Raw genomic sequence first — 113,738 nt, forward strand, 5'->3', positions numbered from 1 at the left:
TGGCAGCATGACATCGAGCACGACGAGATCGTAATTGCCCTCCAGGGCGGCGTGCCGGCCGTCGACTCCGTTGCTTGCGATGTCCACGACGTAGTTATGTTCCGTCAAACCCTTTTGCAGATAGTGTGCCAGCTTACGCTCGTCTTCGATGACCAGAATTCGCATAACGAACCTCCTATTCCTTGCATAAATGTAATCAGCTAGTCCGATTCATGTCAGTACCAGACACGTAAAGTTTGAGATGTCGCCCCAACCCCAATTGGGTCATCTGATTCGAACGGAACCATTCATGCTAAATCGAAAATCACTGCTTACCGTTGCCGTCGCTGGCAGCCTGCTCGCCCCCGCAATCTCGAATGCGTCGCAGACATTCGAAACTACCAACGACGAGATTGGTCTTGTCACGCATTATGCACCGACTTCAGTCACCCGCGAGCAGGTTCTTCAAGACCTTGCCATGTGGAAAGCTCAACCCATTGCCAGCGACGGATGGCGAGAGACCGACAGCGACCAAGCGTGGCAAGCGCCGACGTCCGTTAATCGCCATACGTCTCACCAACCCCTTACGACTGCCAGTCAGGAACACGAACGTTGGCGCGTGGTTGATGGAGAAGCCGGCTGGATTGGCCCGTTCGGGGTTTGACGTTCATCCCCTTTTTTCAGGTCGGTACGTAGAACCTGAACATGGCATCCGCTATAGCCCCTTCTCATAGTTGATGCTCTGATCTCGTCGATGCATATGCGGCCATTTCCTGCGCTGCAGGGAGCAGATCGTCCCATGCATCTACGCGTCGCACCACACACTTGTAGATCCTTGTAGGAGATTTATATGAAACGCATTTCGTGCGCCATTGTCGCAGCAGCTATTTCTTTCGGTGCGATTGGCATCGTTCATGCTGAGACCAAGACTCGCGCCCAAGTCCGTGCCGAGCTGCAGGAAGCGAAAGCTAAAGGTCTGGTTACGTATGGAGAGCAGGAATACCCGGCGCCCGCCGTGTACACCAGCGGCAAAACCAGTGAGCAGGTGAAAGATGAACTGCAACAGGCTAGAGCCGCCGGCTTGATCACTGACGGTGAGCAACAGTACCCGCCGCAAGTTCCCGTCAGCAGCAGCAAGACGCGCTCACAGGTGCTCGCAGAACTGAAGGATGCTAAGGCTGCGGGCCTGGTTTCCTATGGCGACTTGGATTACCCGCCTACGCTCACCAACTGACCCACAACACCTCGGACTCCTGATTGTCCAATTTGCCTTAATGGGCTTAGCAAGCCTCAGGCGCTGAATCAGCATTCGCGCCTGGCACTCCCCTCCACGCGTTGCATGAAGAGAATGCATGAAGATCCTATACACCAACTTCCATAGGGCTGACGGAGGAGGGCACACAACATACATCATCTCTTTAGTGAGGGCATTGAAAGAAGCACATGAAATCGTAGTTTCCGCTCCATTGACAAGCCGTCTGCATCAGACGCTACTGTCGCTCTCCGATGTTAGGGTAGTCAATCATGACTTTCGAGGTGGGTTGCTGAAATGCGTACGCGATGCGCGCCGCTTCAGAGCATTCCTGCGTAGCGAGCGATTCGACATCGTTCATGTCAATGGTTCCGCAGACCATCGACTGTGCATGTTGGCGGTCGCAGGAATGGGTGTCGATCGGCCCGCAATTGTCTATACGCAGCACAACGACAGAGACGTCAATCGATTAGGCACACTCATCCGAGCGCGTTTCGGTACCACGCGCGTGATTTGCGTGTGCGCCCACAGTAGACGAAAACTGGAACAAAGCCCATTCAACCGATGCGGACTTACTACTGTTTACAACGGCGTCGACGTTGACCGATTCTCCCCCCCGCCCGCCTCTGACGTCAGGCACTATCGCAAACGCTGGATCGAGCCGCGACGGTCTGGCCGTTTGGTGGTTGGAAGCAATGCCGGCACGGCTGATTACAAGCGTTGGCTCGATATGGTAGAGGGTGCGGCATTATTGCCGAAGCATCTTCGCGATCAGATTATAATTTTGATCGCCGGCGTACCGCCCTCGGAAGACCAAGTATCCAAAGTCGAACAACTCGGCATGATGGACCATGTAATCTTCGTCGGCCTGCTCGACGACGTTCGACCATTCATTGCAACACTGGACGTCGGGTTCGTACTTTCATCGGAGGTCGAGACCATATCGTTCGCCTGTCGCGAGATGATGGCAATGGGCGTTCCCGTTATCGTCAGTGATTCGGGTGGACTTTCGGAAAACGTGGAACCTTACTGTGATGGCTGGGTGGTTCCTGCGTGCAATCCGCGTTCCGTTTCACTTGCCATAGCGAGCATCTTGACGAACCGCCAAAGCCTGATTCCCATGCGGCATGCTGCGAGAAAGAAGGCAGTCTCCGAATTCTCACTTACACGGTTTGTGTCCGACACACAAGATGTATACCTAGCAACAAAGTAGGAAACTCATTCCATCCAGCACGGGTTGGAACTTGCTCGCTTATGCGGTGATAGGGAGACCAGCGGCTCAAGATAGCGCTGTTCGACTTTTTTTATAGAAAGTCTTCTGCTTGCGGCAACGTCGTCAGCAATCGGTCTTGAACTTCTTCAACTAGTGACAAGCCGGTACCGATCCAGACACGCCACACAAACAGTCTCTTGTGATCGTCAGAAATGCGCACGGCTCCCATGTCCATTCATTGGATCTGTATCGTGTGTTCTTTAGCGCCCTAGCCTAGCTGGATACGGTGGAATCACGCTGGTCGCCACACATCGTCAACGATCACTGCATCACACCAAAAGCCGTAGTGTCAGCACGTTGAATTCCGACGATTTCAATACAAAAAAGTAATTCCATCGTACGCATTTTGACAGAGAATGTCTCATAAAATTCCGATGTCAATATGCACTGCTTATCATGTTCCCCGGCATAAGAAACGTTCTACCGACGCAGCCGATGAGTAGCCGCTCTGCCAATGGAGTGCGACAGGGCTTGCAAGCATTCTAGTAACCTGCCGACAACGCAGCAGCTAGAGTGTGTCACTGCAGTCATACTGAGCGTGACCTCTATCCTCCGCGAAGGGATGAGGTGTTTCGCACCGCGCATACTGCGTACACAGTATGCGCGGTTTTTCTTCGCACATGCATGGTGAATCCTATTGAAAGTACGCACGAACGTTCTTCTTGACAGTGTCACGGATTATCTCTTCGCGCTTCTCAACGGCTGCGTGAACCAAGCTTCCAGGCCTGCAGATTGCAGACTAAAACGTAATCTCGTTGTTGGCATTTAGCAAGGGTCGATCCAATAGAATTTGTTGTACAGCTATTTGATTTTTGAAAGACATCTTGCCGCGCTTAAATGCTCTGCTTGAGTCGGAACGTAAGGAGTTTCTCGTGAAGAATTTTTTGAAGTATCTACCCCTGGGACTGGCGTTGATTTCTATGCAATCGGCCATCGCAGGTTCAGCATCGACGTCGGAGAAATCCGCATTCGCACAAGATGCAGAACTCTCCCGTGCAGAGGTGCAGGCCGATTTGGCTATCTGGAAGCGAGCTGGCATGGACAAGTTCTGGCGAGGGAATCAGACTCCAAACACATTCAGCCGGGAATACCGAATGGCTCAGGCCGAATATCAACGGATGCGAAATGGCACGGAGTATCAGCAGGAACTACAACGTCGGACACAATGAGGCTCCTACCGCGCTTGATACGAACTGCCTTTCGCAGACTGAGTATCTCGCAATTGCATGCCACTTCGGTGGCATATTTTTTTGCTAGCTGTTGTCGCCAGCACAGGGAGCATTACAATCTTTCTTCCTTTCCGTTAACTTTCTCAACTTCATTCGAATGAGCGCCTCGACTGAACAGCCATCAACCGACGAGCGTCGAACGTTATGGATCGTGCTGATTCTCAACGCAGCTATTGCGGCGGCGTTTTTCATAAGCGGGGTAACCGCGGATTCAAGTGCGTTGATTGCGAACGGTGTCGACAACCTTTCTGACACAGCCGTCTACGCTCTCGGGCTGATAGCGTTGAGCCGCGGGAGCTTGTGGAAGCAGCGCGCGGCGATGGCATCGGGCGTGATGTTACTTGTTTTTGCTGTAGGGATATTGCTGGATGTGGGACGCCGCTATTTTCAGGGTAGCGAGCCAATCGGGCCGACAATGATGATCATGTCGCTTGTTGGCGGAGGAGTCAATTTCTATTGCTTGCGTCTTCTGCATCGGCTGGAGAATCCTGATGTCAATTTGCGAGCGGCAACGACATTCAGCCTTAACGATTTTATATCTAATGGTGGAATTTTGTTGTCTGGCGTACTGGTCTTTTGGCTGAACAGCAACTGGCCTGATCTTCTAGTTGGGCTGGCGACAACGTTAATCGCCATCAAGGGTGGCGTTGACATATTGCGCGATGTCAAAACAGATATCCGAAGGAATAATGGCTATGGCACGAAATAATATCAAGATATTCGGTGACAGATATCACCGACGATTTAGATACCGTGCGCCACTGTACTCCGCCATGACGAATCTAACGATCTCGAGAGAGTAGATAACAAGAACCCCGTAGGCAGAAGAATGGGGTCCATAGACTCAGCTCCATTAACGAATCGGCCGCTTTGCTATTCTCACCCCGCTCAAACGCATCCAGTCGCCCAGTTCCGGACGTGCCAATACCTCATACTCGGCCAGGCGTTGGGCTGCCGACATATCGTCCGCAATCGGTAAGCCAGGATGGCAAATCAAAAGATCGCCATCTCGCGCATTGTTCAACCAATGATGCAATAGCCTAGCATAACGACGTTCGCCTCCTTGAAATCTGTAGATTCCAAGCATACGCCGATTGATAGGCCAACCTTCGCATCGAGCGGCCCGCGCCACCTCGTCCGCGCCCAGAGCTCCAATTAAGTGGGCTTTGGCGGAATCGAGAATAGGGATTCCCGTCAACAGTCCGGGAGCGGTATATCGCAGCCAGGGCTTCCGGCGCCCACGGTAGCGTTCGCGCAATATGCAAAGCAATCGTGGTAGGACGCCGGGCAACTGATGAACATGTTGATGGCCATCGATATAGTCTGGAGGCCGTCCCAGTGTCTTCTCAAAAGTATCAAATTGACGCAGGAGCTGGTTGTCGACCCATGCTCTCTCAAGACGACCAGAATAGACACGGCCTATAAGTGTGCGTAGTGCCAATACGTTCGGTTGACTCGTTCCTCCAAATGCTCCCCCGCTGTCAGAATAGTTGGAACCTCAGTTGCTGTTAGAGTCCCAAACCATTGGGGGCAAAGAGAAGGTTCCGATGAAGTATTCCGCAGAACGCCGGGAAGCCATCCTGAAGAAGTTACTGGCCCCGCACAACCGCACGGTCTCCGACCTGGCACGCGAAGAAGGCATTTCCGAGGCCACGATCTATAACTGGCGCAAACAGGCCCGCGGCCAGGGCCGTTTGTTGCCAGACCAGGCGTCGGACAGCGAGGGCTGGAGCTCGCAGGACAAGTTCAACGCCGTGCTGGAAAGCGCTGCGCTGTCCGAAGTGGAGCTGGCCGAGTACTGCCGGCGCCGGGGACTGTATGCCGAGCAGTTGCGCCGCTGGCGAACGAGTTGCGAGCAGGCCAACGCGCAGAGCCAGAGCGCCGCCCGGCAGGAGGCCGACGCGCTCAAGGCTGAACGTCGCCGCACGCGCGATTTGGAGCGCGAGCTGCGCCGCAAGAACGCCGCGCTGGCTGAGACGGCAGCATTGCTGACCTTGCGAAAAAAAGCCCGGGCGATCTGGGGGGACGAGGAAGAATGACCAATGCCCAGGATCGCCGTCAAGCTGTAGCGTTGGTCGATGAGGCTCGCCAGGCCGGTGCACGCTTGCAGAGCGCATGCATCGAACTCGGTATCGGCTTGAACACTTATCGTCGCTGGGCGACGGGCGATGAGGACAGACGCCCGCACGCCATACATGCCACGCCATCGCATGCACTGACAGACGCCGAGCGCCAGGCCGTGCTGCAGGCCTGCCACCGTCCCGAGTTCGCCAGCCTGCCGCCGGCGCAGATCGTGGTACGGCTGCTCGATGAAGAGGGCCGGTACCTGGCGTCGGAGTCGACCTTCTATCGCGTGCTGCGCCAAGCCGATGAGCAGCACCGCCGTGGCCGGGCGCGCGCGCCACGTCACGCTGGAGCACCACGGCGCCACTGTGCCGACGCACCCAACCAGCTCTGGAGCTGGGACGTCACGTACCTGCATACGCGTATCCGCGGCCGGTTCTATTACCTGTATCTGATCCTGGACATCTACAGCCGGAAAATCGTCGGGGCCGAGGTGTTTGAATCGGAGAACATGGCCAACAGTGCCACCATCATCCAGCGCGCCGTGCTGCGCGAGCAGTGTCAGCACCGACCCCTGGTATTGCATGCCGATAATGGTAGCGCCATGAAAGGCTCGACCTTGCAGGTCACGCTCGAGAAGCTGGGCATTACCGCCTCGCACAGCCGACCCCAGGTATCCAACGACAACGCGTATTCCGAGGCCCTGTTCCGCACCTGCAAGTACCGGCCCGGTTACCCGATCGACGGCTTTGCAAGCGTGCAGGCCGCACGCCTGTGGGTGCATCAGTTCATCCACTGGTACAACCATGAGCATCGCCACAGCGCCATTCGCTACTTGGCTCCGGCGCAGCGTCATGCGGGCCTGGATGCCCCCATTCTGCAAGCCCGACAGCGCCTGTACCAACAAGCCAGGCAACGCCACCCAGCACGATGGTCGGGAAAACTACGCAACTGGCAGCCCATCGGCAGCGTCTGGCTCAACCCCGAGCCGGATCAACATGAGCAAGACACCGATCCAGTATTAGAGGCCGCATGAATCAGGTTCCAACTGCCTTGACAGACGCCGTGCTGCGGTGAGATTCAGATGAAGGCCAACATCAAGATCAGCATCATTCAGCCGTCGCCCATTGACGACAAACGTGGGCCCGTGTACCAAGCAGCTAATTGCGCTGAGACGATCTAGTTTTATTAGTTGAAGTATGCCTGCATCAATACCAGAACTCATGCCGAAGTCGTCGCCGCAAAACACAACACGCTTCCAACATCGTTCTTCACCTTGCTCAGCACTAACGAGGCGGCCATGAAGCTCTTGATGATGGAAGCACGCTGGTTCGTTTTGGTGGGCGTCGGAGCTACCACGACACATTGGTTGGCCGTGGTGATGTGCGTTGAGTGGTTGTGCATACGCCCGTTGGTTGCGAACATCGCCGGATGGTTCATCGCATTCATAGTGTCTTTTATGGGACATTATTTGCTCACTTTTCGCCATTTAAGCGCGCGTTGGACGATAGCGCTACGACGCTTCTTTCTCGTATCGACATGCGGATTTTTGTTCAACGAGGTTGTGTACGCCTGGCTGCTGAGCAATACGAGGCAAAGCTACGAGCTTATGCTCGGTTTGGTTCTCTTAGGCTTGGCTTTCGCCACATTCCTCGCTAGCCGGTTGTGGGCATTTAGATGTCGCTCTGGCGGTTGACCCTCACTCCTACTGTATCCCTCGTCTCTGTGCACCGACACCCGAGCAAACGACTTTATCGACTGGCTGTTTTACGCAGCTCATAGAGGACAAAGCGCCGACTGGAATATCGAGATTTTGCAACAACTCCAGGTGAGGCCAGTAGCGGCCAGGATTTATCACGGGAAACTGCCACCCACAACCGACCGGATGGGCTAAATGGCGGCAAAGTGGATGCTTGCCAGGGAAGCAATTTCGCTTTGCCTTGCGAGTAATATCGCGCAGAGAAAGGTCTCGAGCCTACAAAATAGAGCGTGTCGCCGGGCTGCTGCAGCTTCTCAACCATTGCGACGAGGCCCTTCTCTGTCTTGAAGCGTGGTTCGTCGAGAATACCTAGTGTGCCGATCACAACAGCAGCGATGGGGACAAGCAGCGACGCTGCGAATACGAAAGAGTTCGCAAGTCTCTGGTTCCGGGTCAGTTCTACACTTGAGAGCCAACAGCCAAGGCCTAGAGCCAGCGGCGGCAGGCTTGGCAAGACATATGTCCATAAGATGTTGCCGGAAAAAGTAAAAAGGACCGGGGCTACTAATGCCCACGACACTAGTAGCTTGACTATGGGTTCACGTAGAGCGGCTTGAGCAGCCTGGCGTAGACTGGATTTCAGTGGCAGCACCAGTAGGCCGGTCACGAGCAACAGACTCCACGGTGCTGAAGCCGCAATCCAATCTAACCAAATTGCTCCCCATGCGCGAGCGTGGGCGGTGCCGTATCGATCACCTGCCCAACCCGCGTCGACGAAGCGAAGGAAATGCTCGCCCACGAGGAAGTACTTCAGAAATCCAGGCGTCTTGAGTTCTGCGATGACATACCATGGCAGTGAAATAGCGAGCATCAATGCAAGCCCTACCGACCACGGTAGAGCCTTTAATGCCTTTCGGCCTTCACGCGCCCATAACGCCCAAGCCAAACTCGCGCCTCCAATCAATACCAGAGCAAGCGGGCCTTTGGCCAACAGACCGATCGAAAGACCAATGAAGAATCCATAGCGCCAGAATGCAGTGGGGCAAAAGGGAGCCACCATTAGTGCAAGCATCGATAGTGTCACGCCCAAAGTGAGAAACGGGTCCGTGAGAACGGCGCCGGCGCTCACAAATGGCAGAAGCATCGCAGCCAGCATTAGCACAGCCCATCGCGCCTGCTGCAAGCCGAAGACTCTTCGTGCAGCCACATAGACGAGGCGCGCAACCAGTAGCATGACTAGCAAGGACGGTAGGCGTACCGCGAACTCGCTCAATCCGAGTAATTTGATGCTCAGGGCCTGAGCCCAAAAGGCTAGAGGAGGTTTTCCCCAAAAGGGCTCCCCCGGTTCAAACCAGGGGGTGACCCAGTCTCCCGAGACGGCCATTATCCTCGCAATCTCTGCATAGCGCGGCTCTGACGTGTCAATCAGTGGAAGCGTTGCCATGGCAAACAAACGGACCCCCAATACAACCACGACGGCAATTAAGAGAGACTTACTACTTATTCTCACCGACTTGCTCCGCCGACGAATCTCCAGGTACAGGCGCTTCGGTTGATTCGATGATCTCCCGTACAAGATAGACGGGACGTTGTTTTGATTCCATGTATGTTTTTCCCAGATATTCGCCCAACAGGCCGATAGTCAGCAACTGAATGCCGCTAAGTAATGTGATCATCGCCATTAGGGACGGATAACCGGGCACTGAGTCGCCAAAAATCAGTGTCTTGAGCACTATCGCAAGACCAAATCCCCCCCCGAGCAATGCAATTACGGCGCCGATTGCAGTGGCCCAACGCAGCGGTGTCGTCGAAAACGAGGTGATACCCTCCATCGCCAAGCCAAACAGGGCAAAGTAATTCCATTTGGTGGTACCGGCCGCTCGAGGTGCTCGATCGTAGTCGATGACGGTCGTTGGCATGCCCACCCATGCATATAGACCTTTCATATATCGGCATCGCTCTGGAAGCCTAAGCATGGCATTGACAGTACGCCGACTCATCAATCGGAAATCACCAGTATCGGCCGGAATTTTTGAATGGCTAAGACGGCTAAGTAGGCGATAGAAGGCGTATGCCGAGAGCTTTTTGGCCCATCCTTCTCCTTGTCGAGATCGACGACGCATGCATACTACGTCGGCGCCAGCTCGCCAAGCAGCAACCATGGCCGGAATCAGTTCAGGGGGATCTTGTAGGTCGGCGTCCAACACGATCACTGCGGCACCACGAGCATGCACCAAACCAGCCGACATCGCGGCTTCTTTGCCGAAGTTGCGGCTCAGGCACACAATGCGCACTGCGGAATTTTGCCGGGCCACTGCGCGGAGAAACGCGACGCTATCGTCAGTGCTACCGTCATCGACGAAGATGATTTCGTATGGGTACCCCTGGCTTTGCAGCAAAGGTTGCAATCGATTCAGACACAGGGGAAGAACTTCTTGCTCATTAAAGAAAGGAATAATGATGGAAAGGCAGTCACTTTGAGCTGCCGAGGCGACTGGTTTCACGGGTGGTTGGTAGGCAGCTAGAGCGTGCATGAAATCGACCTAGTAATACGATGCATCACTCTAGCCGCTGACCCACGACAACACGCAGACGACTACATTACATTTTGGTCAGTTTCAAGAAACGAGAAACCTATGTTCAAGAAGCAGACACCGATCACATACACCCAACTCAAAAACACTTATGAGCCGTGTGTCGGGAAACCATGTGACCTTATGGAAGCCGTTGTCGCGATTTTCCCCCAACCACCTCAACAGCCTCAAGCGTCATAAGACCAATATCGGTCACTTGTTCGAGCGATATCGCAAAGGCCCGAAGTTTGATGTCACTATCCACTATTTCAATGACGACTGCGCGATCGTTTTCTAGAACATGTTTACGATGGAGCTGTGCCGCATGGCCAAATCCCAATAGCGCTTCCAAGACTGTCACCCCTGCCAGGCCGCTGTCGCGGGCGGCAGTTGCTACATACTCGAATACGCGACGGTCACCGACGTATGCAGACTCATCGGTATAGATGCGTAGAAGTTTCATTGTTTGTTCGGTCACTGTATGTCTCCTTCAATGGGAGTTTCACTCTTGAGCGCTCCTTCAGGGATATCGCTCTTCCGTTTCTCCTTCGGCTCCAGCACTACCTTAGCAATCGCAGGCAGGACTAGCAGCGTTAATATCGTTGCCGCGATCAATCCTCCAATGACCGTCGTCGCGAGTGGCTTTTGCACTTCTGCGCCTGTACCCAGCGCTAGTGCCATTGGCACAAAACCAATGGCGGGCACAAAGCCGGTCATCACAACTGCCCTCATCTTTTCCTTCATCCCTTCCCGGATGGCTTCGGACAGTGGCAAGCCTGCTTCGGTATGTGCACGGATTGCGGTCATGACCACCAAACCATTCAACACCGCTACCCCCGCCAGGCAGATGAAACCGACTGCGGCCGAAACCGAGAAATTTATCCCTGTCATAGCCAACGTGAAGACCCCTCCTGCGAGGCCTAACGGAACGGCGAGGAACACAGAAAGTGCGCGTCCGAATCCACCTAATGCCATAAACAGAAGCACGAATATCGCAAGAAAGCATATCGGCACGACAATCGAAAGCCGTTGTGATGCTGCCTGCAGGCTTTCAAACTGACCACCCCATTCCAGATAGTAGCCAGCCGGAAGTTGCACTTGAGCAATCTTTGCTTGCGCCTCTTCTACGAAGGAGCCGGCATCGCGACCATCCAGGTTGACTTGCACCACTACACGCCGTTTACCATTCTCGCGCCTAATTTCGTTTAGTCCCTCCGTTAATCGAATTTGCGCGACTCGGGCAAGCGGAACTTGACGCCGCAACTGTCCTTCCATCTCGGGTAGTAGTATGGGCAGTGCTCGAATGGCATCAAGGTTCATGCGGGTTGCTTCGGGCACACGGACAGTGATGTCGAATCGCCGATCTCCCTCGTATAGAAGCCCCGATGGACGTCCTCCCAGTGCCGCGGCAATAGTGTCTGCAACGTCTTGGACGGTAAGCCCATAGCGTGCAATCTCTGCGCGGTTTAGTTTTACATCGAGTGTTGGCGCCCCACCCACTTGGTCGGCCTTGACACTGCCCGCCCCGGGGATGTCCTGGAGTACGCGGACCATTTCGTTCGCAGTTTGCTGCATTTTCTCGAGATCATCGCCATAAAGCTTGATGGCGACATCGCCGCGTACACCTGCAATCAATTCATTGAAGCGCAGCTCGATGGGTTGACTTACCTCGTACAGATTGCCGAGTTGAGTACCTGCAGCTTTCTCAACGCGCTCAATAACCTGCGCTTTGGTAGTCACGCCGTCCGGCCATTCTTCTTGCGGCTTGAGAATGACGAATCCATCGGACACGTTCGGCGGCATAGGGTCTGTGGCGACCTCTGCAGTCCCGGTCTTGGAAAACATCAACTCGACCTCCGGCAGTTTTTTAATCGCATCCTCGACCTTGAGTTGCATCGCGAGCGACTGTTCTAAGCTGACAGAAGGAACCCGAGTTGAAGCCACCGCCAGATTTTTCTCGTCCAGCTTCGGTATGAACTCTGATCCGAGCAGCCCGAACGCTGGAATTGCGGCGAGAAAGAAGACCAGTCCCGCAAAGATGAATGGCCATGGCCGTGCGATCGCCTTGTCGAGAAAAGGTAAGTATCGCTCTTTCGACTTTGCAATAAGCCAGACTTCCTTTTCTGCAACCCGACCACGAATCAGAATTGCAACAAGCGCCGGAACAAGCGTGATCGCCAGAATGAATGCCGCGACCAGGGCCAGCATGATGGTGATCGCCATGGGCGAGAATGTCTTGCCTTCGACCCCTGTGAACATAAGGAGCGGGGCAAAAGTAAGGAGAATGATCACCTGACCAAATACAGTCGGCTTAATCATTTCCTGTGCGGCACGCATTGTCTCTTCCAGGCGCTCTCGAAGGAACAGCAACCTGCCTTCATGCTGTTGTCGATGGGCGAGTCGGGCTAAGCAATTTTCAATGATTATGACTGAGCCGTCGACAATAAGGCCAAAGTCGAGCGCACCGAGACTCATGAGGTTGCCCGGAACTTTAAAAGCGTTCATCCCCATTGCCATCATCAGAAACGAGAACGGAATTACGAGTACCGCGATCAGCGCTGCGCGCCAATTGCCGAGCAACAGAAATAAGGAGGCTGCGACGAGTATCGCTCCTTCAGTCAAGTTACGCTCGACAGTGGAGACAGTCGCATTTACCAATTTTGCTCTGTCCAACACCGTTTTTACCTGAATGCCTGGCGGCAAACTGGTCGCAATTTGGTCGAGTTTGGCGGATACATCCTCTGCTACGACTCGACTGTTCTCACCGATGAGCATAAGGACTGTACCAATGACGGCTTCTTCGCCATTCATACTTCCCGCGCCAGTACGCAGATCTCCACCGATCTTTACGTCGGCGATTTGACCGACAGTGATAGGCACTCCCCCACGCGTAGCAGCAACGGCATTGCGAATTTCATCGACCGAGCCGACACGCGCATCGACCCGCACAAGATACGCCTCACCACCACGGTTATAGTAGTTGGCACCTACTGCGATATTCGCCCGTTCCAGCGCTTCACCCAATTCGCTGTAGGAAATGCCATAGCTCGCGAGCTTTGTAGGGTTGGGTTCGACAACAAATGTCTTCGCATAACCCCCAATGGAGTCAACACCAGCAACGCCCGGAAGCGCCTTGAGTTGCGGGGCAACGATCCAGTCTTGTACGGTACGAAGATACCCAGCTTTGGCGACCTCATCGACCATCCGATCGCCTTCAGGAGTCAGATAACTACCATCTGGCTGCCAGCCGGGCTCACCCGCGACCTTCTGCGCTCCTTCTCCGTCTGGATAGGTATATCCAACCGTATACAACAGCACCTCGCCAAGTCCGGTGGTGACAGGTCCAATCTGTGGCTGTACTCCATCTGGCAAACTTTCCTGTGCTTTGATCAGCCGCTCGCCCACCTGCTGGCGAGCAAAATATAGGTCGGTTTTGTCAGTAAAGATCGCAGTGACTTGGCTAAAGCCGTTGCGTGATATGGAGCGAGTGGATTCCAAGCCAGGAATGCCGGCAAGCGAAATTTCGACCGGATAAGTAACGAGCTTTTCAATCTCCACTGGCGACAATCTAGGATCGACTGTGTTTATCTGTACCTGATTGTTGGTAATGTCTGGCACGGCATCAATAGGCAGTTTGGTGAGCTGCCAGACTCCAAGGGCTCCAATTGCGAGGAAGAGGAAAAGCACCGCCCAGCGCGCACGGACGGACAAAGCCATGAGACGTGCAATCATGCTTATTCCTCCTCGCCTGCGCCCTTGCCAAGCTCAGCTTTGAGCAGGAATGCCTGGCCGGTAACAATCGTCTCGCCTGGGGAGAGGCCTTTTACGACTTCGACACGCCCAGCGCTGCGCTGGCCAATGGTGATAAAGCGTGCCTTGAAGCCGTCTGCAGTTCGTACAAAAACCGTGTCTTTGCCGTCTAACGTTTGGATCGCCTCCTCAGGAACGACGATCACGCCAGAAGCTTCAGTTTTCTGCGGGAATATCCGTACTCGGACAGCGAGTCCTGGCTGGAGCGAGCCCGCCTCGACGTCGATGACAGCAGTTGCCTGCCGCGTTGCAGTATTGAGGGATGGAGTAACTGATCCAACTTTCGCTTCTAGAGTGCCGCCTCCTGGTAATTCCACAATGGCACGGTCCCCAGGCGCAATGCGGAAGATGTCGCTAGGAAGTATGGCTGCTTCCACTTGGATCTGCTTAGGATCGGCGATTCTGAAGAGCTCAGTTTCAGGTTGAACGAAAGCACCTAAGCTCAAGCTCTGCGTAGTGATTCGGCCACTAATCGGGCTGGAAACGGCTACACCTTGACCGTCTTTGGTAACATTGGCGACCTCGGCCTCAACTTTGGCTCGACGGGCATCGGCCGCAGCGGCTTGAGCTTCTGCCTGTGCCCGCTCCAGGTCGACTCGTGCGGAGACTTGCTGCTTGTATAGATATTGTTCACGTGCCAACTCCTTCCTTGCGAGTTCAGCTCGTGCGTATGCGGCCGTTCTTGCAGCAGCTAACTGTGCCGCATCGCGGCTGGCAACTACCGCTAGCACTTCACCAGCTTGGACCGGATCTCCTAGCCGCTTGAAGACTTGCGTGACCGCCCCACTTGCTCTGGCCGTGACGATCGCTTCCCCTCCTGGCTGCGGTGAGACGACGGCTTGCGCCCCGATTTCGGCATCCAGTCCACCGGGCTGCAAGACTTCAGTCGTGATCCCTGCCTCGCGAATTGCATCGATGCTCATCGTGAGGCTATCAGGCTGTGCGGGCTCGACGAGGCTGGCTTCCTGAGAGCTGCTTACGATACCTGCCGAAGGAGCTGTGTAGCGCGCAATACCAAAGCCGCTGATACCGGCGAGCAGGACAGCGCCAACAACGCTTCCGATCAGGCGCTTGTCATATGGATTCATTTCCGGTCTCCGATGCAGTTATGCAACCTTGAGTTGTGTGTTCATACAAAATCGGCGCTGGAGTTAAAAAGCGCCTTCTGTTCATTGCTTTATTCATCAGCATGCACGTCGACCTTATTCCTTGCTCGTTATCGAGAAGAACAGGCAACTGCGGCGACCTCGTGGCGAATGACATCGCCACGGCATATTTTGGAAACGAAAAATCAGGGTGGCGATACATATGAGGCGCTGCACTTAGTAGCCAATGAGGCGATCTATTTCCGCCCGGGCGAGGAACGCTTCACTGAGGGCGGTTAGGTAGGATATGTTTCCCTGGGTAAGTGCGCGCTGTGCATCGAGAACTTCCAGATAGCTCATTTTCCCGGCTGCAAACCCTTTTCGTGCAGCTTCATATGCCCTTTGCGCCCCTGGTAGTACTGCATTTCGATATTGCTGCGCAGAGGAAGCAGCTAGATCGTATTTTGATGCGGCTTGAATCAACGATGAATTTAGACGTGCCTCGAGATCACGATATACATCTTGAGCTTTATATGAGCGCATGGATGCCGCATAAACGTTGCCCTGATTGCGATCGAAGAGCGGCAAAGGAATGGAAATGCCAAGCTGCCCGCGATTACGCCCCATTTCATTGTCGCGAGCAACCCCTACGCTGACAGTGATGTCAGGATAGCGCTTGCTTTTTTCTACTTCGAGTTCGGCTCGACTGAGTTCCAGAGCGGTGCGTCCCGACGCTAAAAGGGGAGATTTATCGAGCGATGCCTTTAACTCGTCTAATGAAGGCCGGGGTGGCAGGGATTCCAGACTGGCTGCAACACCCTCGAAATCGGGTTGACTCTCACCCCAAGTGAGCGCAAGAGCGCGCCGAGCATTTGCCAATGTATTCAATGCGGCTTGTTCCGCTAAACCGCTATTACTTAGCTCGACTTCAGCCCGCGTCTTTTCCAGGGGAACCGCTTTTCCGGACTCAACCCGAGCAGTAGCGACACGTAGCGCACCTTGCGCAATGTCTCTGGTCTCGCGCGCTACGCGTACATTTTCCTGGGCAATTGCCACTTCGAAGAATGCTGCCGACACCGATGCACGCAAGCTAGAGCGTGTGGCCTCTAAATCCAATTGAGATATATCTCCTGCCAATCGAGCAGCCTGTTGTCGAGCTCCGCGTTTTCCTCCCAGTTCGATCGGTACGTTGAGCATCGTTGTGGTCGTTCGTGTAGCTCGTCGTTGGTCCTCTACGTTCACGTCCAAACTCGGATTGGGCATTACTCCCGCTTGGGTAATGAGGCCGTCGGCTGCCCGAGCTTCATTCCGTGCGGCAGATAACATCGGATTCCGCGTCAATGCCTTGTCGATCGCTTCTTGCAACGTGATGACGTCATTGGAATTAGTCGCTGCGCCTGGATCAGCACTAGATGCCAAGACCGAGGCCGACAGGGCATAGAGACATACGCCTGCTATGAGGAACGGTAGACGTGGCAAACGCATTTTTGAACCTTGAAGAACGCCTTGGCGACGCAATATTGGCACGTAGTAGCGACGCCGCTACCGACGAAAATATAGATGGCTGGTACTGTATCGAAGTGGTCCCGACAAAATAGCGACGCCAAGATGACAAATTTGCAAACTATTCAGGCCGAAGACCATCTAATTACTGATTAGTAATTTGGTTGTTCGTCATTTGACGTCAATATGTTCGTAAAATGCCAGCTATTGCAGGCAAATCCTTATTTTTTGTAATTAGCACCTCCGGAATCAAGGGTGGGAAAATTGAAAATATTGGTCATTGAGGACGAGCGAAAGCTCGCGGAATATCTCAAGCGCGCGCTTTCCGAACATAACTACGTCGTCGATATTGCAATGGATGGTATTAGCGGACTTCATCTAGCCCAGGAGACGCAGTACGACTTGATTCTTCTAGACGTAATGTTGCCTGGACGAGATGGCTTTTCGGTATTGGCGGAATTGCGAAAAGGCGATCGGGTCCCTATCCTGATGCTTACCGCACGCGACAAGCTGGAGGATCGTGTTCGAGGGCTGCAAGATGGTGCTGACGACTACCTGGCAAAACCTTTCGCGCTTTCAGAATTATTGGCACGCGTGCTTGCGCTGAGTCGACGCCAGAGTAACTCAGTTATCGAGCCGAACCGCCAAAATGTGCTAAAGGTCGGCGATCTGGAGCTCGATCTGTTACGCCGCAGGGCGTCGCGTGGAGGCGTGCGCCTTGATCTCACGGCCAAGGAGTTCACCTTGCTGGCACTGTTAATGAAGAAACAGGGCCAAGTCTTGTCACGCTTGGACCTGGCGGAGCAAGTGTGGGACATTAACTTCAACAGTAATACGAATGTAGTCGAAGTGGCAGTACGCCGACTGCGCGGCAAGGTTGATGACCCTTTTCCAACAAAACTCCTCCATACAGTACGCGGTATGGGATACGTACTTGAACCACGGGAAATTTGATGGCGATTCGTCCTAGAAGATCGTTAAGACGATGGCTATCGTGGTGGCTGGTGCTTCAAACATTTGCCGCCTTAGGTCTGGTATGCATAGTTGTATATGGTTCCGTGTACCTAAACCTTTTGGCTCGGCAGGAGACCTTGCTTGAGCAAAAGAAGGGGGTAATCGTTCACCTAGTAGACGAGTTTGCTTCTTTTGGTGATTTCTCCCATTTGGAGCACAAATTAACGGATTTTTTCTATGGCAAATCTGAATTTAGTCTTCGGCTGAAAATCAATGGCAAGCTCATGACCTATGGTGAGCATGAGCCGGCATTGAGTCCCAGAGATATTAAGCAGACGACCTTCACGCTTACCATGCCTCAGCAGCCTGGAGTGCAAATGGAGGCAGAGCTCCTGTTAGACATATCACCCGACATACAACTCCTAACCATACTGGCGTGGACCCTATTCGCCTGCGCGCTTGGCGGCGCGTTGCTTGTCTCGATGATTGGAGATGTACTGGTTCGCCGAGCCTTGTTTCCGCTTCATGATGTTGGGCGGCAAGCTGAGATGCTATCGCCACACAGAATTGGTGAGCGTCTTGATGAAAGCGGTCTTGCCGAAGAACTGCAGCCGCTAGTGCGGCAGTTCAACCAAGTACTACAGCGTGTTGAGCGAGCGTATGTCCAAATGGAAGGCTTCAATGCGGATGTGGCTCACGAGCTACGTACCCCGTTGGCAACACTGATTGGCGAAACGGAGTTGGCGTTATCAACGCGGATGTCACGGACCGGGCTTCAAGAGACTTTGGGCTCAAACTTGGAAGAGTTACAGCGCATGTCGGGTATCGTTAACGATATGCTCTTTCTATCACAGGCGGATCGTGGCGCAGCCGCGCGCACAACTCGGGTGTGCAACCTGCGCGAGCTCGTATACGAAGTACTCGCTTATCATGAAGCAGAAGCTTTTGAGGCAAAAGTATCTTTCATGGTTGTCGGAGACAAGTCTGCGGCTGTCGACAGAACGCTATTCCAGCGGGCGGTTTCGAATCTTGTCTCCAACGCGGTGCGCTTTGCCCTCCCAGATACCCAAATTCAGGTTCGCATCGAGGAGAGGGACGAAGGACAAATGGGGGTCACTGTAAGAAATATCGGTGATCCAATCAGTACAGAGCATTTGCCTCGCCTCTTTCACCGCTTCTATCGGCTGGACTCGTCCCGGGCCAGCAACGCTATGCATCATGGACTCGGCTTGGCCATTGTAGCTGCGATAGCTCGAATGCATGGAGGGCAGACCTATGCGAGTTCCGACCATATCTCGACAACTATTGGTTTCAGCATAGACGGAAGCAGATCGATGGATGCCTAGCGACCCTTTTCACCTACAACATTGCAGGGACATTACATTTTTCGCTGCACTACTTTTCATATTCGTAATACGTTTGTCCGCTTATTGACGTAGCTAGGCAGCTAAAGTCTTCTCTGTTGATCAATAGTGCAAGTACGAACCCCAGTGCGTTGTGATCGCTTGCTCCATGGTCTTTGAATTTTCGACCTCCAGATAACGCCCATGTGTGGCGAAAATCCCTCAAAAAGGTGCATGGTGGGGCTATTCAGATCTACTGATGAAGATACTTATTATCGATGACGAGAGGAAGCTGGCAGAGACTGTCAGGCGTAGCCTGACAGGGAACGGCTACCTCGCTGATATAGCATTGGACGGCGCAAGCGGATTACAGCTTGCATATGAAATGCAGTACGACTTGATTATTTTGGACATTAATCTCCCCGACATGGAAGGATTTGAGGTCCTGCAACGAATCCGGCAAAGTGATGCTGTCCCAGTCATGATGCTAACCGCACGAACGAGCTTGGAAGATCGAGTCAGGGGCTTAGAACAAGGTGCAGACGATTACCTCGCGAAACCATTTGCTCTTTCTGAATTGCAGGCAAGGGTTCAGGCTCTTCGCCGCCGTGGAAGCGGCAACGAGAGCAGACGGGGACCGAACGTGCTTCGCGTCGCAGATTTGGAACTTGATTTACTGAGGCGCCGCGTCGTGCGTGGCAACGCACGCATCGACTTGACCGCCAAGGAATTCAATTTGCTGACGATTCTTATGCGCCGTCAAGGCGAAGTTGTCTCACGCTTGGTATTGGCCGAGCACGTATGGGATATGAACTTCAATAGCAATACAAACGTCGTGGAAGTAGCGGTCCGTCGACTGCGCTCTAAGATTGATGACCCATTCGATGCGAAGTTGCTGCACACGATTCGTGGAATGGGCTATTTGATCGAGTACCGGCCCGATTGAATGCCCAGAAGGCATTTTCTGAACGGTTCCCCGTGCGCCCAGCCACGCACCGATCTTGCCAATTTCGACGGAAGCGCTTGCCTGGCTCGAAAGCCCAATCTGGCCTCCGAAGCTCATGATCGCGGCTAAGAACCATGGCGAGAAAATTGGCCGGAGGAAGCTCATAATTGCTTCGCCCCGGCCATTGAAGGGAGCGGCGTGCTGTACTCCTCACCGCTCCACTTGACCTTAGAATACGTGTCGCAAACCGATAATCGCTTCAGTTGCTTTAGCGTCGCTTTGGAACGCGAAATTCTTCGTATACGACCCGGCTGCGTATATGTTAGTCCGCTTTGACAACTTGTAGGAATAGCCCAATGCAAACGTATTGCTCGTCGAATCCCCGCCGGTCAGATCACTATTGTTCGGATCAACACGCTGCCACGAGCCGAACATGCTGCTGGCCCCGCCCAGCGGAACCGCAACACCGAGCAGGTACGAGTTCGTACTGAATCCATCAACGAAGGCATTCGATGGTGTTCCTTGGAAGCCATTGATGTTTGCGCCGGACGGGAGCCCCTTTCCGGCGAACCAACCGTCTGTTGCGCGTTCATAGGCAGCGATTAACTTCAAGACTTCAAAATCATATGCTGCGCCGACAGTAAATGAGCGTGGCGTGGCACTTGTCTGTGCATTGCTGAGTTTGTTGGAGGCATTCAGCTGTTCGTATGCAATAAATGCAAGAAGGGGGCCATTGTTGTAGCTCAAACCGCTGGTGATGGCTCGAGTATTGTCTGCCGTAGCAAAGCCAGATTGAGCCGCCGAAAGATCGTTGGCATTGAAGGAGTACCCTGCCGATAGGCGAAAACCGCCAAACGACGGGCTTTCATACAACGCCAGGTTGTCATAACGAACCCAATTCGATCCACTGAAACCAAGACCAGCTCCGGTAGTCAATTGAGTGAATCCGCCGAATTGATTACCGAATAGGCTACCCATCATGCGGCTGGCGACGTTGTATTGGCGGCCGAGGCGCACTTCTCCCCAATCGGCGCTTCCCAGACCTACAGTGGCTTCACGACCGAACAGGCGACCGCCTTGGCTAGATTCGCCGTTGGTCGAATCGAAGCCAGACTCGAGTCGAAACGTAGCATAAAGCCCATCCCCCAGGTCCTCTTTGCCACGCAAGCCCCAACGCGAACCCGCAGTCTGGCCAGTTGTGGCACCGATCCTGCTTGCGTTCACATCAGCCTTGGCGCCCGTATTGGGATTCGTATAGGAACCGTCGACCTTGGCATATCCGATACCAGTGTCGATGAGGCCATAAAGGGTTACCGATGTCTCGGCGTGCACGGCGGCAGCCGAGAAGGTAGCTGCGGAAGCAGCCAAGAGAATAGTTTTTTTCACAATTGCTCCTTATGTGGAATCGAACTGCATGCCAGGCCGACAGAAGAAGCGATCAATAAGGGGCTTGTGCGTAGTTCACGACGAGGTTGCCCGATCTGCCGACGTTAGCTATCGCCAGTTTGGATAGCGGCAATCGACAAATAGCGAACTAAAAAATTACATGTTTGTTCTTATGTGGTTATGTCCGTGGAGTCGGCATTTGAAGCAACTACGTAAGTCTTTGTTTTGCATGAGCAACATCACACCATGTCAATTGACGTGTCGCCGAAACATCGGCCTCCACGCATTCTGGTTGAGATGTTCCTTTGTCGCAATTCCACCACGATGTGGTTATTCGGTTTTGGTCGGTGCACTGGAATAGCTAGTATCCGTCTAGATATGACTAGCGCTAGTCGTTCATTGCATGAAGCTCTGGTTAGCCATGAAGCATGCCCGACGTATATGACAAAAAAGTAATCCTATCGTTGGGCTTTTGGCGGTGGGCGATAGGTAGACTTTCCATCATGCACTGTCATTCGCATGCATTGGATGGCGGTGATGAGTAATGGAATGAACCTACCTAGAGGAATGCCGTATGAAAAACTCTTTGAATATTCTTTTTGTGATGTTGACGATTGCCGTTGGCCCACAGGCGATTGCGCAGGTGAATCCGTCGACCAACGCTCGAACACCAGTCAATGTATCCTCCGAGCATGATCTGACGCGCGCAGAAGTCAAAGCTGACTTGGCCGTCTGGAAGCGCGCCGGAATGGATCGCTTCTGGAACAAATCGGTCACTCCTGACATTTACAGTCGTGAGTACAAAATGGCACAAGCAGAGTACTTGCGAATGCGCAATGGCCCAGAGTATCAAGAAGAGCTGCAACGACTGCAACAGTAAGGCTGCCGGCACGCCAGCGATAGTTATAGTTAGTTCGCTCAATGTCAATGGAAGCATGCCGATTCCACGGCGTGCTCCCTTACTTTGGCCTCCTGGCATGGCTCTAAGTCCGAATCGTGGTGCTAACTCGCATGTAAGGATATTGCCAAGCTGAATAACGCGAATGCACAGTGTCCTCGCTCCAATAAGACGACGACCGTTTTTAGCTGCATTCGGCTACTAGGGTTGCCATAGTCGCGGCGAAGCCGGCAATGTGCATTAATGCATGCAACATCCGACATCGGGGCTCGACACCTTCTATCATGGAGGCGCGGCACCATCGTCGTGCTCGGTGGAATAGATGCGGGCCCTGCTGAGGAGATTTCAGACAATGAGAACGAAATACCTCAAATGCTTTCTGGTGCTGGCCGAGGAACAACACTATCACCGGGCGGCCGAACGATTGAACGTGGCCCAGCCGTTGCTGTCGCTGGCGATCAAACGCCTGGAGGCCGAACTGGGTTTGCAACTATTTATCCGCACGCAACGCAGCACGCAGATTACTGAAGCCGGACGCCGACTGGTGCCTGATGCGCGCCGGGTGTTGGATACGTACGCCGAGTTGCAACGCAACGCTTCCAGCGTCACGCAGGCCGTGCAGCGTCGTATCCGCTTGGGGCTGTCCGGCATGACGCTCGGCCTGGCGCATCCCCGGCTCGATGCCTTGCTGGCTCACATGCGCATGAGGCTTGCCGATATTGATCTCTACGTGACTGAGCATCAATATGGCCCGCTGATTCGGGGTTTGCGCGACGGCACGCTTGATGCGGGCATAGTAATGGGCAGCGTGCGTGTTGAGGATCTGGTAATCCAACACCTATGGTACGACCCGATGTGGGCGGTGGTACCGGCCACGCATCCCCTGGCTCAGACCGAGATCGTTACGCGCAAGGCGCTGAAGTCATGCAGCCTGATTGTCTGTCATCCCGAGAATGATGATGGGGCGAGTGACCAATTGCGCGCGGTCATTGCCCAAGCCATCGCGGAGCCGCATATCGCGCAATACGCATCGAGTATTCCGGGCATGCTGTCGATGGTGGCAGCGGGCTTTGGCATCAGCTTTATCGCACAATCCCAGATCGCACGTAATCCGCGCAAGGACGTGCGTTACCTGCCGATCGAACAGTGCGAGGCGACGTTTTGTACCTCGGCGCTGTATCACGCCGGTGGTTTGCGTCCGGAAGACCGGCGCTTCTTTGAAGCGGTGCGTGACTTTCTTGGTACAACTGCTGACGGCGACGCATTGGCCGATACGCACTGAAAACGCTTGATCGTATGGTGGGTTATCACTCATAGGCCCGATTGTTATTTGATCTATCACGAAACCGTCATCATGATGGTTCTCAACGTGCAGCGCTTTGCCGGACCTTTCTGTATTTTGCGGCGATGCGCGATACCGCGACGCGGCAGCAAATACATCAAGCATATGCCTTTGTGAGCCGTGCTGTGGCGCGCTCGCCCTTTATCCCATTGCCTGCGCTGGACTACGCCCATACGGGTGTGTGTTCCAGCGCCTCTATACCAAACTAGTCCCGTGTTGGTACGGCACGCGTTCGCGTGCCATGCGCGGCACCGGATCAGGGGAGGATTGGCATGGCGGACAAAGCAGCGGCAGCGCATACGGGCGTGTTATTCGGGCAGATCGTGGTGGTATGCACGGTAGCCGGTGCATGCGTCTGGGCCGGCACGCAATACACGGCCGCCGCGCTCGGCTATTCGCCGCGCCTGGGCCCGCCGGCTGGGTACATAGGCAGCCTGCCGGTCTACTACCCCTGGCAGCTCTTTATGTGGTGGTATGCCTACGAGGCTTATGCGCCGGACGTGTTCATACGCGGCGGCGTGATCGCGTCAATGGGCGGCGTACTGGGTGCTGGCACCGCTGTGATGATGTCGGTGCACCGCGCGCGTCAGGCCAAGCGCGTGACCACGTATGGTTCGGCGCGCTGGGCCGAGCGCGACGATATAGAGAAGGCCGGGCTGCTTAAACCTGCTGGCGTGTTTCTGGGCAGGCTCGGCGGCGATGCGCCGACCTATCTGCGCCACGATGGCCCGGAGCACATCATGGCGATCGCACCGACCCGTTCCGGTAAAGGGGTGGGCCTGGTCGTGCCCACCTTGCTGACGTGGCGCGGATCGTGCGTGGTGCACGACATCAAGGGCGAGAACTGGACGCTCACTGCGGGTTGGCGTGCACACTTCTCGCATTGTTTGTACTTCAACCCCACCAGTCCGAAATCGGCCGCGTACAACCCGTTGCTCGAAGTGCGCCAGGGCATCCATGAAGTGCGCGATGTGCAGAACATCGCCGATATTCTGGTTGATCCCGAGGGCATGCTGGAGCGCCGTAGCCATTGGGAAAAAACGTCTCATTCACTACTGGTCGGCACCATTCTGCACGTGCTGTACGCCGAGCGCGACAAGACGCTGCGCGGTGTGGCGGCATTCTTGTCGGACCCGGCGCGTCCCTTCGAGATAACCTTACGCGCCATGCTGAGCACGCGGCATCTGGACGATGGCCCGCATCCGGTGGTGGCATCGGCAGCACGCGAAGTGCTCAACAAATCGGAGAACGAACGGTCGGGCGTGTTGAGTACCGCTATGTCGTTCCTCGGACTGTATCGCGACCCCACGGTGGCGACCGTGACCGAGCGATGCGACTGGCGCATCGCCGATCTCATCAGCGCTCAACATCCGGTATCGCTTTATTTGGTCGTGCCGCCGTCGGACATTTCGCGCACCAAACCGCTGGTCAGGCTCTTGCTCAATCAGATTGGCCGCCGTCTGACCGAGTCGCTGGATGGCTCCGATGGCATTGCGCGCCTGCGCGACCTGCTGCTGATGCTGGACGAGTTCGCCGCGCTGGGCCGGTTGGACTTTTTCGAGTCGGCGCTGGCCTATATGGCGGGCTATCGGCTGCGCGCGTACCTGATTGCGCAAAGCCTGAACCAGATCGAAAAAGCGTATGGCCCCAACAACTCGATTCTGGATAACTGCCACGTGCGCGTCGTGTTTTCATCGAACGATGAGCGCACCGCCAAGCGCGTGTCCGATTCGTTGGGCACGGCGACTGAGCTGCGCGCTCAGCGCAACTATGCGGGCCACCGGCTCGCGCCGTGGCTGGGACATTTGATGGTGTCGCGGCAGGAAACGGCCCGACCGCTGCGCACACCCGGCGAGATCATGCAGTTGCCGGACACGGACCAGATTGTGATGCTGTCCGGCCAGCCGCCCATCCAGGCCAAGAAGCTGCGCTACTACGAAGACGGCAATTTCACACGACGGGTATTGCGTTCCCCCGTGTTACGCGAGAACGGTTATGCCGACAAGCCCGCCGCCCGTCCCGACGATTGGAGTGGGCGCGCACTGCCGCCCGTGCTACCCGTATCGTCTGACACCGATACCTCGGGCCTGAACGAGGACGGTGGTTTGCAGATCCGCCCGGAACTGGACATGCTGCCGACTGCCGCGCCGCTGGAGCTCGAACCTGATCTGGCGTCGATGGAAGAAGATGACGGTCCGCCGTTGCCCGTAGAACCCGATCGGCGGCTGCAACGCTCGGCACGACTGGCGGCGCTGGACCCAGACGACGGGATACCGCTATGACCACGCGCACGCGACTGAACCTCTTCATCGAACCCAGCCACGCCCGGCGGCTGGACGATCTGGCCGCGCATCGCGGCGTCTCCAAGTCCTCGCTGGTAGCAGCCGCCTTGGCCTCGTTCCTGTCGCCGGATGGCGCTGATCAGCGCGAAGCGGCGCTGGCGCGGCGTTTGGACAAACTCTCGCGCCAGTTCGACAAGCTCGACCGCGACCAGAACATCCTGATCGAGACCGTGGCGATCTATGTGCGTGTCTTTCTGACCATCTCGACGCCCGTGCCAGCCACCCATCAGGACGCCGCCCGCGCCCAGGGCAAGCTGCGCTACGGACAGTTCATCGACCAGCTTGCCCGCCACTTGCAACGCGGCCGCAGTCTGGTGCACGAGGTTCATGAAGAAATCTATCCCGATCTGGATGGCCTGGCACCGGGCCCGGACGACAGCCTGGCCGCACAGGCCGATTCGCCGGTCGGTCCGCTTGCCGAGGGAGCTGATGATGCGTGACACCGACGCCAGCAAAGCCGCCGCGCGCGAGCGTAGTGTGCAGATGCTGCGCACGGCGTTCGGCCCGGCCATCATCGAAGCCCTGGATGATCCAGACATCGGCGAAGTCATGCTCAATCCGGATGGCCGTATTTGGGTGGATAGGCTGCGTAGCGGCCGCGAGCCGACGGGTGTGTCGCTCTCGCCGGCCGATGCCGAACGCATCATCCGATTAGTTGCCGCATGCGTACAGGCCGAGGTCCACCGTGAACGGCCGCTCCTGTCGGCGCGCTTGCCGCTACACGGCGAACGGTTCGAGGGGGTGTTGCCGCCGGTGGTCTACGCGCCGTCCTTCAGCATCCGCAAGCATGCGGTGGGGGTGTTCACGTTGGACGACTACGTGCGTGACGATATTTTGCAGACCGGACACGCGGTCTTCTTGCGCGGGGCCGTGCGCGATCGCTTGAACATCGTCATCGCCGGTGGCACCAGCTCGGGCAAGACTACATTTGCCAACGCGTTGCTCGACGAAATCGCCGATGGCGGCGACCGCATCCTGATTCTCGAAGATACCGTGGAATTGCAATGCCGCAACGAGGACCGCGTGCAGCTTTGTACGTTGCCGGGCGCGGCATCAATGGCCGATCTGGTGCGCTCGACGCTACGCCAGCGGCCCGATCGCATCATCGTGGGCGAAGTGCGCGGTGCTGAAGCGCTGGATCTGCTCAAAGCCTGGGGCACCGGCCATCCGGGCGGCATCGCCACGCTGCACGCCAATTCCGCCTACGGCGCGCTGCTGCGCCTGGAACAGCTCACGCTCGAAGCCTCCAGCCAGCCGCCGCGCGCGCTGATTGCCGAGGCCGTCAACGTCATCGTTTTCCTGGATGGCCGGGGCGCCGCCCGGCGCGTGCGCGAGATCGCGCGCGTAACGGGTCTGGAGGGCGAGCGCTACGTACTCGATCCCATCCCGCTTACTTTCGGAGAATCCCCATGAAGTCGGTCTCGTCACCAACTTATGTACCCGCATTCCGCGACCAGGCTTTGGCTTTTGCGCATCGCTTTGGCGGGCTGTTGTTGCTCTTTGCCGTGGGCGCGCTGCACGCGGCCGGTTCCAGCATGCCGTGGGAAGCCCCGCTGCAATCCATTCTGGAATCGGTGCAGGGGCCGGTGGCGCGCATCGTCGCGGTCATCATCATTATCGTGACCGGGCTCACGCTGGCGTTTGGCGATACGAACGGCGGATTTCGTCGGCTGATTCAGATCGTGTTCGGCCTGTCCATTGCCTTTGCGGCCTCGTCGTTCTTTCTGTCGTTCTTCTCCTTCTCGGGCGGCGCGCTGATATGACTGCAATGGCCAATCTACCCGAAGGCTTCGAAGCGCCGTTGCACCGGGCGTTGACCGAGCCGATTTTGCTGGGCGGTGCGCCGCGTACGGTGGCGATCGCCAACGGTACGCTGGCCGCCGCTATCGGTCTGGGCCTGCAACTGTGGTTGCCCGGCCTGGCCTGCTGGTTCGTCGGCCATATGCTGGCGGTGTGGGGCGCGCGCGCGGACGTGCAATTCATGCAGGTCTTCACACGCCATGTGAAGCATCCGACGCTCTTGGACGTATAGGAGACGGCGATGCTCAATCTGACCGAGTACCGCAAGCGTCCCGCGCAACTGGCGGACTGGCTGCCGTGGGCCGCGCTGATCGCCGATGGGGTGGTGCTCAATAAAGATGGCGCGTTTCAGCGCACCATGAGGTTTCGCGGACCGGACTTGGATAGCGCCACCGAATCCGAGCTGGTCGCGGTGACGGCACGCCTGAACAACGCGCTCAAGCGCTTCGGCTCGGGCTGGGCCTTGTTCGTCGAGGCCGACCGGCGCGAAGCGGGCAACTATCCCATTGCCACCTTTCCCGACAAACTGTCGTGGCTGATCGATGAGGAGCGGCGCGCCGCGTTCGAGGAAGCGGGTTCGCACTTCGAGAGCGCTTATCACGCTACCGTGTTGTGGCAGCCCCCCGAGGACGCACGTGCGCGGGCCGGACGGATGCTGTACGAGAATCCGGCGCGCCAGGGCGTTGACTGGCGCGAGCGCCTGACCGGTTTTATGGCCGAAACCCAGCGTTTTGCTGGGTTGCTCGATGGCGTCATGCCCGAGGTACGCTGGCTCGACAGCGCGCAAACGCTGTCGTATTTGCACGGCACCGTTTCCACTCGGCCGCATCCGGTGGGCGTGCCCGAAGTGCCCTGCTATCTGGATGCGTTGCTGGCCGATAGCGCCCTGGTGGGCGGTGTGGCGCCCATGCTGGGTGACGAACACGTGCGAGTATTGTCCGTGCGCGGGTTTCCGACACGCACCTGGCCTGGCTTGCTGGATGATCTGAACCGTCTCGGATTCGCCTATCGCTGGGTCACGCGTTTTATTTGTCTGGACAAGCACGAAGCCGAGGCCGAGCTGACACGACTGCGCCGGCACTGGTTCGCCAAACGCAAGAGCGTGCTGGTGCTGCTGCGCGAGACGCTTTCTCAACAGGAAAGCCCGTTGGTCGATAGCGATGCCGACAACAAATCGGCCGATGCCGATGCCGCCTTGCAAGAGCTGGGGTCGGACGATGTGGCATACGGATACGTGACCGCCACCGTGGTCGTGCGTGACAAGAATGCGGCCGTGGCCGACGAGAAGCTACGCCTGGCCGCGCGCGCCATCGAATCGCGGGGCTTTGTCGTCGTGCCCGAGACGCTGAACGCGGTCGAGGCGTGGCTGTCGTCGCTGCCGGGTCACGTCTACGCCAACGTGCGCCAGTGGCTGGTATCGACACTGAATCTGGCTCACCTCATGCCGGCATCGGCGGTCTGGGCAGGCCAGGAACGCAATGCTCACCTGGATGGTCCGCCACTTGTCGTCACACGCACCGATGGCGCCACGCCGTTTCGGCTCGTGACGCATATCGGCGACGTGGGCCACACGGTGGTGGTCGGCCCGACTGGCGCTGGCAAATCGGTGCTCTTGGCCATGCTGGTCGCGCAGTTTCGTCGCTATGCCGGTTCGCGTGTTTTTGTGTTCGAGATGGGACGCTCGTTACGCGCAACGCTTCTGGGGCTGGGCGGCGAGTATCACGATCTGGGTCTGGAAGGCGAAGCCGCTTTCCAACCGCTGGCACGTGTAGACGACCCTGCGTACCGCAGCCAGGCGGCCGAATGGGTGGAGGGCCGCCTGGCGATGGAAGGTGTCGTGGTCGGCCCCGAAGAAAAAGCCGCCGTGTGGTCGGCGCTGGGCAGTCTGGCCAGCGCACCCGTCGCGCAGCGCACCATGACCGGGCTCTCGGCACTCCTGCAGTCGAACCGGTTGCGCCAAGCGCTCGCCCCCTATGTGCTGGGTGGCGCGCACGGACGACTGCTCGATGCGGATCACGACCGGCTGGGGACGGCCGATGTGCAAGGTTTTGAGATGGAAGACCTGATGCCGGCCAAGGCCGCCGCCAATGCCGTCATCCGTCATCTTTTTGCTCGGCTGGAGGAACGCTTCGACGGCGCGCCCACGTTGCTCGTGCTGGATGAGGCCTGGTTGTTTCTGGACGACCCGGTGTTTGCTGCGCGATTGCGCGAATGGCTTAAGACCTTGCGCAAGAAAAACGTGTCGGTGATCTTCGCCACACAATCGCTGGCCGACATCCGCGATTCGAGCATTGCGCCGGCCATCATCGAAAGCTGTGCCAGCCGAATTTTTCTCGCGAATCCGCAAGCGGTCGAACCGCAGATTCGCACGATCTACGAAGGTTTCGGCCTGAACGCCCGCCAGATTCAGCTCGTCGCTCACGCACAGCCCAAGCAGGACTACTACTACCAGTCCCGTTTGGGCCACCGTATGTTCGACCTGGGCTTGGGGCCGGTATCGCTGGCCTTTGCTGGGGCGGCCTCGCCTGAAGATCAGCGAGACATCGACGCCGTGCTGGCCGGGAACGGGCGCGACGGCTTTGCTGCGGCATGGCTGCGCCATCGTAGCCTGGACTGGGCGGCCGAACTGATCGATCCCATGTCCGCACCGGCCGCTGCCGCCCCCATTTCTCCCGTTGTCGACTTATCGGAGGTTTCATCATGAAAACGTCCATCCTTGTCGTACTCGCCACCGCGCTGGCAGCGGCCACGCCTGCCGCATATGCCTGGCGCACCGTCTTCGATCCGTCCAACTACACACAGAATGTCATGACGGCCGCTCGCGCGCTTGAGCAAATCAACAACCAGATCCAGCAGTTGCAGAATGAAGGACAGATGCTGGTCAACCAGGGACGCAATCTCGCCACGCTCAACTTCGACAGCATCAATCGGCTACGCTCGACGCTGGCTGCGACGACTCGCCTGGTCGATGAGGCGCGGGGCCTGACCTTCGATGTGTCGCGCATGGATGCGGATTTTTCTCGGCTCTATCCCGAGCAGTACGGCACCGCCGTCACCCGAGATCAGATGGTGCAGGACGCACGCGAACGCTGGACGCAATCGCTCGAATCGCTGCGCACCACCATGCGCGTGCAAGCGCAGGCCGTACAGAGCCTGCGCGACGACGAAGGCGTGCTCACCGACATCGTCGCGCAGAGCCAATCGGCCGTGGGCGCGTTGCAGGCGCAGCAGGCGACCAATCAATTGCTGGCCTTGCAGGCCAAGCAGGCCATCCAGCAGCAGCAATTGCAAATTGCCCAGGATCGCGCCATCGCACTTGATGAAGCGCAAACCGCCGCCGACGAGGCCCAGGCGCGCGAGATCCGGCGTCGCTTCAGGGGCAATGGCCAAGGCCAGTACACCCCGCAATCCGTGACGTTCTACCCCTGACAGGAGCTTTGCCATGATCAAGACGACGATGGCCGTAGTGGCCGTGACCGCACTTGCTGCCGCGTGCGGCGACAAGCAGGATGCGCCGACGCACCCAGACGCGCCAGCCGTCGCGCCCAGCGCCGACGATGCCCGGGTCCAGCGCGCAGCCGAAGAAACCCGCAAGCGCTTTATGGGCGACGGCAAGAGCCAGTACACGCCGCAGCGCGTCGACGGGTTTTAGGGGCGGGAGCCATCCTCATGAACGATCTGGCCATTATCGACCGCTTCACCAACATTTTCTCCCGCTACATTGATTCGGGCTTTGGCCTGGTCAATGGCGAGGTGGCGTTCCTGTCGGCCACGCTGGTGGTCATCGACATGACGCTGGCGGGCTTGTGGTGGGCGATGGATCATGGTCAGAACGACGTGCTGGCACGACTCATCAAAAAAGTGCTGTACGTCGGCGTGTTCGCCTTCATTCTGGGTAACTTCAACTGGTTGTCGGGCATTGTGTTCCGTTCGCTGTCCGGTTTAGGACTCATGGCCTCCGGTTCATCACTGACGATCGCCGAGTTCTTGCAACCGGGCCGGCTTGCGCAGGTGGGCGTCGATACCGCCGCGCCGCTCCTGGAGCGCGTGGGTGACCTGTCGGGCTTTACCTCGGTCTTTGCCAATTTAGACACCATCGTGGTGCTGTTGCTGGCCTGGCTTGTCGTGATCCTGAGTTTTTTTGTGCTGGCGATTCAGCTTTTCGTGACGTTGATCGAATTCAAGTTGACCACTTTGGCCGGCTTCGTACTGGTGCCGTTTGCGTTGTGGGGCAAGACCGCCTTTTTGGCCGAGAAGGTGTTGGGCAATGTCATTTCCGCGGGCATCAAGGTATTGGTGCTCGCGGTCATTGTCGGCATCAGTACGCTCGTCTTTAACGATTTTCGTACCGCGATGGGCCCTGAGCCGACATTGGATGATGCCGCTGCCGTGATGCTGGCCTCGCTGGCCATGCTGGGTCTGGGGATTTTCGGGCCAAGCATCGCGACGGGTCTGGTTTCCGGTGCGCCGCAACTGGGCGCGGGTGCGGTGGCCGGCACCGCGCTGGGCACAGCCGGTGTGGCGACAGCCGGTGCCGTTGCGGGTGCCACGGTGGCGGGCGGTGCGGCTCGGATGGCTGGCGGCGGTGTACGGGCGGCCACGTCGATGGCCAGCGGCGCGCGCAAGGCCTATGTGGAAGGGGCGAGCTTTTCGGGCAAGACCGGCTGGCGAGCCACTGCGGCGGGACTGAAAGATGTCGCCCGCGCCGGCGCCTCGGCGGCGGGCCGTGGCGTGAAGTCCCGTGTCATGGGGGCCGGACGCGCCAGTCCTGCGGGTGGATCCACCGTCGCACCATCCGCACCGCCCGCCTGGGCCAAACGCGCGCAGGCCCGCCAGCGCGCTACCCAAGGCGCGACGATGGCCGCGCACGCCGTGCGCTCGGGCGATGCCGGCGGCAATGGCCTGATTCCCAGCCTACGTGACGATTCCTGAAGGAGATGACGATGCGTTTTCGACGCCCCTCGGTCAAGTATGCGGCCACGCCCGAGCCCGCGACGCCTTTTCAGAAGGCAGGCCAAGCCTGGGACGACCGCGTGGGCGGTGCCCGTGTGCAGGCCAGGAACTGGCGCTTGATGGCGTTCGGCTGCCTACTGCTGGCGGCCGTGTCCACGGGCGACCGCATCATGCGCCACGCCGAAGGCAATGCCGCCGTTCCATACCTTGTCGAACTCTCCTGTGGCGAGGTCCAATCCGTGAGCCAGGCCATGCCGCTCGGCGATCCCGGAGACCAGGACATCGCCAATCAACTGGCGCGCTTTATCGAGAGCGTACGTTCGCTGTCCACTGATCCCGTGGTGGTTCGTAAGAATTGGCTCAGCATCTACGACTACACCACCGACCGGGGTGCGGCGTTCCTGAACGAGTACGCGCGTGAACATGAACCCCTGAAAGACGTTGGTAAGCGCTCGGTCATGGTCGATATCGTCAGCGTGGTTCGCGCCAGCGAACATTCGTTCCAAATCCAGTGGGATGAGAAAACCTACGTCAATGGTGCCGCCGGTGGCACCGAGCGGTGGACCGCCATTCTGACTATCGTGCAGCAACGCTCGCGTATCGCAGAAAAGTTGCGCGCCAATCCCTGGGGCATCTACGTCGATGGCATCAGTTGGAGCCGCCAGTTCTCCGCAAACCCTACGCCTGGAGGCACATCGTGATGACGCATACTTTGTCTGGCTGCAGAGATTCATCCATAAGAAGGACGTTGGCCCCAGCGGCTGGCCAAAGCGCTCGCATGCCGTGGCGACGCCGTATGGTGCAGGACGGCCGATGGCGACACGGCCGGTCCGCGCGTAGGCCGATGCCGGGCGGTCGCCACGCCGCCTGGGTCGGCGCATATCGGCCATGTCCGTGCGGTCTGGCCTTGACAGTGCTCGTCGCGGCGCTGGCCGGTTGCGCCACACGCGGCACGCCGCCGCCCGAGATCGCGCTGGACGATCCTGTCGTGGCGGTCAGTTCGCCGGTCCAAGTGCCTGAACCTCCTACGCCAGTGGAAATCGTGCCGATGCCACAGCCTTTGCCGCTGCCGGGGCAGTTGAAGGCACTCAAAGACAAACCCGCACCCGAGCAGACCAGCCCGACGGCACAGGTCAATCGCGCCAACAGCGAGGCACGCATGGCGCCTACGCGCGATGGGTTCATTAACGCGATACAGGTCTGGCCCTACAGCGAAGGCGCGCTGTACCAGGTCTACGCCAGTCCCGGGCGCGTAACGCTGGTGCAACTGCAAGTAGGTGAACGGCTGATCGACGTGTCCGCAGGCGATACGGTGCGCTGGATTGTCGGAGACTCATCAAGCGGCACGGGCGCTACGGCTCGGCCCAATCTGCAGATCAAGCCGATACGCGCCGGTTTGAAAACGAATCTGGTGGTCACGACCGATCGACGCATTTACTTGTTGGAACTGGCTTCCACCCAGTCGGCCTGGATGGCTTCGGTGTCGTGGGACTATCCGCAGGACAGGCTGGCCGCATTAAAGCGGCGCAACGAAGCGGCAGCGCAAGCCATGCCGCTGGGCGCAGGCGTATCGGTAGACCAGTTGCGATTCCGTTATGCCATCACGGGCGACACACCGCCGTGGCGGCCGCTACGCGCCTTTGATGACGGCCAGAAGGTCTACATCCAGTTACCGCCCGGCATCATACAAGGGGAACTGCCGCCTTTGTTCCTCGTTGGATCGGACGGCGATCTGCAATTGTTGAACTACCAGTACCGTGCGCCGTACTACGTGGTGGATCGGCTCTTTGGTGCGGTGGAGTTGCGCTTGGGCGCAGACGACGCCCAGATCGTGCGCATCGAGCGCAACGACGGCAAAACGGTGCGAGGTGGCACATGAACGAAGCCGCTGATACGGACGATTCTGCGGTGCCGCCCAAGCTGCCGCCGGAAACCGTTGAACTGCGCGCCGCACCTCAACGCGTAACGCGCTTGAACCGGCGCACGCTGACTGTCGGCATCGGCGCGGTATCGCTGGCCGTCCTGGGAGTCACGCTCTGGTCATTGCAGCCACGCTCGCGTGGCAATCAAGAAAATCAGGAGCTGTACAACGTCGATCGCATCACCCGCGCCGAAGGCTTGGAGTCGCTGCCCAAGGATTACAGCCAGGTGCCGCAGCCCGCACCGCCGCCGGTGCTGGGCGATCCGTTGCCGGGGGATCTGGGCCGGCCGGTGCTACGTGCCGAACGCGAAGCCGGCTTGCAACCTCACGGCGGACCCGACGCGGCAGAAGCTGAACGGTTGGCGCGGCTCAAAGAAGCCGAGGAAGCAGCCCGGTCTGCGCTTTTCTACAAATCCAGCAGCCGAAGCGGTACATCGGATGCGAATGCAGCGCCCGCGCCCGGCGGCATGCCAGCGGAGACGCTCGCCGATGCGCCTACCGACGCGGGCGGCACGGTAGACCCGATGCAAACGCAAAACATGCAGGACAACAAGACGGCATTCGCCAGCCAGGGGCGCACGGCCACGCAAAGCGCGCATCGTCTGCAGGCGCCGCGTGGTCCCGACACGGTGATGGCCGGCACCGTCATCGCCGCCGCACTCGTCACTGGCATCAAGTCGGATATGCCAGGCGACATCATCGCCACCGTGACCGAGCCCGTCTACGACAGCGCTACGCATCGCAACGTGCTCATTCCGCAGGGCGCGCGCCTGATGGGTCGCTACAACAGCCAGGTCGCCTACGGACAAAGCCGTTTACAGGCCGTATGGGAGCGCATCATTATGCCAGACACGTCTTCTATCGTGCTCGATAACCTAGCGGCTGCCGACCCGGCTGGCTACGCGGGTCTGGAAGACGCGGTGGACTGGCATTGGGATCGGATACTGAAGGGTGCTGTGCTGACCACGCTATTGGGTGTAGGCGCGGAATTAGCCGCACCACAGAACCAAGGCGGCCGCGATGGCCCGGTGGTGATCGCGACGCGCGACGGTGTGCAGGACACCGTGAACCAAGTCGGACAGGAAATCACCCGGCGCAATCTCAACATTCAACCCACGCTCACGATCCGGCCAGGCATGCCGGTGCGGATCGTGGTGAATCGAGACATCACGCTTCGGCCATACCGGCCGCTTTTTATCAACAGGTAATGCAATGGCAACGAAACTACGCTTAGGCCCGCTTCCAAAACAAGAGTCCGTCAAGCTGACGGTCAGCCTGCCAACGACGCTAAAAGCCGACTTGGATCGGTACGCCGCCATGCACAGTCAAGCCTATGGCGAACAGGTGGATGCGGCTACGCTCGTGCCGCATATGCTGGCGTGGTTTCTCAAGAATGACCGAGGGTTTCGTCATCTTAATAATTAAGAAGAATCATTGACGACGTTCGACAGCAACACGTCTACTACAATGGACAGACCTGAAGGTCGCGCGCAAAGAGCCAATTATCAGCGGTGGCCACAGATAATCTGTTGCACGCCTGGACATCGTCGAGCGTCAGCGTACCATCTTGATATCCGCCGAGAAACGCAGCGGTCGGCGAAATGGGCATATACAAATGTCCCCCATGATTGTCAGCACAAAGAAGCTCTCCAGCGCGGCAATGTACTAACCCCCAACGAGTGCCACGTAATCTCTCCATCTCACGATCGTGGAATAGATAAAAGCGTGCTCCATATATGAATCTAGTGCTCATCGTCGCATCCTCATTCATGTAGATGATACCCCTCGACTCTAGCAATTCACGAGAATTTATATCGAGCTCACGCTCTGGAACAACTCCATTTATCGTCAACGGCGTCCGATCAGCGGTCGCCGCAAGAAATCGGAAATGCCATAACAGGTAATATGCGCTGATCGCCTCGTGATTTCGGGATTCAAAAGTACTTGGATTGGTCAGAACGTTGAAATAGGCCCTTTCAAAGCCAGCCATGCGTGATTTTTCTGTCACATCGTCCCACGCCCGCTTCGTGCAAAATACCTTTGCTTCCGGTTTGGCTCTTGTTACTTTGTCAGTAGCCATTTCACGTACATCGACCAGCCCGTCTTTTCCACAAAACTGCTTGATGCAGTGCTTGGAATGGATGTGTTGATTAATGGTTATGTGATGCGGATTACCCTTCTGAGTTCGCTCGAATATGGGTTGATTCATGTCAAGACATTCTTAGTCGGCAACAGGTGAAAAGGTGATGGTTCCTGCTTCATAGGCCGCTTTTTCTGCGGTGACCTTTGCAACTTGCTCTCGCAGCGTTTTCTCCCTATCCCAATTCCCTAACACAGGCTGGTCGACTGGCAGATTCGCATGCTGTCGCAATCGACGTGCGAGCTTAGATATCTCTAGTCCAAGTTCAGCATACCCAAGCTGTCGTGCCCAGAACGTTCTATCGAAGTCAGGAGGGTCGTCGTATTCCGCTATGCTTGAAATGTAGCCTGCCAGTTGCTCTGCTCTATATGGCAGATTCAATATCTCGTACATCAAATCGGCTGGAAGTACTTTCCAATCTACCGTCAAGACGAGAGGATCAAACGACGGCACTGTGACGGTAGCTGCACAAACACCATCCTCGCCCGCTGGGCGGCCCTCGCTCATCCCGTTATCAAACGAGACTTGCACACATCCATCTATAAATCTGTCCAAATGAGCGACGACAAGGATCACGAGATAGTTGGATTCTCTCTTTATGCGATCAGCCTCCCGTCTTGCTTCACGTTTGAATGTGAGCTGTCCGCCTAACCACACGCCACACAGTCCAGACACAGCAGACACAAGGCTGGGCATTACTACATTCCAATCTAACGGCATCGTGTCTCCGTTTTCGTGAAGGAGGATCTTGGTACCCACGTTGGCAGACTCTCCGTCGACGCGGGCTAAGGCCTATAGCGATTTTAAGTCGATTTTCTCAAAAAAGAACATTATGTAACTATAATTCGCATGCTGAAGGCGGGCCATTGCCAAACGCCTACCCGACGCTGAACTTGATATTTCCTTTGGAGGATAAGGGTATGGCGACTGAAGCTGAAGCGCTGGCAAGTATTCTCGCGTGGTCTGCTGACAGCCCTAATTGGCAACGAGATGCACTACGTCGCCTTATCGTACAAATGCCTCCATTGGAGTCAGACGAAATCGACGAGTTGATTGCTATCTGCAAAGGAGAAAAACCGCCAGCGCCTCTGGAGGCAGTGCATCTTCTCGATCCCAACCACACCCATGGCGAAGTTTTCCTACGTCAAGTCCATAGCGTGCAATACGTCAATGCATTAGCGTCTGACCAACGGCTGACATTTCACCGCATTGGTTTAACCATCATCTATGGAGACAACGGATCGGGTAAATCCGGCTACGCGCGTATTCTGAAGAAAGCTTGTCGGGCACGCCTTCCCAACCGTGGCGACGAAATCATGCCTGACATATACGACGCGGAGCCAGGTATACCAAGCGCCACGATCGAATATGTAATCGGAGGACAGAACAGGACATGTACATGGCAGCATGGACAGGCAAGCGATAGTGCACTGTCTACTGTAAGTGTTTTCGATTCCCGCACGGCCAACATCCACGTCAATGAGACGAACGACGTGGCGTATACACCTTTCCCACTCAAACTGCTTGGCACTCTGGCTCAGTTATGTCAGTCAGTCAAAGGAAAATTGAATGATGAAATCAGTCAGATAGAGGCCCAGACGCCACAAGTAATCCATACACCGGCTTGGAGCCAGAACACCGCTGTTGGAAAATTGATGAATCAGCTTGGCGCTAAAAGCGACCCGGCTGCAGTCGAAACGCTTGCCACACTTACGCGAGCAGATCAAGATCGACTAACTCAGATCACAGCAGACCTCGCTGACGATCCTACTCGCGCGGCTCGGCAGTTATCTACCTTAAAAACGAAGGTTGAGGGATATGTCACTAGTCTCAATCTGTTATTTTCCGCTGTCAGCGACGATAACGTAGCCAATTTGCGTTCCCTCGCAGCTGGCGCCGAAGCTGCACGTCGAGCCGCAGAAACCGCCTCCAGCGCACTTTTCCGCAATGAACCCCTTCCTCAAATCGGATCGGAGGTATGGCAGGCGCTATGGGAAAGCGCACGCGCCTTTTCCGATGAAGAGGCCTACGTTGGCCAGCAGTTTCCGGTCACGGCTGCAAGCAGTGTCTGTGTTCTTTGTCAGCAGGAGCTAACACCTATTGCCGCTGACCGCCTCAACCGATTTGAGAACTTTGTCCGAGACGATAGCCAGCAGCGTGCCGACGCAACGCGTCAAGCTTACGATGCAGCACTGGCAACGTTCAAAAATCAGACACTGTCGTTGGGTCACTTGAAGAACATCGTAGAAACCGTCCGTGATGAGCTCCGGCAAGATGCACTGGCTGCGCAGATCAGAGATGCGACTCTCCGGACCCTGTGGCGCCACCGTCAAATCAAGCGGCTGCACGCGAATCTTGAAGCCACAATTAGCTCACCCGTCGGCATCTATCCCGGACAGGCTCTGGTCGAACAGATTGCAAGTATCGAAGCGCGGGCAACAGCTCTTGCTGCTGAAGCAGGTTCCCCCGCCAGAGCCGCACTCCTGGCCGAAAAAGCGGAGCTCGCTGATCGTCAACGGTTGACTGGAATTAAGGCCGATGTGGTGGCCGAGATTGAACGGCGAAAGCGTATCGCTCAACTTGAAGTGGCTCAACGAGACACATCTACCAAACGCATCACCACGAAGAGTACAGAAATAGCTCAAGCATTGGTCACTGACGCACTCCGAACACAGTTCGCGCAAGAGATCGCCAATTTTGACATTGCAGGCCTCGCAGTGGAGTTGAAACAGCAAACTAGTGCGCAAGGGGTCCCCCGTTTCAAGGTTGCACTCACTAGGAAACCCGACGCTCCGGTGGGACAAGTTCTGAGCGAAGGAGAGCATCGTTGTGTTGCCTTGGCGGCATTCATGGCGGAACTTGCAACGCTTGGGAACAAATCTGGCATCGTTTTCGATGATCCAATGTCATCCCTTGACCACATGCATCGAGAAGCCGTAGCCCAGCGCCTTGTTGCAGAGGCAGCGCACCGCCAGGTCATCGTTTTCACTCATGATCTTGCCTTTTTATTCGAACTGGAACGGGCTGCGGCCGAACTTCAACCCAAGCCCCACGTAGCGATTAGCTCGATCAACCGAGGTGCGGATAAAGCCGGCTTTTGCCGTAACGAGGCGCCCTTCAAAGCCCGCCGTGTCAATGACATCGCGGCAAGTCTTACCAGACAGTTGGAGAATGAACGCTTTCATTTCGAGCAGGGTGATCCTGACGAATGGCGTAAAACAGTCAAATCTATTGGTAGTTCCTTACGCGACACCTGGGAAATTGCGGTGGAGGAAGCGGTGGCGCATGTGATCCGTCGTCTTTCCAACAAGGTGGAAACGCCGGGCCTAGTGAAGCTAACTGCCATTACCGTTGCCGATTGCGAAGCAATGAGAGATAGCTACGGTCGCTGTTCGGAGCTGCTACACAGCGCAGCGCGAGACTTGAATCGCCCATTGCCACGACCGGAGACGCTATCAACTGAAATTGCTGCATTGGCTGCGTGGGCCCAAGATCTTCGTGACCGACAAAATGCAGCGAAACTGCAATAATTAACGACGGCTGTTAGTCGACCTTTTGTGGCATTTAAACAACGACATAGTCGAGGGTCCCCTAAAGGGTCCCCTGGAGCTTAATGAATCGCTGAGAGCCAGAAAAGACGCGGCTTTCCGATGATTGTTTGATTCAGCCCCAGCCACCATTCGCCTGTCCCGCACGATCTCACCAAGTCCCATTTCCTCCACGAAATCAAGGGCTTGCGTCAAATTCCTCTCCCATACTGTCTCATCGGATTCCGCCGAATCCCAGGGTTTTAGTCCCCTCAAACAGTCCCCTAAGATTTCCGCTGAAATCCGAGGGACTATCGGGGGTGCGCTATGAAACTCGTAGCCACCCCTGTCAAGTAGACAACGGCCGATAGAGATTCGGAGCATGGGTTAGCCGGGGCATGTACTGCACCGGCGGGACACCACCCAGCGCTTCATGGGGGCGATATTCGTTGTAATCGACCAGCCATTGGTCGGTGACGGCCTGGACCTGCTCCAGGTTGGCGAACAGGTGTGCATCGAGCACTTCCGTGCGGTACGTTCGGTTGAAACGCTCGATAAAGGCGTTTTGATTGGGCTTGCCCGGCTGGATGTATCGAACCGCGATGCCTTTGGCGGCGACCCATTCGGTGAATGCTTGAGAGACTAGCTCCGGCCCGTTGTCCAGCCGTATCGCATCCGGCGCGCCGTAGTAGTCGACCAAGCGACTCAAGACGCGGATCAGCCTGGCAGATGGGATCGACGTGCCAACCTCGATGGCCAAGCATTCCCGATTGGCTTCGTCGATTACGTTCAACGTTCGGAACCGCCGGCCGCAATACAGGGCGTCGTGCATGAAGTCCAATGCCCAGCAGCGGTTGGGCTCGCTTGCCAGATCCAGCGGCTGACGAGGGCGGTCTGGCAACCGCTTCTTGCAACGCCGAGGCAAATTCAAACCCATATCGCAGTACACCCGATGCACACGCTTTTTGTTCCAGCAGCGGCCATCGAGCCGCAACCGGGTAAAGCACTTCCAAAATCCCCAGCGCCCATGCCGGCTGACGATGGCATTGAGCGCTTCGATCACATCGGCATCTCGCTCAGATGCCGAGGCTGGCCGCTTGTAGTACGCCGCCCGCGACAGGCCTGCAATGCGACAGGCACGCGTGATCGACAAGCGGGCTTGCACCAGCAGCTCGACCACCTCGCGCCTGGCCGACGGCGTCAGGATTTTCGGTTCAGAACATCCTTGATCGCCGAATTCTCCAGGGCAAGATCGGCGTACATGCGCTTGAGCTTGGCGTTCTCGGCTTCCAGCTCACGCAGCCGTTGCAGCTCGGACACCTGCACGCCCGAGTACTTGCTCTTCCACTGGTAATACGTGGCGTTGCTGATGCCGTGCTTGCGGCACAGGTCGGCGACCGGAACTCCCGTCTCGCCTTCCTTCAACACCGCAACGATCTGGCTTTCTGTAAACCTGCTTTTCTTCAAGGGAGTCTCCGACTCTTGGAGGCTCCGAAATTCTACTGGCTGATGTCTACGCAGTGGGGGAGCTTACGTGCCGAGCTGTGCCGCAAGCACGGGATCTCGGAAGCGACGTACTACAACTGGAAGGCCAAGTACGGCGGCATGACGGTGTCCGAGGCCCAGCGCCTGAAGGAGCTGGAGCAAGAGAACAACCGGCTCAAGAAGCTGCTGGCCGAGTCGGTGCTGGATAACGCTGCGCTGAAGGACCTGCTGGGCCGAAAGTGGTGAGCCCACAGGCGCGGCGCGAGGCGGTCAGGATCCTGATGGCCGAGCGCCAACTGGGTGTGACCAGGGCCTGTGGGCTGGTAGGGATCTCGCGGTCGCTGTTTGCCTATGAGAGCAAACGAACGAGTGATATCGCGCTGACCGAACGCATGAAGGAAATGGCGGCGGCCAAGCGACGCTATGGCTACCGCCGCATCCATGTGCTGCTGCGCCGCGAAGGTTGGCAGGCAAACCATAAGCGGGTCTGGCGGCTGTACAGCCAGGCGGGGTTGAGCGTGCGCAAACGCAAGCGTAAGCGCATTACCGCCGTTGAGCGCGTGGTTCGTCCCCAGCCGACTGGACCGAATCAGAGTTGGTCGATGGATTTTGTGGCCGACGGCTTGGCCTATGGCCGTCGGTTCCGTTGTTTGAACGTGGTCGATGATTACACACGGGAATGCCTGGCTATCGAGGTGGACACCTCCTTGCCAGGGCTGCGCGTGGCCCACGTTCTGGAAAGGATCGCCGTGATGCGTGGGCTTCCCCGATCCATCACGGTGGACAACGGGCCGGAGTTCGCGGGCAAGGCATTGGATGCCTGGGCCTATCAGGCGGGCGTGACGCTGTCGTTCATACGGCCGGGCAAGCCTGTGGAGAATGCCTATATCGAGAGCTTCAACGGCAAGTTCAGAGACGAATGCCTGAACGAACACTGGTTCCTATCCCTGCGGCAGGCCAAATCGTTGATCGAAGCTTGGCGTGTCGAGTACAACACCGAGCGGCCCCACAGCGCGCTGGGCTATCTGGCGCCGGAGCAGTTCGCCAAGGGCCATCACCAAAACGAGATTTTTAACCCCGGACTCTAAATCAATGCCGTACTAAATCCGGGGGCAGGTCAATCCCTATGAACGATATCAAAGCTCAGCTTATCACCCACATCGACGCGACCGCTCCCGGCCGAGTGTGGGTGCCGACCGATTTTTCTCACCTTGGCAGTCGTGATGCCGTGGACAAGGCGCTCCAACGCTTGGTCGCGGCAGGCCAACTTCGTCGCATCGACCGCGGCCTGTACGACCGGCCCAGGGTGAACAGCCTGACCAAGAAGACTGAGGCCCCTGACTACCGTGCCGTCGTGGATGCGATCGCACGCCGCGACCAACTGCGCCTGTTGGTCGATGGCATGACCGCCGCCAACGATCTAGGCCTGACGGACGCGGTGCCCGCACATGTCACCATCCATACCGACGCACGCCGACGCACCATCCAGCTCGATAACCTGACCATCTCCTTCAAGCTCACCGCACCTAGCCGCCTGTATTGGGCGGGGCGCCCCGCCATGCGCGTCGTGCAAGCTCTACACTGGCTCAAGGACACACTGCCTGCGGACAAACCCCGTATCGTCAAACGATTGACCCAACTGCTTGCCGATACACAAGGCGATGCCATCCGCCAGGACTTGTTGGCGGGGTTCAACACGCTGCCGGCCTGGATGCAAGCCATTATCCGTGAACTACCTGGCTGCGATCCGCTGGCTGGAGACCATGGCATACCGACGACTGTCTCCGCCCAACGTCGCCGACGCGCCGAGGCAGTCGCATGAACCCGAATTTCCAGACCATCATCCAAGCCGCTGATGACGAACGGCGCGACACACCTGAGCACAGAGGTTCAAACGTCGAAAAATATTTCTGGGTATCGCTGGGCGCTAGACGCATTGTGGAGCGGCCTGTCGTCAAGCGCATTGCGCCTACTGCTCAGAGGCAGACAGCCCTCTCTACTGTTAGCCGCGCCCCGCTGAAGCTCGTGCTCTCATGAAGTCCAAAACATCAAGGGCTTCCTCTTCCTCGTAATCCACCCCGTCGGGAAGTAGCCACACCAGAAACAGGGCCATATCGTATCGATCGGAGACGATCGAAAACTCCTGGGCCGCATATGCGGAATGCCATACTCCAATCGGAACAGTCCGTTTGCTGTCACCAGTCGCGCTCGAACTTATATGTAGCTCCACATTGGGATCAAGTGCAGTCCCAGGTCTGATATAAGCCTGCATCCTTCGGGCCGATTCACTGACTATAGACCAAAGCACGAAACCATCCCGCGCAGCTATCAGCATCGCGGGCTCTGTCGTGAATTCTAGCCACTTGATCGTTGCAGCAGACAGCGATACGTTATAACGATCAGCACAATGGCGTAGCGCCTCTATGGAAACGGCCGTGTTTTCCATTTGCGCACGAAAATCGTCGATGGGCATGAGCAGGTAAGACGAGAATCTGTTCGCTTGGGACTCAAGTGCACGTGATGCTGCCCCGTTATAATCAAAAATTTCCTTCTGCGAGCACTGAAATTCCGTTTGAACGTTACGATGAAGGATGTAATGCCCTAGCTCATGACCCAACGTAAAATTGATACGACCCTGTACGCTCGTGTGCCTGTTATAGACGATACACCAGTCACCACGCTGCCGCTGGACCAGCATTCCGTCAATCTTGCCCATATCTTGGCCAAGGACTTTAACAATAGGGTCTGTATATTTCTTTGAGTACTCAGTGGCTAACAATCCGACGTCAACAGGCAACGACATGCCAGCCGTTCGCCAGAACTTATGAAGTTGAGTACCCCAGGCCGCTGGCGAAATTGGCTTAGTCATCGTCCTCAAGAATCTCCATTATTTTTTTTAGTTTTTCTTTGCTCGCATCATCCAGCTTAGAGAAACGCCTGAAAAAAACACGGTCAACATCCGTGTCGTCAGGTGTCTGCTTCTCGTCATCCAGCAGGTACTCTGTCGTAACACCGAGCACGTCGGCAATTCTGGAAATTTTCTCAGCGGACGGCCTGATTGCAGGCCGATTTTCAAGTTCCCAAATATAGCTTTTGCTAGACCCAGACCGATCAGCGAGTTGCTCGAGGGTCAACTGCAAACGCTTCCTTTCCGCCTTGACCTTTTCGCCCAGAGCAGTAGCCATCTTACGTCCTCCTGTCGAAGTTCAGTGTAGCAATACAGAACATGCTTGACAACCGAATTTCGGTGGAGCAATAATGTAACTGTGGGAGTACCGAACATGGGGTTCGGCACACTACGACCTTATCTTTCAAGGTGATATCTATGAAACCAGGTAGCAAAGCCAGTCGATCCGGCCAGTACGAAATCCTCGGCCCGCGCGGTGGAAAAACAGGCCAGGAGCGTACTGTGACGCGAGGAGAACCTCTACCTCCTACCCCCAAACCCCGTCAAACCTACGTTCTGGTAGATCCGACGAAGAACAACAGCGGGAGGAAGTGAGGCCCCCTATGAAAGGGGATAAGGTGCGGGTGAAACCATCTGACGACCTGTACCACAGTCTGACAGCAGCACCCGAATCTCGTTGGGGAATGAGATTTTAGCGTGAACCGCTGCAGATTGTAAAGAACTGGATGGGTGCCTTATGGAGCATACACATGAACGATACGTTCAAGCCCGCACCTAAGGGGTTCCGTTGGGTTTTTTGCCGCTTCCGGCGCGTAAAAAATTCCAATCGGATGCTGGACGCTCACGACTACGGTCGCGAGTGTTGGGCATTCTTGGTTCCCTGCAGCGGCTAAGCAGTAAAGTGTAGGCCGAGGGGGGTGAGGTCATCCCCCTCCTACTTTCAATTTGAGACGGGAATTCAAATGCTGGCCCCTTAAGTGTTCCCTCAAGAATTTCTCACACACGGAAAGCCAATAGATATGCCGTTCAGCGATCATTTTTCGATCGTGCCCCAGCACCACGAATTTGATGCCCAGCTCTGAAAGCTGGGCATTTTCTTTTGCCTCAAAGCACCGGCTTGCGCCCTAGCCAGGGCGCGGCGCGCTTTAGTTGAGCTGGCACCTGCAAGATCAGGTCTTCACGGCCAAATCGGCCCACCAGCTGTGCGGCCATGGGCACGCCCTCGGGCGTAGCCAACAAAGGCAGGCTGGCGGCGGGCTGGCCCGATGTGTTGAAGACAGCCATGAACGTGGCGTATGGCGACACCCGATGGCGCAATTCAAGAAAGGCGCTGCAGTGCATGGTCAGTTCGCTGAGCTTCACCGGCAGCTCGGTCAGCGCAGGCTTCAGGTCGTCGGCCTGCAGGGGCTTGCCGTTCAGCTTCAGGCGCGCCGCCTCATGCCCCATCACCCGGCTGCCGGCGCCATTGCCCCGGCGTCATGCCCATTTTGTCGGTGAAGACCCGGCGGAACGCGGCCACCGACTGGTAGCCCACGGATTCGGCCACGGCCTCGGTGGTCTGCCCCGGTTGCCTTAGCGCGTTGGCGGCGAGGCTCATCCGGATGTCGGTCAGCAGGTCGATGGCCGAGCGCCCCAGTTTGTCCTGGAAGTGCCGCATGAAAGTGGCGCGCGACATGCTGCACAAGGCGGCCAGCTCGGGCAGGTTCCAGGGCCGCGCCGGATCGGCGAACATGGCCGAAATGGCCGGCGCCAGGCGCGGGTGGCCTGCCAGCGCCAACAAGCCCGCCGGCGCTTGCTCGGCCTCGCTGGCCGCGCGCAGCACCAGCGTGAACAACGCCGCGGTAAGCACGTTGAGCATGGCGTATCCGCCCAGCCTGCCGCCGGTAGACTCCATGCGCATCAGCCCCACCAGGCTGGCCAGGTGATTCGCGGCGGACTCGGCGCTTTGCGCGTTGTGGCCGTTCAGGGCTTTCACCACCAGGTTCGCGGGCAGATAGTCGCGAATCAGCCGGCCGTGCGGCGGCTCGATAAGGAATCGCCCGCACAACATGTCCAGGCGTTCGCCCGGCCCGTCGTTTTCCATGTGCATCCAGCCCGAGGCTGCCTCGCCATCGCGAACAGGGCCGGGCTCGGCCCCGCCGCCGTCGTGCAGCACATGCGCCGAACCGCTGGGCAGCAGCACGATGTCGCCTTCGGTCAGTTCGCGGCTGGTCTGGGTTTGCGGGTCTTCAATGACGGCGCGGCCCTTGAGCACGATGTGGTATGGAATCTCGTGCGCTTCGGACCGGGGCCAGTCCACGCGCCACGGCGCGCCGTAGGTGCAGCGAACCTCCAGCCGCCCCGTGACGGTGATGATTTTCAGGAAATGGCTCAGCCAGTCGACTTGGGACATAGAAACCGGGGCGTAGAAATGCTCCCCGATCGTATCGCAGTCGCGCGGGCATGCGCCAATGTTCAACCGCGCCGCCTCGCGGCGCGGTTCGAACGCGTTCAGATCGAGCCTGCCGGCGCGACGGCGGGAAAGTCCTTTTCGGGATCGAACACGTTGTTGAAGAAGTTCGTCAGGGAATACATGGCGACCAGCGCCACGATTTCCATGACGTTCGCGTCCGTGTAGCCGGCGTCGCGCACGGCTTGCAGGTCGGCGTCGCTGACCTTGCCCCGGGTCTCGATGACTTTGCGGGCGAACTGGATAGCCGCATCGCGCTTCGGATCGTTGGCGTGGCCCTTGCGCGCAAGCAGGATGTCGTCGGCGGGCATCCTGGCCATGTGCTCGGCCGTAAAGCTATGGACAGTCAGGCAGTAGTCGCAACCGTTCACTTCGGATACGGCCAACCCGATACTGTCGCGCGTTTTCACGTCGAGCGCCTTACTCAGGGCGCCCAACAGCGCCGACCATGCATTGAAGGCAATGGGGCTTTGCGCGAACGCCGCCATCATGTTGGGCGTGAATCCGAGGCTCTTGGTAAATGCATTGAGCGTGGCGCTGGATTCGGCCGGCACTTGTTCGGGCGTGAGCGTGGTGGTTCTGGTCATGGTGTTTCTCCGTAGGTATGTCGATAAGGTTGGGTGAGGTAGGGCGGGGTCAAACAAGGTCAAGCACTTCGGCCACGGGGCGTCGAGGTTTCTGCGCCCAGTTGCCTGGAAGTTCGGTGCCGATGGACAGCAGCATGACGGGCACTTCGTTGTCGGCCAGCCGGAACTCGCTGGCCACGGCCTGCGCGTCGAAGCCGATCATCGGCGTCGACCCCAGGCCCAGCGAACGGGCCGCGTAGATCATTGCCGCCGCACCGAAAGTGCCGGTGCGCACGGCCTCATCGCGCTGAAGCTGGGGGTTGTGGGCATACAGGCCGTGCGCGGGGCCTTCCCATTCCGGCACCATCGCGGGCGGCATGACGCCTGCTTGCACCAGCGGGGCCAGACGCTGCGGTATGACGCTGGAATCGGCCAACTCGCCACAAACGATGAACGTCACCGCGGCATCGGTAATTGCAGGTTGGTTCCAGGCGATGGGCAACAGCCTGGCTTTGGCTTCGGCGGTGCGAACGGCGATGAAGCGCCAGTTCTGCATGTGGAAGGAGGTCGGCGCGGTGGTGCCTATGCGCACCAGCTCGCGGATCTGGTCATCGCTCAGGACCGCGGCGGGGTCGTAGTACTTGGTGGCGCTGCGGCTGAGAATGCATTCAATGACAGCGTTAGTCACGATGAGTCCTATGGGTGAGGTCGTCAGGAGCCTCTACTTTAGGACCGCTAGATGATTATTTCGAGACTACTTTTGCTCAACAAAATGCTTAAAAGGATCAAACCAAAAATCAGCAGGCCAGATCCGGCCTGCGAATTGCTGACGCCAGGACCCGCAACCGCCCTATCAGCCGCTTTTATCTTCAGGCGGCGGCTGCACGGAACACCGCTGCAGGCGGCCGTGCCCATGTTTCTTGAAGAACCGTTTAAAGTGGACCGGGAAGGCGCCGGACCGATGCGCCGGCACACGTAAGTGCGGCGGCGCATCCGAACTTGTTAATGATCTTCTCTGGTAAAGGATCACTGCCATGCATCGCAACCGCCCACACAAGAGCACGCCCCAGTTCATCGGCGGGGTGGTCTTGCTGCTCATTGCGCTCTACTCGCTGCTGGGCGGGATCTGGCTGGCCGCGCTTGGCGGCTCGTGGTATTACGCCGCGCTGGGCATCGTGCTGCTGGCAAGCGTGGGTTTGCTATGGCGGCGCCTGGAGACAGGGCTGTGGCTTTACGCGCTGATCCTGGCCGCCACGCTCGTCTGGGGGCTATGGGAGGCCGGGGCAGATTTCTGGGCCCTGGCGCCGCGCTACGGTCTGCTGTTTCTGCTTGGCCTGTGGTTGCTGGCGCCGCCCGCCACGCGCGGCTTTGCCGCGCCGCGCGCCGCCAGAACCGCCATCGGCGTCGTCATGGCGGGCATGCTGGCGGTGCTGGTTTACGGCATATTCAACGACCCCCAGGAAATCGACGGCACGCTCGCCCGCGCGCAGCCCGCGCAGGCGCGGCCCGTGGCGGGGGTGGCAGCGGAAGATTGGCCGTCCTACGGGCGCACCGAAGGCGGCGTGCGCTATTCGCCACTGACTCAGATCAACAACCAGAACGTCAAGGCCCTGGAAGTGGCATGGACCTATCGCACGGGCGACTTCCGCACCGAGAACGATTCGGCCGAAACCACCAACGAAGTCACGCCCATCAAGGTTGGCGACAAGCTGTTCCTGTGCACGCCACACCAGTTTCTGGACGCGCTCGACCCCGCCACCGGCAAGCGCCTGTGGCGCTACGACCCGAAACTGAAGGCCGACAAAAGCTTCCAGCACCTGACCTGCCGCGGGGTGTCGTACCACGATGCCGGCAACACCGAACGGTTCGCAATCAGCCTGGCCAAGGCCGGCAATGCGGCGCCGCCGGCATGCCCGCGCAAGGTGCTGCTGCCCACCAACGATGGCCGCCTGATCGCGGTGAACGCCGACAATGGCCAGAAGTGCACGGACTTCGGCGAAAACGGCGAAATCGACCTGCAAAAGAGCATGCCGCATGCTTATCCGGGCGGTTACAACCCGACCTCGCCGCCGGTCGTGACGGCGACCACCATCGTGATCGGCGGTTCGGTGACCGACAATTTCTCGAACAAAGAGCCCTCCGGTGTAATACGCGGCTACGACGTGCGCACCGGCGCCCTGAAATGGGTGTTCGACACCGGCGCGCAAGATCCGAACGCCATGCCCGGCGAAGCCACGCCGTTCGTGCACAATTCGCCCAACGCGTGGGCGCCGCTGGCCTATGATGCGCAGGCCGATGTGGTCTACGTGCCGACTGGCGTGGGCACGCCCGACATTTGGGGAGGCGACCGCGGCCCGCTGAAAGAGCGCTACGCCAACTCCATCCTGGCACTGGACGCCACCACGGGCCGTCTTATCTGGCACTTCCAGACGACGCACCACGACCTGTGGGACATGGATGTGCCGGCGCAGCCGTCGCTGATGGACGTGACGCTGCCTGACGGCCGGAGCGTGCCGGCGGTTTATGTGCTGACGAAAACCGGCAACGTATTCGTGCTCGACCGCCGCGACGGCCGGCCCATCGTGCCGGTAACGGATAAGCCCGTGCCCCAAACCGTGGCGCGCGGGCCGCAGACCCGCGGCGAGCGCTACGCGCCCACGCAACCATTCTCGGCCCTGGACCTGGCGCCGTCGGAGAAGCTCACCGATAAAGATATGTGGGGCGCCACCATGCTCGACCAGCTGATGTGCCGCATCATTTTCAAGCGCCTGAACTACGACGGCATCTACACGCCGCCGTCCGAGAACGGCACGCTGGTGTTTCCGGGCAACCTGGGCGTGTTCGAATGGGGCGGCATGTCGGTGAACCAGGACCGCCAGGTGGCGCTGATGAACCCGATCGGCCTGCCCTTCGTTTCCAGGCTCATTCCCGAAGACGCGAACCGCCCTATGCGCGAGAAGGGCGCGGGTACGGAAAGCGGCGTGCAGCCCATGTACGGCGTGCCGTATGGCGTGGAGCTGAACCCGTTCCTGTCGCCGCTGGGCCTGCCCTGCAAGGCGCCTGCCTGGGGCTACGTGGCGGGCGTGGACCTGCAAAGCCACCAGGTGGTGTGGAAAAAGCGCATCGGCACCATTCGCGACAGCCTGCCGCAGCTATTCCAGCTGCCGCCGCTGAAGATCGGCGTGCCGGGCCTGGGCGGCCCCATCTCGACCGCGGGCAACGTGATGTTCGTGGCGGCCACGCAAGACAACTATCTGCGGGCGTTCGACGTCAACAACGGCGAGTTGCTATGGGAAGGCCGACTGCCGGCCGGCGGCCAGGCCACGCCCATGACCTACGCGATCAACGGCAAGCAGTATGTGGTCATCATGGCCGGCGGGCATGGCTCGTTCGGCACGAAGATGGGGGATTATCTGGTGGCCTATGCCCTGCCGGACTGAGGCGCGGCTGCCGGCCAGGCCTGGCACACCTAGAACGCATACGAGGCGGTGAGCCCGGCGCTCCAGTTGCGGCCGGCGGCGGGCTCGAAATATCGGCCGTTGCCCTCGTTGACGATGACAGACCCGATGTATTCGCGGTCGAACAGGTTGTCGACGCGGGCATAGGCATCCCATGTCCAGGCGTCGCGCTGCCAGCGATATCCGGTGGACAGCGCGGCCACGAAGTAACTGGCGGCGGCATCGCTGTTGGCGTCATTCACGTAGACCTTGCTCATGTAGCGGCCTTCCAGTCCGGCGTGCCAGCCTTGGGCGGGCGCCCAAGCCAGGGCGCCGTACACCATCTGGCGCGCAACGCCGGGAATGCGGTTGCCCGCGCGGATGTCCGAGCCGGCAATGTCATCGCGGTAGCGGGCGTCTATCCAGGTATAGGCCAGGTCTGCCCGCCAGTTTTCCTGCAGGCGGCCGCTCCAGCCAACCTCGATGCCGTTGCGGCGCGTGCGGCCGCCATTGCGATACGAGGTGCGGCCATTGCTGCTGCCGGCCGCCACGATTTCGTTGCGGGTGTCGGTGTGGAACACCGCCACGGAAAACAGGCCATTGCCCCATTCCGACTTGAACCCGAGTTCGTAGTTGTTGCTGATGGCGGGTTGCAAGCCCAGGTTCAGCCCCGCCATGCCGTCGGGCCGGTACGAGACCTCGTTGGTGGTGGGCGTTTCGAAGCCTCGGCCATATGACGCGTAAATGGCGCTCGACGGGGTGGGCGCGTAACTTAACGAGGCAACCGGCAGGGCCTTGCGATAACGCGTGGAACCGCTGTCATCGTCATTGCCGGCAGCGACGTAATGGTCGTCGGAATCGAAGCTGACGGTGCTGTAGCGCAGTCCCGTATCGAAAGTCCAGCGCGGCGCGAAATTCCACGATGCCTGCAGATAGGGGTCGATGTTGTAGACCCGGTTGGTTTCGTCACGACGCAACTGTCCTTTGACGCCCAGCTCGGTGGGAGAGAAAGCCGGGCCGATGTAGTTCTCGTAGCCCTTGCGGTCTTCACGCAGGCTGTCATAGGCCAACCCGCCTATCAGCGTCAGGGGCCGGCCCGCCAGCGCCATGCGGGAAGTCCAGCGCAGGTCGACGCCGCCGTACTCGCGCGCGAGGCCGATAACCCCCCCGGCCTGCCCTGGGTTGAGCTGGGCCGCGGGCGGTATCGACAGATACTGGGTCATGTCGCGCTGCCCGTAGTACACCATGGCCCGCAATTCGTTATCGGCGTCGATTTGCCGTTCGTAGAGCAGGCCGCCCTGGGTCTGGCGCACCGTCTTGCGGGTATCGTACTGGCTGGCCTGCGGCGTGGCCTGGCGCGGGTCCTGCTCGTACTGGCTGCGCGTCAGGCCGAGCGGGTCCTGGGCGTTGAGATCCACGCTGTTTACCACCACGGTAAGGCGGCTTGCATCGTCGATCTGCACTCCCAGCTTGGCGTTGCCCAGGTTCTTGCGAGCGGCGCTGTGATCGCGATAGCCGTCGGTGGTGAGCCGGTTGGCGCTCAGTACGTAATCCAGCGCGTCGCGGACGCCGCTGGCCTCGATGCCATAGTGATAGGTACCGTAGCTGCCTGCCGACAGCCCGGCCTGCACGCGGGGCGGGTTCTCGCCGTCTTCCGTGAACACCTGCACGACGCCGCCCGACGAGTTGCCATACAGCGCCGAGAATGGTCCGCGCAGGACCTCGATGCGCGCCGCCGAGGCCAGGTCGATGTTCGAGGTCTGCCCCTGGCCATCGGGCATGGTGGCGGGAATGCCGTCGACATACAGCCGCACGCCGCGCACGCCGAATGTGGAGCGCGCGCCGAACCCGCGCACCGATACCTGCAGGTCTTGTGCATAGTTCTGGCGATTCTGGATTTGCAGCCCCGGCACGCCACCCAGGCTTTCAGACAAGTTGATGCCGGGCGTATCGAAGCGCAGGCGGTCGCCTTCGACGATGTTCACCGAAGCGGGCGTATCCAGCAGCGAGGCGTCGTAGTGGATACTGGTGACCACCACCGGTTCCAGCATCGGGGCGGCAGGCGCCGGCTGTGCCCGCACCGCGCTGCCCAGCAAGGGCGCGAGCGCGCCGCACAGGGCCAGCACGGCACGGGACGAACTCGGTGGACGTGGACCATTCATTGATTCGGCATTATGCGCCAGATCGTGTTCGAGAGATCGTCCGCGACAATGAGCGCGCCGCGCGGATCTACCGTCACGCCCACCGGGCGGCCGCGTGTCGAGCCGTCGCTGTCGCGGAACCCGGCAACGAAGTCCACGGGCGGACCCGCGGGCCGGCCGTCGCGAAACGGCACGAACACCACTTTGTAGCCAGCGGGCTCGCTGCGATTCCAGCTGCCGTGCTCGCCAACGAACACGCCATTGGCGAAACGCGCTCCCATGGCGTCGGTAGAAAAATCGACGCCCAGCGCCGCGACGTGCGCGCCCAGGCTGTAGTCGGGCTTGATCGCCGTGGAAACCTTTTCTGGATTCTGCGGCCGGACCCGATCGTCCACGTTTTGCCCCCAGTAGCTGTACGGCCAGCCGTAGAAGGCCCCTTCTTGCACGGCGGTGAGATAGTCGGGGACCAGGTCCGGGCCGATTTCATCGCGTTCGTTCACAACCACCCACAGTTGGCCGTTATCGGGTTGAATGGCCAGCGCCGTGGGGTTGCGCAGCCCGGTGGCGTAGGCCTTGTGTTCGCCGGTGTCGGCGTTCACCCGCCAGATGCGGGCCCGGTCGGCCTCTGCCGTCATGCCCCGTTCGGTGATATTGCTGTTGGAACCGATACCCACGTACAAGTACTTTCCGTCCGCGCTCGCCGCCAGGGCCTTGGTCCAGTGATGGTTGATTTCCGACGGCAGCTGCGTAACCGTCTCGGGCGGACCCGCCGCTTTGGTCTGGCCTGGCTGGTAGTCGAACCGTACCAACGCATCCTGGTTGGCCACATAAAGATCGTTGCCCACCAATGCCAGGCCATATGGCGCATTGAGCCCCTCGGCGAAAGTCATGCTTTCGTAGGTGCCGTCGCCTTCGGCATCGCGCAGCAGGGTCAGGCGGTTGCCGCCCTTGACCGGGCTGGTGCCCCTGGCCTTGATCATGCCGGCGATCACGTCTTTGGGCTTGAGCTTGGCGGCATTGCCGCCCCGCCCTTCGGCCACGAGAATATCGCCGTTGGGCAGCACCAGTGTCTGGCGGGGAATCTTCAGGCCCGTGGCAATGGCGGTGATGGAGTAGCCATCGGGCACCGTCGGCGTCTTATCGCCCCACGGGACAGGTTCGGCGATCACCATGTCGGGCAGCAGCCCTCGCTCGGGCTTGGGCAGTTCCGGCGCGGGCCCCACCCGCGAAGGCTGTGGCTGGGCGCTGCATAGGCTCAGCGCCGCCCACAGCGGGACGGCGGCATACAAGAAGTTTTTCATACGGCGCCTCTGATGTGGGGGGAACGGAAGCCCAGCCAGGTGGCCGCGCCGGCAAGCACCACCGTGACAGCCGACAGAACCAGGCCGGTCGGCATGCTTGCCCATGCGTCGCGGGCATGCATCAGCGCATTAAAGAAACCCACAAGCCATGCCGCCAGCAGAATCGCGCCATAAAGAATGGCACCCGCCGCGCGTTGGCGCGGCCGAAAAAGATCGATGATGGCGAAGACCAGTGCAATGCCGCCAAACACCAGGCCGCCAACCAGCAGCCACGAGGCGAAATTGTTCCACTGGATATCAAAGGACTTCGCATAGGCGAAGTCGGCCAGCATGACGCCTAGAAACAGCGCGAGCGCTCCCCCCAAAAATACGGCAGGCAGCGGGTGCACGGTTAACGCGTACCGGGGTGGGACAATCTGGTTCACGAGAATGCCTCCTTGATCGACGGCAGGACCACGATATTTCGGAGTGCAGGCCAGCAAGTCACATGCCCGCGGCCTATATTGGGTACCATGAACACACCCTGACAGCATCCCACAGACCGCATTTCACGCCGGAGCCCGCCGCCATGCCTACGCCTTCTGCCGCCTGCGCCGCCTTCCATGCCCTGCATGAACAAGGCTGCTTCATCCTGCCCAACCCTTGGGATGCCGGTAGCGCCAGGTTCCTGGAAAGCCTGGGCTTCAAGGCGCTGGCCACCACCAGTTCGGGCATGGCCTGGTCGCAGGGCCGGCGCGACGGCGCCGCCACGCTGGAGTCGGTGCTGGCGCACCTGCGCACCATGGTGGCCGCTACCGGCCTGCCGCTGAACGCCGATTTCGAGAACGGTTATGCGCCGGATGCCGAAGGCGTGGCGCGCAATGTGCGCCTGGCGGTGGAAACCGGCGTGGCCGGCTTGTCTGTTGAAGACTCCACGGGCAATCCCGACGATCCGCTGTTTCCGATCGAGGTCGCGGTTGAACGGTTGCGCGCCGCGCGGGGCGCCATCGACGCGGCGGGCACCGGCACGCTGCTGGTGGGCCGCGCCGAGAATTTCTTTGCCGGCCGTCCCGACCTGGACGATGCCATCGCGCGCCTGCAAGCCTATGCCGAGGCCGGCGCCGACTGCCTGTATGCGCCGGGTATTCGCAGCCGCGAACAGATCGCGGCGGTCGTGGCGGCCGTGGCGCCCAAGCCGGTGAACCTGCTGGTGGGATCCGTCAGCGAACTCAGCCTGCAAGATATCGCCGCGTTGGGCGTGCGCCGCATCAGCGTGGGCGGGGCGCTGGCGCGCTCGGCCTGGGGCGGGTTCATGCAGGCCGCGCAGGCATTGGCGCAAGGGCGTTTCGACACGGCTTTCGCCCATGCGGCTGCCGGCGATACACTCAACGCGCTGTTTGCGCCACGCCCCTGAGGCAAGCGCGGCGGGAAATCGGCGACAAGAATGCGAGTGCCGGCCGCCGGCAGGCGGTCCTAGACTGGAACCCTGCCAATGCGGCGGCAAAGCCGCGCGAAGGAGCCTGACCATGACCTATGCCTACAAGACCATCGCCTCGCCCGTCGGCCAGTTGAAACTGGTAGCCAGCACATCAGGGCTGGCCGCCATTCTGTGGGAAAACGACAAGCCCGAGCGTGTTCGTCTGGGCCCCATGCGGGAAGATGTGCAGCACCCCGTGTTGCTGGAAGCCGAGCAACAGCTGGGCGAATATTTCGCCGGCAAGCGCAGCGGCTTCGACCTGCCGTTGGACTTCAACGGCACCGAGTTCCAGAAGCAGGTGTGGGCCGCGCTGCTCACTATTCCCTACGGCCAGACGCGCAGCTATCGCGACATTGCCATGCAGATCGGCCGCGACAAGGCGGTGCGCGCCGTAGGCGCGGCCAACGGGCGCAACCCGATCTCTATCGTGGCGCCCTGCCATCGGGTGGTGGGCGCGTCGGGCGACCTGACCGGATTCGCCGGCGGGCTGCGCGCCAAGGCCCTGCTGCTGGCCCTGGAAAGCGGGCAAGGCAGGCTGGCCGCATGAGCGCCCGCCCCCAGAGCGTGAAGGGGCGCGCCACGCGCGAGCGCGCGGCATCGGCCCCCAGCGACGTCATCATCGGCGCGGACGGCCTGGCGCGGCCGCCCTGGGCGGCGCAAGACCCGCTGCTGCGCCACTATTACGACACCGAATGGGGCATGCCAGTGCGCGACGAGCATGGCCTGTTCGAGCGGTTGAGCCTGGAATGCTTCCAGTCGGGGCTGTCGTGGGCCACGATTTTGCGCAAGCGCGAGGCATTCCGCGCGGCCTTTCGCCGGTTCGATCCTGACGTGGTGGCGGCCTTCACGGCGGCCGACGTCGAACGCCTGCTGGCCGACACCGGCATCGTGCGTAACCGCGCCAAGATCGTGGCCACCATCAACAATGCGGCCGCCACGATCGCCCTGCGGCGCGATGGCGGGCTGGCGGATTTTATTTGGTCGTTTCAACCCGCAACCACGCCCGCCCCGCGCACGTTGGTGGAAATTCCCACCGTGTCCGAGGCCTCTACGGCGCTGAGCAAGGCCTTGCGCCAGCGCGGCTTCTCGTTCGTGGGGCCGACCACCATGCACGCCCTGATGGAGGCCACCGGCATCATCGACACGCACCTGGTCGACAGCCATCGCCGCGGCAGTTCTGGCGTCTGGCCGCGCACTTGATACACAATGCAAATATCTACAAGCATCGCAAAGATCCGCCGCCGCACCGGCCCGCATGGCAGGGGTTCGCGCCATAATTAAATGTTCCGCCTCTTGAGGCATTCACGCAAAGGCGCAATCATGAAACACCCGCTATTCCGACTTCTTTTCGCCAGCGCCCTTGGGCTGCTGGCTGCCTGCGCCATGGACCAAAACCGCAATTCCACGGCGGCCGCCGCCGAGCCCGCGCCGCCTTCGACAACCACCCTGTCGGCCTACCACTGGGACCTCACCGGGGCGCGCGATGCCGGCGGCGCCACGCAAACCCGCTGGATGCCGCCCGTTACGCGCAATGGCGCGCCGCTGCGCCTGAGCTTCGCCAACCAGCGCCTGTCGGTGTCGGGGCTGTGCAATCGTCTGGGCGCCGGCTACGACGCGCAGGGCAATCAACTGAAAATCTCGCAAGTGGTAGGCACCATGATGGCCTGCGGCGAGCCCGACCTGATGCAGTACGAACAAGCCGTCGGCCAGCAATTGCCGAAGGCCGCCACCTGGCGCATCGACCCGGGCCAAGACGGCCCCACGCTGACGCTGGGCTTCAGCGATGGCGCGCAATGGACGCTGGCCGGCACGCCCACCGACGAAACCCGCTACGGTTCGGCCGAGCAGATCATGTTCCTGGAAGTGGCGGCGCAGCGCGTGCCCTGCTCGCACCCCCTTATCCCCAACAAGCAATGCCTGCAGGTGCGCGAAGTGCGGTACGACAGCCAAGGGCTGAAAACCGGCCACGGCAAGTGGCAGGCCTTCTACAGCGACATCGAGGGGTATACCCACGAGCCCGGCGTGCGCAATGTGCTGCGCATCAAGCGCTATGAACGCCAGCAAGTGCCCGCCGACGCTTCGCGCTACGCCTATGTGCTGGACATGGTGGTAGAAAGCGCCCAGGAAGGCCGGTAGCACCGCGGCAGGCCGGGCCGGCGCGGATTGATTCCCGTCATTGGCCCGGCTGGCCGGCAAGGTCAACATCGACCTGATCCTTAACTCCGCCTGCTTCGCGCCATGGCTTATCCCGTCCTGCTGATCCTGCACCTGTTCGCCGCGCTGGCCTTTGCCGGCACGGTGTTCTTCGAAGTCGTCATGCTCGAAGGCGTGCGCAAGCATGTGCCGCGCGAGGCCATGCGCCTGATCGAGTCGGCCATCGGCGCGCGGGCGCGCCGCGTGGTGCCCTGGATATTGCTGGTGCTATACGGCGCGGGCCTGGGCCTGGCCTGGCAACACCGCGCCGCGCTGGCACAGCCCCTGGCCAGCAGTTTTGGACTGCTGCTGGGCCTGAAGATCGTCCTGGCGGTCAGCGTGTTCGGCCACTTTCTGACGGCTATGGCGTTGCAGCGCCGCGGGCGGCTGAATGGGCGCAATTCGCGCCGCATTCATATCAGCGTGTTCTGCCACGTGGTGCTGATCGTGCTGCTGGCCAAGGCCATGTTCTACCTGCACTGGTAGCGGCCCCGGCCCGGGCATCACTTATCGGCGTTCGGGAAGAACAGCTGCTGGCCGTTGACCTTATAGCTGGCAATGGTGTCCTGGCCCGCTTTCGACGTTACCCAGTCAACGAACTGCTGCGCCGGTTTCGCCTTTACATGGGGATACTTGGCCGGGTTCACCACCATGACGCCGTACTGGTTGAACAGGCGCTTGTCGCCCTCCACCAGAACCTTCAGGCTGCCGGGGTTCTTGAAGCTAAGCCACGTGCCGCGGTCGGACAGCACATAGGCATTCATCGACGAAGCCATGTTCAGCGCCGGCCCCATGCCGCAACCACAGGCCTTGTAGCCCTTGCCCTGATCGTCCACGCCGGCGGCCTTCCAGAAGCGTAGTTCGGCCGCGTGCGTGCCGCTCTTGTCGCCGCGCGACACGAACGGCGCATCGGCCTTGGCCAACTTGGACAGCGCCCGCACGATGTCATTGCCCTTGACGCCGGCGGGATCGTCGGCCGGGCCGATCAACACGAAGTCGTTGTACATAACCGGATAGCGCCTGGTGGCGTAGCCTTCGGCCACGAATTTTTCTTCGGCAACCTGGTCGTGCACGAACAGCACGTCGGCATCGCCGCGGCGGGCCATGTCCAGCGCCTGCCCCGTGCCCTGCGCCACGACCTTGATGTCGATGTCGGTGGCCTGTTTGAACGCAGGCAGCAGGTGCGAGAACAGGCCGGACTGCTCGGTGGACGTGGTCGAGGCCATGACGATGGTTTCGGCGCTCGCCGGCGCCGCCAGGGCCGCGGCCGCCAACAGGACCGGCGCGGTGGCCCGTCGCAATAGCGTGAACAGCTTCATGATATGCGTTCTCCTTTGACGAACTGGCTGGCGGCCTCGGGCAGCGGGCCGTAGAAAAAATCGTCCACCGGCAGGTCGGCCACAATGCTGCCGCGCTCGAGATACACGACGCGCCGCGCCAGCCGCTTTACCTGCCCCAGGTTATGGCTGCTGAATACCATGGCGGGCGCGCCGCTGACGCCGGCCGGCGTGAAATCGGCCATCATCTGCTCGACTTCGCGCTTGGCATGGGGGTCCAGGCTGGCGGTGGGCTCGTCCAGCAGCAGCACTTCGGGCGCCAGCGCCCAGGCGCGCACCATGGCCAGCCGCTGTTGCTGGCCGCCTGACAAGGTCTTGGCATTGCGCGCCGCCAGCTCCGCCATGCCGGCCAGCTGCAGTGCCTGCCTGCCCTGCGCGCGGGCGTCGCGCCAGCGCACGCCGTGCAGCCACAGGCCTAGCGAAACATTGTTCAACGCCGACGTGCGCAGCATGTAGGGTTGCTGGAACAGCATGGCCTGGCGTCGCCGCGCCACGCAGCGGGCCTGGCCGCGCGTGGGCTGGATCAGGCAATGCAGCAGGCGCAGCAAGGTGCTCTTGCCGCTGCCATTGGCGCCCACCAGCGCCACACATTCTCCGGCATGGATGGTCAGCGAAACGCCGCGCAAGGCCCGCACGGCACCGTAATTGACATCGACATCGCGCAAGTCGAACAGCGGCGTGGCGGCGCGGTGGTCCGCACGGCGCCCGGCGGTGGCGGCGCCCGGGCCGGTTTCTGTGTCAGGGCGCTTCATGACAGTGCCCCGGCGTGGCCGAACAGGCCTGACAGCCCCGCGTCGCGCCGCTCGCGCCAGCGCCGCACCAGCGAAGCCAGCACGTTCAGCAACAGCACCACAAACAGCAGCAACAGGCCCAGCGCCAGGGCCAGCGGCAGGTCGCCCTTGCTGGTTTCCAGCGCGATAGCCGTGGTCATGACGCGCGTATAGCCTTCGATGTTGCCGCCCACCACCATCACCGCCCCCACTTCGGAAATGGCGCGTCCGAAGCCGGTAATGACAATGGTGAGCAGGGTGAAGCGTTCGTCCCAGACCAGCAGCAGGCTGCGCACCAGCGTGCGCGCGCGCAATGACCGCAACTGCTCGCCATGGTGGCGCTCGGCGTCTTCGACGGTCTGGCGGACCAGCGCGGTGACCACTGGACAGACCAGCACCGCCTGCGCCAGCACCATGGCCTTGAACGAAAACAGCCAGCCCAGAAAGCCCAGCGGGCCGGAATGCGACAGTAGCAAGTAGACCACCAGGCCCACCACCACGGAAGGCAGGGCCAGCGAGGTATTCAGCAATGTCAGCACGATGCCGCGCCCACGGAAACGCGCCACGGCAAGCCACGAGCCGGCCACCATGCCGGCGCTGCACGCGAGCAGGCAGGCGCAGGCGCTGACCGCCAGAGACCTGACCACGATGGACAGCAGCACCGGATCGGCCCCGACGATCAACTGCAATGCAGTCAGCACGCTTTCGGATAAGGTATTCATGATGGGTACATGCGAGACCTGCACAGAGGGTAGCCCAGCAGTATCATGCAAGCCATATGAATAACTTTGCATAGGCTGGGCCGCGCGCTCGCGCCCTGGCATTTAGTGCATACTCGCGGACGTGCATCGTATCGACCTTTCCTACCAGTTGGGCGGCACCGACGCTGCCCCTGCCACCATCGGCAACGCGCTGATGGATCTGCTGTTCGCCGTGCGGCAGCAGGGTTCGATTTCGGCCGCGGCCAAGTCGCTGGGCCTGTCGTACCGCCACGTATGGGGTGAACTCAAGCGCTGGGAACAAACCCTGGGCCGCACCCTTATCGTGTGGGACAAGGGCCAGCCGGCGCGCCTGAACGAGTTCGGAGAAAAGCTGCTGTGGGCCGAGCGCCAGGCCCAGGCGCGGCTGGGGCCACAAATCAACGCCCTGCGCGCCGACCTCGAACGCGCCTTCGCCATGGCGTTCGACGACGCGGCCCATGTGGTGCCGCTGTATGCCAGCCATGATGACGCCCTGGGCGCACTGCGCGAACACGCGGTGGCCAGCGCCAAGCTGTACCTCGACATTCGCTATACCGGCAGCGTGGATGCGATCCGCGGGCTGAACGAGGGGCGCTGTGTGATCGCCGGCTTTCATACACGGCAAGATCCGGTGCCTGGCTCGCTGACCGAGCGCATCTACAAGCCGTTGCTCAAACCGGGGCTGCACAAGATCATCGGATTCGCGCAGCGCAGCCAGGGCCTGATCGTGGCGCGCGGCAACCCCCTGCGCCTGGCCGCGCTGGCAGATCTGCGGCGCCCCGGCGTGCGCTATGTGAACCGCGCGCTGGGCAGCGGCACGCGCGTGCTGTTCGACGAACTGCTCGAACAGGCGGGGCTGCCCGCCTCGGCGATTGCCGGTTATGCCCGCACCGAACCATCGCACGCCGCCGTGGCCCATGCCATTGCCGCCGGCACCGCCGACGCGGGGCTGGGCATCGAACCGGTGGCGCATCAGCACGGCCTGGATTTCCTGCCGCTGGTGCGGGAAAACTATTTTCTAGTGTGCTTGAAATCGACGCTGGAGCAGCCTTCTACCCAGGCGCTGCTGGCGATCTTGCGCAGCGCCCCATGGCAGGCGGCCCTGTCGCGCATGCCGGGCTACGCGCCCGCGCAAAGCGGGGAAGTGCTGTCGATGCGGCGGGTGCTGCCGTGGTGGAGTTTTCCGACCAGCAAGCCGCGGCGCCGCGCCCGCTAGGGTGGCAGGACGCGATTGCAGCCCCTAGGGCGTGGCGGCGCGCGCGGCCGCCAGCTCGGGCTGGGGCACCAGCCGCTCGGGGGCCGTGTAGCACACGAAGTGCCGGTTCACCGCACGGCCGATGGCGCACAAGCCCAGGCCCTTGGCGATTTCGTAGCCCATCTGCGTCATGCCGCTGCGCGACACGACAATGGGCACGCCCATCTGGGCCGACTTCATGATCATTTCGCTGGTCAGGCGGCCGGTGGTGTAGAAGATTTTGTCGGCGCCGCGTTGCTCGGCCGGCGGCTGCAGCCACATCCAGCCCGCCAGCGTGTCAATGGCGTTGTGGCGGCCGACGTCTTCCACGAACATCAGCATGGTTTCGCCGCGGAACAGCGCACAGCCATGCACCGAGCCCGCCGACTTATAGGTGGTTTCCTGCACCCGTATGGCATTGAGCAAACCGTACAGTTGCGCCTGCGTCACGCGGGCCTCCGGCGCCAGGCGGATGCAGTCGAGTTCTTCCATCAGGCCGCCGAATACACTGCCCTGCCCGCAGCCCGTGGTCACCACGCGCTGGGCCGTGCGGGATTCGATATCGGCAATGCCGTCGCGCGTAACCACCGAGGCGGCGTTGACTTCCCAGTCGACCATGATCGACAGCACGTCACTCACATCGCGGATCAGGCGCTGGTTGCGCAGATAGCCCAGCACCAGCAGTTCGGGCATGGCGCCCAGCGTCATCAGCGTGACCAGCTCGCGCCGGTCGACGTAAATGGTAAGCGGCCGCTCCGCCGGAATGGACACGGTTTCCGACGCGCCGTGCTCGTTGACCACGGTGACTTCCCGCGTCAGCGGGGCGCGCGCCTGGGTCAGTTGCGGCAACGACAGGCTGGAAGCGGTCACTTGGCGGATTTGCCGTCGGATTCAGGCTGAGGCGAGCTGGGCGGCTGGCTTGCGGTTTCGGCGGGCGAATGCGCGCCGGACCCCTCGCGCGGCTGCACTGGCGCCGGCGCATACACGAACGGGCCCGGATCTTTGCATTCGGGCGTGGGGAGGGGCGGCGCGGCATTCTTGCCTGCCGCTCGCGCGCTCGCGAAATACTGTTCGGCCACGGTATCCTGCACCTGGCACAGCTTGTAGGCGGCGACCTTGCCGCTCCAGGCAGCCTTGGCCTTGGCTTCGGCGGCCTTGGCCTGGGCCTCGGCGCTGGGCGCCGGCAGGGTGGCATGGGCGGCGGCGGCAATCATGGCCAGCGGCAACGCGGCAAGCAGTTTCATGACGTGCTCCTTCGGGGTCAGGCGCCGGCCGGGCGGGCGCCGCGCCGCTTGGCGGCCTTGGCGGCCGTACGCTGGGCCGGGATCTTGCCCGACTGGATATCGCTGTACCAGACGTCGTGGTGTTCGCGCGCCCAGGCCTCATCGACATAACCGGTTTTCATGGCCTTGTAGGCGCCCTGCATACCGATGGTGCCCAGGTAGATGTGGCCCATCAGCATGCACATCATGAGTATGACCGACACCGCGTGGATCATGTGGGCGATCTGCATGTTGCCGCGCGTGTACACCATGGCGTCCGGCACCACGCGGTCAAGGAACAGCCCCGAGCCGACCGCAAGCAGGCCAAACAGCAGCATGCCTATCCAGAACATGAGCTTTTCGCCGGCATTGAAGCGCCCCGCCGGCACATGCCGGGCGCGCAGCAGCCCGCCGCCCCGGCGTAGCCAGGTGAGGTCGTAGCGACGCAGCATGTTGTCTTTGGCGAACGTGGCCAGCACCACCACCAGCGACACCGCGAACACCGGGCCGACGAAATTGTGGGTGGTCTTGAGCACCCAGGCCAGCCAGCCGTAGATGGCGCTGCCCATCCAGGGCAACAGGATGTGCCGGCCGAATGCCATCACGATGCCCGACAGCGCCAGAATGACGAAGGCCGTGGCGTTGACCCAATGGGCGGCGCGTTCAAAATAGGTAAAGCGCTCGATCTTGCGGCCGGTTTCCGGACCGTGCACCTTGACCTTGCCCTTGGCCAGGTAGAACAGCAAGATCGCCACCAGCACGATCAAGAGCAGGCCGCCCCCGTACGGAACCAGCCAGTGGTTGCGCACCTGCCGCCAGGCTTCGCCGGCGGTGGTGTAGCGGGACCCGGGATACTGCACGAAGCGCTGGATCAGCACGCCGGCCTCGGGCGCTTCGCTGGCCGGCAGGCTGCTGTAGCCGGGCTGCCCGGAATTCACCTGCCGCCACATGGGCGCATTGTTGCCGGGCTGCACCTTGGCGCGCTGGCCGTTGGTCTGCTCGGCGTAGCCGGGCAGCTCGTTGGCGTCGGGCTTGACCTCGAAGATATTGGCGTTCTTGATGCCGCCCAGACCGCCATCGGCGGGCGCGGTGTTCTGCGCCGCCGCCGGAGCCAGCAACGTGGCGCCGAGCAAGAGTGCCGCGAAGAATGACCGTACCATGGCAGCCTCCGGTCAGTTGACTTTGTTGTACTCGTTCTGCCCGCGCTGGGTGCGCTGGGCGAGTTCGCGCTGCCAGCTGGCTTTGTCGCCAGGCTTCCAGCCCGGGGCCACGAAATTGCTTCCGGTGCCGACGTATGCGGGTTCGCCGGTGTTGTTGCCGGAATGCAATTCCTGCGAGGGCTCGGAGCAGGCCGCCAGGCCCAGCGCCAGCAGCGCCACGATACCGATGCGCGCGTTCATGATTTGTCCTTCGCGCCAGCGGCAGGCGGCTGGCCGGCCTGCTGCGAGCCATAGGCCGTGCCCCAGCCCCAGACCTCGGCGCCCTTGCCCCGGTGCACCACCCGCGTGCGGAAGATATCGGCCACCACATCGCCGTCGCCGGCCAGCAGCGCCTTGGTGGAGCACATTTCTGCGCAGGCGGGCAGCTTGCCCTCGGCCAGGCGGTTGCGGCCGTATTTTTCGAACTCGGCCTCGCTGCCGTGTTCTTCGGGGCCGCCGGCGCAGAACGTGCATTTGTCCATTTTGCCGCGCACGCCGAACGTGCCCTGCGACGGGAACTGCGGCGCGCCGAACGGACAGGCGTACGAACAGTAGCCGCAGCCAATACAGGTGTCTTTGTTGTGCAACACCACGCCTTCGTCGGTGCGGTAGAAGCAGTTCACGGGGCACACCGCCATGCAGGGCGCATCGCTGCAGTGCATGCAGGCCACCGAAATGGATTTTTCGCCCGGCACGCCGTCGTTCAGCGTGACCACGCGGCGGCGGTTCACGCCCCAGGGAATCTCGTGCTCGTTCTTGCACGCGGTGACGCAGCTATTGCATTCGATACAGCGCTCGGCGTCACAGACGAACTTCATTCTTGCCATGGCGGTCTCCTAGGCCTTCGCGATGTTGCAGATCGTGGTCTTGGTTTCCTGCATCATCGTGACGGAGTCGTAGCCGTAAGTGGTAGCGGTGTTGACCGCTTCGCCACGCACGATGGGCGCCGCGCCTTCCGGGTAGCTGGACAGCAGGTCGGCCCCCTGCCAGCGCCCCGCGAAGTGGAAGGGTATGAACGCCGTGTCGGGCCCCACCCGTTCGGTAACCAGCGCCTGCACGTTCAGGCGCGCGCCCGTGGGCGTGGACACCCACACCCGGTCGCCGTTGCTGATGCCGCGGTCGGCCGCTGCCTTGGGGTTGATCTCGACGAAGCACTCTTGCTGCAGTTCGGCCAGCCAGGGGTTCGAACGTGTTTCGTCGCCGCCGCCCTCGTACTCGACCAGGCGCCCCGAGGTAAGAATGATGGGGAATTTCTCGTACAGCTTGTCGGCCACGTTCTTCTTCTGCAGCGACGTGTAAAGCGTGGGCAGGCGCCAAAAATTCTTCAGGTCGTCGTGCGAGGGGTACTTGGCGACCAGGTCGGGCCGGGTGCCATAGATGGGCTCGCGGTGCTGCGGGATGGGATCGGGGAAATTCCACACCACCGCGCGCGCCTTGGCATTGCCGAACGGATAGCAGCCATGGTTTTTCATGACCACGCGGATGATGCCGCCCGACGAATCGGTTTTCCAGTTCTTGCCCTCGGCCGCAGCCTTCTCGGCATCGGTGAGCTCGTTCCACCAGCCCAGCTTTTTGAGCAGGATGTGGTCGAACTCGGGATACCCGGTGGTGAGGTCGGCTCCTTTAGAGTGAGAGCCGTCTTCGGCCAGCAGGTTGACGCCATCGCGCTCCACGCCGAAGTTGGCCCGGAAGTTGCCGCCGCCATCCATGACGTGCAGGCTGGTGTTGTACAGGTTGGCCGTGCCCGGGTGCTTGAGCTCGGGCGTGCCCCAACAGGGCCACGGCAGGCCGAAGTAGTCGCCGGTCAGGTCGTAGCCGGTTTCGGCGTCTTTGCCGCCCTTGGCGCGCAAGGTCTTGACGTCGAACACATGCATGTTGCGCATGTGGGCCTTCAGGCGCTCGGGGCTTTGCCCGGTGTAGCCGATGGTCCAGCAGCAGGCGTTGATTTCGCGCAGCACGTCTTCGATGACGGGCTCATCCATGCCCTTGACCTTCTGCAGCTTGTAGTTCTTGACGAACTCTTTGCCAAAGCCCAGCTTTTCGGCCAGCTGGTACATGATCATGTGGTCGGTGCGGCTTTCCCACAGCGGATCGATGACCTTGTCGCGCCACTGCAGCGAACGGTTGGACGCCGTACAGGACCCGCTGGTCTCGAACTGCGTGGCCGCCGGCAGCAGATAGACCGCGCGCTTGGGGTTGAGGTCTTCGGCCTTGCCCGGCATGGCGGCCATGGCCGCCGTGGCCGACGGATACGGATCGACCACCACCAGCAGGTCGAGCTTGTCCATGGCGCGCTTCATTTCCAGCCCGCGCGTCTGCGAGTTGGGCGCATGGCCCCAGTAGACGACGGCCCGCAGGTTGGTGGGCTGGTCGATGACGCTGGGGTCTTCCAGCACGCCGTCGATCCAGCGCGACACGGTAATGCCGGGCTTGCTCATCAGCTCGGGCGAGGCGTAGCGGCCCTTGATCCATTCGTAGTCGACGCCCCACGCGTTGGCGAAGTGCTTCCAGGAGCCTTCGGTCAGGCCGTAGTAGCCGGGCAGCGAATCGGGGTTGGGGCCGATGTCGGTGGCGCCCTGCACGTTGTCGTGGCCGCGGAAGATGTTGGCCCCGCCGCCGGACACCCCGACATTGCCCAGCGCCAGCTGCACGATACAGGACGCGCGCACCATGGCGTTGCCGATGGAGTGCTGCGTCTGGCCCATGCACCACACCAGTGTGCCGGGGCGGTTTTCGTGCAGGGTCTTGGCCACGCCGTACATGGTGGCCTCGTCGACGCCACAGGCGTCCTGCACCTTGTCGGGCGTCCATTTGGCCAGGATGTCGGCCTTGACCTTGTCCATGCCATAAACGCGCGCGTTGATATAGGCCTGGTCTTCCCAGCCGTTCTTGAAGATGTGATACAGCAGGCCGAACAGGAACGGGATGTCGGTGCCGGAACGGATGCGAACGTGCTGGTCGGCCTTGGCGGCCGTGCGGGTGAAGCGCGGGTCGACCACGATCATTTTGCAGCCGGTTTCCTTAGCGTGCAGCATGTGCAGCATCGACACCGGATGGGCTTCGGCGGCGTTAGACCCGATGTACAACGCGACCTTGGCGTTCTGCATGTCGTTGTACGAGTTGGTCATGGCGCCGTAGCCCCACGTATTGGCCACGCCGGCCACCGTGGTGGAGTGGCAGATGCGCGCCTGGTGGTCGCAGTTGTTGCTGCCCCAGTAGCTGACGAACTTGCGCATCAGGTACGACTGTTCGTTGCTGTGCTTGGATGAGCCGATCCAGTAGACCGAGTCGGGGCCGCTTTCCTTGCGCAGCTGCATCAGGTGGGCGCTGATTTCGTTCAGGGCGGTGTCCCAGCTGATGCGCTGGTACTTGCCGTCGACCAGCTTCATGGGATAGCGCAGGCGGTGTTCGCCGTGGCCATGCTCGCGCACCGCGGCGCCTTTGGCGCAGTGCGCTCCCAGGTTGATGGGCGAATCGAAGACCGGTTCCTGGCGCACCCAGACGCCGTTCTCGACCACGGCATCGATGGCACAGCCCACCGAACAGTGCGTACAGACCGTGCGGTGGGTGGTGGTCTTGGTTTTGCCCAGGGGCGCCTGGCGCTCGTCGGCGGCTTCGGCCTGCCTGACCAGCGCCAGCGGCGCGGCCGCCAGGCCGGCGCCCACGCCGATGCCCGAGCGCCGCAGGAACGCGCGGCGGTCCATGGTGGGCAAGGCCTGCGACATGCCGCGCCGCAGGCTTTGCATGAAGCTCGACTCTGCCGCGGCATCGCGCGCGGCATCGGTTTTTTTGGTTAGCAACATGCCGGGCTCCGTCAGACGAGAGTGGTTTTGTAGTACCGCTTGACGTGTTCGCTGAGGCGATAGCCGCCGCCCTGCGCTGGCGCGGGGGGTGAGGCAGTAGCGGAGGATGGCGGCTGCGCCGCGCTACCGGGCAAGGCCACCGCGCCAGCCGCGGCGGCGCCGGCGCCGGCCGCGCTTGCCAGGAATGCCCGGCGCGAAAGTCGGGGGTGGGTCTTGGACATGTCCGTCTCCTCCGAAGCAACCAGATATGAAATGCTTTGCATACTGTACCCCTACCCTTGGCCCGGGGCAATCTTCTCGGCCCGGGACCGGCGCGACGACGGTTTTGCCGTTAAGCCAGCATGTCGAAGCCCTGCGCCTCGACCTGGAAGAAATCGCGGGTGAAATCGGCCGCGCGGGCATAGAACCGCGCGGCGGGCTGGGCGGCTATTGCATCGCACAAATCGCCGGCCCAGGGCTGGATGTGCGCGGCGAAGAACGCGCTTTGCCGGGCCAGGTTGGCCACCGCCGCGTCGGGCCCGGTGATCAGCAGCCGCATGACTTCGCACAGATAAGCGATGTGGTCTTCGGTTTCGGGCATGGCGGGGTCGCGCGCCAGGCCCAGCGCGGACAAGTCGTCGCGCAGCCGGACCAGCGGTTTTTCGTTCAGGAAGCCCGCCAGGTAGTGCGAGCCGAACAAATAGACTTCGGGTTTGCCTACCCCGCCGAACAGCGCGTCGTATTCGGACGCGACGGTGGCCGCGTCCAGCTCGCGCGCGCTGGCGGCCAGCGCGTTCCAGGACGCTTCGAGCAGGCTGCCGGACGCGGCGGCCTGCTCTTGCAGCTGCGCCAGCAATTCGGCGGATGGCGGCGCATAGAACAGGTGCGCCAGCAAGCCATAGATTGCAGCGCGGGCGGCATCTTCGTCGAGGCCGGTGGGGCCGATGGCGGCAAGCGGGACGGTGGCTGTCATAGGTCGGTGATGCGGGTTTCGTCGGGCGAGGAATACAGGTCGATGACACGGCAGTCGCCGCACATCTTCAGGCGTTCGAGCGCCGCCCCCTGGAACATGGCGTGGCCGCCCAACCGTTGCAACATGGTGTCGATGCCCTTCTGCGTGCCGAACGCCTTGCCGCAGCGCACACAGTGGAAGGGCTGGGTTTCGTTGAGCACCACGGCTTCTTTGCGGCGTTCGGACAGCAGCAGGCGCGGCACCAGCTGGATGGCGTCTTCTGGGCAGGTTTTTTCGCACAATCCACATTGCACGCAATTTTTTTCGATGAAGCGCAGCTGCGGAAGTTGCGGATTGTCTTGCAACGCATGGGCCGGGCAGGCGCTGACGCAGCTCATGCACAGCGTACAGGCCTGGGCGTCGACCGCGACGGCGCCCAGGGGCGCGCCGGCGCCGGGCGCGCCCGCCGGCAGCGGGATTTCCTGCGGCAAGGGGCCGGGCGCATGAGCAATGAGATGGTCCAGGGCGAGCGCCAGGGTGGCGCGCTTCTCGGGCGCCGCCGCGTGGCGCGCCGGCTGGGCCGGCACGGGCGGATGCCGCGCCACGATGCGCTGCAGGTGATCGTCGAGCGCTTCGGCGGTATCGGCCCGCACCAGATGCAGGTGCGTGCCGTCATAGCCCAGGCCGTTCAGGATGGACTGCGCGGTTTCCATTTGCGCGGCCAGCGCGTCAAGATATTGCGGCGCCTCGTCGCCGCTGGCCAACACCGCCACCTGGGCGGCGCCGAACGCCACAGCCGACAGCCACAGCTCGACCCCCAGGCTGGCCACGTGCCACAAGGCCACCGGAATCACGTTGGCCGGCACCCCGTGCGCCAGCTTGAGCTGCGCGGCGCGGCCCAAGGTTTCCACCAGGCGCTGGCCGCCCTGCTGGCTGTGCAGCAGCAGCACCGCGTCGCGTCCGCCGGCCTGGGCATAAGTGGACAGCAAGGTGCGCAGCTTGCGGCCCTGGTCGGGGCTGCGCGGATACGTATAGGCCATGGCGCCAGACGGACACACGGTGGTGCAGGCCCCGCAGCCGGCGCACAGATACGGGTCGACCACGATCTGCTGGCGATGCGCGTCGCTGCGGATGGCCTCGGCCGAACAGACATCGACACAGGCATTGCAGCCAATGGTTTCGTTGCGGCTGTGCGCGCACAGCGAAGATTTGTAGTCGAAGAATTTGGGCTTCTCGAATTCGCCCACCATGTCGCGCAGCCGCAGCAGCGTGCCGGGGTCGCGGCCGTCCCAGGTGAAATAGCCCTGCGGCGGCTCGTGGCGGCGCATCTGCGGCGTGGCGCCCAGGTCGAGCACCAGGTCGTACTGTTCGGTGAACTGGCGAGGCGGGCGCTGGAAATCGATGGCGCCCGCCACCGTACAGGACGCCACGCAATCGCGATGCGAGGCACATCGATCCAGGTCGACCTGGTAGTCGAAGCCAATGGCGCCTTCCGGGCAGGCGGCCAGGCAGGCATTGCAGCGGGTGCACAGGTCGAGGTCGATGGGGTTGTCTTGCGACCAGGCCAGCTCGAACGCGCCCAGCCGCCCCTTCAGATGTTCCAGCCGGCCGGCCAGCACCGGATAGCGGCGCGCCTGCGTCCCGCCGTCGCGGCCCTCGCCCTGCACGAACAGCGTTACCTGCAAGACATCGTCGAGCAATGCAGCGGCCTGCTCGGCGCGATCGAGCGGGCCGATGATCAGCAGGCGGCCCGCGCTGCGGTACGTGACCGTGGCGACCGGATCGGGATCGGGCAGGTGGGCCGCGGCCAGCAAGGCCGCCAGCTTGGGCATGGCCTGGGCGGCGTCGCGGCTCCAGCCGCCGGTTTCGCGAATGTTGACGAAGCGCACCGGCGCCAGGGCGCCTTCGGTGGCGCTGCCCAGTTCGCCAAACAGGCGCTGTTCCTGGGTGCACGCCACCACGACCGGCCCGCCGCCGCGGATGGCTTGCTGGAAATCGCCCGCCTGGCTGCGGCACAACAGGGAATGCGGCGCCAGCGGCTCGCCCAGCGCGCGCCCGAGTTCATCGGGGTCCAGCGGCATGGTGCGGTTGCAGTCGCAGATCAGCGTAGTCATGGGTGCGGTCGCATGAAAAAGAAGCTTCAGCCGCGCGCACGCGCCCCGGCATGGCGGGGCGCGGCGGCGGCGGGATCTGGTTCGGCTGCGCGGCCGGGGCCGGGGCCGGTGGCCACGGCATCGGCGGCGGGCGTGGCCGCGGCGCCGTCGGCAGGGGCGGCTAGCGGCTCGAGGGGGGCCGCTGGGGAAGAATCATGCGCTTGCGACGGCGCGGCGTCGTGATCGGCCGGGGGCTGGTTGGCCAACACCCGGTCGACCGGCGCCGGGTCGGCCGGCAGCGCGTCTTCGGCGGATTCGAACATCGCCAGCGCCCGCGCGCTGGCCAGGCGGCGCAACATGGGTGCCGGCAAGGCCTCCATGCTGGAGTAATCGTCGATGTAGGTATCGAGACCGTCCATCACGTTGTAGTGGGGGTCGGAGAACAGCTTTTTCAGCGCGGCGTTCTTTACATCGGGGGCCACCTGCCGCGCCACGAAAGGCGCGAAATCAGATTCCGGTGTCAGCGCGCGCACGTCGTCGAGCGTGAGGGGCGGCGGTTCGGCGGGCGCCTGCGCGGGGGGTGGCACGGTCTGGGCATCGGCGGGTCCGTCCGCCAGGGCAAGCGGCTGCGGTGCGCCGGACGGTGGCGCATCGTCGGGCGCCTGCCCGCCGCGCGCCTGCTCTTTGCGGCGGGACCAGCGGCGCAGGAAGCCATCGTGCCCGGGCGCCGTCATGATGTTCCTTCGCCGCCGAATTTCTTCAGGGTGGACACCGACGCCGGGTTGCCGAAGCGGTCTTGCAGCGATTGGAAGCTGGCCGGGCGCTTGCGCCGCTTGGGCTCGGGCACGTAGTGGGCGGCGATGAAGGCGTTGAGCCATTCCACGATGACGGGCGGCGCCGGCACCTGCTCGACGGTTTCCTGGGCATCGAGCCAGCGGCCGGCGTCGTGATAGCTGAGCGTGACAATAGCGGGCCGCGCCCGTGGTTCGCCGCCGTCTTCGGGCTCGTGCATGCGCCACAACACGAACCAGCACGGCGCCGGCGTGGTGGCATTGAGCACGTAGCCTTCGGCGTCGTCTTTGAACAGCCGCACGGTGTAGCCCGGGTGCAGCCAGCGTTCTTGCGAGTCGTCTTTATAGAGCAGGCGCTCGGCCGTGCCGAACGTGGCCTCGTTGGCGACCACGTCGTCGAGCACCCAGCGCCATTCCTGCCAGCGCCGCATCGGCCCGTTGATGCGTTCTTTGCGCATCACCACGGCCACGTCCAGGCTGATGGGCAGGGATTCGCTCATGGCAGACTGCCTAGGTTGTCCGGCTGATGGAAATGGCGGACAACTTGGCGGAGTGGTCTTTGGCCATGCCCGCCACCGATACCGCCACCTGGCGCGCCACCGCCTTGTACAGGCCGGCGACCTCGCCGTCGGGGTCGGCCACCACGGAAGGCTGGCCGCTGTCGGCCTGCAGGCGGATGTTGATGTCGAGCGGCAAGGCGCCCAGATAGGCCAGATTGAAGTCAGCCGCCATTTTCTTGCCTCCGCCCGCGCCGAATATGTGTTCGGCATGGCCACACTGGCTACAGACATGCACCGCCATGTTCTCGACCACGCCCAGGATCGGTACCCCGACTTTTTCGAACATTTTGACCCCCTTTCGGGCATCCAGCAAGGCGATGTCCTGGGGAGTGGTGACGATGACCGCGCCCGTGACGGGCACCTTCTGGCTGAGCGACAGGTGGATGTCGCCGGTGCCGGGCGGCATGTCGACCACCAGGTAGTCGAGGTCTTTCCAGTTGGTCTGGCGCAGCAGCTGTTCGAGCGCCTGCACCGCCATGGGACCGCGCCAGATCATGGCTTCGTCGGGATCGACCAGGAACCCGATGGACATGACCTGCACGCCGTAGTTTTCGAGCGGTTCCATGGTTTTGCCGTCGTCGCTTTGCGGGCGCGCGTCGATGCCCATCATGAGCGACTGGCTGGGGCCGTAGATGTCGGCATCGAGCAGGCCCACCCGCGCGCCCTCGGCGGCCAGCGCCAGCGCCAGGTTGACGGCGGTGGTGCTCTTGCCCACCCCGCCCTTGCCCGAGGCGACGGCGATGATGTTCTTGATGTTGGGCAGCAGTGCCACGCCGCGCTGCGCCGTGTGCGGCACGATGACCGTACGCAGGTTGACCGAGACATTGCCCACGCCGGGCACGCCGCGCGCGGCAGCGACCAGGGCGCTGCGCAGGGCCGGTATCTGGCTTTTGGCGGGGTAGCCGAGTTCGACGTCGAAGGCGACATCGGCGCCGTCGATCTGGAGATTCTTGACCGCCTTGGGGCTGGCCAGGGGCTTGCCCGTATTGGGATCGATGACGGCCTGCAAGGCCTGCAACAAAGGTTCGGAAGCGACCATGGGGTCTTGTGCGTGGAAGTCGGAGAAAAAGGAAGGCCGCCGCGGCGGCCGGCTCGATTCATCTTAGCAGAGCGCTTTGCGCTGCCGCATGGGGTGCATCATGCGCGCGCGAAACGCCCGTCGGGCTGGTCTATACTGGCCGCCACGCCGCGCGGTTGAACGCGGCTTTGCTATCGAATCCCATGATCGATAAAACCGACATTACGGGCCTGATTCTCGCGGGCGGGCGCGGCAGCCGCATGGGCGGTATCGACAAGGGCCTGCAGAACTACCAAGGCATGCCCATGGCCATGCACGCCTTGCTGCGGCTGGCGCCGCAAGTGGGGCAGGCCATGGTCAACGCCAACCGCAACCTGGGCGCCTACGAAGCCATGGGCGTGCCGGTGTGGCCCGACAACCTGCCCGACTTCGCCGGCCCCCTGGCCGGGCTGGCGGTGGGCCTGGAACGCTGCGAAACCCCCTACCTGGCCACGGTGCCCTGCGACTGCCCGCGCTTTCCGCTCGACCTGGTCGAGCGCCTGGCCGGCGAACTGGCCCGGCAAGACGCCGACATCGCCATGGCCGCCACGCTGCAAAACGGCCAGCTGCGCACCCAGCCGGTGTTCTGCCTGATGAAAACCTCGCTGCTGCCCAGCCTGCTGGCCTTCCTGCAAAGCGGGCAGCGCAAGATCGACGCCTGGACGGCCATGCACCGCTGCGTCGAGGTCCGCTTCGACGATGCCGCGGCCTTCGCTGGCGCGAACACGCTGGCCGAACTGCAACAACTGCCATGACCCGCCCCCTGCCCCCCAGCCTCGCTTCCATCGCCTCGTGCATCAGCGGCTACGATCCGGCCGCCCTCCCGGTGGCCCAGGCCCGCGCCTTCATCGACCAGTTGGTGCCGCGCGTGCGCGCCGCCGAAATGCTGCCGCTGCGTTCGGCCCTGGGCCGCGTGCTGGCCAGCGATGTCGTATCGCACCTGAACGTGCCCGCCCACGACAACTCCGCCATGGACGGCTACGCCTTCGCCGGGCGCGATCTGGCCGCCGACGCCGATACCGTGCTGCAGGTGGCCGGCAGCGGGCTGGCCGGCACCCCCTTCACAGGCCAGGCGGGCCCCGGACAGTGCGTACGCATCATGACCGGCGCGGTCATGCCCGACGGGCTGGATACGGTCATCCCGCAAGAATTCACCCGCCTCGACGGCGACCGCATCGTCATTCCGGCCGGCGCCGTGCGCGCTGGCGACAACCGCCGGTTGGCCGGCGAAGACCTGGCGGTAGGCGATGCGGCGCTTGCGGCCGGACGCATCCTGCGCCCCGCCGACATCGGCATGCTGGCCTCGCTGGGCCGGGCCGAAGTCCCGGTGTTGCGGCGTCTGCGGGTGGCGTTCTTTTCCACCGGCAACGAACTGCGCTCCATCGGCGAACCGCTCGACGAAGGCTGCGTGTACGACAGCAACCGCTACACCCTCTATTGCATGCTGCAGCGGCTGGGGGTGGATGTCATCGATCTGGGCGTGGTGCGCGACGACCCCCAGGCGCTGGCCGAGGCCTTCTCCACGGCGGCCGCCAATGCCGACGCGGTCATCACGTCGGGCGGGGTCAGCGTGGGCGAAGCCGACCACACCAAGACCGTCATGGCGCAGCTGGGCGACGTGCTGTTCTGGCGCATCGCCATGCGGCCGGGCCGTCCCATGGCCATCGGCCGCATCCACGCCGAACACGGCGATGCCATCCTGTTCGGGTTGCCCGGCAACCCGGTCGCCGTGATGGTCACGTTCTACGCGCTGGTGCGCGACGCCCTGCTCGCCATGGCCGGCGCCACGCAGCAGCCGCTGCCGCTGCTGCGTTGCGCCGCCACGCGCCCCATCCGCAAGAAGCCCGGCCGCACCGAATACCAGCGCGCCATCGTCAGCCCGGCGCCCGATGGCGGCTGGCAGGTTGACATTACCGGGTCGCAAGGCTCGGGCATCCTGCGCAGCATGAGCCAGGCCAACGGCCTGATGGTGCTCCACCACGACCAGGGCGATGTCGCAGCCGGGCAACTGGTCGACGTCCTGCCCTTCGAAGGCCTGATCTGAACCCCCGTCGCGAGTCCCGAATGACAAGAATCATAGGTTTTGCCGGCTGGAGCGGCGCGGGCAAGACCTCGCTGCTGACCAAGCTGATCCCCTGCCTGAAAGCACGCGGCTATTCCGTATCTACCCTCAAGCATGCCCACCACGAGTTCGACATCGACACGCCGGGCAAAGACTCCTACCGCCATCGCGAATCCGGCGCCACCGAAGTGCTGGTGGCTTCGTCGGCGCGCTGGGCGCTCATGCACGAACTGCGCGGCGCGGCCGAGCCCGAGCTGGGCGAGCTGCTGGGCGCCATGAGTCCGGTGGATTTCATCCTGGTCGAAGGCTTCAAGCGCAACGCGCACATCAAGATCGAAGTCCATCGGCAAGCCAACGGCAAGCCCTGGCTCTATCCTGACGACCCCAGCATCGGCGCCATTGCCAGCGATATCGTCCCCGACGGCGCGCCACTGCCGCGCGTGCTGCTCGATGACACCGACGCCGTGGCCGACCTGGTCGAGACCCTGGCCTGGCCCCTGGACGTCGCGGTGGCGCGCCTGGCGGAACCCGCCGGCAAGTAATATTCTGCCTGCCTGGCCGCTGAAACTGGCAGTAAAGTACCGGCTGCGACCACCGCCTTCAGCAAACAACCATCCGCGCAAGGAAGCACCTTGAATTTCATTTTCCGAGGCAACGAACTGCTGGTGCGCGAAGCAGGGCTGGACCTGCCCGACGCCGCCACCTGCTCCGTCCTGGGACTGCGGCCCGAGACCCTGCAGCAAGTATGGCTGGATAATCCGCAGATCCGCACCACCCACCTGCCCGCCACGGCCGAGGCGCCGCCGGGCTACGCCTTTCGCAAGCTGCGCGCGTTGATGGCCGACCTGGGCGACCGCGCCGCGCTGGCAAGCCGGGCCTTCCAGATTTCCGAGTGGGCCCGCACACATAAATACTGCGGCGTATGCACCACCCCCATGCAGCCTGTGGGCCATGAATTCTGCATGCGCTGCCCGGCCTGCGGCATGTCGGCCTACCCGCGCATCTCGCCGGCCATGATGGTGCTGGTGCGCAAGGGCGACAGCATTCTGCTGGCGCGCCACGCCACCTATGCCACGGCCCGCCACACCGCGCTGGCAGGCTTCGTCGAGGCTGGCGAAAGCATCGAAGATGCCATTCACCGGGAAGTCATGGAAGAAGTCGGCCTGCGGGTCGACAACCTGCGCTACTTCGGCAGCCAGTCGTGGCCGTTCCCGCATTCACTGATGATCGCCTTCACCGCCGAATATTCCGGCGGCGAATTACGCCTGCAAGCCGACGAAATCGCCGAAGCGCGGTGGTACGGCCCCGGCGATGCCCTGCCCGAGATCCCCATGCGCGAATCCATCGCGGGCAGCCTGGTGCGCGCCAATCTGCCAGCCGGCATCCGTTCCTGACCTCGCCCGCGCCGCGGCCGGCGCCTGGCGCCGGCCCGGACGAACTCTATGCGACATTCGACTCTACTGTTCATTATCGCGGCCTATGTGCTGCTGACCGCCAGCCGCCTGGCGCTGGCCGCCTGGCAATGGCGACGCGTGCAGAATGCCGGCGGCCTGAAGCCCATCCTGCTGGGCGGGCTGCGCATCGACACCCACCAGATCGCCGTGCTGGCGGCCTGGCCCGCCGTGCTGTCTCCGTGGCTGGGGCACTTGCCAGGCGCCGCCACGGTCACCGGTATCTGGCTGCTGGTGTGCTGGGTGCTGCTGGGTTTCATGGAAGTGGCCACCCCGGCCTTCATCATCGAATACGACACCCGGCCAAACCGCCTGTTCGTCGAATACCTGAAGCACCCGCGCGAAGTCTCCGGCATGCTGTGGCGGGGCTACAAGGCGGAGCTGGCCGGCGCGCTGGTGGCTGTGGTGGTGCTGGTGGCCGTCGGCCATGCGCTCTTCAGCAACGCCGAACCGGGCGCGCGCTGGAATTGGTGGCAAATGGCCCTGGGCAGCCTGGCCATACTGGCGGTGGTGATCCTGGCCATACGCGGCACGCTGGGGCATCGCCCCATCAACCCGTCCACGGTGGCCTACAGCAACGACGGCATGCTGAATACGCTGGCGCTGAACTCGCTGTACAACGTGCTGTACGCGATCTACAGCATGAAGTACGAGAAATCCGCCGCCGCCGTCTACGGCCGCCTGCCGGAGCAGCGCATGCATGAAGTCGTGCTGTCGTGCGCGGGCCTTCCCAGCCCGCCGGCCGTGGCCACGCACCCCAGCGTGCACCGCCAGGAACCCACGCGCACCCGCGAGCGCCCCGCCAAGATCGTGATCGTTCTGCAGGAAAGCCTGGGCGCGCAATACAGCGCCGCGCTGGGCGGCGCCAACCTGACACCGAACCTGGATGCGCTGGCGCGCGAGGGCTGGGCGTTCACGCGCGCGTACGCCACCGGCACGCGCTCGGTGCGCGGCCTGGAGGCCGTGACGGCGGGCTTCCTGCCCACGCCCGCCCAGGCAGTGCTGAAGCTGCCGGCCGCGCAGCGCGGCTTCTTCACGCTGGCCGACGTGCTGGGCCGCCACGGCTACCACTCGCGTTTCATTTACGGCGGCGAATCGCACTTCGACAACATGAAGGCGTTCTTCCTGGGCAATGGCTTCGACGAGATCGTCGACCGCCCCGATTTCACCAACCCGGCCTTCGTGGGCACCTGGGGCGCGTCAGACGAAGACATGTACACACAGCTGGACGCCCGCCTGCGCGCCGACGGCGACCAGCCGTCGTTCACCCTGGCTTTCACCGTATCGAACCACTCGCCATGGGAATACCCGGCCGGACGCATCGCGGTAGACGGCGACCCCGCCACGGTCGACAACACGGTGCGCTATGCGGACTGGGCACTGGGCCAGTTTTTCGAACGCGCGCGCCAGGCCCCCTACTGGGACGACACCGTGTTCCTGATCGTGGCCGACCACGATTCGCGCGTGTTCGGCGACACACTGGTGCCGGTGCGCCATTTCCACATACCGGCGGTCATATTGGGCGGCGGCATCGAGGCGCGGCGCGACGACAGCATCATCAGCCAGATCGACCTGCCCCCCACCCTGTTGTCGCTGGCCGGCGTGGCGTGCACGCACCCCATGGTGGGCCGCGACCTGACCCGCGCCGCGCCCAACCGCGCCATCATGCAGTACGAGAACCACTACGGCTACCTGAAAGGCGACGACCTGCTGGTGCTGCTGCCCGGCAAGGCGCCGGTGCAGTTCCGCTACGCCATGCCTGAAACCTTCGAGCCCGCCCCCACGGATGCGGCGTTGGCCGAAGAAGCCCTGGCCCACGCGCTATGGCCCAGTTGGGCGTACCGGGAAGAGCGCTACTGCGTGCCGCGCGACACGCAACCGGCGTAGCGGCGCCCCCTGCTTGCAACCTGCCGCGCCCGGCGGGCTGCAAGCGCATGACGCCCCCGGCCATCGCAGTCAGTGCTTGATGGTGGTGCGCACCACGCAAAAAAGCCGGCACCGCTTGCGCGATACCGGCCTATGCAGTGGCGTGGGAAGCGCCACCAGGGAATTCGACCAAATCAATGGTCGGGGCGAGAGGATTCGAACCTCCGACTCCTGCGTCCCGAACGCAGTACTCTACCAGGCTGAGCTACGCCCCGGCTTTACCCTCGGTTTTCACCATGGGTTTTCAACAACCGCTTTCACCGGTCTCGATTGACCGCGAAAGCGCAGAATTCTAGCAGGGATTTCTGATAAACGGAAATGGGAAGGCCGGCAAGCGCCTGGCGGGCGGCGTCGGCTTCGGCCAGGGCCGCCTGGCGGGCATGCTCGAGCGCGTCGGTGGCCTGAATAGCCTGGGCCACGGCGGCAAAATCGGCGTCGCCCGTCTTGATGGCATTGCGGATCAGTTCGCGCTGTTGCGGCGCGCCGGTTTCCATGACGCGGATCAGCGGCAGCGTTGGCTTGCCTTCGCGCAGGTCGTCGCCCACGTTCTTGCCCAGGGCCTGGGCGTCGCCGCTGTAGTCGAGCACGTCGTCGACCAATTGGAACGCCGTGCCGATGTGCCGGCCGTAGGCGGCGGCGGCTTCTTCCTGCTCGGGCGATGCGCCGGCCAGCACCGCGCCCACCTGGGCGGCGGCCTCGAACAGCTTGGCGGTCTTGTAGCGCACCACCTGCAGGTAGCGCGCCTGGGAAACATCGGGATCGTGCACGTTCAGCAGCTGCAGCACCTCGCCCTCGGCGATGATGGTGGTGGCTTCGGACAGGATCTGCATGATGCGCATCGACCCGGCCTCGACCATCATTTCGAACGAGCGCGAATACAGGTAGTCGCCCACCAGCACGCTGGCGGCGTTGCCGAACATGGCGTTGGCTGTTTCACGGCCGCGGCGCAGGTCGGACTCGTCGACCACGTCGTCGTGCAACAGGGTAGCCGTGTGGATGAACTCGACCACGGCGGCCAGCAGGCGGTGGTGCTCGCCCTGGTAGCCCAGCGCGCGCGCCATCATCAGCACCATGGCCGGCCGCATGCGTTTGCCGCCGGCGCCGATGATGTAATCGGCGATCGTCCGGATGAGTACGACTTCCGAATCGAGGCGTCCGCGGATAACCGCGTCGACGGCCTTCATGTCATCGGCAATGGGGGCGATCAGCTCAGGGAGATTCAAGACGTATCCGGCACATTACAAGTCGAGCCGACCCGTGGCTCGGTGGTCCACCGGCGCGGGCCTGCCGCGCCGGAACCCGGGGTCTGGCGAATTATACGGGTATGCGTCCCCGCTCGCGGCGCCGGTGGCCGCGCCCGCGGCGCTACAGGCCGCGTTTGCGCAAGCTTGCGTAAAGCGCACGCACGCCGAAGGTCCAGGGCGCGATGCCATTGCACAGGCCCACACGGTTGACCAGCGCCCCCAGGCGCGGCGTGGCAATACGCACCACGTCGCCCTGGCGATGCGTGAACCCGCTGCCCTGCCCGGCGCGGTCTTGCGTGGGCGAGAACATGGTGCCCAGGAACAGCATGAAGCCGTCGGGATACTGGTGGAATTCACTGGCCTGACGCACCAGGTCGAGCGGATCGCGGCTGATTTCGCGCATATGGCTGACGCCATCCAGCACAAAGCCGTCTTCGCCCTCGATGCGCAGCGACACGTCGTCCTGGCGCATGTCGTCAAGCGTGTAGTGCTCGTCGAACAGGCGCACGAACGGGCCGATGGCGCACGAACCATTGTTGTCTTTGGCCTTGGTCAGCAACAGCGCGCTGCGGCCTTCCACGTCGCGCAGGTTGACGTCGTTGCCCAGCGTGGCGCCCACGGCCTGGCCGCGGCTGTCGACCGCCAGCACCACTTCTGGCTCGGGGTTGTTCCATTCCGACTGCGGCAGCAGCCCCACCCAGGCGCCGGTGCCCACCGAGGCCATCGGCGGCGCCTTCGAAAACACCTCGGCGTCGGGGCCGATGCCCACCTCCAGGTACTGCGACCACTGTCCGCGCGCCTGCAGTTCGGCCTTCAGGGCCATGGCCTGCGGCGAACCCGGCCGTAGTTGCGACAAATCGGAACCGATCAGCGCGTGAATGCGCGCGCGCACCACTTCGGCCTGGCTGGCGTCGCCGCCCGCCTGCTCTTCGATCAGGCGCTCCAGCAGGCTGACCGCGAAGGTGACGCCGGCGGCCTTGACCGGCTGCAGGTCGCACGGGGCCAGCAGCACCGGCCCCGCGGTGGCGTCGCCCGCCAGGCTGCGCGCCAGCAGCTCGGCTACCGGCCCCAGGTCTTCGCCCTGGCCCTCGCGCACGATGGCCAGCCGGTCGGGGCGGTCGAGCAAGTCGGCCAGGGTGGGCGCCAAGGGGGTCAAGTCCACGACCCGGCCCTGCCGCACGGCCACCACACTGGGGCCGTCGATCGGGGCGGGGCGCCAGACGCGGCCCACCAACAGGGCGCGGTCGAGGTCTACGGGCAAGTCGTTCAAGGGGGTCATGCGCGGGCTCCGGTTGCAGGGGCAAAGGGCGGCCCCGTCTTAGCTACCCAAGTCTAGGGAAGACGCCCGGACGATGTCCAATATAATGTTTTTTAATCCAATATATTGGACAACCATGCCCGCTCCCGACTACGACGTACCGGCCATCCGGCGCGCTCATGACATTCTGCGCGTGCTGGCCAGCCAGCGCGCCCCCCTGCGCGCGACCGACCTGGCACGCGCCTGTGCCATGCCTCGCAGTTCGCTGTACCTGCTGCTGGACACGCTGGTGCGGCGGCGCTGGATCGACCGCGCCGGCGATGGCTACGTCATCGGCCTGGAACTGATGGCGCTGGGCGCGGCCTACCTGCGGCACGACGGGCTACAAGCGGCCTTTCGCGCGGCCGCCAGCGAGTTCGTCGAGCGCCACAATGAAGTCATGCAACTGGCGGCGCTGGACGGCGCCGAGGTCGTCTACCTGGCCCGCGAAGACGCACGCCGGCCGGTGCGGCTGGTGTCCGAACTGGGCTCGCGCCTGCCCGCGCATGCCTGCGCGCTGGGCAAGGCGCTGCTGGCCGGGTTGCCCGAGCCGGTGCTGGCCGAGACGCTGCCGCCGGTGCTGGTGCAGGTCAGCGAGCGCACCCAGACCGACCGCGCCGCCCTGCTGCGCGAGCTGGCCCAGGCGCGGGCCGAAGGCCTGGCGCAAGAACACGAAGAAGTGGCCGCGGGCCTGCACTGCTACGCCGCGTATGTGGGCGAAACCGCCCTGGGCAAGCGGGTGGCGGTTAGCACGTCGATTCCTGGCGACCGCCTCGACGCGGTCCACGTGCAGGCCGTGGCGCAGGGCGTGCGGCGCGCGGCGCGGGCCATCGCCGCACGCGTGGCGTTGGCGCCGCAAGCCTGCTAAGCGCCCGGCCCGTAAGGGGTTTTTGACTTTTCCACAGGCACAGGCTAGAATCTTTGGTTCGGTCAATGCCGAATCTGCTGCGCGCGCAGCCGGCAGATGATTTTGCAGTACCAAACCTGTAATACGAAACCTGTATTACGAAACCCTAAGGAATACCCCATGTACGCGGTCGTAAAAACCGGTGGCAAGCAGTATCGCGTTGCCGCTGGCGAAAAACTCAAGGTAGAACAGATACCTGCTGACATTGGGCAAGAAATCACCCTGGACCAGGTCCTGTCGGTGGGCGAAGGCGACCAACTGAAAGTTGGCACCCCGCTCGTCGCCGGCGCCGTGGTCAAGGCGACGGTTCTTGCGCATGGCCGGCACGACAAGGTCAAGATCTTCAAGATGCGCCGTCGCAAGCACTACCAGAAGCATCAGGGCCACCGTCAGAACTACACCGAAATCCGCATCGAAGCCATCACGGCTTGATGACCCGGACCGGTATTGATTAGCAGGAGCTATCAACATGGCACAGAAGAAGGGCGGCGGCTCTACGCGTAACGGTCGCGACTCAGAATCGAAGCGACTGGGCGTCAAGGTTTTTGGCGGCCAACAAATCCCGGCTGGCTCGATCATCGTGCGCCAGCGCGGTACCCGTTTCCACCCCGGCACCAACGTCGGCATCGGCAAGGATCACACCTTGTTCGCGCTGATCGACGGCAAGGTTCAATTCGGCTTCAAGGGCGCGTTGAACAAGCAGGTCGTGTCGGTCGTGGCCGCAGAGTAACGGCACTCCGTTACCCGCACGGCAAAAGCCCTGTCGCATGCGGCAGGGCTTTTTTGCTTCAGGATTACTTATGAAATTCGTAGACGAAGCCACCATCGAAGTCATCGCCGGCAAAGGCGGCAATGGCGTGGCGAGCTTTCGCCGCGAAAAATTCATCCCCAAGGGTGGCCCCGACGGCGGCGACGGTGGGCGCGGCGGCAGTATCTACGCCGTGGCCGACCGCAATATCAATACGCTGATCGATTTCCGCTACGCCCGCCTGCACCGGGCCAAGAACGGCGAAAACGGCCGCGGCTCCGATCAATACGGCGCGGCGGCCCCCGACATCACCCTGCGCGTGCCGGTGGGCACCGTCGTGCACGACGCCGACACCGGCGAACTGCTGTTCGACCTGAACCGCCACGGCGAGAAAGTCACGCTGGCCGCCGGCGGCCAGGGCGGCATGGGCAACCTGCATTTCAAGTCCAGCACCAACCGCGCGCCGCGCCAATGGACGCCCGGCAAAGAAGGCGAGCAGCGCCGCCTGCGGCTCGAGCTGAAAGTGCTTGCCGACGTCGGCCTGCTGGGCCTGCCCAATGCCGGCAAGTCCACCCTGATCAGCCGCATTTCCAATGCGCGCCCCAAGGTGGCCGACTACCCGTTCACGACGCTGCACCCCAACCTGGGTGTGGTGCGCACCTCGGCCTCACGCAGCTTCGTGGTGGCCGACATTCCGGGCCTGATCGAAGGCGCATCCGAAGGCGCCGGCCTGGGCCACCTGTTCCTGCGCCACCTGGCCCGCACCCGTGTGCTGCTGCACCTGGTCGATATTTCTTCGCCCGATCCCGACACCGATCCCATCGAACAGGCCGTGGCCGATGCGCGCGCCATCGTCGAAGAACTGCGCCGCTACGACCCCGAACTGGCCGACAAGCCCCGCTGGCTGGTGCTGAACAAGCTGGATATGGTGGCCGATCCGGACGCCGCGCGGCAGCGTTTCGTCGAGCAGTTCAGCTGGCAAGGCCCGGTGTTCGTCATATCGGGCCTGAACGGCGACGGCACCCAGGAACTGATCTGGGCGCTGCAAGACTACCTGGACGCCGAACAGCGCAAGGCCAACCTGGCGCAGGACCAGGCCGACGGCACCTACGTGGCCGAAGACCCGCGCTTCGACGCCACGCGCAGCGATGCGGCCCCGCCCGGGGCGCCGCGTGGCGGTGACGAATAAGCCATAATCGCATTCTCGTCCCCGCCGCGCCGCGGCTTTTTATTACCGCAACACCCCGGTCATCGCCATGACTGCCGACACTACCGCTGTTTCCGTCGTTGCCTCCGCCACCCGGCTGGTGGCCAAGGTTGGATCGTCCCTGGTCACCAATGAAGGGCGCGGCCTGGACCGCGCCGCCGTGGCGCACTGGGCGGCCCAGATCGCCGCCTTGCGCCAGCAAGGCAAGCAAGTGGTGCTGGTGTCCAGCGGCGCCATCGCCGAGGGCATGGCGCGCCTGGGCTGGCGCAAGCGGCCATCCGTCATGCATGAACTGCAGGCCGCTGCCGCCGTGGGCCAGATGGGGTTGTGTCAGGCTTATGAGGCCGCGTTCGCCGAGCACGGCCTGCGCACCGCGCAGATCCTGCTCACTCACGAAGACCTGGCCGACCGGCACCGCTACCTGAATGCGCGCAGCACGCTGTTTGCGCTGATGCGCCTGGGCGTGGTGCCCATCGTCAATGAAAACGACACGGTGGTCACCGATGAAATCCGCCTGGGCGACAACGACACCCTGGGCGCGCTGGTTACCAACCTTATCGAGGCCGACGCGCTGGTCATCCTGACCGACCAGCGCGGCCTGTACGATTCCGACCCGCGCAAGAACCCGGACGCGGTGTTCGTGGCGCATGCGCAAGCGGGCGACCCGGAGCTGGAAGCCATGGCCGGCGGCGCCGGCTCGGGCATTGGCACCGGCGGCATGCTGACCAAGATTCTGGCGGCCAAGCGGGCCGCGCACAGCGGCGCGCATACGGTAATTGCCTCGGGCCGCGAACGCAACGTGCTGACCCGCCTGGCGCAAGGCGAGTGCATCGGCACGGAACTGCGGGCCGTGCTGCCGGTGTGGTCGGCGCGCAAGCAATGGCTGGCCGATCATCTGCGCCTGCGCGGCCGGGTGGTGCTGGACGCCGGCGCGGTGCGCGCCCTGCTGCACGAAGGCAAGAGCCTGCTGCCGATTGGCGTGATCGACGTGCAGGGCGAGTTCGAGCGCGGCGACGTGGTGGCCTGCATCGACCCGCAGGGCGCTGAATGCGCCCGTGGCCTGATCAACTATTCGTCTGCCGACACGCGGCGCATCTTGCGCCAGCCGTCGTCGCAAATCGCGCGCATTCTGGGCAGCATGACCGACCCCGAACTGATGCACCGCGACAACCTGGTGGTGATCTAGCGCCCCGCCTGCGCCCAGTCTTTGGCGTGAACCAGCCCTAGGGCATGCCGCCCGGCCAGTCGGCAGCCATAGCCGCGGCGGCGTCGACGTGGCCGGTGGCGCTGTCGGCCAGGAAGATATAGCCCCACTGCCGCACCGCCAACAATGGCAGTTCAATTCCCAAGCGCTGCGCCTTGCTGCGCAGCCGCGACACCATGACGTCGACGCTGCGCACCGAATGCGACCCGCGCGCGTTGCGCGAGGCCGCCAGTTGCTCGCGCGGCAGCCGATGGCCCGGCGCGCCAAGCAGGCGCAGGAAGAATGCGCTTTCGGTAAAGGTAAGCGGCAGGCGCTGGCCGCGCGGCCCGGCAAGCACCCGGCCGCCGCTGATCAGGTGCCAGCCGGGCGTAACCGGCGCCGCAGGCCTGACGTCGTCGCGGCGCGGCTGTGCCAGCGCGCGCCCCAGCGCGGCCAGCTCGCGCAGGTCGATCTGCAGGGGGCAGGCGACGTCGGCGCCGGCCCCAAGCGCCAGCACGCGGGCCTCGAGCTCGGTATCGTCGGCCAGCACGATCAGGGCCGCGCGAGGCGCGGTAAAGCGCGCAATGCCGGCCAGGGTGCACAGCATCTGGGCGGGCCCTTCCAGCATCATGACTTGTGGCGGGCGGGCGTCGACCAGGTTGCCCAGGCCGCCGACGGCGGAACATTCGCGCACCGACCAACCCATGGCGGCCAGCGCGCTGGACAGATGCGGGCGGCGCGGCACGCCGCCCTGGATGACGATGGCTTCGATAGCCGCTTGCATGGATTCTCCGCGCGAAAATTACAAAAGTAATAATTATGATCGCCAAAGTAATCTTGCTGCACGGTTCAATCGACCGGTGAAAACATTTTCGGACCGATTGAAGCACGCCCGGACACTGCGCCGCCATACGCAGAAGTCGCTGGCGCGCGCCTGCGGACTATCGCAAAGCACGGTTTCCGGCTATGAAAGCGGTTCGCGCCGCTCCAGCCGTTCGCTGCGCAAGATCGCGCAGGTGCTGCGGGTCGAGCTGGATTGGCTGGATACCGGCAAGGGTCCGATGGAAAAGCGCGAGGCGCATTCGCCGGGCGCCGGCGACGCCTACACGCTGATGGACCCCGGCGCTGCCGGCGATAAATCCGTGCCCCAGACATCCTGGCCGTTTCCCAGCGTGCCGCCCATGCAGATCAATGCCCTGACGGCCGCTGACCGGCGCGAGCTCGACAAATGGCTGCGCCTGATCATGGACGGCTATCTGCAGGCCTACAGCGAGGGCAAAGGGCGCAAGCGTCGCGGCTGAGCCGGGCCTGCAATGCAGCATGGCGCCCGCGGGCGCCATGCAAAGGGTCACGCGAGGTTGTGTTGCGTCTTACTGGGCCTTGGGCACCTGGGATGCCGGCGCGGTGGGCGAAGCCGGCGACGGCGGCGTGGCGCTGCCGCCATTGGCGCCGTTGGCAGCGGGCTGATCGCCGCGGATCTTGGCGGCGATTTCGGAAGCCGCCTGGGCCGACGACACGCTGAAGGCCAGCACGCCGCGGTTGAGCGGCTCGGCAATGCGCGGGGCGGCAACCAGTTCGCGATCGATCACCAGGGCCAGCATGTTGCCGATGTTCTGGCTGCTGACGTCGTTCAGCTTGCGGGCGCCCTCTTCAGTGAAGCGCAGGCCCACGAAGTTCTGCCCCTTGCGATCGACCAGGGCGGCCGCTTCGGTGAGGTCGCCGCGGGTCAGTACGGGCTGGCGCTGCATGAACAGCGAGCCATCGGGGATCTTGACTTCCATCAGGCCGGGGCCGGCCTGCGCCTGGGCCACATAGAATTCGACCACGGCGGCCGTGGCCGGCTGGGCGGCCTGGGGCTGCTGGGCCGCCGCGCCGGCGTCTTTCTGGGGGGCGGTTTGGCAGCCCGCGAGCACGAGCGTGAGGACTGCGAGAGCCGGGGCCAGTTTACGTAGGGAGGGTTGCATATCGGATTCCTTCTTCAATGACTGGGGGGCGGCATGCCAGGCTACGTGCATCCCGGCGTTACAAAAAAGTGTACAGGCCTGAGGCGTCGACCGATAGTCCCCAACGTATGCAGATGTAAAGCGTTAATACGGCCTATACTGCGGGTTCACGCAGGGGTACTCGCCGGCCAGGCCGGCGTGTTGAGAGAGTCCCTTCGTACCAGTACGGATAATGCCGATGCTGGGAGCGTATTCCGCGCCGCCCGCCAAGGCCAGCTTGCCTGCACGGCCGGAATTCATCCCGATTCGGCTCCAAATTCATCATTGGAGCTTTCCATGAACGCCAATCCGAAGTTCCTTGCCGCCACGGCCGAAGTCGACGCCGCCGCGGTCGCGCCGCTGCCCAAGTCCCGCAAAGTGTATGAAACCGGCTCCCGCCCGGACATTCGCGTGCCGTTTCGCGAGATCTCGCAAGACGACACGCCGACCATGTTCGGCGGCGAGCGCAATCCACCCCTGACGGTGTACGACACCAGCGGCCCCTACACCGACCCCGACGTGCGCATCGACATCCGCCAAGGGCTGCCGGCGTTGCGCAAGGCCTGGATCGAAGAGCGCGGCGACACCGAACTGCTGGCCGGCCCCACCAGCGAATACGGCAAGTCGCGCCTGACCGACCCCAAGCTGACGGCCATGCGCTTTGACCTGCAGCGCCCGCCGCGCCGCGCCAAGGCGGGCGCAAACGTGTCGCAGATGCACTATGCGCGCCGCGGCATCGTCACGCCCGAAATGGAATTCGTGGCCATTCGCGAGAACCTGCGCCGCGAACAGTACCTGGAAACCCTGCGCGCCAGCGGCCCGGACGGCGAAAAGCTGGCCCGCCGCCTGCAGCGCCAGCATCCGGGGCAATCGTTCGGCGCGGCCATCCCCACCATCATCACGCCGGAATTCGTGCGCGACGAAGTGGCGCGCGGCCGTGCCATCATTCCGGCCAACATCAATCACCCCGAAGTCGAGCCGATGGCCATTGGCCGCAACTTCCTGGTGAAGATCAACGCCAATATCGGCAATTCGGCGGTCAGCTCGGGCATCGGCGAAGAAGTCGAGAAAATGACCTGGGCGATCCGCTGGGGCGGCGACACGGTCATGGACCTGTCTACCGGCAAGCATATCCACGAGACTCGCGAGTGGATCGTGCGCAATTCGCCCGTGCCCATCGGCACGGTGCCGATCTACCAGGCGCTGGAGAAGGTGGACGGCAAGGCCGAGGAGCTGACCTGGGAGATTTTCCGCGACACGCTCATCGAGCAGGCCGAGCAAGGCGTGGACTATTTCACGATTCATGCAGGCGTGCGCCTGCCGTTCATTCCCATGACGGCCGACCGCATGACCGGCATTGTGTCGCGCGGCGGCTCGATCATGGCCAAGTGGTGCCTGGCACACCATAAAGAAAGCTTCCTGTACGAGCGTTTCGAAGAAATCTGCGAAATCATGAAGGCCTACGACGTCAGTTTCTCGCTGGGCGACGGCCTGCGTCCGGGATCGGGCTACGACGCCAACGACGAAGCACAATTCGCCGAGCTGAAAACCCTGGGCGAGCTGACGCAGGTGGCGTGGAAGCACGACGTGCAAGTCATGATCGAAGGGCCGGGCCACGTGCCCATGCAGATGATCAAGGAAAACATGGAGCTGCAGCTGGAACACTGCCACGAGGCGCCGTTCTACACTCTGGGACCCCTGACCACGGACATTGCTCCCGGCTACGACCACATCACTTCTGGCATTGGCGCGGCGCTGATCGGCTGGTACGGCACGGCCATGCTCTGTTACGTGACGCCCAAGGAACACCTGGGGCTGCCCAACAAGAAAGATGTGAAGGACGGCATCATCACGTACAAGATCGCCGCCCACGCGGCCGACCTGGCCAAGGGGCACCCCGGCGCGGCGATTCGCGACAACGCGCTGTCGAAGGCGCGCTTCGAATTCCGCTGGGACGACCAGTTCAACCTGGGCCTGGACCCGGACACCGCCAAGGAGTTCCACGACGAGACCTTGCCGAAGGACTCGATGAAAGTGGCACACTTCTGCTCGATGTGCGGGCCGCATTTCTGCAGCATGAAGATCACGCAGGACGTGCGGGATTATGCGGCGTCGCAGGGCGTGGCTGAGCAAGAGGCGCTACAGAAGGGAATGCAGGAGAAGGCTGTGGAGTTTGTGAAGAAGGGGGCGGAGATTTACCACCAGACTTGAGGGTGGGTTTCTTCTGGCGTCGAGGCCGCGCCCCGGATCGGGGGCGGGCTTCACGGGGCCAGTCGGCCGCCTTCGCGGCCGACACCGCGTCGTCAACCTCGTCGCTACGCTTTTTCGGTTTCCCTCGCTTGGCCCCGAGGCGCCCGCCCCCCGATCCCGGGCACGGCCTCGACTTGCAGTAGCTGTCCCTTTCCGGTCCGTTGGGACGAATCGTGTTCTTTTGCTTCGTGGGAGTCACCGCGCTGGGAAAAAAAGATCGTGCAGGGCCGCCAAGGCGCGCCGCCCTGCGCGGCGCCCCTTGGCATTCGGATGGCAGCAGGTTGACGGGTGGCGCGAATAGGACGGGCACCCGTCAATGGCACGTTTGACAGGTGTCTGGCGACTGAACCACATGCCAGGTGTCTGACTTTCAAACCACATGACAGGTGTCAGGCTTTCAAATCACATGCCAAGTGTCTGGCTTTCAAACCACATGACAGGTGTCAGGCTCCCGCAGGGTGCCTGACACCGTATTGTTGAGACAGTCATTGCACACATCGGTGTCAGGCACCCTTCGGGAGCCTGACACCTGGCAGACACTAAACAAGCGCGCCCCCAAACGACCTCCGCAAACCACGGCCGAATGCGCGGGCAAGCCGCGCGGGGCGGCTTGCCCGCGCGGCTTGTGCATTCTTCCTCTTTTCGATACCGCGGCCACGAAGCAAAAGAACCCCGGCCACCCCAGCCATGCCGCGAGCAAGCGCTACAGCGAGTCGTTGCGGCGGGCGGGGAGTGGGTGGGGCGCCTCGGGGGCGAGCGAGGGAAACCGAAGGAGCGCAGCGACGAGGTTGACGAAGCGGTGTCTGGCGCGGAGGCGCCAGACCGACCCCGTGAAGCCCCACCCACTCCCCGCCCGCCGCAACGACTCCACCCGCAACGACGCCACCAGCAACTGCGCCACCAGCAACGCCCCCGCCGGCAACAAAGCCACCAGCAACCACATCACTAGCAACAACGCCACGAGCACCGCCGGCGCCCCCCGTCAATCACGCCGCCGTATACGCCGTCTTCACGCTGGTATAGAACTCCGCCGCATAGCGGCCCTGTTCACGCGACCCGTAGCTCGAACCCTTACGTCCGCCAAACGGCACATGGTAATCAACACCCGCGGTGGGGCAGTTCACCATCACCATGCCGGCTTGCGAATCGCGCTTGAACTGCGTGGCGTACTTCAGCGACGTGGTGCAGATACCCGACGACAGTCCGAACTCGGTGTCGTTGGCCAGCTCCAGCGCATGTTCGAACGAATCGGCCGGGATCACGGCGGCCACCGGGCCGAAGATTTCCTCGCGGCTGATGCGCAGGTCGTTGCTGCAATCGACGAACAGCGCCGGCGTCATGTAGAAGCCCTCGGTGGCGCGCTTGACGCGTTCGCCGCCATAGGCCAGCTTGGCGCCTTCTTCGCGGCCGATGCTGACGTACTGTTCGTTCTGCGCCAGCTGGCTTTCATCGACCACCGGACCGATATCGGTGCCGGCCAGCAGGGCGTCGTCCACCTTCAGGCTTTTCAGGCGCTCTTGCATGGCGGCGACAAAGCGCGGATAGATACCCTTTTGCACGATCAGGCGGCTCGAAGCCGTGCAGCGCTGCCCGGTGGAGAAGAACGCGCCATTGATGCAGCTTTCCACAGCCACGTTCAGATCGGCGTCGTCCAGCACCACCATGGGGTTCTTGCCACCCATTTCCAGTTGCACCTTGGCCAGGCGCGTCATGGCGGCCTGCGCCACGCGGCGGCCGGTGGCGACCGAGCCCGTGAAGCTGATGGCGTCGACCCGCTTGTCGTCCAGGATGGTCTGGCCCACGATGCCGCCGCGGCCCATGACCAGGTTGAACACGCCCGCAGGCAGTCCGGCGCGGCTGAGGATCTCGGCCAGCGCCCAGGCGCTGCCCGGCACCAGATCGGCGGGCTTGAACACCACCGTATTGCCGTAAGCCAGCGCCGGCGCGATTTTCCAGGCGGGGATCGCGATGGGGAAATTCCAGGGCGCGATGATGCCCACCACGCCGACCGGCTCGCGGGTGACGTCGGCTTCGACGCCCGGACGCGTCATGGGCAGCTTCTCGCCCTGGATGCGCAGCGCTTCGCCCGCGAAGAACTTGAAGATGTAGCCGGCGCGGCTGGCCTCGCCGATGCCTTCGGGCAGGGTCTTGCCTTCTTCGCGCGACAGCAGGCGGCCCAGCTCTTCTTTGCGCGCCAGGATCTCGGTGCCCACGGCGTCCAGGATGTCGGCGCGGCGCTGGCCCGTGGTGCGGGCCCAGTCGTACGCGGCGGCGCGCGCGGCCGCGATGGCCTGGCTGGTCTGGGCGGCGTCGGCCTGGGCATATTCGCCAACGATGTCGGCCAGATTCGACGGATTGATGTTGTTGCGCGTGTCAACGCCGTCGACCCAGGCTCCGTTTATGTAATTCGCATGCATGTGTCTCTTCCCGTAGGGTGGATGAATGAAATGCCGCGACGCCGCGGCATCGGCAAGCCAGCCCTGGAAACGGCGGCCTGCCGGCGTGCGGCGTGGCGGCGCAAAACTACAACAGCTTGCCAGGGTTCAAGATGCCGGCAGGATCGAGCAGGCGCTTGATGTCGCGCATCAGCCGCAGCTCCAGCGGATCTTTGCTGTGCAAGAAATGGTCGCGCTTCAACTGGCCAATGCCATGCTCGGCGCTGATACTGCCGCCATAGCGATTGACCTCGTCCAGCACGATGTCGGTAATGTCTGCGCCATGCTGCGCCGCCCATTCGCGCGGCGCGCCCGCCGGGCGCGACAGGTTGTAGTGTAGATTGCCGTCGCCGAAATGGCCGAAAATGAATGGCCGGATGTCGGCGTGTACTTCGCGCAGCCGCTGTTCGGCCGACTGCATGAAATCGGGAATGCGCTCGATGGGCAGGGAAATATCGTGCTTCAGGTGCGGGCCGTCGGCGCGCTGGGCTTCCGAGATTTCCTCGCGCAGCTTCCACAGGGCCTGCAACTGCGCCAGCGACGCCGATACGGCCGCATCCAGGCACAGTTCGCGCTCGAGCGCGGCACCCATCACATTTTCCAGCAGGGTATTCAGGGCGGCTTCGTCGGCCGTGTCGGCCAGTTCCATCAGCACATAGCCTGGGTAGCGCTGGGCGAAAGGCTCTTGCACGCCCTGCGCATGCGCCAGCACCAGGTCGACGCACTGGCCGGTAAAGAATTCGTAGGCCTGCAGGCGCGAGCCACATTGCTCGTAGACCAGCTCGAACAGCTGCAAGGCCTGTGCGGGCGATTGCACCGCCGCCAGCACCACCGAGCGCACGCTGGTGCGCGGAAACAAGCGCAGCGCCACCGCCGTGATCACGCCCAGGGTGCCTTCGGCGCCGATCAGCAGCTGCTTCAGGTCGTAGCCGGTATTGTCTTTGCGCAGCGTGCGCAGCCCGTTGAAGATTTCGCCGGTGGGCAACACTGCCTCTAGGCCCAGCACCAGTTCGCGCGTCATGCCGTAGCGCACCACATTGACGCCGCCTGCGTTGGTGGATACGTTGCCGCCGATCTGGCACGAGTCTTCAGCGGCCAGGCTGAGCGGCAACAGGCGTCCGGCCTCGTCGGCGGCGCGGCGCAGGTTGCCCAGGATGCAGCCGGCTTCGGCCACCATGGTGTTGGCGACCGTGTCGATCGCGCGCACGGCGTTCATGCGGTCCAGCGCCAGCACCACATTGGCCGGCTGAGTGTCGGGCGTGGCGCCGCCGCACATGCCGGTATTGCCGCCGCGCGGCACCACCGGCACGCCGGCCTGCTGGCACAGCGCCAGGCACTGCGCGACGTCTTCGGTACGGCGCGGCCGCACCACCGCCTGGGCGCGGCCGTTGTACAGGCCGCGCCAGTCGGACAGCCAGGGCGCGATGTCGTCGGGCGCGGTCAAGACGGTATCGGGGCCCAGCGCCTGCACCAGGCGCTGGGCGAAATCGGGTGCATTCATGGCGTAGTCGACTCGGATTCGAAAGAGGGAAAATCCAGCTTCAGCCGCTCTGCCGCGCGCCGCAGGTGCAACACGGCGGCCGTGCGGGCGCGCTGGGAGTCGCGGGCGGCAATGGCTTCGTACAGAGCGACGTGCTCGCGGTGCACGTCGCCGACCAGTTCCGCCTGGGTCTGCTGCGTGTTTTCACGCGCGATGCGCACCGCGGCGCGCACCTGCAGGTTCAGGTACTGCAGCAATTGCTGGTAATAGGTGTTGTGCGTGGCCACCGCAATGGCGGCATGAAAGCCGATGTCTTGCTCGACGCCGTCTTCATCGGCATGGCGCAGGTGGTTTTCCATCTGCTCCAGGCAGGCGGCCATCTTGGCCAGGTCGCCGTCGCTGCGGCGCATGGCCGCCAGGGCCGCGGCCCCGCCTTCCAGTTCCATGCGCAGTTCATACACGCTGGCCAGCTGGGCGCGGTCCAGCGCCACGCCGCCCCCGGGCACCTGGAACCCCCGGCTGGCGGTGCGCGACACCACCGTGCAGCCGGCGCCCTGACGGCTTTCTACCAGCCCCTGGGCGCGCAGGCGCTCGGTGGCCTCGCGGATGACCGCCGCGCTGACGCCATACAACTGCGCCAGCGCCTTGCCGGTAGGCAGCTTGCCGCCCACCGGGTACACGCCGGCCGCGATGTCGGACGCCAGCTTGCCGGCGACCTGCCCGGTAAGCGTGAGGGATTTGGTGAGCATCCCGGCATTGTACGAGAGTTTTCAGGTTATATGAAAACTTTCATGGCGAACCGATGCTCGCGCCGGACGTCCCCTAGGCCAGCAGCGCCAGAGCCTGGGCCAGCGAAAGGACGGTCGTGCGCGTGTCGAATGCCGTCGCGAAAAGATGATCGTGCACGATCGGGTCTGGGTCGTAGCAGCAATCCTTGACGGTGTAGAGCCGGAAATCCGCGTCGCTGGCATGCGCGACCGACGACAGCACCACTCCGGTCGAGGCAATGCCCGCCATGATCAGGGTATCGATTCCCCGCGCGGACAATCGCGGCGCCAGGTCGGTACCGAAGAACACACTGGCCCGATGCGCCACGATGACCGGCTCGTCGGCCCGCCTGCCGAGTTCCGGCGACACTTGGTCATTGATGAAAAGGCCCAGCTGCTTCATGCCCTGGCCGTTCTTGTTGCGCGGACTGACTTCCGGATAGCCGGCGCTGAAGTGGATCTGGGCGAAATAGACGGCGACGCCCTTGCCACGCGCCGCGTCGCACAGCTGCCGGGTATGGGCGAGCAATGCGGGGGCGACCGACGGGAAGAGGCCCAGGATGTCGGTTTGATAATGCATGACCAGCAAGGCGGTCTGACTCGGGACGATGGCTGGGAGTTGCATGCTGGAACCTTGCGCCGTAGCGGCGCTGTAACGGCGCGTGGAGACATTGCGGGCGATGCGGCGAGCGCAGTAATTGACTCTATCACGCGCGCTTGGTCGCGGCACCGCGCTTAGTTTGTCGGACCAAGGTGCGGCCGGGGCGCCACCGCAATCAGATTAGCGAGGGTCTTTTATGAAAGAATGTGCCATGAATACGTCCTTCGCCCCGATACCCATGTTTTCCCACATCTTCATCGGCATCACCGACTTCGACCGCGCCCTGCACTTCTATGAGCGCCTGTTCAAGATTCTGGGCCTGGAACCACGCTTTTTCGACGCCAGCATCCCCTGGGCGGGCTGGCAGTCTCCGGGGGCCGATCGCCCGTTGTTCGCGATTGCCAAGCCGTTCAATGGCGCCCCGCACGAACCCGGCAACGGCCAAATGACAGCCTTTCTGGCCGCAACCCGCGAGCAGGTTCGCCAGGCGCATGCCGCCGCGCTACAGGAGGGCGGCACGTGCGAAGGAGAACCCGGCCTGCGCCCGCAATACCACCCGCATTATTACGGGGCCTATTTCCGCGATCCGGACGGCAATAAATTGTGCGTGGTCTGCCACCAGCCTGAATAGGCAAGCGCGGTCACTTGCCCTGCGCGCCCAAGCTGCGCAGATACGCGCAGAACATGTCGGACATGGCCTGGGCGTAGGCGTCGATTTCCTGCCCGGTACGGGGGCTTTCCGAGAACTGCTTGCCCGCGGCGCTCAGTACGGTGGTTATGAGATTACCCGCCGTCGCGCGTTCGGCTTCCGGCGCGCCGGGCAGCGCCAGCCGCATGAAGGCCTGTATGGTGCGATGGCCTTCTGCCTTGGCTTCGCGCGCCTGAGGCGCATCGCGATAAAGTGGCGCGGCATCGTTAAGGGCCACGCGCATGGCGGCCTCGTCGCATTCCGAGCGTATGAAGGCGCGCACCAGCGCGCGCACCCGCTCCAGCGGCGTGCGGCGTGTGTCTTCGAGAATGTCGCGCAACAGGTCCGAGGTCTGCCGCCATTCATCGCTCTGCAAGCGGAACAGAATCGCGGCCTTGTTCGGAAAGTACTGGTACAGCGAGCCGATGCTCACGCCGGCCGCCTCGGCCACGCGCGCCGTGGTGAAGCGCTGCGCCCCCTCTTTGGCCAAAACCTGAGCCGCCGCCTGCAAAATGGCGGCGACCAGGCCTGCCGAGCGAGCCTGTTTGGGCTGTTTGCGCGAGGAAATCTGCGGACTGGGGCGAGGCGCCATGGCGGAGGGCTGGAATGCGAATAGAAAACCTGAATATTTAGTCGCATTATAGAGGCACCCATTCATCAGTTACAGGATTGCCTCATGACCCTCCTTTCCCACCCCATTGTCGCCACGCTGCTGGACCGCCTGTACGGCGAAGCCGACGCGTTAATGCCCGCCACCCGCGCGGTTTTCGCGGGAGTGCCCGAAGCAGAACAAGACCGTCTGATGCGCAGCAAGGCCGATTACCGCGACCTTTATGGACGCCTGAAAGACATGCCGCTACCCGTGTCGCGCGAGACGGGCGCCCTGCTCTACATGCTGGCGCGAGGCAGCCGGGCGCAAACCATCGTGGAATTCGGCACCTCGTTCGGACTGTCGACGCTGCACCTGGCCGCCGCCCTGCGCGACAACGGCGGCGGCCGCCTGATCACCAGCGAATTCGAAGCCACGAAAGTGGCGCGCGCCCAGGCCAACCTGGCGGCCGCCGGGCTGGCCGATCTGGTGGAGTTCCGCGAGGGCGATGCATTGCAAACCCTGCGAGCGGACCTGCCGCCCGTCATCGACCTGGTGCTGCTGGACGGCGCCAAGGGACTTTATGCCGATGTGCTGGACCTGCTGGAAAGCCGACTGCGGCCCGGGGCGTATGTCGTGGCGGACAACGCCGATTACAGCCCCGATTATCTGGCGCGCGTCCGGTCGCCCGAGCGGGGTTACTTGTCAGTGCCGTTCGGCGGCGACGTCGAGTTGTCGATGCGCCTGGGCTGATTGCCGGCAAGCGCGGCGACGGGCAGCCGGAATCAGTGCGCGTGGGCCGGGCCGCACACCGCGCATTCGGGGTCGCGCTGCACGTTGACGCTGCGCCACTGCATGGTGCGCACGTCCAGCCACAGCAGCCGGCCCGACAGGCTTTCGCCGATGCCGGCCAGCAACTTGAGCGCTTCGGCGGCCTGCATGGCGCCGATAATGCCTACCAGCGGCGCGAACACGCCCATGGTGGCGCAATTGGCCTCTTCGACTTCGTCGGCCTCGGGAAACAGACAGTGATAGCACGGCGCGTCGTCGCGGCGCAGATCGTACACGCTGACCTGGCCGTCGAAGCGGATGGCCGCCCCGGACACGAGCGGCTTGCGGTGACGCACGCAGGCGCGGTTGATGGCGTGACGCGTGGCGAAGTTGTCGGTGCAGTCGAGCACCAGATCGGCGGCGGCCACGGCGTCGTCCAGGCGCTGCCCATCGAGGCGCTCGACGCGCGGCGTGACGCGGGTTTCAGGGTTGTAGGCTGCCAGCGTGTCGCGGCCGGATTCGGCCTTGGGCCGGCCGACGCTGGCGTCTACGTGCAGGATCTGGCGCTGCAAATTGCTGAGCTCGACGATATCGTCGTCGGCCAGGGTGATGTCGCCGACCCCCGCGGTGGCCAGATACAGCGCCGCGGGCGAACCCAGTCCGCCCGCGCCTACGATGAGGACCTTGCCGGCCAGGAATTTCTCCTGGCCTTCGATGCCCAGTTCATCGAGCAGAATGTGCCGCGCATAGCGCAGCAACTGCTGGTCGTTCATTTTTGCTTGGCGGGCTGGACTCCGGACGGCGTGATCGTCAGGCGTTCGGGCGTGCCGGTGCCCGGCTTGGCCGAGGCCCGGGCCTGGGCCCGGGCGCTGCCCTTCTGCACCGGCTTGCCGGCCAGCAGGTTCAGGGCCTGCTGCAGCTGGAAGTCGTCTTTGCCGCCGAACTCGAACATCTTGGCCGGAACGGGGGTGTCGGGAGCGTCGGGCGACGACTTGATTTCGTCGCTCTGGTTGTTGGCCAGGTGGCGCTGCAGGTCGGCTTCGCGCGGCAGGCGGAACAGGTCGCCCTCGGCCGTGTCGGCCACGACGTAGTCGGGCTCGATGCCGGTGGCCTGGATGGAGCGGCCACTGGGCGTGAAATAGCGCGACGTGGTGAGCTTGACGCCGGTGTCCTGGCTGAGCGGCAGGATGATCTGCACCGAGCCCTTGCCGAACGTGCGGTTGCCCAGCACCTTGGCGCGCTTGTGGTCTTGCAGCGCGCCCGCCACGATTTCAGAGGCCGAGGCCGAACCCACGTTGACCAGCACGACCATGGGCACCTTCTTGACCCAGCCGGGCAGGCCCGACAGATAGTTGCCTTCGCCGCGCGCGTATTCGGCCGGCGTGGCCAGGTACTTGTGGCGAGAATCGGGCGTGCGGCCGTCAGTGGACACCACCAGCACGTCGGGCGGCAGGAACGCCGCGGCCACGCCGATGGCGCTGGTCAGCAGGCCGCCGGGGTCGTTGCGCAGGTCGAGCACCAGGCTCTTGGGTTCGCCCTTGGCGCCCAGCTCTTTAAGCTGGCGGGCCAGGTCGGAGCCGGTTTTTTCCTGGAATTGCGCGATGCGCACGTAGGCCACGCCGTTGTCGAGCATCTTGCTGCGCACGCTGCGCACCTTGATGATGTCGCGCACGATGTGCACCACGACCGGCTGAGGGTTGTCGGCCCGCATGATGGTCAGCGTGATCGGCGTTTTGGGGGCGCCGCGCATGAGCTTGACCGCTTCGCTCAGCGACATGCCCTTGGTGGGCGTGTCGTCGATCTTGATGATGAGGTCGCCGGCCAGCACGCCGGCGCGCGCGGCGGGCGTGTCTTCGATGGGCGAGATGACCTTGACGAAGCCGTCTTCGGCGCCGACCTCGATGCCCAGGCCGCCGAATTCGCCCTGCGTGGTGGTCTGCATTTCGCGGAACGCGTCGGCATCCAGGTAGGCGGAATGGGGGTCCAGGTTGGACACCATGCCCGAAATGGCATTGTTGATCAGGGTTTTGTCGTCGACCGCCTCGACGTAGTTGTTCTTGATGGCGGCGAATACGTTGCTGAGCTGCCTGAGTTCATCGAGCGGCAGCGGGCTGCCGCGCTGCGCCAGTGCCGTGACACCTACGCTGAGCAAGATGCCCGCCACCACGCCGATGGCAACCAAACCGAAACCGCGAAACTTGCGAGTGCCCATGCACACTTCCTGATTTTGATACCGGGTTATAGGGCCAGCCACTGGGCCGGGTCCACCGGAGCGCCACGATAGCGAATTTCAAAGTATAGGCCCGATTCCACCTGCCCGCCGGTGGCGCCCACCGTGGCGATGGCGTCGCCCGCGGCGACGGGGTCTCCGACCTGCTTGAGCAGGCTCTGGTTGTAAGCGTATACGGTCAGGTATTGCTTGCCGTGGTCGACGATGATCAGGTTGCCGAAGCCTCGCAGCCAGTTGGCATAGACCACCGTGCCCGGCGCCACGGCCTTGACCGGCGTACCCGCCGCGGCACGCAGCACGATGCCGCGCCAGACGCCGCCGTCGGGGCGGTCGACCCCGAAACGCCCCTGTACCGTACCACGCACCGGCGCCGGCAGGCCGTGGCGCAGCCCGTTGCCGCCGCCTGGCGCAGGCGCGGCCTGCTGGCGGGAGGACTCGTCGTCGGCGCTGTCGTCGTCGGCAGCCTGGTTGGCGCGGTCTGTCGGGGCGGCCGGGCGCTGCGGCGGCACGATGCGGCCCGAACCCGATCCGGCCGGCCTGAGCCCTGCGGCGTCGGGGTCGGCCAGCGCCACGGGGCCGCGCTGTTGCTCACGCTGTTGGTCGCGCTCGCGCGCGGCGGCGGCCTCGACCTGCTCGCGCGCCCGCGCCGCATCGCGCGCTTCTTCGTTGCGGCGCGCCTGGCGCGCAGCCTCGGCGCGGCGCTCGGCTTCGGCCTTGCGGCGGGCCTCTTCGGCCAGGCGCGCTTCCTGGGCCCGCTTCACGGCCTCGGCGCGGCGGCGGGCCTCTTCGGCGCGACGCGCGGCCTCGGCCTGCTCGGCGATGGCTTTTTCGAGGTCGTCGATAAGATGGGACAGGCGGTTGTCGTCACGGCCCAGCTGGCGGGCCTCGGCGCGCTGCGCGGCGATCTGCCCTTCCAGGCGCGCCAGCAGCGTGGCGCGCTCTTTCTGCTGAGCCACCAGCTGGGTTTTCTGGTCGGCGGCCTCGGCCGCCATGGTCTGGATGTCGGCGCGGCGCGCATCGGCCTGGCCCTGCAACTGCGCCAGGCGGTCGATGTCGTGCCGCAAGGCCTGCACGGCCTGGGCCCGCGCCCGCGACACATAGCCCAGGTAGCCCAGGTTGCGTCCCAATTGCTGGGGGTCGTCGCCGGACAGCAGCGCCGTCCAGGGCGACAGGCCGCTGGTGTACTGCGTGCGCAACTGGTCGGCCAGCTGGGCGCGGCGCTGCTGCAGGGCGTGCTGCTGGGCCTCGACCTGGCGGTTCAGGCTGGCCAGCTCGGCCTCGGCGCGGCGATTGTCGTCGGCCAGCTCGCGCAGCCGGCGATTGATGCGGGAGATTGCCGACTCTGATTCTTTCAGGGCGTCGGCCGCCTCTTTGCGGGCGGCTTCACGGTCGTCGATTTGTTTCTGCAGGGCGCCAATGCGGTCGCGCAGCGCGGCTTGCTGCCTGGCGGCCTCGGATTGGCGGTCGGCCAGGTCCGAAGACGCCGCCATGGCCGGCCAGGGCGCCGCCGCCACCGCCGCCATTAACAGCAAACCCGCCGCAAACCGCATGAATCAGTCCTTTTTAGCCTTGCCCTGGGCCGCGACCGCCGCCATGGCGGCTTCGATTTCAGCGGCATCGCCCAGATAATAATGGCGGATCGGGCGCAGCGCCTCGTCGAGCTCGTACACCAGCGGCTGGCCGGTGGGGATATTCAGGCCCACGATGTCGTCGTCCGAGATATTGTCCAGGTGCTTGATCAGGGCGCGCAGGCTGTTGCCGTGCGCGGCCACCAGCACCCGGCGGCCGGCGCGGATGGCCGGCGCGATCGAATCGTTCCAGTACGGCAGCACCCGGGCCACGGTGTCCTGCAGGCACTCGGTGGCCGGCAGCTGGTCGGCCGGAATCTTGGCGTAGCGACTGTCAAAGCGCGGATGGCGCTCGTCGTCCAGCGGCAGGGGCTCGGGCGCGATGGCGTAGGCGCGGCGCCAGATCAGTACTTGTTCGTCGCCATACTTGGCGGCCGTCTCGGCCTTGTTCAGGCCCTGCAGGTTGCCGTAATGGCGCTCGTTCAGGCGCCAGCTGATGCCCACCGGGGTATACATGGCGTCCATGGCGTCCAACGCGATCCACAGCGTGCGGATGGCGCGCTTGAGCACCGAGGTATAGGCCAGGTCGAACTGGTAACCCTCTTTCTTGAGCAGCTCGCCGGCCTTGCGGGCCTGTTCGCGGCCGGTTTCGGTCAGGTCTACGTCGGTCCAGCCCGTGAAGCGGTTTTCCAGGTTCCACTGGCTTTCGCCGTGACGCATCAGAACGAGTTTGTACATGGTTTTCAGCCGCGCGCGGGCGGGTTTGAAGTTGACGAATGGGGTCATTTTATAATTGAGCGATTTTGCCCCTGGTTTTCACCCCGGCAGGCGGTTGGCGCCGCCCGCCGGCCCAAGCCGGGCCGCCGTTTCCAGGCGGGTTGCGTAACCGTTGCCGCCCGCCGCACTTCAGTTCAGGAACCTCCGTGGATCTTCTGCAATTCTTGGTAGACAAAAACAACATCTTCATCGTTGCCGTGGCCCTGGTCTCGGGCATCATGCTGGCCGTGCCGGCCCTGCGCAAAGGCCGCAGCGGCTCGGGCATCAGCACCGCGGAAGCCATCCAGATGATCAACCAGCGCCAGGCCGTGTGGGTCGACGTGCGCCCGGCCGAGCAATTCCGCGCCGGCCACATCGCCCAGGCACGCAATATGCCGGCAGCCGAAGTCGAGCAGAAAGCCGGTTCGCTGCCGAAGAACAAGCCGCTGGTGCTGGTGTGCGAAACTGGCCGCGATGCCGGCCGCGTGGCCAGCCGCCTGCGTTCGCAGGGGTTCGCCGACGTGTCCGTCATGGAAGGCGGCATGCGCGCCTGGTCGTCGGCCAACCTGCCCGTTACCCAGAAATCCTGACCCGGAGCCCGATATGGACAAAGTTGTGATGTATTCGAAGGATTATTGTCCTTACTGCGCGCGAGCCCAGGCTCTGCTGAAGCAGCGCGGCGTCACCGACCTGGAAATCATCCGCATCGACCAGGACCCGGCCCAGCGCGACATCATGATCGAACGCACGGGCCGTCGCACCGTGCCGCAGATTTTCATCGGCGAACGGCACATCGGCGGCTGCGACGACCTGATGGCGCTGGATCGCGCCGGCGGCCTGGCGCCGCTGCTCAACGGCTGATCGCCGCGCAAGCTTATTTCTTTTGCCCACCCCTACCCGGAAATTCTCATGGCTGAACAGGATCAAAACACCCAGCAAGCAGGCGGCGACGCGCCGTCGTTCAATCTGCAGCGCGTCTACCTGAAAGACCTGTCGCTGGAAATGCCCAACGCGCCGCACGTGTTCCTGGAACAAGAGCAGCCGCAAGTCGAAGTCAGCATCAACGTGGGCGGCCAGCGCCTGGCCGAGACGGTGTTCGAATCCACTGTCACCGCCACCGTCACGACCCGCATCAACGACAAGGTGCTGTACCTGGTCGAAGGCACGCAGGCGGGCATTTTCGAGCTGGCCAACATCCCGGCCGAGCAAATGGACGCGCTGCTGGGCATTGTGTGCCCCACCATGCTGTACCCCTACCTGCGCGCCAACGTGGCCGACGCCATCACGCGCACGTCGCTGCCGGCGCTGCACCTGGCCGAAGTGAACTTCCAGGCCCTGTACGAACAACGCCTGGCTGAACTGGCCCAGCAGCAGGGCGGCAACAATAACGGCTCGGACTCCGGCATCATCCTGCCGCCCGGCACCACCCGCCAATAAGCCCGCCCCCATGAGCCGACCGCCCGCCCCCCTGAGCGTCGCCGTTCTGGGCGCGGGCAGTTGGGGCACAGCGCTGGCCGCCGTGGCCAGCCGCCGCCATCGCACCGTTCTATGGGCGCGCGACGCCACCCAGGCGGACGCCATGGCCAACACCCGCGAGAACGCCCGTTACCTGCCGGGTAGCCGCCTGCCCGGCGCCCTGGCCATCACGAGCGATCTGTCCGCCGCCCTGGCGCCGCTGGCGGCCGCCCCCGGGCATGCCCTGATCATCCTGGGCGTGCCGGTGGCCGGGCTGCATGCCACCTGCCTGGAACTGGCCGCGCGCCTGCCGGACCTGGGGCTGGCCCAGGCGCCGGTCATCTGGACCTGCAAAGGCTTCGAAGCCGACACGGCGCGCCTGCCGCACGAAATCGTGGCCGACGCGCTCGCCATGCCGGATGCCCGCGGCGGCGTACTGTCGGGCCCCTCGTTCGCCCGCGAAGTCGCCCAGGGCCTGCCGGTAGCGCTTACCATTGCCAGCAGCCATGACGCCGTGCGCGAAGGCGCCACCCGCGCCCTGCACGGCGCGGCCGTGCGCGTCTACGCCAGCACCGATGTAGCCGGCGTGGAAGTGGGCGGAGCGCTGAAAAACGTCATCGCCGTGGCCTGCGGCATTGCCGACGGCCTGGCGCTGGGCACCAATGCCAGGGCGGCGCTGATCACCCGCGGCCTGGCCGAAATGACCCGTTTCGGCGTCGCGCTGGGCGCGCAGGCCGAAACCTTCGCGGGCCTGACCGGCCTGGGCGACCTGGTGCTGACGGCCACTGGCGACCTGTCACGCAACCGGCGCGTCGGCCTGGAAATCGGCGCCGGCCGCAAACTGAGCGATATCCTGGCCAGCGGCATCACCGCCGAAGGCGTGCGCTGCGCCCGCGCGGCCCTGCAGCGCGCCCGCAGCCTGAACGTTGAGCTGCCCATCACCGAGGCCGTATGCGCGGTGCTGTTCGACGGCGTGGCCCCGATGACGGCGGTGTCCGCCCTGCTGGCGCGCGAGGCGCGAGAAGAATGACTCCCCGAAGCGCCGCGCGCGCCGGCCTGGTTGCAGATACCCAGACCCTCCGTACAAACAAGACCCTCAAAGGAGCCTTCGCTATGTTCTCCGTCCGCCCCTCGCGGGCCGGCGCGCTGCTGCGCCGCCTTGCCCTGGCGCTGGCCGCCGTCTCGCTGCTGCCTGCCGCGGCCCATGCCGAATGGCCCGAACGGGCCATCCACATGGTGGTTCCGTTTCCGCCTGGCTCGTCGCCCGACCTGCTGGCGCGCACAATTGCCGAACCGCTGGCCGAGGCGCTGGGGCAACCGGTGGTCATCGACAACAAGCCGGGCGCCGGCGGCAATATCGGCACGCGCATGGTGGCCAAGAGCGCGCCCGACGGCTACACCCTGGTCTACACCATCAACGGCCCGCTGGTGACCGCGCCCACGCTGTACAAGAAAACGCTGGGCTACGACCCGCTGAAAGACCTCGCGCCCATCACGCTGGTGGCCACCAGCCCCAATGTGCTGACAGTGCCCGGCGACCTGCCCGTGGCCAGCGTAGCCGATTTCGTCAAGCTGGCGCGCGAGCGCAATGGCGCCCTGAACTATGGCTCGGTCGGCCCCGGCAGCTCGGCCCACCTGGCCATGGAAATGTTCAAGAACGACGCCAAGATCGATCTGGCGCACATTCCGTATTCGGGCTTTCCGCAAGTGATCAGCGCCATCATCGCCGGCGACGTGCAGGCCGGCTTCATGGTGCCCGCCATCGCCATGCCGCAGGTGCGCAGCGGCAAGGCCAAGGCGCTGGCCATTACCAGCCTGGAGCCAAGCGAATCGCTGGCGGGCATTCCCACCATGGACAAGCAGGGCTACCCGGGCTTCGAGGCGATTTCCTGGAACGCCATCCTGGCTCCCGCCGGCACGCCCGCCCCCGTCATCGAGCGCCTGAACCGCGAACTGGCCGCCATCATCGGCAGCGAAGCGGTGGGCCAGCAACTGGCGAAGCAGTATTTCACCGCCGCGCCTTCCACCCCGCAGGGGCTGACCGACCGCGTCAAGAAAGACACCGCGCGCTGGAACGAAGTCATCGAACGGCTGGGGCTGTCGCTCGACTGACCGGCCGGGCCGTGCCCCAGGGCGCGACGCCAGGCGACGCCAGTTGATGGCAGGTGGCCAGTAATGCCAGGTGCCAATTGATGCCAGGTGTCTGACTCCCGCAGGGTGTCAGACACCTGGTCAGCGCCTTACCAGCGCCTGATCGCAGGCGGTATCTGGTACTGTCACAGGCACGCCCTTGCCGTGGAGCCTGCGCATGAAAGTCCTGATTGCCCGCCTGAACCACGAAACCAACACGTTCTCGCCGGTGCCCACGCCGCTGTCGGCGTTCGGCGAGAACGGGCCGCAATACGACGACGATGCCTACCGCGGCAACCGCGGCCAGCGTACCGCCATGGCGGCCTTCATCGATCTTGCCGAAGCGCGCGGCGCCGAGCTGGCGACACCGGTGTCCGGCTGGGCCTATCCCAGCGGGCCCGTGGCCGCCGAGGCCTACGACGCCATGTGCGCCCGCATCGTTGCCGCCGCGCCGGGCTGCGACGCCATCTTGCTGGACCTGCACGGCGCCATGGTGGCCGAGCACCGCGACGACGGTGAAGGCGACCTCTTGCGGCGCGTGCGGGCCGCCGCCCCCGGCGTGCCGATTGGCGTGGCGCTGGACCTGCACGGCAACGTCACGCAGGCCATGATCGACCATGCCGACGTCATCGTCGGCTTCAAGACGTATCCGCACATCGACATGTACGAAACCGGCGAGCACGCGGGACGCTTGCTGTTCGACATGCTGGACGGCCGCCGCCGGCCCGTCGTGGCCTGGCGTCAATTGCCGCTGATGACCCACACGCTGCGATCGGCCACCGATCAGGGCGCCATGCAGGCGGCGGTCGAGACCGCGCGCCGCCTGGAAGCCGAAGGTCTGCTGGCCGTGTCGGTGCTGGCCGGTTTCAGCCTGGCCGACATTGAGCGGCCCTGTATCAGCGTGGTGGCCGTTGCCGATGGCGACGCCGCGGCCGCCGAACGGGCCGCCGCCCAGGTGGCCGCGCAGATATGGCGCGAGCGCGACGGTTTCGTGTACCGCAGCGAGCCGCTGGACGCGTCGCTGGCCCGCGCGCGCGACATGGCGCGCGGCCAGGACCGCCCCGTGCTGCTGCTGGATCACGGCGACAACTGTAATTCCGGCGGCACCTGCGACACCACCGCCGTGCTGGAAGCCGCGCTGGCGCAAGGCATGGACGGCATCCTGGCAGGCCCGCTGTGCGACCCGGAAGCGGTAGAGCAACTGATTGCGGCCGGCGAGGGCGCGCGCGTGACCGTGGCGGTGGGCAACAAGCGCCCGCTGACGCACCTGGGCATCGCCGCCCGGCCGTTCACGCTGCAAGGGGTGGTGCGCGCCATCACCGACGGCCAGTACCGCATCAGCGGCCCCACCTACACCGGCATGCTCTGCTACATGGGACGCACGGCCGTGCTCGATGCCGGAGCGGCCTGCCTGGTGCTGTGCGAACGCCCGCACGAACCCTGGGACCTGGGCGTTTTCGAAAGCGTGGGGCTGGACCCGCGCCGCGCCCGCTACCTGCTGCTGAAGTCGCGCATGTACTGCCGCCCGGTGTTCGTGCCGATTTCGGCCGGTCTGGTGGAATGCGACAGCCCGGGCGCCACGACGTCAGACTACGGTGTCTTTCCGTATCGCAAGCGCGCCCGGCCGCTGTATCCACTGGAAGCCGCCCAGTACGACGGCCACTAGCGCGCCGCGTCCGCTACATCACAGTCCGCCGGCGTAGCCGTGCTGGCGCCACGCCTCGAACACCGTGACGGCCACGGCGTTCGACAGGTTCAGGCTGCGCTGGCCGGCACGCATTGGCAGGCGCAGGCATTGCTGGGGGGCGAACAGCGCCATGTGCTCGTCGGACAAGCCGGCGGTTTCACGGCCGAACACGAATACGTCGTCCGGACCGAACGCCACCTCGGCCACGTTGCGCTGGGCGCGGGTGGTCAGCGCATAAATGTGCGCAGGCGGCGCGCCGGTTGCCGCCAGCGCCTGTTCAAGGGTGTCGTGCACCTGCACCGGCTGCCATTCGTGATAGTCGAGCCCGGCGCGGCGCAGGCGCGCATCATCCAGCTCGAAACCCAGCGGGCGCACAAGATGCAGCTGTGCGCCGGTATTGGCACACAGGCGGATGGCGTTGCCGGTATTGGGCGGAATTTCGGGGCAGACGAGTACGACGTGGAACATGGTTTCATCCTGGCGCGCCGCTGGCCGCGGCGCGTGACGACCGCTATTGTGCCAGGGCGGCCGGCGGGACTTACGCCGCCGCAAAGCCGTCCTTTCAGAAAAGCGAACCGCGATTGCCTGGCAATCGTACGCGCGGGCGGGGCCTTGCGCCACAATAGGCAGTTCTACAGGCCTGCGCCTGCGCGGCAAAACCATAACGGAGGCATACCTTGAAGCGCTACCAGCTCTACATCGACGGCCAATACGTCGACCCGGCCTCGGGCGAGTGGTTCGAGTCCGATAATCCCTGCGACGGCAAGCCGTGGGCCAGCATCCCCAAGAGCAACGCCGAAGACGTAGACCGCGCCGTGCAGGCAGCCCACCGCGCCGGCCGCGAAGGTCCGTGGGCCACGTATACGCCCAGCCAGCGCGGGCAATTGCTGCACCGCCTGGGCGACCTGATCGCCCGCGATGCCGAAGCGCTGGCCCGCACCGAAGTGCGCGACAACGGCAAGCTGTACGCGGAAATGGCGGGCCAGCTCAAGTACATGCCGCAATGGTTCTATTACTACGGCGGCCTGGCCGACAAGATCGAAGGCACCGTTCCGCCCATCGACAAGCCCGGCCACTTCGGCTACACGCGCCGCGAGCCGCTGGGCGTGGTGGCCGCCATTACCCCCTGGAATTCGCCGCTGCTGCTCACTGCCTGGAAAATCGCGCCGGCGCTGGCCGCCGGCTGCACGCTGGTGCTCAAGCCGTCCGAATTCACCTCGGCCTCTACCCTGGAATTCGTCAAGCTGTTTGAAGAGGCCGGCTTCCCGCCGGGTGTGGTCAATGCCGTTACCGGTTTCGGCGCCGAGGTCGGCACGCCGCTGGTCACGCACCCACTGGTGCGCAAAATCACGTTTACCGGCTCCGACGCCACCGGCCGGCTCATCAACGAACAGGCCTCGCGCGATTTCAAGCACGTCAGCCTGGAACTGGGCGGCAAGTCGCCCAACATCGTGTTCGATGACGCCAACCTGGACGACGCCGTCAACGGCGCGGTGTCCGGCATTTTTGCCGCCACCGGCCAAACCTGCATCGCCGGGTCGCGCCTGCTGCTGCAAGACAGCATCTATGACGCCTTCGTCGAAAAATTGCTGGCGCTGGCGCGCACCGCCAAGATGGGCGACCCGATGCAGGCCGACACGCAGGTGGGCCCCATTACCACGCCGCCGCAGTACCGCAAGGTGCTCGAATACATCGACATCGCCCGCAACGAAGGCGCGCGCCTGCTGCTGGGCGGCGCCCCCATGCGCGAGGGTCCCTGGAAAGACGGCCGCTTCATCCAGCCGACCATCTTCGGCGACGTCGACAACGCCATGCGCATCGCCCAGGAAGAAGTCTTCGGGCCAGTGCTGTCCATCATCCGCTTCAAAGACGAAGACGAAGCCGTCAGGCTGGGCAACGACGTGCGCTTCGGCCTGGGCGCGGGTGTCTGGACGCGCGACATCGGCCGCGCGCTGCGCATGGCCGACCGCATCCAGTCGGGCACGGTGTGGGTCAACACGTATCGCCTGGTCAGTTACCTGATGCCGTTCGGCGGCTACAAAGATTCGGGCCTGGGCCGCGAAAGCGGCATCGACGCCATGCGCGAATACCAGCAGGTGAAAAGCGTGGTCATCAATGCCGGCGCACCGGTGGGCAATCCGTTCGTGATGCGATAGTCGTAGCGGCGGCCTGGCCATCGCGGCGGTGTCAGGCACCTGCGGGAGCCTGATACCTTTGTATGGGGCGTCTTGGTCATTACGCAGGCCGCCACGGGGGCGCCGTTCGCCTGACGTCTGTATGGGGCGTCTTGACTTGCGGGGTTTGTCGCCTGTGCAAGGCGTTTTAACTTGCGGGCCTGGCGCCTGTGCAACGGGCCTTATGTCGAGAATCGTTTGCCCGCCGGGGTGTCAGGCATCGGCGTGCGGGCCGCCACCAGCACGGTTACTTCCGTCGCGCCTGCCCGCAGCAGGGCGCGGGCGGCGGCGTCGACAGTGCTGCCGGTGGTCATCACGTCGTCCACCAGACCCACGATGCAGCCCGGCATAGGCCGGATGCAATGGAACAGGCCTTGCGCGCCCTGGCGCCGCGCCCGGCGGTTGCCCGCCGCCTGCCTGGGGCCTTCGCGCACGCGTTGCAAGACGCCGCGCCGCAGCGGCAGATGCAGTTGCGCGCCCAGGCTGGCCGCCAGCTCCGCGGCCGGGTTAAAGCCGCGCCGCCGCAGCGACGCCTGGCTGGATGGAATGGGCGTCAGCACCGTGGCCGGGTGCAGCGGCACGGCCTGCCGCGCCACGGCGTCGGCCAGCAGTTGCGCCAGCGTCGTGGCCAGCCCGTAGCGCCGTTCGCCCTTGTAACGGCCGATCAGGCTGTCGTAAGGCGGCTCGTAATCGAAAGCCGCGATGGTCCGCGCAAAGGCCGGCGCGGCGGACCCGCAGTCGGGACAATGGCGGCCGGCCGGAGCTTGCAACCGCAGTGCGCAACGCGCGCAACGCGGGCTGCCGTCGCGCATGCGGTGCGCGATGTCGTGCGCGCACCCCGGACACAACCGCCCGCCCGCGGCGGTTTCGCCGCACAGCGGACAATCGGAGGGCAATCCCGCCAGCAGGCGGCGGGCGACCTGCCGCGGGAACAAAAGAAGCGAATGGGCAATAATGGGCGACATGGCGACCCGACCAGAAACCGGACCGCCGATATCTCATCACGCTTTTGCAGCGCTGCCTTCCGGCGGCGCGCCTTTCATGTCACAGTCTTCACCCGAATCCCCGCCCACCCTGCCCCTGGTGCCTGCGCACGTCATCCGGCAATTCGCGCGCCGCGGCGACTTGTCCGACGCGCAATTCCTGTATGGCGAGGTCGCCCGCCGCATGTTGGGCCGGCTGCAGTACATCCGCCTGCAACCAGCCGCCTTGCTGGACGCCGGCTGCGGCGCGGGCGACAACCTGCCGCTGCTGCGCGAGCGCTATCCCGACGCCGCGTACCTGGGCCTGGACGTCAGCGAAACGCTGCTGGCGCACGCCCGCCAGCGTCATGCCGTGAGCGGCGCGGCCCGCTGGCTGGGCAAGCTGGCAGGCCGGGCAGGCCGCGGCCCGCGCTTCGTGCGCGCCGACCTGGCCGACACCGGCCTGGCCGCCGAATCGCTGGATCTGGTGTGGTCCAACCTGGCGCTGCACTGGCACGCCGCCCCGCACGCGGTGCTGGCCGAATGGCGGCGCGTGCTCAAGGTGGGAGGGCTGGCAATGTTCTCGTGCCTGGGGCCGGGCACCCTGCGCGAATTGCGCCAGGCGCTTGACGACGCCGGCCTGCGCACCGCCACGCCCTCGTTCGTGGACATGCATGACTTTGGCGATCTGCTGGTGGACAGCGGCTTCGCGGACCCCGTAATGGACCAGGAAACCCTTACCCTGACGTACCGCAGCCCGCAGCGCCTGCTGGAAGACGTGCGCGCGCTGGGCGGCAACCCCGCCCGCGACCGCCGGCGCGGCCTGGCCGGACGCGGCTGGCGCGACCGCCTGTGCGCCGCGCTGGAGGCGCAGCGCGATGCCGATGGCGTGATCCCGCTGACGATAGAAGTCGCCTATGGCCACGCATGGCGCGCGGCCTCGCGGCGCAGCGCGCCGGGCGAAACCCGGTTGTCCGTCAGCGCCATCGGCGGGCGGTCGGGGGGATGAAGGGGTGGGCACAGAGTGGCCAGGGGCCTGGCTTGTGCCTGGGTGTCGGACGCCGAAGCAGGCAGACTGCCCGGCCATCGGGGTGTCCGGCGTCCGGCGGACTCCTGGCTAGTCTATGCTCACGGCGGTGTCTGACACCCTGCGGGAGTCAGACACCTGATGCGCCTGATGCGATGCGCTTGACGCACCTAACGCACCTGATGCGCCTGATGCGATGTGCTTGACGCGCCCGACGCGCCTGGCGCATATCGACGGCTTGGCGCCTGCCATGCCGCGGGCGCGCGGCGGTTTTCAGTGCAGGCGATCGGGCCGCCAGCCGGGCGTGACGCCGGCTTCCGGTGTCGCCAGCGCCTGCACGCCGTGCACGGGTTCAGAGGTGGCGCGAATCCGACGCCGCGGCACCTCGGCCGCCGCGCCCGCGGTTTCGCGTTCGCCGCGCCAGGCGTGAGTCATCGACTCGACCACCAGCGGCAGGTCGCGCAGCCGGTGGAACTGGCTGCGTAGCCAGCGGGCGTCGTTGCCGTTGCGAATCGATTCATCGCGCAGCGCGACCAGCATGTCGCCGGTGCCCAGCTCGTCGGCGATAGGCATCAAGCGCTGGAACAGGGCGCGCAGATGGTCGATCAGGCGCAGGCGCTGGCCGTCGGGCGTAACGTAACTGCCCTGCAGGCCAAAACGGCACGCCTGGAAATGATTGCTGCGGTAAGCCAGCCACGCAGCAGGCGCCGGCTCGGGCTCCCGCGTCACCAGCACGGCCAGCGCTTGCGCAAAGGCGGCCAGCTGGCAGGCGCGCTCGACAGTCAGGGGCGTATCGCACACGCGGATTTCGACCGTGCCGAATTCGGGCTTGGGACGGATGTCCCAGTACAGGTCTTTGATGCTCTCGGCGAGGCCGCAGGCACGCAACTGCGCAATGTGCGCCTCGAACCGGTACCAGTCAGTAACGTCGGCCGGCAGGTGGCCGGCCAGCGGGAAGCTGCTGACCGCATTCAGGCGGCAGCACGAGAACAGCGTGTCCACGCCTTCGTAGTAGGGCGACGAGGCCGACAAGGCAATGAAATGCGGCACGTAGGGCGACAGGCCGCGCACCATGCGCACCGCCGCGTCCCCCGAAGGCACGCCCAGGTGGATGTGCTGGCCGAACACCGTGAACTGGCGAGCCAGGTAGCCGTACATCTCGGCCAGGTACTGGAACCTGGGCGAATCGGAAATAGCGCGTTCCTGCCAGCGCATGAAGGGGTGCGCCCCGCCCCCGGCCACAGAGACGCCGACCGCGTCGGCCGCGTCGCACAGGGCGTCGCGCATTTCGCGCATTTCGGCCAGCAGGCCCATGGGGTGCTCATGCACCGAGGAATTCAATTCGATCATCGACCGGGTGATCTCGGGTTTGACCCGGTCTGCAATGGGATGGTTGGCCATTTGGGCCAGCAGTTCGTCGGCGGCGGCAGCCAGGTCGAAGCTGCGCGGATTGATGAGTTGCAACTCAAGCTCGATGCCGAGCGTATTGGGGGCGGACGAAACGAACGGGATCTGTTCCATCTCCGACTCCTTCAGATATGTTGGTGGGAGTGCATCGTTCGGCCTTGAAGCCCGGTAGCTTCCCGGGGGGCTCTTGACGACGTCTTATGTCTGCATGATAGCCGCAACTTTATGTCTGGAAGATTCGAAATCGTGACAATTGTGGGCAACTTCAAGACGCATTGCGTTTTTGTCTGTGGCGACAATGTGAGTAAACGCTTACAGCTCAATAATGGCGCGGCTGCCAGGCCGATGCGCGCCGCAATCGCGCCAAAAATGAGGGCTTCGGGATGGGGCGGGATTACCCTATATAGGGTAATCCCTTATATTGTGAGGGCGTTGGTGGACCAAATTGTGACCGCGGCTGGCCGCCGCCAAAGGCCGGCCAGCGCAACAGCCCGCCCGAGTTCGACCACTACTCGTTGCTCACGTACGAGTCCATGAATATCCGCCATGACAGGTGCATGATCAGGATCGCCATCGGCAGCGGTAAAAGCAGCCCCCCGAAAATCTCGGTAGATCAGCGTACGCTTGGTAGCCGTGACGACAGCGCCGGCGCGGCCTATTTGCGCCAGAACATAGGCGTGAACAGCACCATAACGGTCAGCAGTTCAAGCCGGCCGATCAGCATTGCGAAGGTGCAGACCCAGGTCTGGAAATCGGTCAGCACGGCGAAATTGCCCATCGGCCCCACCGGTCCCAGCCCGGGGCCGGTGTTGTTGATGCTGGCGATGACCGCCGAGAAGGCCGTGACGGGTTCGAGCCCCGATACCAGCATCAGGCTGGTCAGCACGCCGATCGACAGGCCATACACGACCATGAACGCCAGCACCGAGGCCATGACGCGCTGGTCGACCAGGCGCCCCCCCATGCGAATGGGGCTGACCGCATGAGGGTGCAGCATGGTGACCAGTTCGTTGCGCGCCTGC

Annotated in this window: 111 protein-coding genes, 1 tRNA gene and 2 pseudogenes (2 of these 114 only partly in view); 58 read left to right on the plus strand and 56 right to left on the minus strand. The window is 62.8% G+C overall.

What is annotated here, in order from left to right; all coding sequences use genetic code 11:
* Positions 1-165: the 5' end (the start) of a heavy metal response regulator transcription factor gene (locus BPET_RS23290; RefSeq protein WP_012251421.1), read on the minus strand. 510 nt of this gene lie to the left of the window's left edge; the window shows 165 of its 675 coding nt (coding positions 1-165); it begins with the start codon at positions 163-165; the stop codon falls past the left edge of the window.
* A 124-nt stretch (positions 166-289) separates the two neighbouring features.
* Between BPET_RS23290 and BPET_RS26815 the strand changes: the two genes are divergently transcribed.
* From BPET_RS26815 to BPET_RS23305, 5 genes are all read left to right on the plus strand, one after another.
* Positions 290-643 carry a hypothetical protein gene (locus BPET_RS26815; RefSeq protein WP_151208993.1) on the plus strand — a complete coding sequence of 118 codons (354 nt, stop codon included), beginning with the start codon at positions 290-292 and terminating at the stop codon, positions 641-643.
* Between the two features lie 186 nt (positions 644-829).
* Positions 830-1,213, plus strand: a complete 384-nt coding sequence (locus BPET_RS23295; protein ID WP_012251422.1) for a DUF4148 domain-containing protein — start codon at positions 830-832, stop codon at positions 1,211-1,213.
* A 118-nt stretch (positions 1,214-1,331) separates the two neighbouring features.
* On the plus strand, positions 1,332-2,444 hold the full coding sequence (locus tag BPET_RS23300) for a glycosyltransferase (protein ID WP_012251423.1): 1,113 nt from the start codon (positions 1,332-1,334) through the stop codon (positions 2,442-2,444).
* A gap of 932 nt (positions 2,445-3,376) precedes the next feature.
* Positions 3,377-3,673 (plus strand): DUF4148 domain-containing protein, encoded by a 297-nt coding sequence (locus tag BPET_RS26250; RefSeq protein ID WP_012251424.1) that lies wholly within the window; start codon positions 3,377-3,379, stop codon positions 3,671-3,673.
* 157 nt (positions 3,674-3,830) lie between these two features.
* Complete coding sequence (locus BPET_RS23305; RefSeq protein ID WP_012251425.1) at positions 3,831-4,442, plus strand: cation transporter; 612 nt, start codon at positions 3,831-3,833, stop codon at positions 4,440-4,442.
* Between the two features lie 144 nt (positions 4,443-4,586).
* Here the strand turns inward: BPET_RS23305 and BPET_RS26255 are convergent, their stop codons facing one another.
* Positions 4,587-5,174, minus strand: a complete 588-nt coding sequence (locus BPET_RS26255) for a ChbG/HpnK family deacetylase (RefSeq protein WP_012251426.1) — start codon at positions 5,172-5,174, stop codon at positions 4,587-4,589.
* A gap of 106 nt (positions 5,175-5,280) precedes the next feature.
* Here BPET_RS26255 and BPET_RS23315 point away from each other — a divergent pair.
* Positions 5,281-6,833, plus strand: a pseudogene (locus tag BPET_RS23315) (IS3 family transposase).
* Here the strand turns inward: BPET_RS23315 and BPET_RS27600 are convergent.
* Together BPET_RS27600 and BPET_RS27425 are read right to left on the minus strand one after the other, a co-directional pair.
* Positions 6,819-7,022, minus strand: coding sequence for a ChbG/HpnK family deacetylase (locus tag BPET_RS27600; RefSeq protein ID WP_158310100.1), 204 nt, complete (start codon positions 7,020-7,022; stop codon positions 6,819-6,821). The pseudogene BPET_RS23315 and the gene BPET_RS27600 sit on opposite strands and share 15 nt — an antisense overlap.
* Positions 7,019-7,246: a hypothetical protein gene (locus tag BPET_RS27425; RefSeq protein ID WP_231852733.1), complete on the minus strand. Its 228-nt coding sequence runs from the start codon at positions 7,244-7,246 to the stop codon at positions 7,019-7,021. Before BPET_RS27425 ends, BPET_RS27600 begins: the two co-directional genes overlap by 4 nt.
* On the opposite strand from BPET_RS27425, the gene BPET_RS23320 reads away from it, so the two are divergent.
* Positions 7,179-7,493, plus strand: coding sequence for a GtrA family protein (locus BPET_RS23320; RefSeq protein ID WP_331386540.1), 315 nt, complete (start codon positions 7,179-7,181; stop codon positions 7,491-7,493). The genes BPET_RS27425 and BPET_RS23320 overlap by 68 nt on opposite strands.
* 55 nt (positions 7,494-7,548) lie before the next feature.
* Here the strand turns inward: BPET_RS23320 and BPET_RS26265 are convergent, their stop codons facing one another.
* The 6 genes from BPET_RS26265 to BPET_RS23345 all read right to left on the minus strand — a co-directional run bounded on the left by BPET_RS26265 (position 7,549) and on the right by BPET_RS23345 (position 16,449).
* The gene (locus BPET_RS26265; RefSeq protein ID WP_012251428.1) at positions 7,549-9,006 is read right to left on the minus strand and encodes an ArnT family glycosyltransferase; all 1,458 of its coding nucleotides are present in this window, start codon (positions 9,004-9,006) and stop codon (positions 7,549-7,551) included.
* Positions 8,993-10,030 (minus strand): glycosyltransferase family 2 protein, encoded by a 1,038-nt coding sequence (locus BPET_RS23325; protein ID WP_012251429.1) that lies wholly within the window; start codon positions 10,028-10,030, stop codon positions 8,993-8,995. Before BPET_RS23325 ends, BPET_RS26265 begins: the two co-directional genes overlap by 14 nt.
* A gap of 181 nt (positions 10,031-10,211) precedes the next feature.
* Positions 10,212-10,547: a DUF190 domain-containing protein gene (locus tag BPET_RS23330; protein WP_012251430.1), complete on the minus strand. Its 336-nt coding sequence runs from the start codon at positions 10,545-10,547 to the stop codon at positions 10,212-10,214.
* Positions 10,544-13,801 carry an efflux RND transporter permease subunit gene (locus BPET_RS23335; RefSeq protein WP_012251431.1) on the minus strand — a complete coding sequence of 1,086 codons (3,258 nt, stop codon included), beginning with the start codon at positions 13,799-13,801 and terminating at the stop codon, positions 10,544-10,546. Before BPET_RS23335 ends, BPET_RS23330 begins: the two co-directional genes overlap by 4 nt.
* Positions 13,802-13,803: 2 nt before the next feature.
* Positions 13,804-14,967: an efflux RND transporter periplasmic adaptor subunit gene (locus tag BPET_RS23340; RefSeq protein ID WP_012251432.1), complete on the minus strand. Its 1,164-nt coding sequence runs from the start codon at positions 14,965-14,967 to the stop codon at positions 13,804-13,806.
* Between the two features lie 234 nt (positions 14,968-15,201).
* Positions 15,202-16,449, minus strand: coding sequence for a TolC family protein (locus BPET_RS23345; protein ID WP_041863221.1), 1,248 nt, complete (start codon positions 16,447-16,449; stop codon positions 15,202-15,204).
* Positions 16,450-16,731: 282 nt separating this feature from the next.
* Between BPET_RS23345 and BPET_RS23350 the strand changes: the two genes are divergently transcribed.
* The 3 genes from BPET_RS23350 (at position 16,732) to BPET_RS23360 (ending at position 19,710) form a co-directional block, all read left to right on the plus strand.
* On the plus strand, positions 16,732-17,421 hold the full coding sequence (locus BPET_RS23350; protein ID WP_041864401.1) for a heavy metal response regulator transcription factor: 690 nt from the start codon (positions 16,732-16,734) through the stop codon (positions 17,419-17,421).
* Entirely contained in the window at positions 17,421-18,767 is a 1,347-nt protein-coding gene (locus tag BPET_RS23355) for a heavy metal sensor histidine kinase (protein WP_012251435.1), read from the plus strand. Before BPET_RS23350 ends, BPET_RS23355 begins: the two co-directional genes overlap by 1 nt.
* A gap of 256 nt (positions 18,768-19,023) precedes the next feature.
* Complete coding sequence (locus BPET_RS23360; RefSeq protein ID WP_041863222.1) at positions 19,024-19,710, plus strand: heavy metal response regulator transcription factor; 687 nt, start codon at positions 19,024-19,026, stop codon at positions 19,708-19,710.
* 228 nt (positions 19,711-19,938) lie between these two features.
* Here BPET_RS23360 and BPET_RS26270 read toward each other — a convergent pair whose 3' ends face one another.
* The gene (locus BPET_RS26270) at positions 19,939-21,096 is read right to left on the minus strand and encodes a porin (protein ID WP_012251437.1); all 1,158 of its coding nucleotides are present in this window, start codon (positions 21,094-21,096) and stop codon (positions 19,939-19,941) included.
* 574 nt (positions 21,097-21,670) lie between these two features.
* On the opposite strand from BPET_RS26270, the gene BPET_RS23365 reads away from it, so the two are divergent.
* The 15 genes from BPET_RS23365 (at position 21,671) to BPET_RS26275 (ending at position 35,777) form a co-directional block, all read left to right on the plus strand.
* Positions 21,671-21,976 carry a DUF4148 domain-containing protein gene (locus tag BPET_RS23365; protein ID WP_012251438.1) on the plus strand — a complete coding sequence of 102 codons (306 nt, stop codon included), beginning with the start codon at positions 21,671-21,673 and terminating at the stop codon, positions 21,974-21,976.
* Between the two features lie 370 nt (positions 21,977-22,346).
* Positions 22,347-23,276: a LysR family transcriptional regulator gene (locus BPET_RS23370; protein WP_012251439.1), complete on the plus strand. Its 930-nt coding sequence runs from the start codon at positions 22,347-22,349 to the stop codon at positions 23,274-23,276.
* 332 nt (positions 23,277-23,608) lie between these two features.
* Positions 23,609-25,618, plus strand: coding sequence for a conjugal transfer protein TraG (locus tag BPET_RS23375; protein ID WP_012251440.1), 2,010 nt, complete (start codon positions 23,609-23,611; stop codon positions 25,616-25,618).
* The gene (locus BPET_RS23380) at positions 25,615-26,118 is read left to right on the plus strand and encodes a hypothetical protein (RefSeq protein ID WP_012251441.1); all 504 of its coding nucleotides are present in this window, start codon (positions 25,615-25,617) and stop codon (positions 26,116-26,118) included. The genes BPET_RS23375 and BPET_RS23380 overlap by 4 nt, the downstream gene beginning before the upstream one ends.
* On the plus strand, positions 26,108-27,091 hold the full coding sequence (gene trbB / locus BPET_RS23385) for a P-type conjugative transfer ATPase TrbB (RefSeq protein WP_041863223.1): 984 nt from the start codon (positions 26,108-26,110) through the stop codon (positions 27,089-27,091). Before BPET_RS23380 ends, trbB begins: the two co-directional genes overlap by 11 nt.
* Positions 27,088-27,441, plus strand: coding sequence for a TrbC/VirB2 family protein (locus BPET_RS23390; protein ID WP_012251443.1), 354 nt, complete (start codon positions 27,088-27,090; stop codon positions 27,439-27,441). Before trbB ends, BPET_RS23390 begins: the two co-directional genes overlap by 4 nt.
* Positions 27,438-27,710: a VirB3 family type IV secretion system protein gene (locus BPET_RS23395; RefSeq protein WP_012251444.1), complete on the plus strand. Its 273-nt coding sequence runs from the start codon at positions 27,438-27,440 to the stop codon at positions 27,708-27,710. The genes BPET_RS23390 and BPET_RS23395 overlap by 4 nt, the downstream gene beginning before the upstream one ends.
* A gap of 9 nt (positions 27,711-27,719) precedes the next feature.
* The gene (gene trbE / locus BPET_RS23400) at positions 27,720-30,182 is read left to right on the plus strand and encodes a conjugal transfer protein TrbE (protein ID WP_012251445.1); all 2,463 of its coding nucleotides are present in this window, start codon (positions 27,720-27,722) and stop codon (positions 30,180-30,182) included.
* Entirely contained in the window at positions 30,179-30,907 is a 729-nt protein-coding gene (gene trbJ / locus BPET_RS23405; RefSeq protein WP_012251446.1) for a P-type conjugative transfer protein TrbJ, read from the plus strand. The genes trbE and trbJ overlap by 4 nt, the downstream gene beginning before the upstream one ends.
* A 13-nt stretch (positions 30,908-30,920) precedes the next feature.
* Positions 30,921-31,130 (plus strand): hypothetical protein, encoded by a 210-nt coding sequence (locus tag BPET_RS23410; protein ID WP_041863224.1) that lies wholly within the window; start codon positions 30,921-30,923, stop codon positions 31,128-31,130.
* 17 nt (positions 31,131-31,147) lie between these two features.
* A complete protein-coding gene (gene trbL / locus BPET_RS23415) occupies positions 31,148-32,410 on the plus strand; it encodes a P-type conjugative transfer protein TrbL (protein WP_012251448.1) in 1,263 nt (420 codons plus the stop codon).
* An 11-nt stretch (positions 32,411-32,421) separates the two neighbouring features.
* Positions 32,422-33,132 carry a conjugal transfer protein TrbF gene (gene trbF / locus BPET_RS23420; protein WP_012251449.1) on the plus strand — a complete coding sequence of 237 codons (711 nt, stop codon included), beginning with the start codon at positions 32,422-32,424 and terminating at the stop codon, positions 33,130-33,132.
* A 143-nt stretch (positions 33,133-33,275) separates the two neighbouring features.
* The gene (gene trbG / locus BPET_RS23425; protein ID WP_050978289.1) at positions 33,276-34,310 is read left to right on the plus strand and encodes a P-type conjugative transfer protein TrbG; all 1,035 of its coding nucleotides are present in this window, start codon (positions 33,276-33,278) and stop codon (positions 34,308-34,310) included.
* Positions 34,307-35,560 carry a TrbI/VirB10 family protein gene (locus BPET_RS23430; protein WP_012251451.1) on the plus strand — a complete coding sequence of 418 codons (1,254 nt, stop codon included), beginning with the start codon at positions 34,307-34,309 and terminating at the stop codon, positions 35,558-35,560. The genes trbG and BPET_RS23430 overlap by 4 nt, the downstream gene beginning before the upstream one ends.
* A gap of 4 nt (positions 35,561-35,564) precedes the next feature.
* Positions 35,565-35,777 carry a DUF2274 domain-containing protein gene (locus tag BPET_RS26275; protein WP_012251452.1) on the plus strand — a complete coding sequence of 71 codons (213 nt, stop codon included), beginning with the start codon at positions 35,565-35,567 and terminating at the stop codon, positions 35,775-35,777.
* 37 nt (positions 35,778-35,814) lie between these two features.
* On the opposite strand, the gene BPET_RS26820 is transcribed toward BPET_RS26275, so the two are convergent.
* Complete coding sequence (locus BPET_RS26820; RefSeq protein ID WP_012251453.1) at positions 35,815-36,561, minus strand: hypothetical protein; 747 nt, start codon at positions 36,559-36,561, stop codon at positions 35,815-35,817.
* Positions 36,562-36,573: 12 nt separating this feature from the next.
* The gene (locus BPET_RS26825; RefSeq protein ID WP_151208994.1) at positions 36,574-37,251 is read right to left on the minus strand and encodes a hypothetical protein; all 678 of its coding nucleotides are present in this window, start codon (positions 37,249-37,251) and stop codon (positions 36,574-36,576) included.
* A gap of 107 nt (positions 37,252-37,358) precedes the next feature.
* Between BPET_RS26825 and BPET_RS26280 the strand changes: the two genes are divergently transcribed.
* Positions 37,359-40,022 (plus strand): AAA family ATPase, encoded by a 2,664-nt coding sequence (locus BPET_RS26280; protein ID WP_231852637.1) that lies wholly within the window; start codon positions 37,359-37,361, stop codon positions 40,020-40,022.
* 346 nt (positions 40,023-40,368) lie between these two features.
* Here BPET_RS26280 and BPET_RS23450 read toward each other — a convergent pair.
* Positions 40,369-41,486 (minus strand): IS3 family transposase gene (locus tag BPET_RS23450; protein WP_085970231.1). Its coding sequence is split into 2 segments (ribosomal slippage): positions 40,369-41,225 and positions 41,225-41,486, totalling 1,119 coding nucleotides; the frame shifts between segments, so codons are not numbered across the junction.
* 42 nt (positions 41,487-41,528) lie between these two features.
* Here BPET_RS23450 and BPET_RS23465 point away from each other — a divergent pair.
* Both BPET_RS23465 and BPET_RS23470 read left to right on the plus strand, forming a co-directional pair.
* Positions 41,529-42,592 (plus strand): IS3 family transposase gene (locus tag BPET_RS23465; RefSeq protein ID WP_085970281.1). Its coding sequence is split into 2 segments (ribosomal slippage): positions 41,529-41,745 and positions 41,745-42,592, totalling 1,065 coding nucleotides; the frame shifts between segments, so codons are not numbered across the junction.
* Between the two features lie 38 nt (positions 42,593-42,630).
* On the plus strand, positions 42,631-43,326 hold the full coding sequence (locus BPET_RS23470) for a DUF6088 family protein (RefSeq protein ID WP_012251462.1): 696 nt from the start codon (positions 42,631-42,633) through the stop codon (positions 43,324-43,326).
* A 180-nt stretch (positions 43,327-43,506) separates the two neighbouring features.
* Here the strand turns inward: BPET_RS23470 and BPET_RS23475 are convergent, their stop codons facing one another.
* The 6 genes from BPET_RS23475 to BPET_RS23500 form a co-directional block, all read right to left on the minus strand.
* Positions 43,507-44,373, minus strand: coding sequence for an ImmA/IrrE family metallo-endopeptidase (locus BPET_RS23475; protein ID WP_012251463.1), 867 nt, complete (start codon positions 44,371-44,373; stop codon positions 43,507-43,509).
* Positions 44,366-44,689: a helix-turn-helix domain-containing protein gene (locus BPET_RS23480; RefSeq protein WP_012251464.1), complete on the minus strand. Its 324-nt coding sequence runs from the start codon at positions 44,687-44,689 to the stop codon at positions 44,366-44,368. The genes BPET_RS23475 and BPET_RS23480 overlap by 8 nt, the downstream gene beginning before the upstream one ends.
* 827 nt (positions 44,690-45,516) lie before the next feature.
* Entirely contained in the window at positions 45,517-45,858 is a 342-nt protein-coding gene (locus tag BPET_RS23485) for an amidase (protein ID WP_012251465.1), read from the minus strand.
* A complete protein-coding gene (locus tag BPET_RS23490) occupies positions 45,848-46,804 on the minus strand; it encodes an AraC family transcriptional regulator (RefSeq protein WP_012251466.1) in 957 nt (318 codons plus the stop codon). The genes BPET_RS23485 and BPET_RS23490 overlap by 11 nt, the downstream gene beginning before the upstream one ends.
* Positions 46,805-46,902: 98 nt before the next feature.
* Positions 46,903-47,448 carry a carboxymuconolactone decarboxylase family protein gene (locus tag BPET_RS23495; protein WP_012251467.1) on the minus strand — a complete coding sequence of 182 codons (546 nt, stop codon included), beginning with the start codon at positions 47,446-47,448 and terminating at the stop codon, positions 46,903-46,905.
* A 49-nt stretch (positions 47,449-47,497) separates the two neighbouring features.
* Complete coding sequence (locus tag BPET_RS23500) at positions 47,498-48,115, minus strand: nitroreductase family protein (RefSeq protein ID WP_012251468.1); 618 nt, start codon at positions 48,113-48,115, stop codon at positions 47,498-47,500.
* A 51-nt stretch (positions 48,116-48,166) separates the two neighbouring features.
* On the opposite strand from BPET_RS23500, the gene BPET_RS26830 reads away from it, so the two are divergent.
* Both BPET_RS26830 and BPET_RS23505 read left to right on the plus strand, forming a co-directional pair.
* Positions 48,167-48,406 carry a hypothetical protein gene (locus tag BPET_RS26830; protein ID WP_151208995.1) on the plus strand — a complete coding sequence of 80 codons (240 nt, stop codon included), beginning with the start codon at positions 48,167-48,169 and terminating at the stop codon, positions 48,404-48,406.
* Positions 48,407-48,461: 55 nt separating this feature from the next.
* On the plus strand, positions 48,462-50,867 hold the full coding sequence (locus tag BPET_RS23505; protein ID WP_012251469.1) for a glucose/quinate/shikimate family membrane-bound PQQ-dependent dehydrogenase: 2,406 nt from the start codon (positions 48,462-48,464) through the stop codon (positions 50,865-50,867).
* 29 nt (positions 50,868-50,896) lie between these two features.
* Here the strand turns inward: BPET_RS23505 and BPET_RS23510 are convergent, their stop codons facing one another.
* The 3 genes from BPET_RS23510 to BPET_RS23520 are packed head-to-tail and all read right to left on the minus strand — an operon-like array spanning position 50,897 to position 54,731.
* Positions 50,897-53,026, minus strand: coding sequence for a TonB-dependent receptor (locus BPET_RS23510; protein ID WP_012251470.1), 2,130 nt, complete (start codon positions 53,024-53,026; stop codon positions 50,897-50,899).
* On the minus strand, positions 53,023-54,306 hold the full coding sequence (locus BPET_RS23515; protein WP_012251471.1) for a PQQ-dependent sugar dehydrogenase: 1,284 nt from the start codon (positions 54,304-54,306) through the stop codon (positions 53,023-53,025). Before BPET_RS23515 ends, BPET_RS23510 begins: the two co-directional genes overlap by 4 nt.
* Positions 54,303-54,731 (minus strand): DUF2231 domain-containing protein, encoded by a 429-nt coding sequence (locus tag BPET_RS23520; RefSeq protein ID WP_041863231.1) that lies wholly within the window; start codon positions 54,729-54,731, stop codon positions 54,303-54,305. Before BPET_RS23520 ends, BPET_RS23515 begins: the two co-directional genes overlap by 4 nt.
* Before the next feature lie 143 nt (positions 54,732-54,874).
* On the opposite strand from BPET_RS23520, the gene BPET_RS23525 reads away from it, so the two are divergent.
* The 5 genes and pseudogenes from BPET_RS23525 (at position 54,875) to BPET_RS23545 (ending at position 58,441) form a co-directional block, all read left to right on the plus strand.
* On the plus strand, positions 54,875-55,699 hold the full coding sequence (locus tag BPET_RS23525) for an isocitrate lyase/PEP mutase family protein (RefSeq protein ID WP_012251473.1): 825 nt from the start codon (positions 54,875-54,877) through the stop codon (positions 55,697-55,699).
* A gap of 112 nt (positions 55,700-55,811) precedes the next feature.
* Positions 55,812-56,306 (plus strand): annotated as a pseudogene (locus tag BPET_RS23530) (methylated-DNA--[protein]-cysteine S-methyltransferase); the annotation flags it as partial.
* The gene (locus BPET_RS23535; RefSeq protein WP_012251475.1) at positions 56,306-56,962 is read left to right on the plus strand and encodes a DNA-3-methyladenine glycosylase I; all 657 of its coding nucleotides are present in this window, start codon (positions 56,306-56,308) and stop codon (positions 56,960-56,962) included. The pseudogene BPET_RS23530 and the gene BPET_RS23535, both read left to right, overlap by 1 nt.
* Positions 56,963-57,082: 120 nt before the next feature.
* Positions 57,083-57,898, plus strand: coding sequence for an META and DUF4377 domain-containing protein (locus BPET_RS23540; protein ID WP_041863232.1), 816 nt, complete (start codon positions 57,083-57,085; stop codon positions 57,896-57,898).
* 102 nt (positions 57,899-58,000) lie between these two features.
* Entirely contained in the window at positions 58,001-58,441 is a 441-nt protein-coding gene (locus tag BPET_RS23545) for a CopD family copper resistance protein (protein WP_012251477.1), read from the plus strand.
* Positions 58,442-58,458: 17 nt separating this feature from the next.
* On the opposite strand, the gene BPET_RS23550 is transcribed toward BPET_RS23545, so the two are convergent.
* The 3 genes from BPET_RS23550 to BPET_RS26840 are packed head-to-tail and all read right to left on the minus strand — an operon-like array spanning position 58,459 to position 60,784.
* Complete coding sequence (locus tag BPET_RS23550; RefSeq protein ID WP_012251478.1) at positions 58,459-59,274, minus strand: extracellular solute-binding protein; 816 nt, start codon at positions 59,272-59,274, stop codon at positions 58,459-58,461.
* Positions 59,271-60,044, minus strand: coding sequence for an ABC transporter ATP-binding protein (locus tag BPET_RS26835; RefSeq protein WP_012251479.1), 774 nt, complete (start codon positions 60,042-60,044; stop codon positions 59,271-59,273). Before BPET_RS26835 ends, BPET_RS23550 begins: the two co-directional genes overlap by 4 nt.
* Positions 60,041-60,784, minus strand: coding sequence for an ABC transporter permease (locus BPET_RS26840; protein WP_012251480.1), 744 nt, complete (start codon positions 60,782-60,784; stop codon positions 60,041-60,043). Before BPET_RS26840 ends, BPET_RS26835 begins: the two co-directional genes overlap by 4 nt.
* Before the next feature lie 121 nt (positions 60,785-60,905).
* Between BPET_RS26840 and BPET_RS23565 the strand changes: the two genes are divergently transcribed.
* Complete coding sequence (locus BPET_RS23565; RefSeq protein WP_012251481.1) at positions 60,906-62,018, plus strand: substrate-binding domain-containing protein; 1,113 nt, start codon at positions 60,906-60,908, stop codon at positions 62,016-62,018.
* A 24-nt stretch (positions 62,019-62,042) separates the two neighbouring features.
* On the opposite strand, the gene BPET_RS23570 is transcribed toward BPET_RS23565, so the two are convergent.
* The 12 genes from BPET_RS23570 to apbC all read right to left on the minus strand — a co-directional run bounded on the left by BPET_RS23570 (position 62,043) and on the right by apbC (position 73,714).
* Entirely contained in the window at positions 62,043-62,906 is an 864-nt protein-coding gene (locus BPET_RS23570) for a formate dehydrogenase accessory sulfurtransferase FdhD (protein ID WP_012251482.1), read from the minus strand.
* Entirely contained in the window at positions 62,903-63,280 is a 378-nt protein-coding gene (locus BPET_RS23575; protein WP_012251483.1) for a hypothetical protein, read from the minus strand. Before BPET_RS23575 ends, BPET_RS23570 begins: the two co-directional genes overlap by 4 nt.
* Before the next feature lie 17 nt (positions 63,281-63,297).
* On the minus strand, positions 63,298-64,458 hold the full coding sequence (locus tag BPET_RS23580; RefSeq protein ID WP_012251484.1) for a formate dehydrogenase subunit gamma: 1,161 nt from the start codon (positions 64,456-64,458) through the stop codon (positions 63,298-63,300).
* Positions 64,459-64,470: 12 nt separating this feature from the next.
* Positions 64,471-64,698: a hypothetical protein gene (locus BPET_RS23585; RefSeq protein ID WP_012251485.1), complete on the minus strand. Its 228-nt coding sequence runs from the start codon at positions 64,696-64,698 to the stop codon at positions 64,471-64,473.
* Positions 64,695-65,324, minus strand: a complete 630-nt coding sequence (gene fdh3B / locus BPET_RS23590) for a formate dehydrogenase FDH3 subunit beta (RefSeq protein ID WP_012251486.1) — start codon at positions 65,322-65,324, stop codon at positions 64,695-64,697. The genes BPET_RS23585 and fdh3B overlap by 4 nt, the downstream gene beginning before the upstream one ends.
* A gap of 9 nt (positions 65,325-65,333) precedes the next feature.
* The gene (locus BPET_RS23595) at positions 65,334-68,300 is read right to left on the minus strand and encodes a formate dehydrogenase subunit alpha (protein WP_012251487.1); all 2,967 of its coding nucleotides are present in this window, start codon (positions 68,298-68,300) and stop codon (positions 65,334-65,336) included.
* An 11-nt stretch (positions 68,301-68,311) separates the two neighbouring features.
* The gene (locus tag BPET_RS23600) at positions 68,312-68,521 is read right to left on the minus strand and encodes a formate dehydrogenase (RefSeq protein WP_041863234.1); all 210 of its coding nucleotides are present in this window, start codon (positions 68,519-68,521) and stop codon (positions 68,312-68,314) included.
* A 110-nt stretch (positions 68,522-68,631) separates the two neighbouring features.
* A complete protein-coding gene (locus BPET_RS23605; RefSeq protein ID WP_012251489.1) occupies positions 68,632-69,252 on the minus strand; it encodes a TorD/DmsD family molecular chaperone in 621 nt (206 codons plus the stop codon).
* On the minus strand, positions 69,249-71,345 hold the full coding sequence (locus BPET_RS23610) for a 4Fe-4S binding protein (protein WP_012251490.1): 2,097 nt from the start codon (positions 71,343-71,345) through the stop codon (positions 69,249-69,251). Before BPET_RS23610 ends, BPET_RS23605 begins: the two co-directional genes overlap by 4 nt.
* A gap of 26 nt (positions 71,346-71,371) precedes the next feature.
* On the minus strand, positions 71,372-72,058 hold the full coding sequence (locus BPET_RS23615; protein WP_012251491.1) for a DUF3306 domain-containing protein: 687 nt from the start codon (positions 72,056-72,058) through the stop codon (positions 71,372-71,374).
* Positions 72,055-72,615, minus strand: a complete 561-nt coding sequence (locus BPET_RS23620) for a DUF3305 domain-containing protein (RefSeq protein WP_041863235.1) — start codon at positions 72,613-72,615, stop codon at positions 72,055-72,057. Before BPET_RS23620 ends, BPET_RS23615 begins: the two co-directional genes overlap by 4 nt.
* Positions 72,616-72,625: 10 nt before the next feature.
* Positions 72,626-73,714: an iron-sulfur cluster carrier protein ApbC gene (apbC, locus tag BPET_RS23625; RefSeq protein WP_012251493.1), complete on the minus strand. Its 1,089-nt coding sequence runs from the start codon at positions 73,712-73,714 to the stop codon at positions 72,626-72,628.
* Between the two features lie 182 nt (positions 73,715-73,896).
* On the opposite strand from apbC, the gene mobA reads away from it, so the two are divergent.
* From mobA to BPET_RS23650, 5 genes are all read left to right on the plus strand, one after another.
* Entirely contained in the window at positions 73,897-74,487 is a 591-nt protein-coding gene (gene mobA, locus BPET_RS23630; RefSeq protein ID WP_012251494.1) for a molybdenum cofactor guanylyltransferase MobA, read from the plus strand.
* Positions 74,484-75,776, plus strand: coding sequence for a molybdopterin molybdotransferase MoeA (gene moeA, locus BPET_RS23635; protein ID WP_012251495.1), 1,293 nt, complete (start codon positions 74,484-74,486; stop codon positions 75,774-75,776). The genes mobA and moeA overlap by 4 nt, the downstream gene beginning before the upstream one ends.
* 20 nt (positions 75,777-75,796) lie before the next feature.
* Positions 75,797-76,336, plus strand: a complete 540-nt coding sequence (gene mobB, locus BPET_RS23640) for a molybdopterin-guanine dinucleotide biosynthesis protein B (protein ID WP_012251496.1) — start codon at positions 75,797-75,799, stop codon at positions 76,334-76,336.
* A gap of 90 nt (positions 76,337-76,426) precedes the next feature.
* The gene (gene nudC, locus BPET_RS23645; protein ID WP_041863236.1) at positions 76,427-77,188 is read left to right on the plus strand and encodes an NAD(+) diphosphatase; all 762 of its coding nucleotides are present in this window, start codon (positions 76,427-76,429) and stop codon (positions 77,186-77,188) included.
* 48 nt (positions 77,189-77,236) lie between these two features.
* Positions 77,237-79,132, plus strand: coding sequence for an LTA synthase family protein (locus BPET_RS23650; RefSeq protein ID WP_012251498.1), 1,896 nt, complete (start codon positions 77,237-77,239; stop codon positions 79,130-79,132).
* Between the two features lie 177 nt (positions 79,133-79,309).
* On the opposite strand, the gene BPET_RS23655 is transcribed toward BPET_RS23650, so the two are convergent.
* The 3 genes from BPET_RS23655 to BPET_RS23665 all read right to left on the minus strand — a co-directional run bounded on the left by BPET_RS23655 (position 79,310) and on the right by BPET_RS23665 (position 81,694).
* Positions 79,310-79,386: transfer RNA gene (locus BPET_RS23655), tRNA-Pro, on the minus strand.
* A gap of 42 nt (positions 79,387-79,428) precedes the next feature.
* The gene (locus BPET_RS23660; protein ID WP_041863237.1) at positions 79,429-80,394 is read right to left on the minus strand and encodes a polyprenyl synthetase family protein; all 966 of its coding nucleotides are present in this window, start codon (positions 80,392-80,394) and stop codon (positions 79,429-79,431) included.
* Positions 80,395-80,536: 142 nt separating this feature from the next.
* Positions 80,537-81,694 (minus strand): fumarylacetoacetate hydrolase family protein, encoded by a 1,158-nt coding sequence (locus BPET_RS23665; protein ID WP_012251500.1) that lies wholly within the window; start codon positions 81,692-81,694, stop codon positions 80,537-80,539.
* 115 nt (positions 81,695-81,809) lie between these two features.
* On the opposite strand from BPET_RS23665, the gene BPET_RS23670 reads away from it, so the two are divergent.
* The 5 genes from BPET_RS23670 (at position 81,810) to proB (ending at position 85,760) form a co-directional block, all read left to right on the plus strand.
* Complete coding sequence (locus BPET_RS23670; protein ID WP_041863238.1) at positions 81,810-82,580, plus strand: IclR family transcriptional regulator; 771 nt, start codon at positions 81,810-81,812, stop codon at positions 82,578-82,580.
* A gap of 159 nt (positions 82,581-82,739) precedes the next feature.
* Entirely contained in the window at positions 82,740-83,051 is a 312-nt protein-coding gene (gene rplU / locus BPET_RS23675; protein ID WP_012251502.1) for a 50S ribosomal protein L21, read from the plus strand.
* 37 nt (positions 83,052-83,088) lie between these two features.
* A complete protein-coding gene (gene rpmA, locus BPET_RS23680) occupies positions 83,089-83,349 on the plus strand; it encodes a 50S ribosomal protein L27 (RefSeq protein ID WP_012251503.1) in 261 nt (86 codons plus the stop codon).
* Positions 83,350-83,419: 70 nt separating this feature from the next.
* Complete coding sequence (gene obgE, locus BPET_RS23685; protein ID WP_012251504.1) at positions 83,420-84,556, plus strand: GTPase ObgE; 1,137 nt, start codon at positions 83,420-83,422, stop codon at positions 84,554-84,556.
* A gap of 67 nt (positions 84,557-84,623) precedes the next feature.
* The gene (gene proB, locus BPET_RS23690; RefSeq protein ID WP_012251505.1) at positions 84,624-85,760 is read left to right on the plus strand and encodes a glutamate 5-kinase; all 1,137 of its coding nucleotides are present in this window, start codon (positions 84,624-84,626) and stop codon (positions 85,758-85,760) included.
* 37 nt (positions 85,761-85,797) lie between these two features.
* Here the strand turns inward: proB and BPET_RS25615 are convergent, their stop codons facing one another.
* On the minus strand, positions 85,798-86,541 hold the full coding sequence (locus BPET_RS25615; RefSeq protein WP_012251506.1) for a response regulator transcription factor: 744 nt from the start codon (positions 86,539-86,541) through the stop codon (positions 85,798-85,800).
* A 76-nt stretch (positions 86,542-86,617) separates the two neighbouring features.
* Here BPET_RS25615 and BPET_RS23700 point away from each other — a divergent pair, with 76 nt between their 5' ends.
* Entirely contained in the window at positions 86,618-87,058 is a 441-nt protein-coding gene (locus BPET_RS23700; RefSeq protein WP_012251507.1) for a helix-turn-helix domain-containing protein, read from the plus strand.
* A gap of 69 nt (positions 87,059-87,127) precedes the next feature.
* Here BPET_RS23700 and BPET_RS23705 read toward each other — a convergent pair whose 3' ends face one another.
* Positions 87,128-87,721, minus strand: a complete 594-nt coding sequence (locus BPET_RS23705; protein WP_012251508.1) for a SecDF P1 head subdomain-containing protein — start codon at positions 87,719-87,721, stop codon at positions 87,128-87,130.
* Positions 87,722-88,036: 315 nt separating this feature from the next.
* On the opposite strand from BPET_RS23705, the gene thiC reads away from it, so the two are divergent.
* Positions 88,037-89,950, plus strand: a complete 1,914-nt coding sequence (thiC, locus tag BPET_RS23710; RefSeq protein ID WP_012251509.1) for a phosphomethylpyrimidine synthase ThiC — start codon at positions 88,037-88,039, stop codon at positions 89,948-89,950.
* A gap of 1,025 nt (positions 89,951-90,975) precedes the next feature.
* Here the strand turns inward: thiC and BPET_RS23720 are convergent.
* From BPET_RS23720 to BPET_RS23735, 4 genes are all read right to left on the minus strand, one after another.
* The gene (locus BPET_RS23720) at positions 90,976-92,406 is read right to left on the minus strand and encodes an aldehyde dehydrogenase family protein (protein ID WP_012251510.1); all 1,431 of its coding nucleotides are present in this window, start codon (positions 92,404-92,406) and stop codon (positions 90,976-90,978) included.
* 106 nt (positions 92,407-92,512) lie between these two features.
* The gene (locus BPET_RS23725) at positions 92,513-93,925 is read right to left on the minus strand and encodes an FAD-binding oxidoreductase (protein ID WP_012251511.1); all 1,413 of its coding nucleotides are present in this window, start codon (positions 93,923-93,925) and stop codon (positions 92,513-92,515) included.
* On the minus strand, positions 93,922-94,653 hold the full coding sequence (locus tag BPET_RS23730; RefSeq protein ID WP_012251512.1) for a FadR/GntR family transcriptional regulator: 732 nt from the start codon (positions 94,651-94,653) through the stop codon (positions 93,922-93,924). The genes BPET_RS23725 and BPET_RS23730 overlap by 4 nt, the downstream gene beginning before the upstream one ends.
* Positions 94,654-94,726: 73 nt before the next feature.
* Positions 94,727-95,296, minus strand: coding sequence for an isochorismatase family cysteine hydrolase (locus BPET_RS23735; RefSeq protein ID WP_012251513.1), 570 nt, complete (start codon positions 95,294-95,296; stop codon positions 94,727-94,729).
* Between the two features lie 214 nt (positions 95,297-95,510).
* Here BPET_RS23735 and BPET_RS23740 point away from each other — a divergent pair, with 214 nt between their 5' ends.
* Complete coding sequence (locus tag BPET_RS23740) at positions 95,511-95,903, plus strand: VOC family protein (protein ID WP_041863240.1); 393 nt, start codon at positions 95,511-95,513, stop codon at positions 95,901-95,903.
* Positions 95,904-95,913: 10 nt separating this feature from the next.
* On the opposite strand, the gene BPET_RS23745 is transcribed toward BPET_RS23740, so the two are convergent.
* The gene (locus tag BPET_RS23745; protein WP_041863241.1) at positions 95,914-96,552 is read right to left on the minus strand and encodes a TetR family transcriptional regulator; all 639 of its coding nucleotides are present in this window, start codon (positions 96,550-96,552) and stop codon (positions 95,914-95,916) included.
* A gap of 84 nt (positions 96,553-96,636) precedes the next feature.
* On the opposite strand from BPET_RS23745, the gene BPET_RS23750 reads away from it, so the two are divergent.
* Complete coding sequence (locus BPET_RS23750; protein ID WP_012251516.1) at positions 96,637-97,302, plus strand: O-methyltransferase; 666 nt, start codon at positions 96,637-96,639, stop codon at positions 97,300-97,302.
* A 32-nt stretch (positions 97,303-97,334) separates the two neighbouring features.
* Here the strand turns inward: BPET_RS23750 and BPET_RS23755 are convergent, their stop codons facing one another.
* The 4 genes from BPET_RS23755 to gpmA are packed head-to-tail and all read right to left on the minus strand — an operon-like array spanning position 97,335 to position 101,856.
* Positions 97,335-98,093: a HesA/MoeB/ThiF family protein gene (locus BPET_RS23755; protein WP_012251517.1), complete on the minus strand. Its 759-nt coding sequence runs from the start codon at positions 98,091-98,093 to the stop codon at positions 97,335-97,337.
* Complete coding sequence (locus tag BPET_RS23760) at positions 98,090-99,532, minus strand: S41 family peptidase (RefSeq protein WP_012251518.1); 1,443 nt, start codon at positions 99,530-99,532, stop codon at positions 98,090-98,092. Before BPET_RS23760 ends, BPET_RS23755 begins: the two co-directional genes overlap by 4 nt.
* Before the next feature lie 26 nt (positions 99,533-99,558).
* On the minus strand, positions 99,559-101,100 hold the full coding sequence (locus BPET_RS23765; protein WP_012251519.1) for a murein hydrolase activator EnvC family protein: 1,542 nt from the start codon (positions 101,098-101,100) through the stop codon (positions 99,559-99,561).
* Between the two features lie 3 nt (positions 101,101-101,103).
* The gene (gpmA, locus tag BPET_RS23770) at positions 101,104-101,856 is read right to left on the minus strand and encodes a 2,3-diphosphoglycerate-dependent phosphoglycerate mutase (protein ID WP_012251520.1); all 753 of its coding nucleotides are present in this window, start codon (positions 101,854-101,856) and stop codon (positions 101,104-101,106) included.
* A 185-nt stretch (positions 101,857-102,041) separates the two neighbouring features.
* Here gpmA and BPET_RS23775 point away from each other — a divergent pair, with 185 nt between their 5' ends.
* The 6 genes from BPET_RS23775 to BPET_RS23800 all read left to right on the plus strand — a co-directional run bounded on the left by BPET_RS23775 (position 102,042) and on the right by BPET_RS23800 (position 107,125).
* Complete coding sequence (locus BPET_RS23775) at positions 102,042-102,464, plus strand: rhodanese-like domain-containing protein (protein WP_012251521.1); 423 nt, start codon at positions 102,042-102,044, stop codon at positions 102,462-102,464.
* Between the two features lie 13 nt (positions 102,465-102,477).
* The gene (gene grxC, locus BPET_RS23780) at positions 102,478-102,735 is read left to right on the plus strand and encodes a glutaredoxin 3 (RefSeq protein WP_012251522.1); all 258 of its coding nucleotides are present in this window, start codon (positions 102,478-102,480) and stop codon (positions 102,733-102,735) included.
* A 48-nt stretch (positions 102,736-102,783) separates the two neighbouring features.
* Positions 102,784-103,311 (plus strand): protein-export chaperone SecB, encoded by a 528-nt coding sequence (gene secB / locus BPET_RS23785; protein WP_012251523.1) that lies wholly within the window; start codon positions 102,784-102,786, stop codon positions 103,309-103,311.
* Between the two features lie 10 nt (positions 103,312-103,321).
* The gene (locus BPET_RS23790; RefSeq protein ID WP_012251524.1) at positions 103,322-104,359 is read left to right on the plus strand and encodes an NAD(P)H-dependent glycerol-3-phosphate dehydrogenase; all 1,038 of its coding nucleotides are present in this window, start codon (positions 103,322-103,324) and stop codon (positions 104,357-104,359) included.
* Between the two features lie 83 nt (positions 104,360-104,442).
* Positions 104,443-105,441, plus strand: a complete 999-nt coding sequence (locus BPET_RS23795) for a Bug family tripartite tricarboxylate transporter substrate binding protein (RefSeq protein WP_012251525.1) — start codon at positions 104,443-104,445, stop codon at positions 105,439-105,441.
* 196 nt (positions 105,442-105,637) lie between these two features.
* Positions 105,638-107,125, plus strand: coding sequence for a M81 family metallopeptidase (locus tag BPET_RS23800; RefSeq protein ID WP_012251526.1), 1,488 nt, complete (start codon positions 105,638-105,640; stop codon positions 107,123-107,125).
* An 18-nt stretch (positions 107,126-107,143) separates the two neighbouring features.
* On the opposite strand, the gene BPET_RS23805 is transcribed toward BPET_RS23800, so the two are convergent.
* Positions 107,144-107,614, minus strand: a complete 471-nt coding sequence (locus BPET_RS23805) for a tRNA (cytidine(34)-2'-O)-methyltransferase (RefSeq protein WP_012251527.1) — start codon at positions 107,612-107,614, stop codon at positions 107,144-107,146.
* Positions 107,615-107,823: 209 nt separating this feature from the next.
* On the opposite strand from BPET_RS23805, the gene BPET_RS23810 reads away from it, so the two are divergent.
* Entirely contained in the window at positions 107,824-109,302 is a 1,479-nt protein-coding gene (locus BPET_RS23810; protein WP_012251528.1) for an aldehyde dehydrogenase, read from the plus strand.
* A 200-nt stretch (positions 109,303-109,502) separates the two neighbouring features.
* Here BPET_RS23810 and BPET_RS23815 read toward each other — a convergent pair whose 3' ends face one another.
* Entirely contained in the window at positions 109,503-110,285 is a 783-nt protein-coding gene (locus tag BPET_RS23815; protein WP_012251530.1) for a double zinc ribbon domain-containing protein, read from the minus strand.
* Positions 110,286-110,361: 76 nt separating this feature from the next.
* Here BPET_RS23815 and BPET_RS23820 point away from each other — a divergent pair, with 76 nt between their 5' ends.
* A complete protein-coding gene (locus BPET_RS23820) occupies positions 110,362-111,291 on the plus strand; it encodes a methyltransferase domain-containing protein (RefSeq protein WP_041863242.1) in 930 nt (309 codons plus the stop codon).
* A gap of 291 nt (positions 111,292-111,582) precedes the next feature.
* Here the strand turns inward: BPET_RS23820 and BPET_RS23825 are convergent, their stop codons facing one another.
* Together BPET_RS23825 and BPET_RS23830 are read right to left on the minus strand one after the other, a co-directional pair.
* Entirely contained in the window at positions 111,583-112,830 is a 1,248-nt protein-coding gene (locus tag BPET_RS23825) for a YbdK family carboxylate-amine ligase (protein ID WP_012251531.1), read from the minus strand.
* Between the two features lie 541 nt (positions 112,831-113,371).
* Positions 113,372-113,738, minus strand: the end of a protein-coding gene (locus BPET_RS23830; RefSeq protein ID WP_012251532.1) for a TrkH family potassium uptake protein. Its footprint extends 1,103 nt past the window's final position; only the last 367 of its 1,470 coding nucleotides appear in the window; its start codon lies off the right edge, out of view; the stop codon is at positions 113,372-113,374.

The organism is Bordetella petrii (assembly GCF_000067205.1).
Lineage (GTDB): Bacteria > Pseudomonadota > Gammaproteobacteria > Burkholderiales > Burkholderiaceae_B > Bordetella_A > Bordetella_A petrii.

Bases quoted from the DNA above. Each gene is read 5' to 3' on its own strand.
- BPET_RS26815 (WP_151208993.1), top strand. From the start codon at position 290: ATGCTAAATCGAAAATCACTGCTTACCGTTGCCGTCGCTGGCAGCCTG.
- BPET_RS23295 (WP_012251422.1), top strand. From the start codon at position 830: ATGAAACGCATTTCGTGCGCCATTGTCGCAGCAGCTATTTCTTTCGGT.
- BPET_RS23300 (WP_012251423.1), top strand. From the start codon at position 1,332: ATGAAGATCCTATACACCAACTTCCATAGGGCTGACGGAGGAGGGCAC.
- BPET_RS23305 (WP_012251425.1), top strand. From the start codon at position 3,831: ATGAGCGCCTCGACTGAACAGCCATCAACCGACGAGCGTCGAACGTTA.
- BPET_RS27600 (WP_158310100.1), bottom strand. From the start codon at position 7,022: ATGAGTTCTGGTATTGATGCAGGCATACTTCAACTAATAAAACTAGAT.
- BPET_RS23320 (WP_331386540.1), top strand. From the start codon at position 7,179: ATGTGCGTTGAGTGGTTGTGCATACGCCCGTTGGTTGCGAACATCGCC.
- BPET_RS27425 (WP_231852733.1), bottom strand. From the start codon at position 7,246: ATGAATGCGATGAACCATCCGGCGATGTTCGCAACCAACGGGCGTATG.
- BPET_RS23325 (WP_012251429.1), bottom strand. From the start codon at position 10,030: ATGCACGCTCTAGCTGCCTACCAACCACCCGTGAAACCAGTCGCCTCG.
- BPET_RS23335 (WP_012251431.1), bottom strand. From the start codon at position 13,801: ATGATTGCACGTCTCATGGCTTTGTCCGTCCGTGCGCGCTGGGCGGTG.
- BPET_RS23340 (WP_012251432.1), bottom strand. From the start codon at position 14,967: ATGAATCCATATGACAAGCGCCTGATCGGAAGCGTTGTTGGCGCTGTC.
- BPET_RS23345 (WP_041863221.1), bottom strand. From the start codon at position 16,449: ATGCGTTTGCCACGTCTACCGTTCCTCATAGCAGGCGTATGTCTCTAT.
- BPET_RS23355 (WP_012251435.1), top strand. From the start codon at position 17,421: ATGGCGATTCGTCCTAGAAGATCGTTAAGACGATGGCTATCGTGGTGG.
- BPET_RS23360 (WP_041863222.1), top strand. From the start codon at position 19,024: ATGAAGATACTTATTATCGATGACGAGAGGAAGCTGGCAGAGACTGTC.
- BPET_RS23365 (WP_012251438.1), top strand. From the start codon at position 21,671: ATGAAAAACTCTTTGAATATTCTTTTTGTGATGTTGACGATTGCCGTT.
- BPET_RS23370 (WP_012251439.1), top strand. From the start codon at position 22,347: ATGAGAACGAAATACCTCAAATGCTTTCTGGTGCTGGCCGAGGAACAA.
- BPET_RS23375 (WP_012251440.1), top strand. From the start codon at position 23,609: ATGGCGGACAAAGCAGCGGCAGCGCATACGGGCGTGTTATTCGGGCAG.
- BPET_RS23380 (WP_012251441.1), top strand. From the start codon at position 25,615: ATGACCACGCGCACGCGACTGAACCTCTTCATCGAACCCAGCCACGCC.
- trbB (WP_041863223.1), top strand. From the start codon at position 26,108: ATGATGCGTGACACCGACGCCAGCAAAGCCGCCGCGCGCGAGCGTAGT.
- BPET_RS23390 (WP_012251443.1), top strand. From the start codon at position 27,088: ATGAAGTCGGTCTCGTCACCAACTTATGTACCCGCATTCCGCGACCAG.
- BPET_RS23395 (WP_012251444.1), top strand. From the start codon at position 27,438: ATGACTGCAATGGCCAATCTACCCGAAGGCTTCGAAGCGCCGTTGCAC.
- trbE (WP_012251445.1), top strand. From the start codon at position 27,720: ATGCTCAATCTGACCGAGTACCGCAAGCGTCCCGCGCAACTGGCGGAC.
- trbJ (WP_012251446.1), top strand. From the start codon at position 30,179: ATGAAAACGTCCATCCTTGTCGTACTCGCCACCGCGCTGGCAGCGGCC.
- BPET_RS23410 (WP_041863224.1), top strand. From the start codon at position 30,921: ATGATCAAGACGACGATGGCCGTAGTGGCCGTGACCGCACTTGCTGCC.
- trbL (WP_012251448.1), top strand. From the start codon at position 31,148: ATGAACGATCTGGCCATTATCGACCGCTTCACCAACATTTTCTCCCGC.
- trbF (WP_012251449.1), top strand. From the start codon at position 32,422: ATGCGTTTTCGACGCCCCTCGGTCAAGTATGCGGCCACGCCCGAGCCC.
- trbG (WP_050978289.1), top strand. From the start codon at position 33,276: ATGCCGGGCGGTCGCCACGCCGCCTGGGTCGGCGCATATCGGCCATGT.
- BPET_RS23430 (WP_012251451.1), top strand. From the start codon at position 34,307: ATGAACGAAGCCGCTGATACGGACGATTCTGCGGTGCCGCCCAAGCTG.
- BPET_RS26275 (WP_012251452.1), top strand. From the start codon at position 35,565: ATGGCAACGAAACTACGCTTAGGCCCGCTTCCAAAACAAGAGTCCGTC.
- BPET_RS26820 (WP_012251453.1), bottom strand. From the start codon at position 36,561: ATGAATCAACCCATATTCGAGCGAACTCAGAAGGGTAATCCGCATCAC.
- BPET_RS23470 (WP_012251462.1), top strand. From the start codon at position 42,631: ATGAACGATATCAAAGCTCAGCTTATCACCCACATCGACGCGACCGCT.
- BPET_RS23475 (WP_012251463.1), bottom strand. From the start codon at position 44,373: ATGACTAAGCCAATTTCGCCAGCGGCCTGGGGTACTCAACTTCATAAG.
- BPET_RS23480 (WP_012251464.1), bottom strand. From the start codon at position 44,689: ATGGCTACTGCTCTGGGCGAAAAGGTCAAGGCGGAAAGGAAGCGTTTG.
- BPET_RS23485 (WP_012251465.1), bottom strand. From the start codon at position 45,858: ATGGGGCATGAGGCGGCGCGCCTGAAGCTGAACGGCAAGCCCCTGCAG.
- BPET_RS23490 (WP_012251466.1), bottom strand. From the start codon at position 46,804: ATGTCCCAAGTCGACTGGCTGAGCCATTTCCTGAAAATCATCACCGTC.
- BPET_RS23495 (WP_012251467.1), bottom strand. From the start codon at position 47,448: ATGACCAGAACCACCACGCTCACGCCCGAACAAGTGCCGGCCGAATCC.
- BPET_RS26830 (WP_151208995.1), top strand. From the start codon at position 48,167: ATGATTATTTCGAGACTACTTTTGCTCAACAAAATGCTTAAAAGGATC.
- BPET_RS23505 (WP_012251469.1), top strand. From the start codon at position 48,462: ATGCATCGCAACCGCCCACACAAGAGCACGCCCCAGTTCATCGGCGGG.
- BPET_RS23510 (WP_012251470.1), bottom strand. From the start codon at position 53,026: ATGAATGGTCCACGTCCACCGAGTTCGTCCCGTGCCGTGCTGGCCCTG.
- BPET_RS23515 (WP_012251471.1), bottom strand. From the start codon at position 54,306: ATGAAAAACTTCTTGTATGCCGCCGTCCCGCTGTGGGCGGCGCTGAGC.
- BPET_RS23525 (WP_012251473.1), top strand. From the start codon at position 54,875: ATGCCTACGCCTTCTGCCGCCTGCGCCGCCTTCCATGCCCTGCATGAA.
- BPET_RS23535 (WP_012251475.1), top strand. From the start codon at position 56,306: ATGAGCGCCCGCCCCCAGAGCGTGAAGGGGCGCGCCACGCGCGAGCGC.
- BPET_RS23540 (WP_041863232.1), top strand. From the start codon at position 57,083: ATGAAACACCCGCTATTCCGACTTCTTTTCGCCAGCGCCCTTGGGCTG.
- BPET_RS23545 (WP_012251477.1), top strand. From the start codon at position 58,001: ATGGCTTATCCCGTCCTGCTGATCCTGCACCTGTTCGCCGCGCTGGCC.
- BPET_RS23550 (WP_012251478.1), bottom strand. From the start codon at position 59,274: ATGAAGCTGTTCACGCTATTGCGACGGGCCACCGCGCCGGTCCTGTTG.
- BPET_RS26835 (WP_012251479.1), bottom strand. From the start codon at position 60,044: ATGAAGCGCCCTGACACAGAAACCGGCCCGGGCGCCGCCACCGCCGGG.
- BPET_RS26840 (WP_012251480.1), bottom strand. From the start codon at position 60,784: ATGAATACCTTATCCGAAAGCGTGCTGACTGCATTGCAGTTGATCGTC.
- BPET_RS23575 (WP_012251483.1), bottom strand. From the start codon at position 63,280: ATGAAACTGCTTGCCGCGTTGCCGCTGGCCATGATTGCCGCCGCCGCC.
- BPET_RS23580 (WP_012251484.1), bottom strand. From the start codon at position 64,458: ATGGTACGGTCATTCTTCGCGGCACTCTTGCTCGGCGCCACGTTGCTG.
- BPET_RS23585 (WP_012251485.1), bottom strand. From the start codon at position 64,698: ATGAACGCGCGCATCGGTATCGTGGCGCTGCTGGCGCTGGGCCTGGCG.
- fdh3B (WP_012251486.1), bottom strand. From the start codon at position 65,324: ATGGCAAGAATGAAGTTCGTCTGTGACGCCGAGCGCTGTATCGAATGC.
- BPET_RS23595 (WP_012251487.1), bottom strand. From the start codon at position 68,300: ATGTTGCTAACCAAAAAAACCGATGCCGCGCGCGATGCCGCGGCAGAG.
- BPET_RS23600 (WP_041863234.1), bottom strand. From the start codon at position 68,521: ATGTCCAAGACCCACCCCCGACTTTCGCGCCGGGCATTCCTGGCAAGC.
- BPET_RS23605 (WP_012251489.1), bottom strand. From the start codon at position 69,252: ATGACAGCCACCGTCCCGCTTGCCGCCATCGGCCCCACCGGCCTCGAC.
- BPET_RS23610 (WP_012251490.1), bottom strand. From the start codon at position 71,345: ATGACTACGCTGATCTGCGACTGCAACCGCACCATGCCGCTGGACCCC.
- BPET_RS23615 (WP_012251491.1), bottom strand. From the start codon at position 72,058: ATGACGGCGCCCGGGCACGATGGCTTCCTGCGCCGCTGGTCCCGCCGC.
- BPET_RS23620 (WP_041863235.1), bottom strand. From the start codon at position 72,615: ATGAGCGAATCCCTGCCCATCAGCCTGGACGTGGCCGTGGTGATGCGC.
- apbC (WP_012251493.1), bottom strand. From the start codon at position 73,714: ATGGTCGCTTCCGAACCTTTGTTGCAGGCCTTGCAGGCCGTCATCGAT.
- mobA (WP_012251494.1), top strand. From the start codon at position 73,897: ATGATCGATAAAACCGACATTACGGGCCTGATTCTCGCGGGCGGGCGC.
- moeA (WP_012251495.1), top strand. From the start codon at position 74,484: ATGACCCGCCCCCTGCCCCCCAGCCTCGCTTCCATCGCCTCGTGCATC.
- mobB (WP_012251496.1), top strand. From the start codon at position 75,797: ATGACAAGAATCATAGGTTTTGCCGGCTGGAGCGGCGCGGGCAAGACC.
- BPET_RS23650 (WP_012251498.1), top strand. From the start codon at position 77,237: ATGCGACATTCGACTCTACTGTTCATTATCGCGGCCTATGTGCTGCTG.
- BPET_RS23665 (WP_012251500.1), bottom strand. From the start codon at position 81,694: ATGACCCCCTTGAACGACTTGCCCGTAGACCTCGACCGCGCCCTGTTG.
- BPET_RS23670 (WP_041863238.1), top strand. From the start codon at position 81,810: ATGCCCGCTCCCGACTACGACGTACCGGCCATCCGGCGCGCTCATGAC.
- rplU (WP_012251502.1), top strand. From the start codon at position 82,740: ATGTACGCGGTCGTAAAAACCGGTGGCAAGCAGTATCGCGTTGCCGCT.
- rpmA (WP_012251503.1), top strand. From the start codon at position 83,089: ATGGCACAGAAGAAGGGCGGCGGCTCTACGCGTAACGGTCGCGACTCA.
- obgE (WP_012251504.1), top strand. From the start codon at position 83,420: ATGAAATTCGTAGACGAAGCCACCATCGAAGTCATCGCCGGCAAAGGC.
- proB (WP_012251505.1), top strand. From the start codon at position 84,624: ATGACTGCCGACACTACCGCTGTTTCCGTCGTTGCCTCCGCCACCCGG.
- BPET_RS25615 (WP_012251506.1), bottom strand. From the start codon at position 86,541: ATGCAAGCGGCTATCGAAGCCATCGTCATCCAGGGCGGCGTGCCGCGC.
- BPET_RS23705 (WP_012251508.1), bottom strand. From the start codon at position 87,721: ATGCAACCCTCCCTACGTAAACTGGCCCCGGCTCTCGCAGTCCTCACG.
- thiC (WP_012251509.1), top strand. From the start codon at position 88,037: ATGAACGCCAATCCGAAGTTCCTTGCCGCCACGGCCGAAGTCGACGCC.
- BPET_RS23720 (WP_012251510.1), bottom strand. From the start codon at position 92,406: ATGCATGCGAATTACATAAACGGAGCCTGGGTCGACGGCGTTGACACG.
- BPET_RS23725 (WP_012251511.1), bottom strand. From the start codon at position 93,925: ATGAATGCACCCGATTTCGCCCAGCGCCTGGTGCAGGCGCTGGGCCCC.
- BPET_RS23730 (WP_012251512.1), bottom strand. From the start codon at position 94,653: ATGCTCACCAAATCCCTCACGCTTACCGGGCAGGTCGCCGGCAAGCTG.
- BPET_RS23735 (WP_012251513.1), bottom strand. From the start codon at position 95,296: ATGCAACTCCCAGCCATCGTCCCGAGTCAGACCGCCTTGCTGGTCATG.
- BPET_RS23740 (WP_041863240.1), top strand. From the start codon at position 95,511: ATGTTTTCCCACATCTTCATCGGCATCACCGACTTCGACCGCGCCCTG.
- BPET_RS23745 (WP_041863241.1), bottom strand. From the start codon at position 96,552: ATGGCGCCTCGCCCCAGTCCGCAGATTTCCTCGCGCAAACAGCCCAAA.
- BPET_RS23750 (WP_012251516.1), top strand. From the start codon at position 96,637: ATGACCCTCCTTTCCCACCCCATTGTCGCCACGCTGCTGGACCGCCTG.
- BPET_RS23755 (WP_012251517.1), bottom strand. From the start codon at position 98,093: ATGAACGACCAGCAGTTGCTGCGCTATGCGCGGCACATTCTGCTCGAT.
- BPET_RS23760 (WP_012251518.1), bottom strand. From the start codon at position 99,532: ATGGGCACTCGCAAGTTTCGCGGTTTCGGTTTGGTTGCCATCGGCGTG.
- BPET_RS23765 (WP_012251519.1), bottom strand. From the start codon at position 101,100: ATGCGGTTTGCGGCGGGTTTGCTGTTAATGGCGGCGGTGGCGGCGGCG.
- gpmA (WP_012251520.1), bottom strand. From the start codon at position 101,856: ATGTACAAACTCGTTCTGATGCGTCACGGCGAAAGCCAGTGGAACCTG.
- grxC (WP_012251522.1), top strand. From the start codon at position 102,478: ATGGACAAAGTTGTGATGTATTCGAAGGATTATTGTCCTTACTGCGCG.
- secB (WP_012251523.1), top strand. From the start codon at position 102,784: ATGGCTGAACAGGATCAAAACACCCAGCAAGCAGGCGGCGACGCGCCG.
- BPET_RS23790 (WP_012251524.1), top strand. From the start codon at position 103,322: ATGAGCCGACCGCCCGCCCCCCTGAGCGTCGCCGTTCTGGGCGCGGGC.
- BPET_RS23795 (WP_012251525.1), top strand. From the start codon at position 104,443: ATGTTCTCCGTCCGCCCCTCGCGGGCCGGCGCGCTGCTGCGCCGCCTT.
- BPET_RS23800 (WP_012251526.1), top strand. From the start codon at position 105,638: ATGAAAGTCCTGATTGCCCGCCTGAACCACGAAACCAACACGTTCTCG.
- BPET_RS23805 (WP_012251527.1), bottom strand. From the start codon at position 107,614: ATGTTCCACGTCGTACTCGTCTGCCCCGAAATTCCGCCCAATACCGGC.
- BPET_RS23815 (WP_012251530.1), bottom strand. From the start codon at position 110,285: ATGTCGCCCATTATTGCCCATTCGCTTCTTTTGTTCCCGCGGCAGGTC.
- BPET_RS23820 (WP_041863242.1), top strand. From the start codon at position 110,362: ATGTCACAGTCTTCACCCGAATCCCCGCCCACCCTGCCCCTGGTGCCT.
- BPET_RS23825 (WP_012251531.1), bottom strand. From the start codon at position 112,830: ATGGAACAGATCCCGTTCGTTTCGTCCGCCCCCAATACGCTCGGCATC.